This is a genomic window from Terribacillus halophilus, from assembly GCF_900162685.1.
GTDB lineage: Bacteria > Bacillota > Bacilli > Bacillales > Amphibacillaceae > Terribacillus > Terribacillus halophilus_A.
Genome location: NZ_LT727828.1, coordinates 2,282,235 through 2,397,577, shown reverse-complemented (window position 1 = coordinate 2,397,577; position 115,343 = coordinate 2,282,235). Strand labels below are relative to the sequence as shown.

General features: G+C 41.9%; 119 protein-coding genes, 1 tRNA gene, 1 pseudogene and 1 other annotated feature (1 of these 122 only partly in view). Of the genes and pseudogenes, 73 read left to right on the top strand and 48 right to left on the bottom strand.

What is annotated here, in order from left to right:
• From B1K52_RS16810 to B1K52_RS16785, 6 genes are all read left to right on the top strand, one after another.
• On the top strand, positions 1-517 hold the 3' portion of the coding sequence (locus B1K52_RS16810; RefSeq protein ID WP_179106594.1) for a metallophosphoesterase family protein. It extends 713 nt beyond the left edge of the window; 517 of the gene's 1,230 nt are visible here — the last part of the coding sequence; its start codon lies off the left edge, out of view; it ends in the stop codon at positions 515-517.
• The gene (locus tag B1K52_RS16805) at positions 514-3,336 is read left to right on the top strand and encodes an AAA family ATPase (RefSeq protein WP_077310329.1); all 2,823 of its coding nucleotides are present in this window, start codon (positions 514-516) and stop codon (positions 3,334-3,336) included. Before B1K52_RS16810 ends, B1K52_RS16805 begins: the two co-directional genes overlap by 4 nt.
• An 85-nt stretch (positions 3,337-3,421) precedes the next feature.
• Entirely contained in the window at positions 3,422-3,970 is a 549-nt protein-coding gene (locus B1K52_RS16800; protein WP_077310328.1) for a GbsR/MarR family transcriptional regulator, read from the top strand.
• Positions 3,971-4,041: 71 nt separating this feature from the next.
• Positions 4,042-4,989 (top strand): 3'-5' exoribonuclease YhaM, encoded by a 948-nt coding sequence (gene yhaM, locus B1K52_RS16795; RefSeq protein WP_077310327.1) that lies wholly within the window; start codon positions 4,042-4,044, stop codon positions 4,987-4,989.
• A gap of 30 nt (positions 4,990-5,019) precedes the next feature.
• Positions 5,020-6,285 carry an MDR family MFS transporter gene (locus B1K52_RS16790; protein ID WP_077310326.1) on the top strand — a complete coding sequence of 422 codons (1,266 nt, stop codon included), beginning with the start codon at positions 5,020-5,022 and terminating at the stop codon, positions 6,283-6,285.
• Positions 6,286-6,348: 63 nt separating this feature from the next.
• A complete protein-coding gene (locus tag B1K52_RS16785) occupies positions 6,349-6,555 on the top strand; it encodes a sporulation YhaL family protein (RefSeq protein ID WP_077310325.1) in 207 nt (68 codons plus the stop codon).
• A 21-nt stretch (positions 6,556-6,576) separates the two neighbouring features.
• On the opposite strand, the gene B1K52_RS16780 is transcribed toward B1K52_RS16785, so the two are convergent.
• Together B1K52_RS16780 and B1K52_RS16775 are read right to left on the bottom strand one after the other, a co-directional pair.
• Positions 6,577-7,455, bottom strand: a complete 879-nt coding sequence (locus B1K52_RS16780; protein ID WP_077310324.1) for a peptidylprolyl isomerase — start codon at positions 7,453-7,455, stop codon at positions 6,577-6,579.
• Between the two features lie 153 nt (positions 7,456-7,608).
• On the bottom strand, positions 7,609-8,145 hold the full coding sequence (locus tag B1K52_RS16775) for a DUF3267 domain-containing protein (protein ID WP_077310323.1): 537 nt from the start codon (positions 8,143-8,145) through the stop codon (positions 7,609-7,611).
• 174 nt (positions 8,146-8,319) lie between these two features.
• On the opposite strand from B1K52_RS16775, the gene B1K52_RS16770 reads away from it, so the two are divergent.
• The gene (locus B1K52_RS16770) at positions 8,320-8,667 is read left to right on the top strand and encodes a DUF1878 family protein (RefSeq protein ID WP_077310322.1); all 348 of its coding nucleotides are present in this window, start codon (positions 8,320-8,322) and stop codon (positions 8,665-8,667) included.
• Here B1K52_RS16770 and B1K52_RS16765 read toward each other — a convergent pair.
• Positions 8,664-9,137: a GbsR/MarR family transcriptional regulator gene (locus B1K52_RS16765; RefSeq protein ID WP_077310321.1), complete on the bottom strand. Its 474-nt coding sequence runs from the start codon at positions 9,135-9,137 to the stop codon at positions 8,664-8,666. The two genes, B1K52_RS16770 and B1K52_RS16765, sit on opposite strands and share 4 nt — an antisense overlap.
• A 310-nt stretch (positions 9,138-9,447) precedes the next feature.
• On the opposite strand from B1K52_RS16765, the gene B1K52_RS16760 reads away from it, so the two are divergent.
• From B1K52_RS16760 to B1K52_RS16750, 3 genes are read left to right on the top strand one after another with little or no spacing between them, the layout of a single operon-like run.
• Entirely contained in the window at positions 9,448-10,644 is a 1,197-nt protein-coding gene (locus tag B1K52_RS16760) for a quaternary amine ABC transporter ATP-binding protein (RefSeq protein WP_077310320.1), read from the top strand.
• Complete coding sequence (locus B1K52_RS16755; protein WP_077310319.1) at positions 10,637-11,491, top strand: ABC transporter permease; 855 nt, start codon at positions 10,637-10,639, stop codon at positions 11,489-11,491. Before B1K52_RS16760 ends, B1K52_RS16755 begins: the two co-directional genes overlap by 8 nt.
• A gap of 56 nt (positions 11,492-11,547) precedes the next feature.
• A complete protein-coding gene (locus B1K52_RS16750) occupies positions 11,548-12,432 on the top strand; it encodes a glycine betaine ABC transporter substrate-binding protein (protein ID WP_077310317.1) in 885 nt (294 codons plus the stop codon).
• Positions 12,433-12,783: 351 nt separating this feature from the next.
• Here B1K52_RS16750 and B1K52_RS16745 read toward each other — a convergent pair whose 3' ends face one another.
• Complete coding sequence (locus B1K52_RS16745) at positions 12,784-13,152, bottom strand: YtxH domain-containing protein (protein ID WP_077310315.1); 369 nt, start codon at positions 13,150-13,152, stop codon at positions 12,784-12,786.
• 74 nt (positions 13,153-13,226) lie between these two features.
• Positions 13,227-13,649, bottom strand: a complete 423-nt coding sequence (locus B1K52_RS16740) for an HIT family protein (RefSeq protein ID WP_077310313.1) — start codon at positions 13,647-13,649, stop codon at positions 13,227-13,229.
• Between the two features lie 440 nt (positions 13,650-14,089).
• On the opposite strand from B1K52_RS16740, the gene B1K52_RS16735 reads away from it, so the two are divergent.
• The 3 genes from B1K52_RS16735 to B1K52_RS16725 are packed head-to-tail and all read left to right on the top strand — an operon-like array spanning position 14,090 to position 16,769.
• Positions 14,090-14,836, top strand: a complete 747-nt coding sequence (locus B1K52_RS16735) for an ABC transporter ATP-binding protein (RefSeq protein WP_077310311.1) — start codon at positions 14,090-14,092, stop codon at positions 14,834-14,836.
• Positions 14,829-16,043, top strand: coding sequence for an ABC transporter permease (locus tag B1K52_RS16730; protein ID WP_077310309.1), 1,215 nt, complete (start codon positions 14,829-14,831; stop codon positions 16,041-16,043). Before B1K52_RS16735 ends, B1K52_RS16730 begins: the two co-directional genes overlap by 8 nt.
• 12 nt (positions 16,044-16,055) lie before the next feature.
• Positions 16,056-16,769 (top strand): EcsC family protein, encoded by a 714-nt coding sequence (locus tag B1K52_RS16725; protein WP_077310307.1) that lies wholly within the window; start codon positions 16,056-16,058, stop codon positions 16,767-16,769.
• 36 nt (positions 16,770-16,805) lie between these two features.
• On the opposite strand, the gene B1K52_RS16720 is transcribed toward B1K52_RS16725, so the two are convergent.
• Positions 16,806-17,969 carry a M20 metallopeptidase family protein gene (locus B1K52_RS16720; protein ID WP_077310305.1) on the bottom strand — a complete coding sequence of 388 codons (1,164 nt, stop codon included), beginning with the start codon at positions 17,967-17,969 and terminating at the stop codon, positions 16,806-16,808.
• A 249-nt stretch (positions 17,970-18,218) separates the two neighbouring features.
• On the bottom strand, positions 18,219-18,680 hold the full coding sequence (locus B1K52_RS16715; protein ID WP_077310303.1) for a ferritin-like domain-containing protein: 462 nt from the start codon (positions 18,678-18,680) through the stop codon (positions 18,219-18,221).
• 99 nt (positions 18,681-18,779) lie between these two features.
• Here B1K52_RS16715 and B1K52_RS16710 point away from each other — a divergent pair, with 99 nt between their 5' ends.
• On the top strand, positions 18,780-19,433 hold the full coding sequence (locus B1K52_RS16710; RefSeq protein WP_077310302.1) for a phosphatase PAP2 family protein: 654 nt from the start codon (positions 18,780-18,782) through the stop codon (positions 19,431-19,433).
• 72 nt (positions 19,434-19,505) lie between these two features.
• Here B1K52_RS16710 and B1K52_RS16705 read toward each other — a convergent pair whose 3' ends face one another.
• A complete protein-coding gene (locus B1K52_RS16705) occupies positions 19,506-20,003 on the bottom strand; it encodes an antibiotic biosynthesis monooxygenase family protein (protein ID WP_077310300.1) in 498 nt (165 codons plus the stop codon).
• Between the two features lie 165 nt (positions 20,004-20,168).
• Between B1K52_RS16705 and B1K52_RS16700 the strand changes: the two genes are divergently transcribed.
• The 4 genes from B1K52_RS16700 (at position 20,169) to hemY (ending at position 25,904) form a co-directional block, all read left to right on the top strand.
• Positions 20,169-22,352 carry a transglycosylase domain-containing protein gene (locus B1K52_RS16700; RefSeq protein ID WP_077310298.1) on the top strand — a complete coding sequence of 728 codons (2,184 nt, stop codon included), beginning with the start codon at positions 20,169-20,171 and terminating at the stop codon, positions 22,350-22,352.
• A gap of 125 nt (positions 22,353-22,477) precedes the next feature.
• Entirely contained in the window at positions 22,478-23,527 is a 1,050-nt protein-coding gene (hemE, locus tag B1K52_RS16695) for a uroporphyrinogen decarboxylase (protein WP_077310296.1), read from the top strand.
• A gap of 15 nt (positions 23,528-23,542) precedes the next feature.
• Positions 23,543-24,490 (top strand): ferrochelatase, encoded by a 948-nt coding sequence (gene hemH, locus B1K52_RS16690; RefSeq protein WP_077310294.1) that lies wholly within the window; start codon positions 23,543-23,545, stop codon positions 24,488-24,490.
• Positions 24,483-25,904, top strand: a complete 1,422-nt coding sequence (hemY, locus tag B1K52_RS16685; protein WP_077310292.1) for a protoporphyrinogen oxidase — start codon at positions 24,483-24,485, stop codon at positions 25,902-25,904. The genes hemH and hemY overlap by 8 nt, the downstream gene beginning before the upstream one ends.
• A gap of 266 nt (positions 25,905-26,170) precedes the next feature.
• Here hemY and B1K52_RS16675 read toward each other — a convergent pair whose 3' ends face one another.
• Positions 26,171-26,734, bottom strand: coding sequence for a DUF6434 domain-containing protein (locus tag B1K52_RS16675; protein WP_077310288.1), 564 nt, complete (start codon positions 26,732-26,734; stop codon positions 26,171-26,173).
• A 161-nt stretch (positions 26,735-26,895) separates the two neighbouring features.
• On the opposite strand from B1K52_RS16675, the gene B1K52_RS16670 reads away from it, so the two are divergent.
• The 4 genes from B1K52_RS16670 to B1K52_RS16655 all read left to right on the top strand — a co-directional run bounded on the left by B1K52_RS16670 (position 26,896) and on the right by B1K52_RS16655 (position 30,593).
• Positions 26,896-27,627 (top strand): MBL fold metallo-hydrolase, encoded by a 732-nt coding sequence (locus tag B1K52_RS16670; protein ID WP_077310286.1) that lies wholly within the window; start codon positions 26,896-26,898, stop codon positions 27,625-27,627.
• 92 nt (positions 27,628-27,719) lie between these two features.
• Positions 27,720-28,715 (top strand): lipoate--protein ligase, encoded by a 996-nt coding sequence (locus B1K52_RS16665; RefSeq protein ID WP_077310284.1) that lies wholly within the window; start codon positions 27,720-27,722, stop codon positions 28,713-28,715.
• Positions 28,716-28,766: 51 nt separating this feature from the next.
• On the top strand, positions 28,767-29,945 hold the full coding sequence (locus tag B1K52_RS16660) for a M48 family metalloprotease (protein ID WP_179106593.1): 1,179 nt from the start codon (positions 28,767-28,769) through the stop codon (positions 29,943-29,945).
• Positions 29,946-30,074: 129 nt separating this feature from the next.
• Positions 30,075-30,593, top strand: a complete 519-nt coding sequence (locus tag B1K52_RS16655; RefSeq protein ID WP_077310280.1) for a competence protein ComK — start codon at positions 30,075-30,077, stop codon at positions 30,591-30,593.
• Here the strand turns inward: B1K52_RS16655 and B1K52_RS16650 are convergent.
• A complete protein-coding gene (locus tag B1K52_RS16650) occupies positions 30,541-30,930 on the bottom strand; it encodes a YhjD family protein (protein ID WP_077310278.1) in 390 nt (129 codons plus the stop codon). The genes B1K52_RS16655 and B1K52_RS16650 overlap by 53 nt on opposite strands.
• 197 nt (positions 30,931-31,127) lie before the next feature.
• Here B1K52_RS16650 and B1K52_RS16645 point away from each other — a divergent pair, with 197 nt between their 5' ends.
• The 4 genes from B1K52_RS16645 to addA all read left to right on the top strand — a co-directional run bounded on the left by B1K52_RS16645 (position 31,128) and on the right by addA (position 39,817).
• Positions 31,128-31,775, top strand: coding sequence for a TVP38/TMEM64 family protein (locus B1K52_RS16645; RefSeq protein WP_077310276.1), 648 nt, complete (start codon positions 31,128-31,130; stop codon positions 31,773-31,775).
• A gap of 54 nt (positions 31,776-31,829) precedes the next feature.
• Positions 31,830-32,372: a signal peptidase I gene (lepB, locus tag B1K52_RS16640; protein WP_077310274.1), complete on the top strand. Its 543-nt coding sequence runs from the start codon at positions 31,830-31,832 to the stop codon at positions 32,370-32,372.
• Positions 32,373-32,604: 232 nt separating this feature from the next.
• Complete coding sequence (gene addB, locus B1K52_RS16635) at positions 32,605-36,111, top strand: helicase-exonuclease AddAB subunit AddB (protein WP_077310272.1); 3,507 nt, start codon at positions 32,605-32,607, stop codon at positions 36,109-36,111.
• A complete protein-coding gene (addA, locus tag B1K52_RS16630) occupies positions 36,092-39,817 on the top strand; it encodes a helicase-exonuclease AddAB subunit AddA (RefSeq protein WP_077310270.1) in 3,726 nt (1,241 codons plus the stop codon). The genes addB and addA overlap by 20 nt, the downstream gene beginning before the upstream one ends.
• Before the next feature lie 34 nt (positions 39,818-39,851).
• On the opposite strand, the gene B1K52_RS16625 is transcribed toward addA, so the two are convergent.
• On the bottom strand, positions 39,852-41,216 hold the full coding sequence (locus B1K52_RS16625; protein ID WP_179106592.1) for a DUF2254 domain-containing protein: 1,365 nt from the start codon (positions 41,214-41,216) through the stop codon (positions 39,852-39,854).
• A 136-nt stretch (positions 41,217-41,352) separates the two neighbouring features.
• On the opposite strand from B1K52_RS16625, the gene B1K52_RS16620 reads away from it, so the two are divergent.
• Complete coding sequence (locus B1K52_RS16620; RefSeq protein ID WP_077310266.1) at positions 41,353-41,628, top strand: GNAT family N-acetyltransferase; 276 nt, start codon at positions 41,353-41,355, stop codon at positions 41,626-41,628.
• A 41-nt stretch (positions 41,629-41,669) separates the two neighbouring features.
• On the opposite strand, the gene B1K52_RS16615 is transcribed toward B1K52_RS16620, so the two are convergent.
• Entirely contained in the window at positions 41,670-42,284 is a 615-nt protein-coding gene (locus B1K52_RS16615) for a PH domain-containing protein (RefSeq protein WP_077310264.1), read from the bottom strand.
• A gap of 123 nt (positions 42,285-42,407) precedes the next feature.
• On the opposite strand from B1K52_RS16615, the gene B1K52_RS16610 reads away from it, so the two are divergent.
• The 4 genes from B1K52_RS16610 to B1K52_RS16595 all read left to right on the top strand — a co-directional run bounded on the left by B1K52_RS16610 (position 42,408) and on the right by B1K52_RS16595 (position 47,024).
• Positions 42,408-43,616 carry a DUF418 domain-containing protein gene (locus B1K52_RS16610; RefSeq protein WP_077310262.1) on the top strand — a complete coding sequence of 403 codons (1,209 nt, stop codon included), beginning with the start codon at positions 42,408-42,410 and terminating at the stop codon, positions 43,614-43,616.
• A gap of 60 nt (positions 43,617-43,676) precedes the next feature.
• A complete protein-coding gene (locus B1K52_RS16605; RefSeq protein ID WP_256855947.1) occupies positions 43,677-44,060 on the top strand; it encodes a YisL family protein in 384 nt (127 codons plus the stop codon).
• 115 nt (positions 44,061-44,175) lie between these two features.
• Entirely contained in the window at positions 44,176-46,023 is a 1,848-nt protein-coding gene (asnB, locus tag B1K52_RS16600) for an asparagine synthase (glutamine-hydrolyzing) (RefSeq protein WP_077310260.1), read from the top strand.
• A 152-nt stretch (positions 46,024-46,175) separates the two neighbouring features.
• Entirely contained in the window at positions 46,176-47,024 is an 849-nt protein-coding gene (locus tag B1K52_RS16595; RefSeq protein WP_077310257.1) for a YitT family protein, read from the top strand.
• Between the two features lie 34 nt (positions 47,025-47,058).
• Here the strand turns inward: B1K52_RS16595 and B1K52_RS16590 are convergent, their stop codons facing one another.
• Positions 47,059-47,322 carry a NifU N-terminal domain-containing protein gene (locus tag B1K52_RS16590; RefSeq protein WP_077310255.1) on the bottom strand — a complete coding sequence of 88 codons (264 nt, stop codon included), beginning with the start codon at positions 47,320-47,322 and terminating at the stop codon, positions 47,059-47,061.
• Positions 47,323-47,450: 128 nt separating this feature from the next.
• Here B1K52_RS16590 and B1K52_RS16585 point away from each other — a divergent pair, with 128 nt between their 5' ends.
• The 5 genes from B1K52_RS16585 (at position 47,451) to B1K52_RS16570 (ending at position 53,125) form a co-directional block, all read left to right on the top strand.
• Positions 47,451-47,867 (top strand): hypothetical protein, encoded by a 417-nt coding sequence (locus B1K52_RS16585; protein ID WP_077310252.1) that lies wholly within the window; start codon positions 47,451-47,453, stop codon positions 47,865-47,867.
• 130 nt (positions 47,868-47,997) lie between these two features.
• Positions 47,998-48,150 carry an Hpt domain-containing protein gene (locus B1K52_RS17760; protein WP_143588909.1) on the top strand — a complete coding sequence of 51 codons (153 nt, stop codon included), beginning with the start codon at positions 47,998-48,000 and terminating at the stop codon, positions 48,148-48,150.
• A gap of 90 nt (positions 48,151-48,240) precedes the next feature.
• Positions 48,241-49,539, top strand: coding sequence for a GGDEF domain-containing response regulator (locus tag B1K52_RS16580; RefSeq protein ID WP_179106591.1), 1,299 nt, complete (start codon positions 48,241-48,243; stop codon positions 49,537-49,539).
• 15 nt (positions 49,540-49,554) lie between these two features.
• Entirely contained in the window at positions 49,555-49,917 is a 363-nt protein-coding gene (locus B1K52_RS16575; protein WP_077310247.1) for a response regulator transcription factor, read from the top strand.
• A complete protein-coding gene (locus tag B1K52_RS16570) occupies positions 49,910-53,125 on the top strand; it encodes an ATP-binding protein (RefSeq protein WP_077310245.1) in 3,216 nt (1,071 codons plus the stop codon). Before B1K52_RS16575 ends, B1K52_RS16570 begins: the two co-directional genes overlap by 8 nt.
• Positions 53,126-53,160: 35 nt before the next feature.
• Here the strand turns inward: B1K52_RS16570 and B1K52_RS17755 are convergent, their stop codons facing one another.
• The 3 genes from B1K52_RS17755 to B1K52_RS16565 form a co-directional block, all read right to left on the bottom strand.
• Positions 53,161-53,328 (bottom strand): DUF3813 family protein, encoded by a 168-nt coding sequence (locus tag B1K52_RS17755; RefSeq protein ID WP_179106590.1) that lies wholly within the window; start codon positions 53,326-53,328, stop codon positions 53,161-53,163.
• A 1-nt stretch (position 53,329) separates the two neighbouring features.
• Positions 53,330-53,473 carry a hypothetical protein gene (locus tag B1K52_RS18070; RefSeq protein WP_179106589.1) on the bottom strand — a complete coding sequence of 48 codons (144 nt, stop codon included), beginning with the start codon at positions 53,471-53,473 and terminating at the stop codon, positions 53,330-53,332.
• Positions 53,474-53,582: 109 nt separating this feature from the next.
• On the bottom strand, positions 53,583-54,410 hold the full coding sequence (locus B1K52_RS16565; protein WP_077310243.1) for a Cof-type HAD-IIB family hydrolase: 828 nt from the start codon (positions 54,408-54,410) through the stop codon (positions 53,583-53,585).
• Positions 54,411-54,564: 154 nt separating this feature from the next.
• On the opposite strand from B1K52_RS16565, the gene B1K52_RS16560 reads away from it, so the two are divergent.
• The 3 genes from B1K52_RS16560 (at position 54,565) to B1K52_RS16550 (ending at position 56,142) form a co-directional block, all read left to right on the top strand.
• Complete coding sequence (locus B1K52_RS16560) at positions 54,565-55,329, top strand: prolyl oligopeptidase family serine peptidase (protein ID WP_077310241.1); 765 nt, start codon at positions 54,565-54,567, stop codon at positions 55,327-55,329.
• Between the two features lie 84 nt (positions 55,330-55,413).
• On the top strand, positions 55,414-55,725 hold the full coding sequence (locus tag B1K52_RS16555; RefSeq protein ID WP_077310239.1) for a metal-sulfur cluster assembly factor: 312 nt from the start codon (positions 55,414-55,416) through the stop codon (positions 55,723-55,725).
• A gap of 90 nt (positions 55,726-55,815) precedes the next feature.
• Positions 55,816-56,142, top strand: coding sequence for a hypothetical protein (locus tag B1K52_RS16550; protein WP_256855946.1), 327 nt, complete (start codon positions 55,816-55,818; stop codon positions 56,140-56,142).
• A 28-nt stretch (positions 56,143-56,170) separates the two neighbouring features.
• Here the strand turns inward: B1K52_RS16550 and B1K52_RS16545 are convergent, their stop codons facing one another.
• Positions 56,171-56,350, bottom strand: coding sequence for a DUF2929 family protein (locus B1K52_RS16545; RefSeq protein ID WP_077310237.1), 180 nt, complete (start codon positions 56,348-56,350; stop codon positions 56,171-56,173).
• Positions 56,351-56,458: 108 nt separating this feature from the next.
• On the opposite strand from B1K52_RS16545, the gene B1K52_RS16540 reads away from it, so the two are divergent.
• Entirely contained in the window at positions 56,459-57,049 is a 591-nt protein-coding gene (locus B1K52_RS16540; protein ID WP_077310235.1) for a hypothetical protein, read from the top strand.
• Positions 57,050-57,067: 18 nt separating this feature from the next.
• Here B1K52_RS16540 and B1K52_RS16535 read toward each other — a convergent pair whose 3' ends face one another.
• On the bottom strand, positions 57,068-57,256 hold the full coding sequence (locus B1K52_RS16535; protein WP_077310233.1) for a hypothetical protein: 189 nt from the start codon (positions 57,254-57,256) through the stop codon (positions 57,068-57,070).
• Between the two features lie 225 nt (positions 57,257-57,481).
• Between B1K52_RS16535 and fabF the strand changes: the two genes are divergently transcribed.
• Positions 57,482-58,720, top strand: a complete 1,239-nt coding sequence (gene fabF / locus B1K52_RS16530) for a beta-ketoacyl-ACP synthase II (RefSeq protein WP_077310231.1) — start codon at positions 57,482-57,484, stop codon at positions 58,718-58,720.
• Between the two features lie 202 nt (positions 58,721-58,922).
• Positions 58,923-59,675 carry a YjbA family protein gene (locus B1K52_RS16525; RefSeq protein WP_077310230.1) on the top strand — a complete coding sequence of 251 codons (753 nt, stop codon included), beginning with the start codon at positions 58,923-58,925 and terminating at the stop codon, positions 59,673-59,675.
• Between the two features lie 33 nt (positions 59,676-59,708).
• Here the strand turns inward: B1K52_RS16525 and trpS are convergent, their stop codons facing one another.
• Positions 59,709-60,695: a tryptophan--tRNA ligase gene (trpS, locus tag B1K52_RS16520; RefSeq protein WP_077310228.1), complete on the bottom strand. Its 987-nt coding sequence runs from the start codon at positions 60,693-60,695 to the stop codon at positions 59,709-59,711.
• Between the two features lie 56 nt (positions 60,696-60,751).
• Positions 60,752-60,955: a binding site (T-box leader), on the bottom strand.
• A gap of 55 nt (positions 60,956-61,010) precedes the next feature.
• The gene (locus B1K52_RS16515; protein WP_179106588.1) at positions 61,011-61,367 is read right to left on the bottom strand and encodes a DUF3899 domain-containing protein; all 357 of its coding nucleotides are present in this window, start codon (positions 61,365-61,367) and stop codon (positions 61,011-61,013) included.
• 334 nt (positions 61,368-61,701) lie between these two features.
• Here B1K52_RS16515 and B1K52_RS16510 point away from each other — a divergent pair, with 334 nt between their 5' ends.
• The 11 genes from B1K52_RS16510 to pepF all read left to right on the top strand — a co-directional run bounded on the left by B1K52_RS16510 (position 61,702) and on the right by pepF (position 74,433).
• Positions 61,702-63,405 (top strand): peptide ABC transporter substrate-binding protein, encoded by a 1,704-nt coding sequence (locus tag B1K52_RS16510; RefSeq protein WP_077310224.1) that lies wholly within the window; start codon positions 61,702-61,704, stop codon positions 63,403-63,405.
• 123 nt (positions 63,406-63,528) lie between these two features.
• Positions 63,529-64,455 carry an oligopeptide ABC transporter permease gene (gene opp3b, locus B1K52_RS16505; RefSeq protein ID WP_077310222.1) on the top strand — a complete coding sequence of 309 codons (927 nt, stop codon included), beginning with the start codon at positions 63,529-63,531 and terminating at the stop codon, positions 64,453-64,455.
• Positions 64,456-64,458: 3 nt separating this feature from the next.
• Positions 64,459-65,607, top strand: a complete 1,149-nt coding sequence (opp3C, locus tag B1K52_RS16500; protein ID WP_077310218.1) for an oligopeptide ABC transporter permease — start codon at positions 64,459-64,461, stop codon at positions 65,605-65,607.
• 15 nt (positions 65,608-65,622) lie between these two features.
• Positions 65,623-66,672, top strand: coding sequence for an ABC transporter ATP-binding protein (locus B1K52_RS16495; RefSeq protein WP_077310215.1), 1,050 nt, complete (start codon positions 65,623-65,625; stop codon positions 66,670-66,672).
• Entirely contained in the window at positions 66,669-67,613 is a 945-nt protein-coding gene (locus B1K52_RS16490) for an ABC transporter ATP-binding protein (protein WP_077310212.1), read from the top strand. The genes B1K52_RS16495 and B1K52_RS16490 overlap by 4 nt, the downstream gene beginning before the upstream one ends.
• A gap of 188 nt (positions 67,614-67,801) precedes the next feature.
• Entirely contained in the window at positions 67,802-69,001 is a 1,200-nt protein-coding gene (locus B1K52_RS16485; protein WP_143588907.1) for a putative glycoside hydrolase, read from the top strand.
• 93 nt (positions 69,002-69,094) lie between these two features.
• Positions 69,095-69,685, top strand: coding sequence for a GNAT family N-acetyltransferase (locus B1K52_RS16480; protein ID WP_077310209.1), 591 nt, complete (start codon positions 69,095-69,097; stop codon positions 69,683-69,685).
• Positions 69,686-69,912: 227 nt separating this feature from the next.
• Positions 69,913-70,308: a transcriptional regulator SpxA gene (spxA, locus tag B1K52_RS16475; protein ID WP_077310206.1), complete on the top strand. Its 396-nt coding sequence runs from the start codon at positions 69,913-69,915 to the stop codon at positions 70,306-70,308.
• Positions 70,309-70,588: 280 nt separating this feature from the next.
• Positions 70,589-71,260 carry an adaptor protein MecA gene (gene mecA / locus B1K52_RS16470; RefSeq protein WP_077310203.1) on the top strand — a complete coding sequence of 224 codons (672 nt, stop codon included), beginning with the start codon at positions 70,589-70,591 and terminating at the stop codon, positions 71,258-71,260.
• Between the two features lie 107 nt (positions 71,261-71,367).
• Positions 71,368-72,471, top strand: a complete 1,104-nt coding sequence (locus tag B1K52_RS16465) for a competence protein CoiA (RefSeq protein WP_179106587.1) — start codon at positions 71,368-71,370, stop codon at positions 72,469-72,471.
• Positions 72,472-72,618: 147 nt separating this feature from the next.
• A complete protein-coding gene (gene pepF / locus B1K52_RS16460; RefSeq protein WP_077310198.1) occupies positions 72,619-74,433 on the top strand; it encodes an oligoendopeptidase F in 1,815 nt (604 codons plus the stop codon).
• A 20-nt stretch (positions 74,434-74,453) separates the two neighbouring features.
• Here pepF and B1K52_RS18130 read toward each other — a convergent pair whose 3' ends face one another.
• From B1K52_RS18130 to B1K52_RS16435, 5 genes are all read right to left on the bottom strand, one after another.
• Entirely contained in the window at positions 74,454-74,639 is a 186-nt protein-coding gene (locus tag B1K52_RS18130; RefSeq protein ID WP_077310195.1) for a hypothetical protein, read from the bottom strand.
• A gap of 232 nt (positions 74,640-74,871) precedes the next feature.
• Complete coding sequence (locus B1K52_RS16450) at positions 74,872-75,669, bottom strand: alpha/beta fold hydrolase (protein ID WP_179106586.1); 798 nt, start codon at positions 75,667-75,669, stop codon at positions 74,872-74,874.
• 102 nt (positions 75,670-75,771) lie between these two features.
• Complete coding sequence (locus B1K52_RS16445; protein ID WP_077310189.1) at positions 75,772-76,650, bottom strand: ClpXP adapter SpxH family protein; 879 nt, start codon at positions 76,648-76,650, stop codon at positions 75,772-75,774.
• Positions 76,647-77,048, bottom strand: a complete 402-nt coding sequence (locus B1K52_RS16440; protein WP_077310186.1) for a globin domain-containing protein — start codon at positions 77,046-77,048, stop codon at positions 76,647-76,649. The genes B1K52_RS16445 and B1K52_RS16440 overlap by 4 nt, the downstream gene beginning before the upstream one ends.
• Before the next feature lie 99 nt (positions 77,049-77,147).
• Positions 77,148-77,726 carry a CYTH domain-containing protein gene (locus B1K52_RS16435; RefSeq protein WP_077310184.1) on the bottom strand — a complete coding sequence of 193 codons (579 nt, stop codon included), beginning with the start codon at positions 77,724-77,726 and terminating at the stop codon, positions 77,148-77,150.
• A 132-nt stretch (positions 77,727-77,858) separates the two neighbouring features.
• On the opposite strand from B1K52_RS16435, the gene B1K52_RS16430 reads away from it, so the two are divergent.
• Genes B1K52_RS16430 through B1K52_RS16420 form a run of 3 tightly spaced genes read left to right on the top strand, consistent with a single transcriptional unit; the run spans position 77,859 to position 80,169 of the window.
• Positions 77,859-78,488 carry a GTP diphosphokinase gene (locus B1K52_RS16430; protein ID WP_077310181.1) on the top strand — a complete coding sequence of 210 codons (630 nt, stop codon included), beginning with the start codon at positions 77,859-77,861 and terminating at the stop codon, positions 78,486-78,488.
• Positions 78,489-78,502: 14 nt separating this feature from the next.
• Complete coding sequence (locus tag B1K52_RS16425; RefSeq protein ID WP_077310178.1) at positions 78,503-79,300, top strand: NAD kinase; 798 nt, start codon at positions 78,503-78,505, stop codon at positions 79,298-79,300.
• A gap of 5 nt (positions 79,301-79,305) precedes the next feature.
• Positions 79,306-80,169: an RluA family pseudouridine synthase gene (locus tag B1K52_RS16420; protein ID WP_077310174.1), complete on the top strand. Its 864-nt coding sequence runs from the start codon at positions 79,306-79,308 to the stop codon at positions 80,167-80,169.
• On the opposite strand, the gene prpE is transcribed toward B1K52_RS16420, so the two are convergent.
• Positions 80,158-80,895, bottom strand: a complete 738-nt coding sequence (prpE, locus tag B1K52_RS16415) for a bis(5'-nucleosyl)-tetraphosphatase PrpE (protein WP_077310170.1) — start codon at positions 80,893-80,895, stop codon at positions 80,158-80,160. The two genes, B1K52_RS16420 and prpE, sit on opposite strands and share 12 nt — an antisense overlap.
• Positions 80,896-80,957: 62 nt before the next feature.
• On the bottom strand, positions 80,958-82,136 hold the full coding sequence (locus B1K52_RS16410) for an FtsW/RodA/SpoVE family cell cycle protein (RefSeq protein WP_077310167.1): 1,179 nt from the start codon (positions 82,134-82,136) through the stop codon (positions 80,958-80,960).
• 229 nt (positions 82,137-82,365) lie between these two features.
• On the opposite strand from B1K52_RS16410, the gene mgtE reads away from it, so the two are divergent.
• From mgtE to B1K52_RS16395, 3 genes are all read left to right on the top strand, one after another.
• A complete protein-coding gene (mgtE, locus tag B1K52_RS16405) occupies positions 82,366-83,733 on the top strand; it encodes a magnesium transporter (RefSeq protein WP_077310164.1) in 1,368 nt (455 codons plus the stop codon).
• Between the two features lie 21 nt (positions 83,734-83,754).
• On the top strand, positions 83,755-85,590 hold the full coding sequence (locus B1K52_RS16400; protein ID WP_077310161.1) for a monovalent cation:proton antiporter family protein: 1,836 nt from the start codon (positions 83,755-83,757) through the stop codon (positions 85,588-85,590).
• 103 nt (positions 85,591-85,693) lie between these two features.
• Entirely contained in the window at positions 85,694-86,152 is a 459-nt protein-coding gene (locus B1K52_RS16395) for a CotO family spore coat protein (protein ID WP_077310158.1), read from the top strand.
• A 43-nt stretch (positions 86,153-86,195) separates the two neighbouring features.
• Here B1K52_RS16395 and B1K52_RS16390 read toward each other — a convergent pair whose 3' ends face one another.
• Entirely contained in the window at positions 86,196-86,687 is a 492-nt protein-coding gene (locus tag B1K52_RS16390; RefSeq protein WP_077310155.1) for a CotY/CotZ family spore coat protein, read from the bottom strand.
• A gap of 223 nt (positions 86,688-86,910) precedes the next feature.
• Between B1K52_RS16390 and B1K52_RS16385 the strand changes: the two genes are divergently transcribed.
• Together B1K52_RS16385 and B1K52_RS16380 are read left to right on the top strand one after the other, a co-directional pair.
• Positions 86,911-87,168: a hypothetical protein gene (locus B1K52_RS16385; RefSeq protein WP_077310152.1), complete on the top strand. Its 258-nt coding sequence runs from the start codon at positions 86,911-86,913 to the stop codon at positions 87,166-87,168.
• A 90-nt stretch (positions 87,169-87,258) separates the two neighbouring features.
• The gene (locus tag B1K52_RS16380) at positions 87,259-87,534 is read left to right on the top strand and encodes a hypothetical protein (RefSeq protein WP_077310149.1); all 276 of its coding nucleotides are present in this window, start codon (positions 87,259-87,261) and stop codon (positions 87,532-87,534) included.
• 4 nt (positions 87,535-87,538) lie between these two features.
• Here the strand turns inward: B1K52_RS16380 and B1K52_RS16375 are convergent, their stop codons facing one another.
• The 8 genes from B1K52_RS16375 to B1K52_RS16340 form a co-directional block, all read right to left on the bottom strand.
• Complete coding sequence (locus tag B1K52_RS16375) at positions 87,539-88,219, bottom strand: DUF421 domain-containing protein (RefSeq protein ID WP_256855945.1); 681 nt, start codon at positions 88,217-88,219, stop codon at positions 87,539-87,541.
• A gap of 79 nt (positions 88,220-88,298) precedes the next feature.
• The gene (locus B1K52_RS16370) at positions 88,299-88,721 is read right to left on the bottom strand and encodes a GNAT family N-acetyltransferase (RefSeq protein WP_077310146.1); all 423 of its coding nucleotides are present in this window, start codon (positions 88,719-88,721) and stop codon (positions 88,299-88,301) included.
• Positions 88,722-88,724: 3 nt separating this feature from the next.
• On the bottom strand, positions 88,725-89,237 hold the full coding sequence (locus B1K52_RS16365; RefSeq protein ID WP_077310143.1) for a 2'-5' RNA ligase family protein: 513 nt from the start codon (positions 89,235-89,237) through the stop codon (positions 88,725-88,727).
• 96 nt (positions 89,238-89,333) lie between these two features.
• Positions 89,334-90,059: an alpha/beta hydrolase gene (locus B1K52_RS16360; RefSeq protein WP_077310139.1), complete on the bottom strand. Its 726-nt coding sequence runs from the start codon at positions 90,057-90,059 to the stop codon at positions 89,334-89,336.
• 93 nt (positions 90,060-90,152) lie between these two features.
• Positions 90,153-91,019: a metal ABC transporter permease gene (locus B1K52_RS16355; RefSeq protein WP_077310136.1), complete on the bottom strand. Its 867-nt coding sequence runs from the start codon at positions 91,017-91,019 to the stop codon at positions 90,153-90,155.
• Positions 91,016-91,924, bottom strand: coding sequence for a metal ABC transporter permease (locus tag B1K52_RS16350; protein WP_143588906.1), 909 nt, complete (start codon positions 91,922-91,924; stop codon positions 91,016-91,018). Before B1K52_RS16350 ends, B1K52_RS16355 begins: the two co-directional genes overlap by 4 nt.
• A 4-nt stretch (positions 91,925-91,928) precedes the next feature.
• Positions 91,929-92,675, bottom strand: a complete 747-nt coding sequence (locus B1K52_RS16345; RefSeq protein ID WP_077310133.1) for a metal ABC transporter ATP-binding protein — start codon at positions 92,673-92,675, stop codon at positions 91,929-91,931.
• 11 nt (positions 92,676-92,686) lie between these two features.
• The gene (locus B1K52_RS16340; protein WP_077310131.1) at positions 92,687-93,622 is read right to left on the bottom strand and encodes a metal ABC transporter solute-binding protein, Zn/Mn family; all 936 of its coding nucleotides are present in this window, start codon (positions 93,620-93,622) and stop codon (positions 92,687-92,689) included.
• Positions 93,623-93,821: 199 nt separating this feature from the next.
• On the opposite strand from B1K52_RS16340, the gene B1K52_RS16335 reads away from it, so the two are divergent.
• Both B1K52_RS16335 and fosX read left to right on the top strand, forming a co-directional pair.
• Entirely contained in the window at positions 93,822-94,403 is a 582-nt protein-coding gene (locus B1K52_RS16335; RefSeq protein ID WP_373022583.1) for an HD domain-containing protein, read from the top strand.
• Between the two features lies 1 nt (position 94,404).
• Positions 94,405-94,809: a FosX/FosE/FosI family fosfomycin resistance hydrolase gene (fosX, locus tag B1K52_RS16330; RefSeq protein WP_077310635.1), complete on the top strand. Its 405-nt coding sequence runs from the start codon at positions 94,405-94,407 to the stop codon at positions 94,807-94,809.
• 12 nt (positions 94,810-94,821) lie between these two features.
• Here the strand turns inward: fosX and B1K52_RS16325 are convergent, their stop codons facing one another.
• The 3 genes from B1K52_RS16325 to pgaC form a co-directional block, all read right to left on the bottom strand.
• On the bottom strand, positions 94,822-95,691 hold the full coding sequence (locus tag B1K52_RS16325) for a polysaccharide deacetylase family protein (RefSeq protein ID WP_077310125.1): 870 nt from the start codon (positions 95,689-95,691) through the stop codon (positions 94,822-94,824).
• Positions 95,688-96,137 (bottom strand): poly-beta-1,6-N-acetyl-D-glucosamine biosynthesis protein PgaD, encoded by a 450-nt coding sequence (gene pgaD, locus B1K52_RS16320; RefSeq protein WP_077310123.1) that lies wholly within the window; start codon positions 96,135-96,137, stop codon positions 95,688-95,690. Before pgaD ends, B1K52_RS16325 begins: the two co-directional genes overlap by 4 nt.
• A gap of 126 nt (positions 96,138-96,263) precedes the next feature.
• Positions 96,264-97,346: a poly-beta-1,6-N-acetyl-D-glucosamine synthase gene (gene pgaC, locus B1K52_RS16315; protein WP_256855944.1), complete on the bottom strand. Its 1,083-nt coding sequence runs from the start codon at positions 97,344-97,346 to the stop codon at positions 96,264-96,266.
• A gap of 563 nt (positions 97,347-97,909) precedes the next feature.
• Between pgaC and B1K52_RS16310 the strand changes: the two genes are divergently transcribed.
• Positions 97,910-99,166, top strand: coding sequence for a DUF5068 domain-containing protein (locus B1K52_RS16310; protein WP_256855943.1), 1,257 nt, complete (start codon positions 97,910-97,912; stop codon positions 99,164-99,166).
• Positions 99,167-99,230: 64 nt separating this feature from the next.
• Here the strand turns inward: B1K52_RS16310 and B1K52_RS16305 are convergent, their stop codons facing one another.
• From B1K52_RS16305 to B1K52_RS16295, 3 genes are all read right to left on the bottom strand, one after another.
• Complete coding sequence (locus B1K52_RS16305) at positions 99,231-99,635, bottom strand: hypothetical protein (RefSeq protein WP_077310120.1); 405 nt, start codon at positions 99,633-99,635, stop codon at positions 99,231-99,233.
• A gap of 172 nt (positions 99,636-99,807) precedes the next feature.
• Complete coding sequence (locus tag B1K52_RS16300) at positions 99,808-101,241, bottom strand: MDR family MFS transporter (RefSeq protein WP_143588904.1); 1,434 nt, start codon at positions 101,239-101,241, stop codon at positions 99,808-99,810.
• Between the two features lie 13 nt (positions 101,242-101,254).
• Entirely contained in the window at positions 101,255-102,109 is an 855-nt protein-coding gene (locus B1K52_RS16295; RefSeq protein WP_179106585.1) for a TetR/AcrR family transcriptional regulator, read from the bottom strand.
• 186 nt (positions 102,110-102,295) lie between these two features.
• Between B1K52_RS16295 and B1K52_RS16290 the strand changes: the two genes are divergently transcribed.
• A tRNA-Val gene (locus B1K52_RS16290) sits at positions 102,296-102,368 on the top strand.
• A 346-nt stretch (positions 102,369-102,714) separates the two neighbouring features.
• On the opposite strand, the gene B1K52_RS16285 is transcribed toward B1K52_RS16290, so the two are convergent.
• Both B1K52_RS16285 and B1K52_RS16270 read right to left on the bottom strand, forming a co-directional pair.
• Positions 102,715-103,500 (bottom strand): aminoglycoside 6-adenylyltransferase, encoded by a 786-nt coding sequence (locus tag B1K52_RS16285; protein ID WP_077310114.1) that lies wholly within the window; start codon positions 103,498-103,500, stop codon positions 102,715-102,717.
• Positions 103,501-104,655: 1,155 nt separating this feature from the next.
• Complete coding sequence (locus B1K52_RS16270) at positions 104,656-105,039, bottom strand: hypothetical protein (RefSeq protein ID WP_077310108.1); 384 nt, start codon at positions 105,037-105,039, stop codon at positions 104,656-104,658.
• 595 nt (positions 105,040-105,634) lie between these two features.
• On the opposite strand from B1K52_RS16270, the gene B1K52_RS16265 reads away from it, so the two are divergent.
• Positions 105,635-106,525 carry an alpha/beta fold hydrolase gene (locus tag B1K52_RS16265; RefSeq protein ID WP_077310106.1) on the top strand — a complete coding sequence of 297 codons (891 nt, stop codon included), beginning with the start codon at positions 105,635-105,637 and terminating at the stop codon, positions 106,523-106,525.
• A gap of 110 nt (positions 106,526-106,635) precedes the next feature.
• Here the strand turns inward: B1K52_RS16265 and B1K52_RS16260 are convergent, their stop codons facing one another.
• The 3 genes from B1K52_RS16260 to B1K52_RS18065 all read right to left on the bottom strand — a co-directional run bounded on the left by B1K52_RS16260 (position 106,636) and on the right by B1K52_RS18065 (position 108,743).
• Positions 106,636-106,836, bottom strand: coding sequence for a cold-shock protein (locus tag B1K52_RS16260; RefSeq protein ID WP_077310104.1), 201 nt, complete (start codon positions 106,834-106,836; stop codon positions 106,636-106,638).
• Positions 106,837-107,816: 980 nt separating this feature from the next.
• Complete coding sequence (locus B1K52_RS16255; protein WP_077310102.1) at positions 107,817-108,380, bottom strand: DUF7010 family protein; 564 nt, start codon at positions 108,378-108,380, stop codon at positions 107,817-107,819.
• Between the two features lie 195 nt (positions 108,381-108,575).
• Positions 108,576-108,743, bottom strand: coding sequence for a hypothetical protein (locus B1K52_RS18065; RefSeq protein ID WP_179106584.1), 168 nt, complete (start codon positions 108,741-108,743; stop codon positions 108,576-108,578).
• A gap of 391 nt (positions 108,744-109,134) precedes the next feature.
• On the opposite strand from B1K52_RS18065, the gene B1K52_RS16250 reads away from it, so the two are divergent.
• The 3 genes from B1K52_RS16250 to B1K52_RS16240 all read left to right on the top strand — a co-directional run bounded on the left by B1K52_RS16250 (position 109,135) and on the right by B1K52_RS16240 (position 111,829).
• Positions 109,135-110,112, top strand: coding sequence for an aldo/keto reductase (locus tag B1K52_RS16250; protein WP_077310100.1), 978 nt, complete (start codon positions 109,135-109,137; stop codon positions 110,110-110,112).
• Positions 110,113-110,259: 147 nt separating this feature from the next.
• Complete coding sequence (locus B1K52_RS16245) at positions 110,260-110,679, top strand: MarR family winged helix-turn-helix transcriptional regulator (protein WP_077310098.1); 420 nt, start codon at positions 110,260-110,262, stop codon at positions 110,677-110,679.
• Positions 110,680-110,806: 127 nt separating this feature from the next.
• Positions 110,807-111,829 (top strand): NADH:flavin oxidoreductase/NADH oxidase, encoded by a 1,023-nt coding sequence (locus B1K52_RS16240; RefSeq protein WP_077310096.1) that lies wholly within the window; start codon positions 110,807-110,809, stop codon positions 111,827-111,829.
• A 48-nt stretch (positions 111,830-111,877) separates the two neighbouring features.
• On the opposite strand, the gene B1K52_RS16235 is transcribed toward B1K52_RS16240, so the two are convergent.
• Positions 111,878-112,726, bottom strand: coding sequence for a nucleotidyltransferase (locus B1K52_RS16235; protein WP_077310093.1), 849 nt, complete (start codon positions 112,724-112,726; stop codon positions 111,878-111,880).
• Between the two features lie 115 nt (positions 112,727-112,841).
• On the opposite strand from B1K52_RS16235, the gene B1K52_RS16230 reads away from it, so the two are divergent.
• The 4 genes and pseudogenes from B1K52_RS16230 to B1K52_RS16215 all read left to right on the top strand — a co-directional run.
• A complete protein-coding gene (locus tag B1K52_RS16230) occupies positions 112,842-113,414 on the top strand; it encodes an HAD-IA family hydrolase (protein ID WP_077310091.1) in 573 nt (190 codons plus the stop codon).
• Positions 113,415-113,779: 365 nt separating this feature from the next.
• Complete coding sequence (locus B1K52_RS16225; protein WP_373022578.1) at positions 113,780-114,331, top strand: class I SAM-dependent methyltransferase; 552 nt, start codon at positions 113,780-113,782, stop codon at positions 114,329-114,331.
• A 1-nt stretch (position 114,332) separates the two neighbouring features.
• Complete coding sequence (locus B1K52_RS16220) at positions 114,333-114,851, top strand: DUF402 domain-containing protein (RefSeq protein WP_077310087.1); 519 nt, start codon at positions 114,333-114,335, stop codon at positions 114,849-114,851.
• A 286-nt stretch (positions 114,852-115,137) separates the two neighbouring features.
• A pseudogene (locus B1K52_RS16215) lies at positions 115,138-115,343 on the top strand (helix-turn-helix transcriptional regulator); the annotation flags it as partial.

Here is a 115,343-nt window from a genome sequence, read left to right as displayed (position 1 = left end):
ACAGTCCAGCACCCTGACATTTCTTCCTTTACAAGCTATCCGATTTGAAGAAGTAACCTTTTCTGTCAAAGAAGCCTGGGAACTATATGAAGCAGAAGCCAAATTAATGGAAGCGAGTGCCGCATGGGAGGAAATGTACGGACAGGTGGTCTTATATGTACATTTTCATGAAGCTGCCAACCCGCTTGTGAAATGGCAGCAGGAGAATCAGCTGGAGGAGCTGATTGATATGGTCAATGAACAGCAAATGCAGCTTGGCAGGTTAACGGTACTTGCAGGGTTTACAGTGCAGGTTGAATTTGAATTAGATGAAGAGCAGCTCTTGGAACGGGATGACTTTACCGCCGCCTTGTTTTCCTGCTCGTACCAGATGGAGGATATCAAACGCAGCTTGCATGAGCTCATGGCTAATCGTCAGTTCCGAAAAATCAAGCATGCATATACCGAAGAAGAGATGCAGGAGCTGGTAGGAGAAGCAAAACAGCTCCTGCTCCAAACTGTGATGGAGGTAGAATGAACATGCGTATTAGCGGCGGACATATTTATGATTTTGGTAAACTGCATGATTTTACTTTCAACTTCTTAGACCAATCGCTTGTCATCGTGCATGGTGAGAACGAAACAGGAAAATCAACTTTTAAAGCTTTTCTCATTTATATGCTTTTCGGCATGCGTCCACGAGAGCTGCAGCGGTATCTGCCCAGGACAGGTGGGACACCAGGCGGCAGGCTCAAGTTGCTCTTTCCGGAAGGTGAAGTTGTGGTGGAACGCATCCAAGACCGACATAATGGACAAGCAGTTTGTTATACAAAAGCGGACCAAAAAGATCAGCAGTGGCTGGAGCGGCAGCTTGGCGGGCTTGATGCTGCCGTATACAAGCAAGTATTTACGCTGGACACAGAAACACTGTCATCTTTGCAGCTTACAGATAAAGAACAGCTAGGTCGAGTTCTGCTTGAAGCAGGGCAGGCCGGCACAGCCGCGGTTCATAAATTAGAGAAGAAGCTGCTTCAGGATTTACAGCAGCTCTATCGCCCACAAGGCAGAAAACCAGAAATCAATACCATGCTGCGTGCGTTTGCTGAACAGGAACAACATGTACGAGAACTGCACAATAAGGAAGAGTCCTACTTGCCAGACAAAGAAAAACTGCAGGAAACAGCAGCTAGAATTGAGGAACTGCAAAATGAAAAAGCAGACTTGCGCAGACAAATTCCTGTACAAAAACAATATTTGCTAGCTGTTCCTTGGCTAAAGAAAGCCGCTTTTTCAAAAGAGCAATTACGGCAACTAGAACATATAGAAGCCTTTCCGCCAGATGGAATAAAACGTATGCAAGAACTGCAGACCCAATTGCAGCCATTAGAAGCGCAAGAGCATGTAAAGCAGCAAGAAGCGGAACGAATGAACAAAGAATTGCTCTCGATAGAAGAGCAGCAGATTGAAGAAGACGCATATAACCAATTCCAAGAACTGATGATGCGCTCCGACTGGCGAGGACAGTATGCGCGCATAGAAAAACTGCAGGAAACAGCAGCTAATCTGCAGATGGAAGCAAGTACTATGAATCTTCATTATGCATATCCGGAGCGTTTCACCGGTGATATATACAGAACGGATACAAAAGATCAGTGGCGGCTTCTACACGAACAAGTCATGATTCACAACGCAGAACGAGAACGTACAGAGAAAGCGGTCACGGTAAAGCAGCAAGAAATAGACAAAATTAATACTTTTCAAGAACGACTGCAGCAAAACCTTATTCCAGAGAAGGAATATCGGCTGCTGCATGATCAGAGAGACAATAACAAACTACATTCTCCAAATGTAAATGAACTTTTCGCAATAAAACTGCAGGTTATCTTGTCTGTTCTGCTTGCTGGAAGCGGAATAATAATGACTAGCTGGATTTTGGCAGCCAGTGGTATTATTCTTCTTGGTAGTGCATTAGTGCTTTGGCGGCTGGAGAAGAAAAAAGCAAATGTTCAGCCAGAAATATCTTCCTACGTGGAGGAAAAGATAAAAGAGCAGCAGGAGCTGCGGCTCAGGTGGCGTCAGTTGGAGGAACAGCGTCATCCTTTGGAAATACAGCTTGCTGATCTGCAGCAGGAGCAAAAAACGCAGCTTCTCGCGTATGAGGAATTGCATGCCCAAGAAGTGGCACACGTGGAACGATATCCCTTTTTGCAAGATATACCGCTGTCTGACTGGGAAAAAGCAGCGCGAGAATGGGAATTAAAGGAGCAGATGGATCAAGAACAACAAAAAATAAATCAAGAGCTAGAACAACTGCAGCGCGAGCACACATCTGTCGTGGAACAGGCAGGCGCAATCGTCGGATCATCCGAATCATTACCGGCGCGAGAGATTATGAAGGAAGCAGAATATGTATTGGAAAGGCAGCGAAAGCTAAGGCATGGCAAAGAACAGCTGCTAGTTCAAGCAGCAGACATTCGGCATCGAATGGAATCGTTGGCAGTACAACTCAACCCCTTGAGAAAACAAAAAGCAATGCTGCTTGCTGCAGTCGGAGCAGAGAACGACAAGCAGTTTCAGAACTTATCGGAACTTTATCTGAAAAGAAAACAGTTAGATGCAGATTTAGAGCACTATAACATGCAAGCACGGTCAATTCTGCCTGAGGAAGAATTGGCTGCAGAAGAGCCTAGTAGCTTGCAGGAAGAAGCAGAACGAAAGATTGCCGAACTGGAGACAAAGCTGGAGGCTGTCGAAGAAGAGTTAGATACATGTCGAAAGCAAGCGGCTATGCTGGAGGTCAAGCTTGCTTCGATTGAATCAGATGCAGCTGCTTCAAGTGCATATCATGAGCTGCAGTATCAAAAGCAGGAGCTGCTCTCCGCTGGTCGCAAGTGGGTGATAAGGAAACTGGCATATGATATGCTTCTTCAAACAAAAAGAGCATTTCAAGAAGACAGATTTCCGGACGTATTATCGGAAGCTTCTCGTCTTTTCTCGAAAGTGACTACTCATTATGAGCAATTGATATTAACAGAGTCAGGGAGCTTAGTTGTAAAGAACCGTTACGGCAGAGAATTTTCAGTCGAGTCTTTGTCCAATGGAACGGTGGAGCAGCTTTACCTTTGTTTGAGGTTGGCTCTTTCGAGGAAGATAGGAAGAAAACAGACTTTACCATTATTAATTGATGATGCGTTCAGTCACTCGGATCAGAGCAGAAGGGGAATGTTTTACAGCATCCTTCATGAAGAGAAAGATGCACAGCAGTTCATCTTATTCTCATGGGAAGAACCTGCAGCAGAGCTATCCAAGCAAGCAAAAGTGCTTTGCCTGAAAAAAATGCAAGAAACGTATCAGTAAACGTTTTAGCAGTCGCAAAAAAACGTCAATGATGGTAAACTTATAGGATAAAAAATTGTATTATTGTAAGCTGGAGGGACGGGCATTGCCGAGTAATGAAGAGAATTGGGCTAAGTATGAGGAATCGATTGAAAAATTCATACAAGTCATCGCCAAGAATATGAATTTGTACGGAATTACCTCATCTGTTGGCCGTCTATATGGAGCTCTGTATTTTGCAGGTCGTCCAATGACACTGGATGATATGAGAGATGCTTTAGAAATGAGCAAAACGAGCATGTCCACAGGCGTACGTGCATTGGCAGAGATGAAGATGGTGGAGCCTGCTTATAAGAAGGGTATGCGCAAAGATTTATATAAATCAGAGGAAGACTGGTACAAGTCATTTACAGCTCTATTTGGAAATAAATGGGAGAAAACAACACAATCTAACTTGGAAGAAGCAGAAGAGACGATTGAAGAGCTGCATCAGCTGAAGGAATCGACAGATGATGCGGAGCTTCGTCAAAGAATTGAGCAAGATATAGACCGTCTTTTATATGCTTGTGATTATTATACATGGCTTCTGAAGTTTTTACATGTTGTAGAATCAGGAGAGATATTTAAGTACGTTCCAAAGCCGCCAAAGAGATAAGCTATTGGAAAGAAACGTAAACGCCCTTGCTAGTATAGTAAGGGCTGTATTTATGAGGGAGGAGAAAGACATTGAAAAAAGGAATTGGATATTTTCAAGTAGGAGACAAATTTGATAGCTATTTACTAATTAAGCAGGCAGACAAAGCCGTAGCAAGTAATGGGAAAGCTTTCCTTACCTTAATACTCGGAGATGATACAGGTGATATCGAAGCCAAGCTGTGGGATGCTTCGTCTGCTGATGAACAGCGGTATCAAGCAGACCAGGTAATAAAAGTACAAGGTGAAGTGAATGCATTTCGCGGCAGACTGCAGCTAAAAATTCAAGCTATTCGTCTGGCCGAGCCGAACGACGGCGTGCATCCGCATGATTTTGTTAAGCGAGCGCCGCTTTCGAAGGAGCAGCTGTTAGAGGAACTCACTTCTTTTATCTTTGAAATGGAGAACCCGAACTTGCAGCGGATCACACGCTACTTTCTTTCTAATTATCAGGATGACTTGCTGGCTTTCCCAGCAGCGGTTCGCAATCATCATGAATTTGTGTCAGGTTTGGCATTCCACGTTGTGTCGATGCTACGCATTGCGCGGGAGTTAAAAAACCTTTACCCCGAAATCAATAAAGATTTGCTGTATGCAGGAATCATCCTTCACGATATCGGTAAATTGCGGGAATTATCAGGTGCCTCTAATCCATCTTATACGATAGAGGGCAAGCTAATTGGTCACATCTCCATTATGTCAGATGAGATTGCCAATGCTGCTCGAGAGCTAAAAATCGAAGCAGAAGAAGTAATGGTGCTGCAGCATATGATCTTGAGCCACCATGGCAAAGGGGAATGGGGAAGTCCAAAGCCGCCGCTTGTCCGGGAGGCAGAGCTGTTGCATATTATTGACTTAATCGATGCAAAAATGAATACATTGCAGCGGGTGATGGATAAAGTCGCGCCAGGAGATTTCTCTGAGCGTATCTTTTCTATGGAGAACCGCAGTTTCTATAAGCCTGCTTTTGAGCGGGAGTAAATAGAGAGAGTAATAGAATAGAGGGAGAATATGAGATGGAAAGATTGGGATCGTAACCTGAAAATCCGCTTGTTTGGAGAAGCGATGATGCATTTCTTGTTTTGGGCTTATTTTCCATTCATGACGATATTTTTTCAAGACGCGTTCGGGAAAGGACGTGCCGGGATCTTGCTCATGTTTTCGCAAGCCCTTTCTGTGCTGGCTAGCTTAGTAGGAGGATATTGTGCGGATCGTTTCGGCAGGAGAAAGATGATGAGTATTGCAGTAGCTGGTCAATCTATCACTTTTCTGGTGTTTGCATTTGCCAATTCTCCTTGGCTGTCATCATCAGCCCTAACTTTCTTGGCATTTAGCTTTCTTGGTATATGGAGTGCTTTGTATTGGCCGGCATCGCATGCCATGGTGGCAGATGTCGTCAAGGAGAAACACCGAGCTTCCGTATTTGCAGTCTTTTATACAAGTCTTAATATTGCCGTTGTTGTTGGACCGCTAATTGGTACGATATTATTTTATTCTTACCGGTTTCAGATGCTTCTTGCTGGATTTGTACTTACTAGTATTTTATTCGTCATTATGCAAGTGTTCATCAGAGAGACTGTTCCGGAACAGAAGCAAGCAAAGGCGGACCATGGTACCTGGTACAAGGCGGTATGGCGGGAGCTGCAAACTTATCGGCTTATCGCGCAAGACCGAACGTTCCTGCTCTTTATTGTTGCTGGGGTCCTCGTTGCACAGACGTTCATGCAGCTGGATATTCTAATTGCTGTTTATACAAGTGAGGTTATAGACAATCAGACTGTCTTTGCGATTGGTGATTTTAGGATGCAAGTAGATGGAAAGCAAGCATTTTCGCTTATTCTGGCTCTAAATGGCTTATTAGTCGCTTTACTTACCGTATATATAACGAAACTGGTCACAAAATTTCGGATTGCACGTGTCTTCGTTGCATCTAGTATTGCGTATGCAGCCGGTATTTGGTTATATGGTTTGACCGAAAGCTTCTGGATCTTTGTCATTGCGATGGTCCTGTTTACAATGGGAGAACTGATGGTAGTTGGGCTGCAGGAAAGCTTTGTAGCAACATTGGCGTCAGAAGAGAGCCGCGGGCAGTATTTTTCAGCGGCAAGCTTGCGGTTTACACTTGGTAAGCTACTGGCACCTCTAAGCCTAGTATTAGTCAGCTACATTAGTTATCAGCTGACATTTACAATTCTTGCATTATTGGCTTTGCTCAGTGCTTTCGTGTATCAAGCCATGTTTAAACGATATCATAAAGAACAACGAGCCTCTTCCTGACTTTGACATAATTGCTTGTCCTAGTGCATAGATATTAGCCAATAGGACAAGGAGGAATAAACCATGCCAGATATACCGATGTGGGTCATGCTCGTCTTTCTTTGTATGATAGGCAGCGGCTTCATGGCATTCCGAACGCAGCGGCACGATTACCAAACAGAGCAGCAATTCATCGAGCGGGAAGGAAATGTCTATATGGAGCGAATGGAAGAGGAGCGAGCTAAACGGAACACACAAATAAATACACATGAAAAAGACCGAAACGAATGACGTTTCGGTCTTTTGCTTGTATTAGCCAGCTGTTGCAGAAGCAGCTGTCATATTATCAATCAAATCTTCGTACTGTTCGATTTTGATATCGAAGTCAGCATCTTTTAGTAATTTATTGATTTTTTCTTGCTGTTCAGCAGAGTCAACTTTTTGAACTGCAAGTTCTGTCTTGATTTGCTCTTTTTCTTCTTTAAGTGAGCCAACTTCATTTTCTGTATCACGTTTGTCATCCAAACGGATAATATGCCAGCCAAAGCTGCTTTCCACCGGTTCACTGATTTCGCCTTTATCCAATGCGTATGCTGCATTCTCAAAAGCTGCGTCCATTGAGCCGGCGCTAAACCAGTCTAGAGAGCCTTTTGCTTCAACTGTACCAGTATCTGTAGAGTACTCTTCAACGAGTTTATCCCATTCTTCTCCGTCGTCTAGCTTCTTTTTCACTTCTTTTGCAGTATCTTCATCTGCTACAAGTATATGACTCGCATTTAAATCTGTCTTCATATGGTCATAACGAGTTTGGATTTCCTCATCGGTAACTTCCACACCGTCAGCAATAGCCTTTTGCTGAAGCAAGCTTGCTTTCACTTTTTCGCGGAAAGCATCTTCATCACTGTAACCTGCTTGCTGAAGAACAGAATCAAATGAATCACCATATTGATCTTTTAATTTGTCCACTTGTTTGTCAATCTGTTCTTTCTCCACGTCGTATTTATCATCAAGGGCTTTCTCAAGTACCATTGTCTGCAATACTTGTTCGCCGTATTTGCCACTCAATTCTTGATAATAGTCTTCCTTGGAAATGTCCCCAGCTTTTGATTCTACCACTGTCTCACCGGAACCACATGCTGATAGTGCGACAACGCTTGTCGCGAATACTGCAGCGATAGCCAATTTCTTCATGTAAATAAACACTCCTAATCCACTTGAATTTGAATGGCGGCTTGTCCGCCGTTTCCCCATAAGACAATATATCACATATTAGATACGAAAAGGCAACCTATGGGGGCGATTCCACAGTTTTTCCATATGTAAAAACGCTCCTAATGCGGAGCGTTACTTCGTTAATATATCATAACTCTTCTCTGTGCCGGAAATGACACATTTACGCGGTGCCTGCAGCAGGTTGCATAAATAGAAGGCATCCGAGAATGTCATAGCCGCATTAACACTAACAAGGAGCAAAAAATAAATCGGCATCGTACTTGAGAGTACAGCAGCTACAAACAAAGGTATTGTTATTAGTACTGTCGGCATTAATAAAGAAAAGAAAGGAATAAGCCGGCTGGTTTCCGTTCTAACCTTAAAATGAAACATTGGCGAGCACTGGCCAATCCAGTGCAGTTTGTATATACAACTTTTTTTTGTAATCCAAAAAGGTATCAAATGTGAGATGCTATGGATAAAAGGAAGTATATAAATAGATAGCATGCTTAACAATAAATGTGTTTCTTCAATCTTGAAATTAGGATGGATCAGCGTCAGCATCGGATAAAGTATAATGAATGTTAGAATTCCTATGAGAGTGGAGACAAGTAAGATGCGGTGTTTCCCTAGATCTTTCTTGACGTTGACACTTCTCCAGCAGTTCATTGTTCATAGCTCCCTTCGGTCAACTAGAAAATACGGTGAGCCTTCGTCACTTAAGAGATATTAGTACGTTTTAACGGGAAAATCAATAGCTTTCTTAGAAAATTTACTTTAAAATAAAAGGACAAGTTACGATCGTACAATTCGGTCAGTTTTAAAGACAAAGGAAGCGTTTTTATGGAGGAAGAAAAAAAGAGTACGCTGTCTTTTCATTTGCAGTTAATTGCAGAGACGGGTGTGTTAGACAAATATCCTTTTCGGAAGCTTCTCATTGAACGCAATGTAAATGAGGAGGAGTATGCTGCTGTCTTAAAATTGTTTCAGCGATTAAACAAATTATTTCTGGAACAAAAAGAGGAAGGCTTACTTGATTACACGTCACTTTTACTTGAATTTGTCGGCATGCTGCCGGAAAAGCTTCATTATTGGGAAGTGCTGCTGGCACTTCGCGAGGAAAAAGAAGATGATACATACAAAAGTCTGGTAGATGAACTGATCTTATTGGACATGAAAAACCGCTATTAGCTTTGGCTAATAGCGGTTATTTTTTTGAGTATACCAGCTGCTTGTTCGTGAAATTGTAAGCTGGCAGATAGTTTCTCCTGCATCTGCAGCCGTTGCGGATTATTTTTCGGTATTGCCTGCTTGAATTGCTCCATCACTTCCACTTGCCGCGTGGTCTGCGTATGCCACTGTTTTACTTGAAGCGTCATCAATTTCTTGTATACTGAATTGGCGCTAGTATAATAGTCCTTCCTTTCACCTTTTACCCACACTCGTTCAACAAGTCCTAAGTGAGATAAATTGCGGATAGCTATATTGACAGCAGTTTTGCTTTTTCCAATTAAATTAGCCATTTGATCTAATGTCTGCGAAGAGTTTTCTACATATAAAACGGCAAGCAGCCGTGCTTCTGTAGGTGACAAACGGAACAGTTCTCCGGTCCGCGTTAATTCCATGATGAGAGAATCGTACAATGAGTTTTGCGCTTTCATTTATCAGAGTCCCCCCCTTTGTTTCTTTATATATGTAATCCGTAGGTAAAGCTTACATGAAACTTTTGCAGAAAGGAAATATCTCTTAATAAAGCATTATAGAGTAAATCAAAGGAATTCAAAGCAAACATTCCGTTTAGTGCGTACAGTATATTCTGTACGTACTAAATGTTCAGTAATGACATTTCATCACGTTTGATTTGTTTTTAGTTTATGTTTAGAATTAATAGAGTCGAAACATAGTAATGGGTAATTGTTCCTTATTGTTACAGGAACATGACAGAAAACTAATGAAAAAGAGGTGAATACTGTGCCAATCATTCAAGTAAATAATCTCTCTAAAGTGTTTGGAAAGAATACGAAGGCCGCACTTCAGTTGGCTGAGTCTGGAAAAACAAAGGAAGAGATACTAAAAGAAACAGGGAGCACAGTTGGGGTTAATCGCGCTTCATTTGAAGTGGAAGCAGGTGAGATATTTGTCATCATGGGTCTCTCAGGCAGCGGTAAATCCACTTTAGTCCGTTTGATTAACCGATTGATTGAACCAACAACCGGAGATGTCTTCATTGAAGGGGAAAATCTTGCGAAAATGGATAAAAAAGAGCTTCGCCGTGTGCGTCGTGAAAAGCTGAGCATGGTATTCCAGCGTTTCGGGCTGTTCCCGAACAGAACAATCTTGCAAAACGCGGAATATGGACTGGAAGTGCAAGGCGTAGATAAGCAAGAAAGAGCGGAGAAAGCAAAGAAATCCTTGGAGCTAGTTGGCTTGGGCGGTTATCTGGAACAGTATCCAGGACAGCTATCCGGAGGAATGCAGCAGCGTGTTGGTCTTGCACGAGCACTTGCGAATGATCCAGAGGTCTTACTTATGGATGAAGCATTTTCTGCATTAGATCCGCTTATCCGCAAAGATATGCAGGATGAATTACTTGATCTTCAAGAATCAATGAAAAAGACCATTCTGTTTATCACGCATGATTTAGATGAAGCACTTCGAATCGGAGATCGCATTGCTTTAATGAAAGACGGTAATATTGTGCAGATCGGAACACCAGAAGAAATTCTCATGAATCCAGCTAACAGCTACGTTGAGAAATTTGTTGAGGATGTAGATCGTGCGAAAGTACTGACTGCTCATCAGATTATGAAACGTCCAGAAACAATTAATATCGATAAGCATGGTCCGCGTGTTGCGTTAGAACGGATGCGAGAAGCTGGATTGTCCAGTATTTTTGTTGTCGATAGCAAACGGACGCTGCAGGGAATAATTACGGCAGATGCAGCGAATGAAGCTCGTAAAAATGAAGTGACGAACTTATCGGAAATTATTCAGCGTGAAGTACCGACAGTAGAGAAAGATACACAGCTGCATGATTTGTTTGCTGTTATCCATGATTCGCCAGTTCCTCTCGCAGTAACGGAGAATGGCAAGCTATTAGGAATTATCGTCAGAGGTGCAGTTATCGGAGCACTTGCTGGTGAGGGTGAGGTGAACGTGAATGCTTAATTTTATGGAGAACGTCAAATCGCTGCCAGTAGCTGAATGGATAAGTGATTTTGTTGATTTATTAACGGATACATTTTCTTTTTTGTTTGACCCAATAAAAGATGGTTTAGGGAATTTCATGGATATGGTAACGCAAGGCCTGGATGCAATTCCTCCTGTCATTTTTATCTTGGTAATCGCTATATTAGCCTTCTTTATGACAGGGAAAAAGTTTGGTTTGGCGATATTCAGTATTGTCGGGCTGCTTTTCATATGGAATCAAGAGTTATGGAGCGAATTGATGGACACATTTACACTCGTGTTAACAGCTAGTATTTTATGTGTCATCATTGGTATCCCAATTGGTATCTTAATGTCTAAGAGCAAGATTGCTGAAGCTATTATTACGCCAATACTTGATTTTATGCAGACAATGCCTGCATTTGTTTATCTAATTCCAGCTGTTGCATTCTTCAGTATTGGTGTGGTGCCTGGTATATTTGCATCATTGATTTTCGCTACACCGCCAACAGTTCGTTTTACAAACCTTGGTATACGCCAAGTATCCGATGAATTAGTAGAGGCTGCTGATGCGTTTGGTTCAACCGGGCCGCAAAAACTGTTTAAAGTTGAATTGCCGATGGCGAAGTATACAATTATGGCTGGTATTAACCAGACAGTCATGCTGGCACTATCAATGGTTGTTATCGCATCCATGATCGGTGCGCCTGGACTTGGCCGCGAAGTGTTGTCATCTCTGCAACGCGCGCAAGTAGGGCCGGGATTTGTTGCTGGACTAAGTATTGTTGTGCTTGCAATCATCATCGACCGCTTTACGCAGAATGTTTATAAAGACAAATCTAAATAAGTAGAAATGCCTGTTACAGGCTTTCAATAAACGTAAGAAAAGGGGAGTTTAATTATATGAAGAAATGGAAAACATTAGGTGTATCTGCAGGGTTAGCTTTGACATTGGTAGCAGCAGGGTGCGGAAATGACGATTCTGCTTCTGGCAGCTTTAGTGAACAAGTTGATTATACGGTTACAGGTATTGAAGCTGGTGCCGGCGTAATGAAAGCGACAGAAAAAGCAATTGAAGATTATGATTCGCTAGAAGGCTGGACATTGCAGCCATCTTCCAGCGGTGCTATGGCGACAGAGCTAGGCAACGCTATTGAAGACGAAGAACCAATCATTATCACAGGCTGGACACCACATTGGATGTTCAGTAAATATGATCTGAAATATTTGGAAGATCCAAAAGGTTCTTTCGGTGAAGAAGAAACAATCAATACAATGACACGTCTTGGTTTTGCAGACGATATGCCTGATGCTAACAAAGTGCTAGATCAGTTTAACTGGACAACCGAAGATATGGGAGAAGTAATGCTGGAAGTTAGCGATGGTACAGATCCAGCTGAAGCAGCTCGCAACTGGGTAGACAACAACTCTGACAAAGTGGCTGAGTGGACAGAAGGCGTAGAGGAAGGCAGCGGAGATGTAAGCCTTGCATACGTAGAATGGGACTCTGAGGTAGCTTCTACGAACGTTATGAAAGTGGTACTTGATGACCTAGGTTTCAATACAACAATTACGCCAATTGATAACGCTGTTATGTGGCAGTCTGTTGCACAAGGTGAAGCAGACGCAATGGTAGCAGCTTGGCTTCCAACAACGCATGGTGACTTGTATGACCAATACAAAGACCAAGTTGTTGACTTGGGACCAAACTTGGAAGGTGCAAAAACAGGGCTTGTCGTACCTGACTATGTAGATGCAGATTCCATTGAGGATCTTGAAGCAAAATAATAGAATAACTGGAGAAACCTCTTCCATGCGGGAGAGGTTTTTTATTTTGTAAAACCGTCTGGGACAGACAGAACAAGATTAACACATTTTATGAGCAACGATTAATTCATCGATACTTTTTTAATGCAGTCCTTTCACGTTTGCTGCCTCTCCAACTCTTGCTGTTACCGTTGGACAAGAATAGCTTTTGAACCGATAAGAAAATTGCTTCTTATTTTCGAGGAGCCTTCGTATTCTGGCTACACGATGAAGTCTTCTCATAGCACAAATCAGTGGAGTGTATTTTCGAAGCACTGCTCTTACGTTAGTTACCAATAAAAAAAACACTCTCCTTCACGGAGAGCATTTTTTTTACTGATCATTTTTTTGGTTTGCTTTTTCTTCCAGATCTTTCAAGCTTTTCTCGATTTGAGTTAAGCTTTTCTGGATATTTTTTTGATGTGGTTCAACTGTTCGTTTCCAGCTGTCGATGGAGTTTTTTACATCAGTTGATAGTTCCTTGAACATCACAGAGCCTTCTTTAGAAGTTTTGGCAATCTGTTCTTTCAGCTGCATTCCTTCATTTTTAAGATTATTGAATGTAACCTTCCATTCGTCGCTGCGCTGTTTCGCATCTGAACGCAGATCCTTCCCAGAGGATGGTGCTGTCAGCAGTGTGATTGCGGCGCTGACTGTACTCCCAACGAGTATACCTAAAGCGATTGATTTGCTACTAGCCATCATCTCACTCCTTCCTACTTCATTATACTATGTTCTCTTCTTATGTAGCAGTGAAACCTCATCGTACGAGCTTATTAAATCTTGCTGCTGATTACTTCTGCTAATTCGCCAAGATGGTCGCTGGCAATATTATCATGCTGCTCGAAGGTAGCGTGAAAACCATCATCTTTACCGTATCGAGGAATAAGATGTACATGCAGATGGAACACGGTCTGACCTGCTGCAGCTTCCGTGTTGCTAAGTATGTTCATACCTGCAGGCTGGAATGCCTCTTTAATGGCATTTGCTATTCTTGGTACACGTGCAAACACTTCCTGAGCCAGTTCTGGCGATGTTTCGTATATATTCTTCGTATGTGTCTTAGGAATAATGAGGGTATGGCCTTTTGTTACTTGGCCGATATCCATAAAAGCAAGAACTTCATCATCTTCATACACTTTTGCAGATGGCAGTTCACCTGCGGCAATTTTACAAAAAATACAATCCTTTTCGTGCATACGATCACTCCTTTGGCATGTATACATATTGTATAAAGGAATGGACATGCTTGTAAAGTAAGTCGAATAAAAATAGGCAGACCTCCCGTAACGGCCGGAATATTGGAATTCTTCGCGTTTTGGGAGTGTCTGCCTCGGAAGCAAGGTGCCAAGAGGAAAGAACCATTTCGAACTGTACAGCGGCTTACGTAGTTAGCGCCAGTACACTTTCAGCTTGCTTACGATTGTAAATCAGCTTACTTTCGGACGTAGCGGTCTGTATCTCCTACCAACACCTCATCTCATTAAATGGGTCCTGCTTTGGAAACCCTCTTGGCAACTTCTTTGCTTCAAGAATAGTATGTGCACGCTGACGAAAGTTATAACCGTTTTATTTTGGCAAATACGGCTCGCTTTGGTAAACTTTTAGCAGTAGAGTGTGGAGAAAGGGGAAAGGGCCCATGCAGCCTTTATTACATATTGATGCACTAACCGGTGGGTATACACATAAGAATGTGTTGAAAGACGTGTCGTTTCACGTCAATGCGGGCGAGATTGTCGGACTAATCGGCTTAAATGGAGCAGGTAAAAGCACGACCATAAAACATATTATTGGCTTGATGCAGCCAAAGGGAGGCAGCATTCGGATAAACGGAAGTAATTTTGCTGAATCACCAGAAACATACCGAAGTAATTTTTCCTATATACCGGAGATGCCGGTACTTTACGATGAGTTGACACTATATGATCATTTGCGGCTGACTGCTCAAGCATATAATGTATCTAAAGAAGATTTTGATAAACGGCTGCCGCCTTTGTTGAAAGAATTCCGACTGGAGAAGAAGCTTAAGATGTTTCCTGTTCATTTTTCAAAAGGAATGCGCCAAAAAGTAATGATAATGTGTACGTTCCTTGTTGAACCGGATCTTTATATTGTGGATGAACCATTCGTTGGTCTGGATCCGCTTGGTATTCAATCGTATTTACAGCTAATGAATCAAGCGAAGGAGAATGGAGCAGGTGTGTTAATGTCCACGCATATTCTTGCCACTGCGGAGCGCTATTGCGACCGAATTGTTATTTTGCATGATGGGAAGCTGCGCGCGGCTGGTACGATGGACGAGCTTCGTCATGAATTTCATATGCCAAACGCTACACTGGACGATTTGTATGTACAGCTGACAAAGGAAGAAGACAGCCATGTTTAATGCGGACATCTTTTTCAAACAGCGGCTTTCAGACCATATGAAGGAACTGAACCGCTATCTGCGCTATATTTTCAATCAGCATTTAGCTATTGCCATGCTTTTCATCATTTCTGGACTGGCGTATTACTACCAGCAATGGCTGGAGACATTGTCTAAAGATTTTCCTGCGGCACTGCTAATTGGTACAGTGTTCGGCTTGCTTGTCAGCTATAGTCCAGTGCGAACACTGCTAAAGGAAGCAGATTTAATTTTCTTGCTTCCGCTCGAACCAAGAATGCATCGTTATTTTAGATTAACGATTGGGTATAGTTTCTTTACGCAGCTTTATTTGCTGCTTTTAGCTGCTGCGGCACTTGCGCCTTTGTTTTTTGCAGCAAATTTGGGGGAGGATTTCACTTCCTATTTGCTTATTTTTGTTGTTATGCTGATCTTTAAGCTTTGGAATTTGTATATGAATTGGTGGATGCTGAAGATACGCAATGTGAATCACAGAAGACTAGAACAAACACTCCGGGTTATTCTCAATGTGGGCAGCTTTTGGCTGCTCGTACGCGGTGATTTGTTAGCAGCAGGTGTTTTGACTGTTTTATTTGTGGCTTTGCTGTTTACAAACTACAGCTTAAGCTGTAAGCAGGGTGGTTTGGCATGGGATTTGCTCATTGAGAAGGATCAAGCCCGCATGCAGGCGTTTTACCGCATCGCAAATCAGTTTGCCGATGTGCCGCATTTGAAAACGAAAGTACATAAGCGGCAAGCAATAGTTAATCTGTTTATAAGAAGGGTTCCATTTGATCAACGGCATACGTATGATTATTTATTCCGCGTTACCTTTGTAAGAGGCGGGGACTATTTCGGTCTCTTTCTGCGGCTGACAATACTTGCTGGCGTGATCATTTACTTTATACCAAATCTTTGGGTTCAGCTGGCATTTGCGATTCTGTTCCTATATTTAACAGGTTTTCAGCTTGTCGGTATGTGGAAACATCATCGGACAATCGCATGGATGGATCTTTACCCCGTACAAGATGATTCACGTAAGCATGCGCTTTTATCTCTTTTGCAGATATTGGGAATTATGCAAGCAGTACTATTGAGCCTTGTCTTCTTGCTGCATGCAGATATTATTGGCTTTGGCTTAGCGTTAGCTGCCGGGATCGCCTTCGCTATTGGATTTGTGCGTTTATACGTATCAAAACGTTTAAAATAGGAGGGATGGAAGATGCAGGACGATCATTACAAAGAAAGAAAACGGAAGGAAGCATTGTTCTATTACAACTCTCTGCAGCGCCGTGGCGGCAGGTTTCAGCGCATGTCAAAAGGGACGCAGGATATCATTACAGATAGAATTCCTAAGGCTGTTCACACCACGATTACGACAGCCGTCCGGCAAATGATCGAGCTGAGCCTGACGTCTTCTAAATATATTCTTCCTATAAACGTGGAGGAAAGCTGGAGTTTTGAAGAAAGAGAAAAAGAAGTGAGAAAAGTAATTAATCGATATAAAACGACTGCAAGAATTGAAGGAGCAGGCACAGGTGCCGGCGGCGTGATTTTGGGGATGGCGGATTTCCCCCTGTTGCTGAGCATTAAAATGAAATGTCTTTTTGATATAGGTAGGATTTACGGATTTGATGTTACGGCATTCAGTGAACGCGTGTTTCTATTGCAGGTTTTCAGCGCTACTTTTTCCAGCGGAAATACAAGAGTACAACTTTGGGAAGAGATTCGTAATTGGAATCAAGTAACTGGGGCAATTGATGATGTGAATTGGCGGGTTCTGCAGCAGGAATATCGTGATCATATTGACTTGGTAAAAATGATGCAGCTCTTGCCAGGTGTCGGTGCTTTTGTTGGTGCCATTATCAATGGTAAATTTCTTGAACAATTGGGAACAGCAGCGATGCATGCATATCGAATCCGCATGTTAACTTAAAAAAGATCAGCGTGAAAGCCTCACGCTGATCTTTTTTTATTGATACGCAATATAGGTGCTAAGCAGTGTTTTTGCTGCAACAGTCATCGCGCGTTCATCAAAATCGAACTTCGGATGATGGTGCGGATAATAATGATCTTCTTTCATGGCGCCAGTAAAGAAGAACGCTCCAGGCTTGTTCTGCAAGTAATAAGCAAAATCTTCTCCTGTCATTGTCGGCAGCACGCTATTTGCATGCTTTACTTCTGTTACTTGCTCAGCAGCTTTCAGCACCAGTTGTGCTTCAGCTGGATGGTTGATTACTGGTGGATAACCTTCTATATATTCATACGAGTAGCCGGCATCGTTGGCTGTTGTGATGCCTTGAAGCACCTTCTCAATTTCCGCTTTAATCTGTTTTTGTACAGTGGTATCGAATGTACGTACTGTTCCTGTTAGTTTGGCTGTACCGGCAACCACATTAAACGCAGCACCTGCTTCAAATGTTCCGACTGTTACAACAGCTGTACTTAAAGGATCCAAGCGTCGGCTGACGATTTGCTGAAGGGCAGTTACAACTTGGGAGCCAATTAAAACAGCATCCTTTGTCTGATGCGGTTGAGCGCCATGGCCGCCTTTTCCGATAATTTCGATTTCAAAACGATCTGCACCAGCCATAAACGCTTCATCGGCGGTTTCAATTGTGCCAAGCGGTGTATTAGACCAAAGATGAGTGCCAAAAACAGCATCCACGTCATCAAGGATACCAGTCTCAATTATTGGCTTGGCTCCGCCTGGTGCGTATTCCTCGGCATGCTGATGAACAAACACCAGTGTACCTGGTAATTCGTCCTGCAACGCCTTGGCTGCTTTGGCGATACCGAGCAAGGTTGCGGTATGACCATCATGACCGCAAGCGTGCATCACATTTGCTATAGTCGATTTATACGATACATCATTTTCTTCTTGTATTGGCAGGGCATCAAAATCAGCTCGCAAGGCAATTTTCTTGCCGGGCTTTCCGCCTTGCAATGTGGCAACGACTCCGTTTCCTCCAACGTTCTTTTGGTAAGGAATGCCGAGTTCTTCATATGTATTGGCAATATATGCCGCTGTCTTCTCTTCTTTAAAGGACAGTTCTGGATGCTGGTGCAGGTATCTTCTTGTAGCAACCATATCTTCATAGAATTCATCAATTTTAGTAAATAACTTCGTTAGCATACGAAACCCGCCTCCTAATATGAAATAAGTCCAGTATAGCATAACTCTACACTCTAATAATTACTTTATTCAGAAAACAAGATGTGAGAGGATCTAGAAAGTAGTCTGCCTATAACACTTAATAGGGGAGACTGATTGGAAACACTGCTCTGTATCCCATTTTATTGTAATAAAAAGTCCAAACCACCTTTAATGAAGAGGATGGTTTGGACGATGGCTAAAACACGGATGTTTCAGCTTTTCTATTGTTTAGGATAAACGAGAGTCACTTAAGAGGCGATTCAGCTCGTCACGGTGATTTGTTTCATCGGAGATAAGATCCTCCAACTTAATAACAAGCTCGGTCATGTTCAAATCTTCAGCTTGCTGCTTACGCTTTTCGTAACGTTCTATTGTAGCTTGTTCTGCGTCACGTGCTTCCGTAAGCATTTTTGTTACATCTGTATGATACGGTACTTCTGCTGGAGAAGTAGTAGGCGTGCCGCCAAGTGTTACAATCTTGTCCGCCAAATACTTCGCATGCCCGATTTCATCTGTGATTTCATCCTCGAAGAATGGTTTCAAAACGGTGCGGTATAAGCCGGAAACAGCTGCGCCGTATGTTGTATACATGATGGAAGCGGCATATTCATTCGCTAAGTCTACGTTCAAGCCATCAATCAGTTCCTGTAATTGAGAGTCATCTTTGATTTTTCTAATATTGTCTGCCATGTTTATCATCCTTTCTGATTGGCTATCTAATCATGTATATTCCCCTTTGATTTGTTTTCTAAACAATACGCATAGTACAATGCTGGATGAGGTGAAATAATGGAACTTCCACACAAAAAAAGATATATATTGCTATTTACTATCTCCATCATACTGGCATTCCTATTAATGATGGATGTCAGATTGCACCCCGTACCTTTACTTGACCAATGGACATCTTCGTATCCTGCAACTTTGGAAGGGACATTTTGGTATGACTTATTCCGCTGGATTACAGAGCTTGGCTCCAGTACGGTTTTAAGTGTGTTGGCATTTGTATTCGGTCTGTTTTTAGCGATCAAAAGAAAGGATCTAATCGGAGCAGGGATTGTGTTTACAGCAACAGCTCTCGGTTATCAATTCAATTTTCTTATTAAGAAAATGGTACAAAGAGAACGACCTACTATATTGGCATTCGTTGACGGAGAAGGGTTTAGTTTTCCTTCTGGTCACTCGATGGTATCTTTCATTACATACGGTATCATCGTCTATTTTCTTTGGAAGTATCTAAAGCAAAGGCTGCGCTTTACCATCACTGTCGTGGCTGGTTTTCTTGTTTTATTAATCGGCTTGAGCCGCTATGTTCTGCGTGTTCATTACGTAACAGATATTTTGGGCGGCTATTCGTTTGGATTAATCTTTCTGATTATCTGGATTCTGCTTTATAAGTGGCTTCAGTATAAATTTGGAAGAGAGAAAGTGCGCTCTTATTGATTTGAAATATAGAAAACGGCCTATATGCATATTGTCGCATATAGGCCGTTTTTTAATGAAGTACTTATTTGCTCATGCTTCGTGGTCGATATGATAAGTAGTAACATAAGCAGGTCCGCCGCTAAATGGTGGTTTTTTTGGCTGGTCAACATCTTTTTTATGTGCATGCTGGAAGGCTTCTGATTGTTTCCAGTCTTCAAAGTGCTGCATTGATTCCCAAGCTGTTAACACAAGATATGTATTGCCAGATTGCGGTCTTAGGACACGGAGTGCATGAAAACCTGGGGTCTGGTCAATTTTACCTGCTCGGCGCTTGAACATATCTTCAAATAGTGGTCTTCCTTCATCCGTTACTGGGATATTATTAATTGCAATATATCCTTTATCAGGAAGCTCTCCTGTTCCAATTACTTGTTCATACGCGCGTGGGGAAGTAAAGCTTGCAGCATTAGGCTCCTCTGTGTAAGCAAGTGCGCCTTCAGCACCTTCTAGCACCCAAACCTTAGCTGTTTCCTGTGCTTTTAGCTTACGAAGAAAATCAGTTGTACCATTGGTGAAATATGCGACCATTCTATTCATCCTCCCGGTAGTATGTTAGAGTCAGTTTAGCAATTGTTCCCATTCAAAAGCAAGCAGTGTCCTGCCTTTGTAAGGAATAATGGGTAAATGGCATAAATTGTCGTATAATAAAGCTATACAATGACATGGGGATACGTAAGAGGTGAAAGAAACATAATGAAACGATCAGAACATAAATTGCGAATGCGTATGCGCCGGAAGACGTTTTATCTTTTCGGAGCAGGTATCGTGCTCGCACTCGTGACCGCTGCCTATATCCTGCTCTTTTTCGGGGGAAGACTCGTTATTGATAAAGAAGATTTAACGTTGAAAGCTGCTTCAACAGTCGAGAATCAAGACGGAGAAGTAATTGCGGAATTTTATGAAGAAAACCGGGAGCCGGTGAAGTTTGATAAGATTTCGGATCATGTGAAAAATGCATTCGTCTCAATTGAAGATGCACGTTTTTACGAACACCACGGGATTGACCTCCGTGCAACTGCCCGAGCATTGTACCGGGATATCATTGCATTAAGCAAAGTAGAAGGCGGAAGTACAATCACACAGCAGACAGCTAAGAATCTATTCTTTAAAAATGACAAGACGTTTACGCGTAAAGCGAAGGAAGCGATGGCTGCTGTCTACTTGGAGCGTCATTACACAAAGAAGCATATTCTTGAATATTATTTGAATGAAATTTATTTTGCGCACGGTCTTTATGGAATTGAGTCAGCAGCTAACTATTATTACAATAAAAGCGCCAGTGATTTGACACTTTCGGAAAGCGCCATGCTGGCAGCTTTGTCAAAGGCACCAAATACTTACTCGCCGAATAATAATCCGGATTTGGCGAAGGAAAGACGAAATTTAGTACTAGAAGAAATGGAAGAACACGGTTATATTACGACTGAAGAGAAGGAAGCTGCCCAAGCAGAAGATCTCGGCGTAACAGAGCCGAAAGAGGAGCAAGAACGTCCATGGATTGAAAGTTATATTGATTTGGTTGCAGAGGAAGCGAAAGAAAAATATGACCTTTCTCTTGAAGAATTGCGTACAGGCGGATATCGGATTGTGGTAAACGTAGATGAAGATATTCAGCGCACAGCGTACAAAACGATGCAGGACGATACGTATTTTAATGGCTCATCAGAAGGTATCCAAGGAGCGTTTGTCATGCTCGACCAAAAGTCAGGTAAAATCGTAGCAGCGGCTGGAGCGCGTAAGTTTGAATATGGTGATTTAAACCGCGTTACGGTACAGCGGCAGCCAGGATCTGTTATGAAGCCTCTAGCTGTTTATGGACCAGCGTTGGAAACAGGGGATTATAATCCGTACAGCGAACTGCCGGATGAGAAGAAGTCGTATGATGGCGGTAAGTACAAAGTATCCAATTATAACGATGAGTATGAGGGCGACATTACGATGTACGAAGCACTGCAGGAGTCGAAAAATACGACGGCGGTTTGGCTGCTTGACCAAATTGGTATAAAGACAAGCAAGTCTTATCTGGAAAAAATGCAAATTGAGCTGCCAGAGGACAAAGGCCTTTCTATTGCCTTGGGCGGACTTGAGAAAGGACTAACGCCGCTTCAGATTGCGGAAGGTTTCCGAACGTTTGCACATGAAGGACAATGGATTGAAGCGCAGTCCATTAATGTTATCTATGATCGAAACGGAGAGGCAGCTTACAATGCGGAACCGCAGACTGAACAAGTATTCTCGGAACAAACTGCATGGGATATGACACGTATGCTGCAAGGTGTCATTACAGGCGGAACTGGAACTGCTGGCACTTATTACGGTGCCTTGGCTGGGAAAACAGGGACCACACAGCATCCTTTAGTAGAGGGTAAGGATAAGGATGCCTGGTTTGCCGGTTACACGCCGGAATTCGTGGCGGTCAGCTGGATGGGCTATGATAATTCTTCAGAAGACAACTACCTTGAAAGCGGCAGCTCAAAACCGACTGCACTGACAAAATCGATTTTGCGCCAAGTATCACAGTATCGGACGATATCATCTAGTTTCGAAAAACCGGAAAATGCCGAGGATATTGGCGGACCGGTCGAGCTGCCGACGATAACGGATGCTTCCATCGACTATGGTTTTGGAGGTCTGCGTATCGTTAATGCTGATCTGACATGGACGGCAAGTGATGATAAACGAATTGTGTATCATGTCTACAAAGAAACCGATGACGGCGCGGAGAAAATAGGGGAAGTACAGGGCAAGGGATCATACACAGTAGATAAAGTCAGCTTGCTGAAAGATACTTCTTATTATGTAGTGCCTTTCAATCCGCTGACAGATGAAAGCGGCACAGAATCCAACCATACTGTCTTGTCTGGATTCGGATTCTGACGAATTTCACGACTCTGACACAATTCTTCAAAAAATAGCTTTTTTTATGAGTCAATCGCTATACAAATGCTCATAAAATTTCGTATAGTTGGAAACGGATAATGAGGAGACAAAGGAGAACGATTATGTCTAAGATCAAAAATGATACGATACTGCGTGCTTTCCGTGGAGAAGCGACGGATTACACACCTGTATGGTACATGCGTCAAGCAGGTAGATCGCAGAAAGAATATCGGGAATTAAAAGAGAAATATTCCTTGTTTGAAATTACGCATCAGCCTGAGCTTGCAGCTTATGTGACAAGACTGCCAGTCGAACAATATAATGTCGATGCAGCAATCCTCTATAAGGATATTATGACACCATTGCCTGGTATTGGCGTGGATGTTGATATTAAATCGGGTATTGGCCCAGTAATTGCTAACCCTGTGCGGAATCTTCAGGATATAGAAAAACTAGGGAGTTTAGATCCGGATCGAGATATCCCTTATATTCTGGAAACGATCAAGCTGCTGACAGAAGAACAGCTGGAAGTGCCGTTAATTGGATTTTCCGGTGCACCATTCACACTAGCGAGCTATATGATTGAAGGGGGACCATCTAAAAACTATCATAAGACAAAATCGCTTATGTATAGCGACCCGGCAGCATGGTTTGCTTTAATGGATAAACTCGCAGAAGTTTCTATTACGTATGCGAAAGCCCAAGTGAAGGCTGGCGCTTCTGCTATTCAAATTTTTGATTCATGGGTCGGCGCATTAAATGCTGCAGATTACCGCACATTTATTAAGCCGACAATGGAACATATTTTCCAATCACTTCGTGAATTGAATGTTCCGCTTATATTGTTTGGAGTAGGTGCTAGTCATCAAATCTTGGAATGGAACGATCTGCCGGTAGATGTTATTGGACTGGATTGGAGACTTTCCATTAAAGAAGCAAGAAACAAAGGTATTACGAAAACCTTGCAAGGCAATCTTGATCCAGCTTTCCTCACAAGCGATTGGAATGTACTGGAGGAGCGTACGAAGGACATCTTGGACCAGGGCCGCCAAGCTGGTCCGCATGTATTCAATCTTGGACATGGCGTGACGCCGGAAATAAGCCCAAGTGTTCTGAAGAAGCTGACTGCCTTCATTCATTCGTATTCTGCAAAACAAAACTCAATTCTATAACCAGAGGTGTAAGACATGGCAAAGAAAACAGTTGGTTTACTTGTAATGGCGTACGGTACGCCATATAAAGAAGAAGATATTGAACGTTATTATACAGATATTCGGCATGGACGTAAGCCGACACCTGAAATGCTGGAGGACTTAACTAGCCGTTATAAAGCAATCGGCGGTATTTCCCCGCTTGCACGTATTACAGAAGAGCAAGCTCAAGCTTTAGAGACAGCTTTGAACAAATACCAAGATGTGATTGAATTCAAAGCATATCTTGGCTTGAAGCATATTGAACCTTTCATTGAGGAAGGTGTAGCAAAAATGGCAGCCGATGGTATTACAGAAGCTATCTCTATCGTTTTGGCACCGCATTACAGTACATTCAGTGTAAAATCTTACAATGAACGTGCCCATAAAGCAGCACAAGAAGCTGGCAACTTGCAGATTACTTCTGTCGAAAGCTGGTATGATGAACCAGGTTTCATCAAATACTGGTCTGATAATATCGCGGAAATCTTTGCAGGTATGGAAAAAGAAGAGCGTGAGAAAGCAGCACTAATAGTATCTGCACACAGCTTGCCGGAGAAAATTTTGCAAAATGGCGATCCATACCCTGATCAGCTGAAACGCACTGCTGATTTGATTCAAGAACAAACTGGTATTAAGAATGTAGAACTTGGCTGGCAGAGTGAAGGTAATACACCAGATCCATGGCTTGGACCAGATGTACAAGACCTTACACGCGAGCTTTATGAGCAAAAAGGCTACCGTTCCTTTGTTTATGCGCCAGTTGGCTTTATTACGGACCATTTAGAAGTGCTTTATGATAATGACTATGAATGTAAGGTCGTATGTGACGAACTAGGTGCAAAATACTATCGTCCTGCTATGCCAAACACAGACCAGCTATTCATCAATACATTAGCGAAGGTGGTATTGGAACAGCAGGCAAGAGTTGAGCGCCATGGCTGATAAAAAACAAATTGCGATCATTGGAGGCGGCATAGCCGGACTGACGACTGCCTATTACTTGCAGAAACAGATTCGTGCATATCGTCTTGATTATGAAGTGAAGCTGTTTGAAGCATCTAGCAGTCTTGGCGGGAAGATTAATACACTAAAAAAAGACGGATTTACAATTGAGCGAGGACCAGACTCCTTTTTAGCACGTAAAGAATCTGCGTCTCGCCTGATTCATGATATTGGCATGGAAAAGGATCTTATACGCAACAATACGGGACAATCGTATATCCTTGCTGGTAAGAAGCTGCACAAGATGCCTAAACGTGCATTCATGGGTGTTCCGACCGACTTGAAACCATATTATCAATCGCGTCTGTTATCCACAAAAGGAAAAGCGCGCATTAGCGTTGAACCGATGCTGCCTAAGGGGAAAAAGATGCAGGATCAATCTATGGGGTTATTCTTCCGCCGCCGTTTTGGTGACGAACTAGTCGTGAATGTGCTGGAGCCGCTTTTGTCTGGTGTATATGCTGGAGATATCGATGAACTGAGTATAATGGCTACATATCCAAAGTTTTATGAGTTGGAACAGCAGTATGGCAGTGTAGTCAAAGGCCTGCAGGCGACGATGCCGAAGCCGCCGAAACAGAAAAAAGATGTTAAGCCTCCGGGAGCATTTCTTTCTTTAAAAAATGGTTTGCAGTCATTGGTAGAAGGTCTGGAAGCGCAGCTTGAACCTGGCACTGTCCAGCTGGATACGAGTGTTGACCATATTGAGCGCAAAGCGGATCATTATCACTTGCTGCTAGGCAATGGAGAAGTCTTCCGAGCTGATGCTGCTGTGCTCGCTTCGCCTTTCTTTGCTGTTCAGCGCATGCTGAGCCAGTATGATTTCATGGAGCAGCTAAAAGAAATGAAAGCAACCTCTGTTGCCACGGTTGCGATGACATTTGATGCTTCTGCAATTAAGAAAGATATCGATGGAACAGGCTTTGTTATCTCTCGTAATAGCAAATATCGCATCACTGCTTGTACCTGGACACATAAAAAGTGGGAAGGCACAACGCCAGAAGGCAAAGTGATGCTCCGCTGCTACGTCGGCAGACCAGATGATAGTGGTGTAGTGGATCTATCTGATGATGAAATCGTCCAGATTGCGTTAAAAGACTTGAATAAAATAATGAGAATAAAAAGCAAGCCGCTCTTTTCGGTCGTCAGTCGCTGGAAACAAGCAATGCCGCAATACGTTGTCGGTCATTTGCAGCGGGTTGCAGACGTACGGGCAAACATGGCAATCCATCTTCCAGGGGTATACTTGGCAGGTGGTTCCTACGACGGAATTGGTATTCCGGATTGTATTGACAGCGGTGAACAAGCCGTGCAGAATGTACTTGCTTACTTACGTGAAAAAAGCTTCTCCTAAAGGAGGAGCTTTTTTAGTACGTAAAAAAAGGGAGGGTGTCTTGAATCTTTCTGTTTTTTCTCTAGTTACGGTTACCATTTCTATTTGCACTGCTTTCGGAAAACGTAATAAGTGCTGCATCAGATTTTGATAAGCTTGCAGCATGTCCTCGAATGCATGCTGGTACGCGGTACCTTTCAGCAACGTACATTCTTATCTTCATGAGTTCTTTCAGCCATACAAAAATAACCTCTTTAAACAAACAAAGAGGTATTACATCTATAGTCTTAAGTACTATGAGAATAAGGCTCGTCATTATTGTTGGTCCAAGTGTCAATTGCTTGTTCACGTTCTGTTTCTCTGTTTACCGTATCCGTGAAGAGTGCTCGGATAAATCGGTTATACTCACTCCGCGGTGCAATTATTTTCTTGGATGTGGAACCCTGCTGATGTTTCTTTTCTTCTTCATGCCATGCATCAATTGCATCTTGATAGGTTTTACCAGCATTCACTCGGAAATATTGCTGGATATAGGTAGAGAAATGAAAATGCGGTCCAATCTCCTGCTTGAAGAATGTGCGTACAGCTTGGCTGCAGCGATGGTCTTCGGTAATGATAGTGGAACGGCTGAGTGGTTGATTGGATCGTTTTTTATTTCGAGGTCTTTTTTTAGTAAGTTTCTTTTCTACCATGCGACTTCTTAAAAAATGCTCAATTCTAGCACTAAGCTCCATTTTAGAGCCGGAAACCGGCAAATCATTTTCGCGGCAGAATTGTATGAGTTCTTCTTTCAGCCAGTAATAATCCAAAAAAGCATCTGCATCTGTTGTGCGTGTCAATTCTGGTCTCATCAGTTATCCCCCGTCAACTGTTTTTATTCTCTCTTTTTGTTATATTATGTCATATATGCAGTTTGCAGACTAGTCTTGACAAACAATTTCCTAAACGATAAGCAGGTTTAGTTATGCAATAATCGGTAAATGGTAATAACAGAAGGAGAGGTGCACAAAATATGAAATTGACAGTGATTGGATTTTGGGGCGCATATCCAGGATGGGAAAGTGCGAGCTCTTGTTATTTAGTAGAAAAGGATGGCTATGCGCTATTACTTGATTGCGGCAGCGGTGCCTTATCCCGGATGCCGGCTTTTATAGATCCGAAAAAGTTGGATGCGGTGGTCTTAAGTCATTACCATCCCGATCATGTAGCTGATGTAGGAGCGCTCCAGCATGTATGGCAAGTGCAGAATAGCTTGAAAGGAACAGAAGATGTACTGCCAATATATGCGCACGCAGAAAATGAGACAGGCTTTAAGAGCTTAACTCATAAATTTACAGAAGGTATTGCCTACAAACCGGATGAGATTCTTAGCGTAGGTCCTTTTGCTATTAGCTTTATGAAAACGAAACATCCAGTACCATGCTACGGTATGCGTATCTCAGATGGCGAATCAGATATTGTGTATACAGCTGATTCCAGTTATTTGGATGAATGGGCAGAATTCAGCAAAGGAGCGGATCTTCTTATTACCGATTGTAACTTCTATCAAGATCAGGATGGGGAAGCAGCTGGTCATATGAATAGTCTCCAAGTCGGTGGCATTGCTGAACAAGCTGGTGTAAAGACATTGTTTCTAAGTCATCTGCCGCATTTCGGAGAGCATCGTCAGCTATTAGAGGAAGCAGGCAGTGTTTTTAGCGGCAAAGTGAACCTTGCATATGAAGGATTAACGTGGGAAGGGTAATACCCTTCCCTTTTTCTCTGAATTGCTATCGGGCTTCGGATTCGGTAGAATATTACTAGGATAAACATTTATTGACACTGGGGGTTTTTATTTTGCGCTTTATTGATAATGAAGGGATTAACGATCCGAGGATTAACCTCGCTATCGAAGAATACGTTTTAAAAAATTTCGGACAAGACGATACCTATCTGCTTTTCTACATAAATGAGCCGTCCATCATCATTGGCCGAAACCAAAACACAATTGAAGAAATTAATACTAAATATGTAGATGATAATGGCATTCACGTTGTGCGTCGCTTATCTGGGGGCGGAGCCGTATATCACGATCTTGGAAACTTGAATTTCAGCTTTATCACACAGGATGATGGCAACAGCTTCCAAGACTTTGCTAAGTTTACAAAACCGGTGACAGACGCGTTGAATAAACTAGGCGTGCCAGCAGAGTTAAAAGGACGAAATGATTTACTTGTAGGCGAAAGGAAAATTTCAGGAAACGCACAATTCTCTACAAGAGGTTTGATGTTCAGCCATGGGACATTGATGTATGATTCAGAGATTGAACATGTTGTTTCAGCGCTGAAGGTGAAAAAAGAAAAAATCGAATCGAAGGGAATCAAATCGATTCGCAGTCGTGTAGCGAATATCTCAGAATTCATGGATCATAAGCTTCCGATGGACGAATTCAGAGATATGCTGCTTCGTTATATCTTCGACGTCGAGGATACGAAAGACGTGCCGCGTTACAAACTGACAGAAGAAGATTGGAAAGCTATCCACAAACTTAGCGAAGAAAGATACCAACAATGGGAGTGGAACTATGGCAAATCACCTAGCTTCAATATCCAGCAAACACACAAGTTCCCGGCGGGAAATGTGGATGTTCGTTTAGATGTGAAAAAAGGGATGATTGAGCAAATTCGTATTTTCGGTGATTACTTCGGTGTTGGAGAAGTTAGTGAACTTGAGGAAAAACTGCAAGGTATTCGCTATGAACGAGCTGCTATTCAGCAAGCACTGGCAGATGTGAATGTAAGCCATTATCTTGGCAAGATTGATAAAGATGATTTCATCGATTTGATGTACTGATTTTCATAGAGACGTCCTGCGGGCCGTCTCTTTTTTTCTAGGAGGAATATGATGAAACGGCTCGTTTTTGCTTACAGTTTGTACGTGATTGCTATTTGGATCTTCTTTCCGTTTTTTTATCCGGAGCTTAACACGAATGCAAGCCGTTATGCCAGTATTGGGCATGCAGTATATTTCGCGCGTCTTCCTTTATTGCCAGTGTTATTGTATTTCGTCTGGAAAAGCCGGCGTTGGAAGGAGCTTGCAGCTAGTCTGGAAAGGCGACTCTCCAGGCTGCCAGCTGCAGCAGTCTTTGTATTGGTTCTGGTTTTGCTTTACGGTGTCGTTCAGCTGCCATTCCGGCTGGCAGGATACTGGAATGCGCGCAGTGCCGCTATTAGTGTACAGCCCTTCTTTGATTGGCTTGGGGAGTATGCATTAAGTTTGCTGCTGCTTTATTTGGCTGTGACAGCAGTCGTCTATCTTTCACAGCTGCTTATGAAAAAGTTTCAGAAAAACTGGTGGATTCTTCTTTGGGTTATGCTCGTCCCGTGCGCTATCTTTGTCGTTTATGTACAGCCAATCTGGATTGATCCGATTTATGAGGATTTTCATAGTTTACGAGAGGGACAGCTGCGTACACAAATTCAACAGCTGACTGGTGAAGCTGGTATTCCGGAGGCAACATTGCTGGAGATAGGGAAGAGTGCCAAAACGGTAACGTATAACGCTTACGTAACAGGAGTATTTGATAGTGCACGTGTTGTCCTTTATGACACTACAATTGAAGGGTTGGAGCAGGAGGAGGTGCTGTTCATTGTGGCTCATGAAATCGGACATTATGTGCTGCATCATGTGTATTGGGGTACAGCAGGATTTCTTGTGCTCGGGCTCCTGCTCTTGTGGATGACAAAAAGACTTTCTGCTAACTATTTGGCCAAGAGACAGCTGCAGGCGCATCAGCTGCAAGCCGTGCCGCTTTTCCTGCTCATGCTGACTGCCTTTCAGCTTGTCAGTCAGCCTGTATCGCTATACGTTTCCCGGGAGATGGAACAGCAAGCGGATGCCTATGCACTGGAGCATGCACCTGATACAGAAGCTGGTATTAGCATGTTTCAGAAGATGCAAAGCGTATCCAAAGGAGACTCAGATCCTTGGCCGATTATTACATGGCTTCGTTCTACCCATCCGCCTATGCAAGACCGTATTGAAACAATAAAAGAATATGCTGAAAACAAGCAGAAGCAATGATGAAACACCTTGCTTCTGCTTTTATATTGTAAGGATTCTATTAAGAAAGCAAAATTCTACTGTTTTTCGACGTTTTATTTGCTATTGTAAAAGCAATCCTTCTTTTCCTGCATCAGAAAGGATGACATAATGATAAATCAAAGCCCCGCAGTGGCAGAACTTACACCGCTTACGATGGCGGTATTGCCGAAAAGCCTTGAAAACGGCCATCCTGGCTGCGAAGTACTGGAAACAGAAAACAGCTATTCTTACCGCACCCCTCCAAGTAAATTCATTGACTTAGCTTGTAAGTTTTATGGAAGCAGTTTGAAAGGAAGACAGGCAGGCGTTAAAGAAATTTGTGGTATAACGCATAAAGCGCCAATATCAATTGATCCTGTCAGCGGTATGTACTTCTTTCCTACCTCCTCGCCGCTTTCCCATACATGCTCCTGGATTTCTCATTCCCACATCAAGCTCATGGAAGCTGCACCTCATCAGCGTACACGCATCATTTTCAAAAATGATCATACCCTCACACTCGATGTCTCTTATGGCTCTATGATGAACCAAGTGCAGCGCACAGCCCAATACAGATTTTTGCTGGATAAGCGAATCAGGCATTTGTGGAAGTATGGCGGGGACCAGATTGCGGAACCCTTTCTGTAAGCTCAAGCAGGATTGCCTCGACTTTCTTTCGTATAGCAGGATTAAAGTAATTCCGCTTCTCTTCGCATTCTTTTGTGATAAACAAGAAGGTAGTAAAGGCATCATTTTTTTCAGCTGTTACAATTTGCATATTACTCGCTCGGAGTTTGGTGCGCAGCTGTCGGCGCTCTTCTAAAGCTGCTTTCTCCATAGACTGTAATGTATGCAGCAAATGGGTTTTAATTTTGTGCTTTCCTTCCTCCACAATCTGAATGTCCTGCTGCAGAACAACGATGGCCATAGATAAAAACAGAAAGCGTGACCCCAGCCTGTATTCCGACTCACTAAGACAACGCATTTGCCTTCCCCTCCTATTACGAACGTATGTTCCATTATACCCTATTGCTTGTAAAGTGAAAACAGGATCATACCGGTAATTTATAATTGAATAACCAAATGCAGGAAAAGAAGGAGTTATCCAACAGACTTTGCATGCTTGGACTTTTCGTTTAAAATGGAAAAAAGGTGTTTTGCAGGGAATAGGAGAATGGTTAGATGGTCTTAGGTTTTAGTTGGAACGATGTAATGGAAATGTTCCGCAATGGAACATGGGACGATTACGCAAAGTCCCTGTTAGATAAATACGAAAATTTGGGTCCTATACCCGGCATTGTACTTCCCTATTTGGAAAGTTTTTTGCCATTTCTGCCGCTCGTCGTATTCGTTCTTACTAATACGGTGGCATACGGTCTTCTATGGGGCTTTCTATATTCCTGGGTGGGCACGACACTTGGCGCAATCACTGTGTTTTGGCTGATTCGGCGCTATCGTCATACACGCATGATCAATTGGCTGCGGAACAATAAACAAGTGAAGAAGATAACCGAGTGGCTGGATCGACATGGTTTTGGTCCGCTGTTTATATTGTTATGCTTCCCGTTCTCGCCTTCTGCTATCATTAATGTAGTAGCTGGATTATCGAGAATCAGCCTGCAGCAATTCGCGCTGGCGGTTATTCTTGGTAAAGCATTAATGATTTTCTCTATCGCTTATGTAGGGGACAGCCTGACTTCCTTTGCTGAAAATCCAATAAAAGCTGTTGTTGTAGCGAGCGCGATTATCCTCTTCTGGATAATTGGAAAGTATGTGGAAACTAGATTGAAGAAGAAAAACAAAAAACTAGAGCATTCTCATAAGGATTAAAGCATCCTAAGCCGGGGTAAAGTGTTGCAAAACACTTACACCGGAGGATAACACATGAAAAAGACGAAGCACTGGAAGTGGTTACTCTCTTTAGGCGGCATACTGCTTGTGTTCTTCTTTGCCAGAGAATTAATGTTTGCGGATTACCGTGTTGAAGGGCAATCAATGGAGCCGACCTTGCAGGATGGAAACTTCCTAATGGTGAATAAGTTCATGGATGATGCGTCTAGTATTCAACGTTTTGATGTCATCGTATTTCATGCTACAGAAGATGAAGATTATGTAAAGCGAGTCATTGGAATGCCGGGAGACACAATCGAAGTTCATAATGATAAGCTGTTCGTCAATGGTGTATACAGGCCGGAACATTACTTGGAAAACTACCGAGATAAAGTGGATGGCCAGCTGACCAAAGATTTTACGCTGGAAGAAGTTACGGATCGGGCAGCAGTACCTGAAGATAAGCTGTTCGTCATGGGTGATAACCGCAGAGACAGTCTTGACAGCCGATCATTCGGCTTTATACCGATCGAAAAAGTCGTCGGAAAAGTAGACGCCCGCTTTTGGCCAATGTCAGCAGCAGGAATTGGTGAATAGAGGCTGTAACGACAGGATTTTAATAAACGAAAAGCCGAGCAATTCTGAGGTGTGAATCCCAGAATTGCTCGGCTTTTTTACATTAGAACATGTGAACTAGGCTGCTGCTTCGAACAATAAACTTCGCTTTCCAGTAAATGCAAGCGAACAAATGTGCTTATCCTTTTTCCTTTGCTACACGGAACGTGGTAAAATAAGAATAATAGAATGGAAGACAGGAGTGAAGCCTAACATGGGTGTACGTTTTATAATCGGCCGGTCCGGAGCCGGCAAGACACGTGCTTGTCTGGATGAAATTGCAGACAAGCTGCAAACAGACCCAATGGGGCCGAATATATTTTATTTAGTACCAGATCAGATGACCTTTCAGCAAGAACAAGCGCTGATCAGACAAACTGGCGTAGAAGGAAGTATTCGAGCACAAGTTTATAGTTTGTCCCGGCTGGCCTGGTATGTTCTGCAGGAAACCGGCGGTGCGACAAAACAGTTCATAACCTCGACGGGTGTCCAAATGATGCTGCGTAAAATTACAGAGGAACGAAAATCAGATTGGAATGTGTTTCAAAAAGCGATTGAAAAGAACGGTTTTATGGAACAGCTGGAGAACATGATCTCGGAATTGAAGCGATATCGCATTACACCTGAGCTGCTCCAAGACCAAATTCGCGAAATGGAACAATTCCAGCAGCCGCATTCTAATGAAGGGTCACTAAAGGACAAGCTGGAAGACATTAGTTATATCTACGATAGACTTACCGCACTTTTGCGGGATAAATATATTGACAGTGAAGATCAGCTGCATCTACTTGCATCTAAAATACCGCTATCCCGTTCTGTGAAGGATTCGGAAATATACTTAGATGGCTTCCATCAGTTCACTCCGCAAGAGTTAGAAGTTATTGGCAGCTTAATGACGGAAGCGAAGCAGGTAACTGTTACGCTGACATTAGACGGAGCTGATCGGCAGGATGTGGACGAGCTAGATTTGTTTGCGCGCACACATGATACGTTTGTTCAAATAAAGCAAACAGCACAAGAGCGGAATGTGCCAATCACATCAATAGAGAAACTAGATCCAGCGGAAGGTCGATTTGGTCATAATCCTGCTTTTCTTCATTTAGAAAAGCATTTTGAGACACGGCCGGCTCCTGCTGTAAAAGAAGAAGTACCGGTTACGCTGGCGCAAGCAGTCCATCCGCGAGCAGAGGTAGAAGGTGTAGCACAAGAGATTGTTACGCTCATACGTGAAAAAGGCTATCGTTACCAAGACATCGCGCTGCTGCTTAGACAAGCAGATGTATATCACGAATTAATCGAAACCGTATTTGCTGATTATCATATTCCTGTATTTATTGATCAAAAGAAACCGATGATTCACCACCCGCTGCTCGAGCTCATCCGCTCTGGAATGGAAGTTGTGGACGGCAACTGGCGTTATGAAGCTGTGTTCCGTGTACTGAAGACAGGACTCATTCCCAAGTCCGATGACGAATACCCGCTAACAGAAGAAGCAATCGATGAATTAGAAAATTATTGCTTGGAATATGGGATTCGTTCCCGAGATCGGTGGCTGCAAAAGGAAGACTGGATTTTCCAGCGTTTCCGCGGATTCGATTCGGCTCGGCAGACAGACAAGGAAATGGAAACGCAAAAGCGGATTAACCATTATCGCCGCCAAGTAGCGGATGCAATGAAGAAATTTGATCGCAAACTGCGTGAAGGAAAGACATTCCGGGAGCGCGCAATTGCGGTTTATAACTGGCTGGAGCAGCTGCATGTTCCGCAGCGGCTGGAAGAAATGCAAATGACATTCGATGAACGCGGAGAATTGGAGCGAGCAAGAGAGCAGGATCAAGTATGGGATTCTGTGCTCCAGCTCTTAGATGAAGCAGTGGAGATCGTAGGAGAAGAACGTGTTTCGCTGCAGGTCTTCCGTCACACGATGGAGACGGGCTTTGAGTCACTTGAGTTTGCCCATATCCCGCCAAGTTTGGATCAAGTAATCGTCGGGACGATTGACCACAGTAAAGTGAGCGGTCTGAAATGTGCATTTTTGTTAGGAGTTAACGAAGGTGTTTGGCCGATGAAGCCGAAGCCAGATGGCTTGATCAGCGAAGAAGACCGGGAGCTGCTGGCTATGTATGGTGTTCAGCTTGCGGCCGGAAGCAAGCGGCAGCTGCTGGATGAAAACTTTTATATGTACGTTGCTTTTACGGCAGCGAGTGAGCGGCTGTGGGTGAGTTACCCGATTAGTGACCAAGAAGGAAAGGCCAAGATGGCTTCTTCGCTCGTACAGCGAGTGAAGGATCTCTTTGACTGGTGCTGTGATGAGCGAATGCTCCAAGACCCAGAGGACAGTCTTGACACAGCACGTTTTGTTGCGACAATTGATCAGAGCCGGTCAGCACTGACAACACAGCTTGCTCGGAAGATGCGGAGCTATCCGATTCATCCGATTTGGGATAGTGTTCTAAACTGGTTCATCCAGCATGAGAGCGAGGAAGAGCTGACAAGAAGAATTCTCCAAAGTCTTTTCTATCGAAATGAAGTAGAAGATTTGGCTGAAGAGACGAAGGAGCAGCTATTCCCGAAAAAGGTGAAAGCAAGTGTGTCACGAATGGAAACGTACTATCGCTGTTCTTACCAGCATTTTGCTAAGTACAGCCTTGGCTTGGAAAACAGGCGAACATACAAATTGGATGCGCCTGATATTGGGCAGCTTTTCCATGAAGCTTTAAAACAGATCACGGATTGGGTGCAGCTCGAGGGACGGAATTATGCACAGCTGAACCGAGAGGATGCTTCGGGATATGCGAAGCGAGCAATGGGGAATTTGGCGCCAGTTCTTCAAAATCAAATCCTGCACAGCTCGAATCGATTCAAATATATTCAACAGAAGCTCCAAGAAATTATTTCCCGAGCAGCCTATACACTAAGCGAGCAAGCGAGGCAGAGTAAATTTTCACCGGTCGGCCTGGAGCTTGATTTCGGAGAGAACCAGACACTTCCGCCGATTGAACTTACACTGCCGAATGGATATGACATCCAGCTTAGAGGGCGGATTGACCGAGTAGATAAAGCGATTGATCAAGAAGAGCTGTTTCTTCGAATTATTGATTACAAGTCCAGCAGCAAAGCATTGAATCTGACTGAAGTATACTACGGACTCGCACTCCAAATGCTTGCTTATTTGGATGTAGTTCTCTCCCATTCGGAACAGTGGCTTGGACTGCGGGCAACTCCAGCGGGTGTGCTGTATTTCCATGTGCATAATCCGCTTATTTCCCAATCAAGCAGATCACAAGTAGATATCGAGGAAGAAATCTTTAAAAAGTTCAAGATGCAAGGGATGCTGCTGGAAAACGAATCGGTTGCGCGTATGATGGATACCTCACTTGAATCTGGCATGAGTAAAATCATTCCGGCGGGGTTGAAAAAGGATGGAGCTTTCCGTTCTGGTTCTCAGACAGCCGATCAGGATACTTTCCGTGCGTTACAGCAGCATACAAGATTCTTGATGGAGCAAGCGGGTCTTGATATAACAAACGGCGGTGTGCATTTGAATCCATACCGCCATCACGATCGGAGCGCATGTACATTTTGTGACTTTAAGGCAGTATGCCAATTTGATGCATCACTTGCCAGCAACCAATACCGTGCAATAAAAGATATGAAAGATGACGAAGTGTTAAACAGCATTAAGAAGGAGGTGGAACAAGATGGTTCAGTGGACAAATGAACAGCAGCTGGCAATTGACGCTAAAGGACATGATATTTTAGTAGCAGCGGCAGCAGGTTCAGGAAAAACAGCTGTACTGGTAGAACGAATTATCCAAAAGCTCGTAAATCAAGACGATCCAGTCGATATTGATCAGCTGCTCGTTGTTACGTTTACGAATGCAGCTGCACAGGAAATGCGCAGCCGAATCGGAACGGCACTTGAAAAAGCGTTAGAAGCAGATCCATCTTCCCAGCATCTTCGTAAACAGCTTTCTTTGCTGCAGCACGCATCTATTTCCACACTCCATTCGTTTTGTCTCGACGTAGTGCGAAAGTATGCGTACATGCTGGATCTGGATCCGAGTTTCCGTATTGCAGATGATTTGGAAGCAGACTTGATCCGTCAGGAAGTAATGGGCGATTTGCTGGAAGAATGGTACGGCAAAGAGGGCGAAGAGCAAGCTGCTTTCTTCGGTGTTGTGGACCGTTTTAGTAATGACCGAAACGATTTGGAAGTAGAAGACCTCATTCTCAAGCTGTATGATTTTGCGACGCAGAATCCGTATCCAGACACATGGCTGGATCAAATGGCACAGTTATATGATGTCGCAGCAATGGAGGAAGAAGCCGAGCTTCCATGGCTTCAAGTATTAAAGCGGGAAGCAAATGATCAGCTTCAGGCCATGCTGCAGGAAGCAGAGCAGGCATTAGCGCTTACACGTGAAGCGGATGGGCCGTATCATTATGCCGGAACCTTTGAAGCCGAGAAGAAATTCATCGCAAAAGCAACAGAACTTGTAAGCGGCAGCTGGAATGACGCCGTCAGCTTTATCAAGGAGCAGTCATTCGGTCGATTGCCGGGTAAAAAAATAGAGTGTGATGATGCGAAAAAAGCACAAGCCAAGTCATTGCGCGATTCTTATAAAAAAAGATGGGGTAAGCTTGCCGGTGACTGGTTTGCACGAAATCTGGAAGTCTATTTAGCTGATATGCAAGAGCTTTATCCTTCCATTCAGCAGCTGGCTCTGCTCGTTAAACAGTTCCGCACCCGCTATCAATCGGAAAAACGTGAGCGAGCTTTAGTCGATTTCTCAGACTTAGAACATTTTTGCTTGGAAGTGCTGATTGACGAAAATAGTACTCCAGAACATATTATTCCGTCTGCTATTGCCGAAAGCTATCAAAGCCGTTTCAAGGAACTGCTTTTGGATGAATACCAAGATACAAACTTGGTGCAGGAGACGCTTGTCACCTTACTTTCCGATCGTTCGGGAAGCGGTAATATGTTTATGGTTGGAGATGTGAAACAGAGTATCTATCGATTCCGGCATGCGGAACCATCCTTGTTCTTAACGAAATACAAAGCCTTTTCCGAAGCGGAGCATCCTGGTATGCGAATAGACCTTGCCAGCAATTTCCGAAGCCGCCAGCAAGTACTGGATGGTGCAAACTATATCTTCCGCCAGTTATTTTCGGAGGATGTCGGAGAGATGCAGTATGAGAAGGAAGCGGAACTGATTTATGCCAATAAGATGTACGATGAACTTAAACAAGCAGATACCGACGTCGAGCTCCTTGTCATCAACCGTGATGGATCGGAGGAAACAGACGAGGCGGATACCGACACGGAAATGGTGGAGGATTTGGAGAAAGCGCAGCTGGAAGGACGTGCTTACGCTCGGATGATTCAGCAATGGATTGGACATGAAGGCGAAGGTGCGATGCAAGTAGTTGATAAAGGCACGCAGCAGCAGCGTGATCTTCAGTATCGTGATATTGTCATTCTGCTGCGCTCCATGACGTGGGCGCCAGCTATTGTTGATGAATTGAAGCAGCAAGGTATTCCAGTATATGCAGAGCTTTCGACTGGTTACCTGGAAGCAATTGAAATCAAAGTAATGATGAGCGTGCTGAAAATAATCGATAATCCATTGCAAGATATCCCGTTCGCAGCTGTTCTTCGTTCGCCAATCATTGGGTTGAAAGAAGATGATCTTGCTAAGATTCGCTTAGCTAATCAGCGAAGCAGTTACTTTGAAGCAGCTAAATCATATGTGAAAACAGCAAATGATGCTATCTCCGTAAAAATTGAACGGCTGCTGGAGTGGCTGCACAGCTGGAGAATGGAAGCTAGACAAGGTGCATTATCTGCTCTCATTTGGTCCATTATGCGAGAAACAGGTTATTATGACTTTGTCGGTGGTATTCCAGGAGGCCGTCAGCGCCAAGCGAATTTACGTGCACTGTATGACCGGGCGCGAAATTATGAGAACACATCATTCCGAGGACTTTTCCGTTTTGTGAAGTTTATCGAACGAATGGAAGAACGCGGAGATGATTTGGGAGCTGCCAAGGCTTTAGGTGAGCAAGAAGATGTAGTGCGCATCATGACTATCCATAAAAGTAAAGGACTTGAGTTCCCTGTTGTTATTACAGGTGCTATGGACAAAATGTTCAATCAGCAGGATCTTCGGGAGCGCTATTTGCTGCATAAGGACTTGGGCTTTGGCAGTAAATATATCGACCCTGCGAAACGGCTTATGTACCCTACTTTAATTTACCATGCGTTAAAAGCGGAGAAACAGCGAGAATCTTTGGCTGAAGAAATGCGGGTATTATATGTAGCGCTGACGCGAGCGAAGGAAAAGCTTGTCATGGTTGGTAATGTGGCTTCTTTAGATAAAAAGTTGCAAAAATGGCGGCAGATAGCCGAACATCCTGACTGGGTGCTGCCATCTTATTACCGTTTAGAAGCGACATCTTATCTGGATTGGGTAGCTCCTGCGTTGATGCGGCATGAACAAGCAGAAGAGCTTCGTGCTGAAGAGCTTGCTGCTAATCTGCCGCAAGAGATTACAAAGGACCAATCCAGATGGCGAATCTGCTTGCAAGCTAGCAAAGAGTATGTGCTGGCAGAGGAGCAAGAAGAAGAAGCAAATCAAGAACTGCTCCAGCGTATTAGCAATTGGCAGCCTGGCGAAGAAAATACAGAATGGAAAGCAGAAGTAGACGATCGGCTCACGTATCGTTATCCGTATGCAGAGGCAACGAGATTTCGTGCCAAACAGACAGTGACAGAAATTAAACGGCAGCGAGAAATTCGAGATAGCTATAGTGATATCCGAGTAGTAAATCGAATCCAACAACGAGCGCCTATTGCTAGCAGACCACGTTTTCTGCAGGAGTCGAAGGAACTCACCCCAGCAGAACGAGGAAGTGCTGTGCATGCAGTATTGCAGCAACTTGATGTCCACAAGGAGTGGAGTAAACAGAAGTTGGAGGAATTTCTGCTAGAGTTAGTAGAGAAAGAGTTTCTGCAGAAAGATGCGTTAGCGGCAATCGACGCGGAGAAAATTCTCGATTTCCTAGCATCTTCGGTTGCAGAGCGTATACGCCAGGCAGAACAATCCTATCGGGAAACGCCGTTCACATTGGCACTGCCTGCGAATGAACTGTATAACGATTGGACAGGAGCTGCTTCTGATAAGGTAGTCGTTCAAGGAGTTGTCGACCAAATTATTGTAGAAGAGGACGGTTTAGTACTGCTTGACTACAAAACAGACGCGTTATTTGGAGACGATCCAGAAAGAAGGGCGAATGTCCTTATGGAGAAATACCGTGTGCAGATTGAACTATACGCCAATGCAATTGAGCGGATATGGAAAAGGCCAGTCAAAGAAAGGTATCTTTACTTTTTCGATAAGGGAATTTTGCGGCAGCTATAAAAAAGGAGACAGCATCACACGTGCTGTCTCCCTTTTAATTGGTTTTCAGGTAACGTTCCAATGCATAATATTCCCTCGTATGACCGGTGGCATCAGCCAATTCCTTCATGTTTTTGAGTAAGCGGACGCGATCGGCATGAAAGAAAGCAGAATTTGGAACGTTAAATACGGTGTCTTTGGCAAATTCCCAGATTACTGGATAATTCTTTTCTGAAATGGAGTCGGTCAATCGAATGAATATCTGCATCATCTCAATAATTAGTAAATAATCTTCTCCTGCATAATGACGGATTCTCCCAAATCCTTCGTACAAATAGGTGGAGAAAGTGACGGATTTATAGACAACACGCGTCTGCTCTTCATCATCCTGAAGGTAAGGGTGCAGTGTAGTAGACGCATCCATATTGATCATTAATACTGCCATTTGATGGAAAGTATTAATAGCAGATGTTGGGTCATCATTCCCAATTGATTTAATTGCAACCTCACTTAATTTATTCATGCTCATTTCCACATCCTGGATTTCGGAGCGTTTATGTCCAACTTGAATGAGTTTGCTGTATCTTTCGACTTTCAAATCTTGGGCTCCGGGGCCACGGTAACAGAATAAGCAGTTGCCATTAAGAACAAAATCACCTGATTTGGCTTCCAGCTTAACGACGATATTGTCTTCTTTTGCTTGTTTAATCATGTCCTTAAAATTAACAAGCTGAATATAGCCCGCTTTGGAAGCTTTATAAGTATACACAGGGTAATCTTCAAATGTGTACCCTGGTTCATCGACTCGGTATGGTTCCAGTTCATCGATTATTGTTGATTTAATAATCTTTTCTGACTCATCTTTCATGGCGTCTACAATATTATGGAGCTGCATCCAATTTGTCGTATGGTTCACGAAGATAGTGAAGCCGATAACAGCTGCCAGTGTAACGAGTGTACAGGAGATTGGTACGGCTGTGAAATAATCTCTGGAACTATTTGTCACAAAGAGGAAAGAAATAAGCATAAAAACAAAACTTCCATAGAATAGGCCTAATATATGCTGTGTTGTACGATCGGATATAAAGTTAAACAGCATTCGAGGTGAATATTCTGAGCTGAAACTTGTCAGAACAACGAGAATGGAGTTCAGTGTATAAGCAGCAAGCAGCAAGGTGCCGCTCACTAATACACTGACGAGTGTCCCCGTATTAGAAGCAGAAGCATTAAAAAATCCCGTTGTGTAATAAGGTAAGTTTAAAACGAGATCTAACAGCAAAGGTAAAGAGACGAGAAGCAAGGTTCCTATTATATATATAGTTGGCATCAGCCATAAATTTTGCTGCAATTCGTGCTTTCGCTGCCTGTGCGACATATGCAAAATTTTTCGTACCGATCTTGGTAATAGTTTGGTAAGCATAGAAGACGCCTCTCTCATTGATGTTATTCTTCTAACCTTTCCCATATTAAATAAAAAACAAACCAGATTTGGCAAGATGCATACCTGTCAGAATAGGGGGGTAGAGTAAAAGCAGACGGAAAAAGGAGGCTAAAGGATGGCTGATATAAAACAAGAGGAAGGACGTTTCTATGTCGGGGACAGGGAGGAACCGGATGCAGAAGTGTCTTTTCAGGAAACAGATGATATTGTGATCGAACATACGCTAGTAAAAGAGAAACTTCAAGGAGAAGGTCTTGGGACTGAATTAATAGATTATGTGGTTGATTACGCGAAGAAACAGGACAAACAAATCGTTCCTGTGTGCACATTCGCACATCAAGTACTCAGTTCTGATAAGAAATACGATGGCGTATGGGAAGGACCTCTCTGAACTAAAAAGAAGTGGCTCGCAACATGCGAAGCCACTTCTTTTTAGTTGTTGATATATTTCTCATAAATGAAACCAAAGTCATGTGTATGGTATTTATCTTTGGTAGAAGATAACCATTCGAAGCCGAATTCGGTCAGCTTTTTGTACGTGTCGTCCAACGTGCCATCCGTATAGCGGGACTGCTGGAGAATAGCAGCAGCTTTATCCAGACTTGTATGCGCCATATCTGTGTACAAGCTGTTTTCATAGTTAATCTCGGCAATACGCAGTAAAGCTTTGTACAAATCTTTCAACTGATCGATTTGGTCTTTTTTTACATCAATACTGATTGCCTGACCGTCGATTGTAAACTTGATTTCAATATCTAAATCTACCTTTCCAGCTGTTTCTAAATAAACATTGCTGATACGGTGCTGCATGTATGGGTAGCGGCGTAGTGTGCGCTTGGAGGAAACGGCGCTATCACCGTCTACATGAATGATTGCTAGATTGGTAAAACAATATTCATCCTGCCTTGTTTTAATAAGGAAGTAGATTTTTTCATTATCTTCATTCATGACGTAATCATCGGCATCTGTTTTATCATAATCACTAGGCGGTATAATCTTACCAATATCGGATAGACCTAAAGCGTCTGAAGCTAGTTTTTTAAACATAAAACAATCCTCTCTGCTGCGAAAGCATGTGATATACTAATTTTAGCAATTCTGACAGCTTGTATCCATCTATTTTTTGAAATGGTGCATCTGGACTAATGTGAATAGGAAAGGCGGAAACATATGAAAGAAACGTTGCGAGCTATGCCGCAGACAAAACGCTTGAACTGGATTGATGCAGCAAGAGGAGCAGCCATTCTTGGTATATTTATGGTGAACGCACCATCCTTCGGGTCTCCTTACTACATGCCAGGCATGGATTCACCAGAATGGGATTCAACCCTTGATAACTTTTTGCTCGGCGGCATCGATATCTTCTTCCAGGCAAGTTTTTATACGTTGTTTTCCATTCTCTTTGGCTTCGGGATGCAGCTTATCTTTGACAGCAGAAAACGAGATGGCATCAGACCAGGCTGGTTTTTGAGCAGACGAATGCTCGTTCTGCTCGTTCTGGGTTCTATCCATGCGTTTCTCATTTGGCATGGAGATATTTTATTTACATATGCAATTTTAGGTTTATTGCTCATTCCTTTTCTTTATACACCGAGATGGGTATTATTGATGATGATTCCGATTCTGCTGTTACCGATTGTCGTGCTGTTAACATTGAGTACACTTCTCGGTTCACTTCTGCCTGAAGGCGAAATGGATGCGTATATGGTTGAGTCAATGGATATTCCAAATAAACTTACTGCTTATGGAAATGGGTCGTATGGTGATATTTTGCAGCAGAACTGGATAGACTGGTCAAGCTCGAATGGAGTTGGAGGGTTAATCATGGGTATTTTCATGATACTACCGCTGCTGCTGCTCGGCGCTTATCTTGCACGCACGAAGCTGCTGCATAATCCGGTTGCAAATCGACGCAAACTTATTTGGTTCACGACTATTACAGGTGCTATTTTTCTTGTCTTCAAGGCAGGGCCATACTTAATTGGTGCGCCACTTTGGCTGAGTATTGCACAAGATTCCATCGGTGGACCTGCGTGTGCGTTATTTTACCTCTCGCTCATCACGCTTGTCTCTCGGTTGCCTGTTTTTAGCTGGATTGCACATCAGCTCAGCTACGTTGGGCGTATGTCTTTATCTAACTACTTGTTTCAATCTGTCTTTATGTTCTTCTTGTTTTACAATATCGGTTTTGGATTATACGCATCATTCTCTTTGATTGGCTTTGTTGCTTTCGTCATAGGGGTATTCGTATTTCAAGTAATCGTGAGCCGAATTTGGTTCCGATATTATACATTCGGACCTGTGGAATGGTTGTGGCGCATTCTGACATACGGGAAAATACAGCCGTTGCGAAAGAAAAAAATGCAGCGTGTGTCTTGATGCCGAAATAAGAGGGAATCATGGTATGATAGAAATGAATTGTTCAAAAGGAGGTACATAATGGACGGCATGATATTGACTCATGTTATTGGCTGGGGCCTCGGAATAGTGCTCTTCTTTGCAGCACTTGTTCTGTACAACGAGAAGAAAAGTAAACAAGCAACGATTCCGCACATGATACTGCGACTGGACTATTTAGTCATTCTGTATACCGGATTTGTACTATTATGGAGATACTTTGACGCATCTGGATCTTCTTTTACTGTCCAAGCAATCATTAAGGGTGTTGCAGGCTTGCTTGTTATTGTCTGCATGGAAATGATTCTTGTCAAAATGAAAAAGGAAAAATCAGCAAAAGCATGGTGGATCATCTTTTTCATCGCACTTGTGATAACACTGCTGCTGGGCTTCGGTATTCTGCCGATGGGATTTTTACCTGCATAAGTCTGCCACTTCTGGCAGGCTTTTTTCAATACTCACGTTTATCGCAGGTTTTCATATGTTGTAGAAGTAACGGCTAACGACATGAAATCGGCGAGTAAAGGAGTAGAGCGGCAAAATGTGCGGTATTACTGGGTGGATTAACTTTAAACGAAATCTGACACAAGAACAGCCTGTGATTCAAAAGATGGCACAGACTTTATCAAAACGAGGACCAGATGAGTATAACGATTGGGGTGCGTCACATGTGTTGTTCGGACATAGACGACTAATCGTGGTAGATGCTGCAGGTGGCAAGCAGCCGATGCAGTATACCGATGAACGTGGTACTTATACATTGGTTTATAATGGAGAGCTTTACAACACAGAAGATATCCGCAAAGAATTGTTGCGGCGCGGCTGGACTTTCCAAGGGCATTCTGACACAGAAGTATTATTAAAGAGTTATATCGAATGGCAGGATGCATGTGTCGAAAAGTTTAATGGTATTTTTGCGTTCGCCATTTGGCATGACAAATCAGAAATGCTTTTCTTTGCCAGAGACAGATTAGGGGTAAAACCTTTCTTTTACATGGAGCAGGATGGCGGCCTTTTAATTGGATCGGAAATAAAAGCAATCCTTGCTCATCCTGAAGTAGAGGCAGTTCTTGATCAAGATGGTCTCTCAGAAGTCCTCTCACTTGGACCGTCACGGACGCCTGGTCACGGCGTTTTTAAAGGCATTAATGAACTGCGAGCAGGTCATGTTGGGAAGTTCGACCGAAACGGTTTGAAACTGACACGCTATTGGAATGTCGAAAGCAAAGAGCATACCGACTCCATAGAGGAAACGGCAGCAACAGTTCGGGAGCTTCTGACAGATGCTGTAGTACGGCAGCTTGTTTCTGATGTACCGCTTGGAACGTTCCTTTCTGGCGGAGTTGATTCCAGCGCTATTACTGCAATTGCAGCAAATCACTATAAAGAGACAGGAAAAGGGCAATTGTCTACATTCTCTATCGACTTTGACGGCAATGACACATACTTTAAGAAAAGCGAATTCCAGCCGGAGAGCGATCAGACCTTCGTAAAAAAGATGCAAAAAGCTTTTGATACGCATCATACGACGCATGTGATGGATAATCACTTGCTTGCCGATTCACTGAAAGAAGCAACGATTCTTCGTGACCTTCCAGGCATGGCAGACGTGGACGCTTCTCTGTTTTGGTTCTGCGGACGTATTAAAGAAGACGTGACTGTTGCTTTATCAGGAGAATGTGCAGATGAAATTTTTGGCGGCTACCCATGGTTTTATCGAGAAGATGATCTTAACAGAGAAGGTTTCCCATGGATTCGATCCGCTCAAGTTCGGAACAATTTGCTCAAAAAAGAATGGCAGCAAGACTTAGATTTGCACGGCTATATGCTCAGCAGATACCAAGCTACTATTGATGAAACACCGCAGCTGCCAGGCGAAGAAGCAGAGGCGGCGAAGCGAAGACAGATGTTTTATTTGAATATGCACTGGTTTATGCCGACATTGCTCGACAGGAAAGACCGCATGAGCATGGGAGCAAGTTTTGAGGCACGCGTTCCGTTTAGTGATCACCGTTTAGTGGAATATGTTTGGAACATACCATGGGAAATAAAAACGCATGGAAATAAGGAGAAGGGCATTTTGCGAAAGGCACTCGAAGGTATTTTGCCCGATGAAGTGCTGTACCGAAAGAAGAGTCCTTACCCGAAAACACATAATCCAGTGTATACGGCAGCCGTTGTTAAATGGATGGAAGAAATTTTGCGAGATAATGATGCACGATTATTCGATCTGTTCGACCGTCAGGAAATCGAAGCCCTTGTGAAAAGCAAAGGGCAGGATGTAACAGCTCCATGGTTCGGTCAATTGATGACAGGACCACAGTTGCTGGCTCATTTGGCACAAATTGATTACTGGCTGCGCCACTATAACGTGAAAATACGCGCATGACCTGATCAGGGAGCTTTTTTGCTCCTTACATAATAAAACTATTTTCTTTTGCTTTCATTTTCGCTATAATGATTCGCGGGCTTGGCGCAGGAATAGCTTTCTACCGATCTGCGCAAGCTTTTTTTATGAGTGTTTTAGAAGGAGGTACATAGTTGTTTTATTTTGAAATCAAACGTATCATTGTTGTCATATTCGGCGCCTTGCTTAATGCGGTGGCACTGAATTTCTTCTTAATACCTGCAAGTGTATATGGCAGCGGGTTTACCGGTGCTGCCCAGCTTTTATATGATTTCTTTGCTCAAGTAGTAGGAACAACCGCGATTGGGACAGGTATCTGGCTCTTTCTATTAAATGTTCCAGTAGCTATTCTAGGCTGGATGAAGGTGGGGAAAGGCTTTACGATCTACAGCCTCTTCTCTGTTGCTTGTATGACTGTCATGCTGGAGCTGCTGCCGATCCATGCGCTCTCGGATGATATTATCCTAAACGCAGTATTTGGTGGGGTAATTGCTGGTGTGGGTGTCGGTCTTACATTGAAGTGGGGTGCTTCTACTGGCGGGATGGACATTGTTGTCATGATTCTGTCTCGCCTGAAAGATAGACCCGTAGGTACTTACTTCCTTATGTTGAATGGAATTATCATTCTTCTGGCTGGCATACTTAATGAGCCTGCCAATGCCTTGTATACACTGGTCACATTATATGTCTCTACCCGGGTTATTGATGCCATTCATACACGTTATGAAAAAGTAACTGCTATGATTGTCACCTCTCAATCGGACGAACTCCAACAAGCCATCTACAATAAGATGGTTCGCGGTATTACCGTTATTCCAGTTCGAGGCGGTTACACGAAACAAGATAAAAATATGCTGATGCTCGTTATAACACGTTATGAATTGTATGATTTAGAGCATATCATCAAGGAAGTGGATCCGGCTGCTTTCATGAACGTTGTCGAGACAGCAGGTATTTACGGTTTCTTCCGGAAAGACAAATAAAAGCTGAGGAGCATATAGTAGCTCCTCAGCTTTTTTAGTAACCTGCTTCTTCCATAACTGCGACGACTTTCGCGGAAAGCTCGTCCCAATCTGCGTTCGGCAGCTTGTTAATTGTAATGAAGTTTTGGAAACCGAATACATTATCGACACCTTCAACTGTCATCAGCTGATTCATGATGTCATATTCGCTCGTTTGTCCAGGCATAACAGAAACACTGCCATTCCCTTCAAAAATCATTTTATCAGTTGTAAATTTCTTTGCATTCGGATTCGGGGTATTTTCCACTCTAATACTCATGCTCTTGACCTCCTAGCGTCCATACTTACCCCTATCATAGCAGATAGACACCATTTTAAAAAGCGGGAAATAATTAGCTTCATTCCAGCGTTGTACGGGTATCTTCAAATGAAAAGGAGGAGATGGGAATGTTTGTAAGAATTCTGCTGATTGGCAGCATTGCTGGACTTATATTATCTGGATGGATGTTTCTTTGGCAGCAGCTTACAGGTATCCGTGTTTATACGCTTTTAATGAATGTGGATTTTATTCCGCTCTTAAAACAAGTGGAGTGGAATCAACTGTTGCTTAATTTGTTTCATTTAATTATTTCCTGGGCAATTGTTCCTGTTTATATCATGTTGAAGAGAAGACTAACTGTTAACAAGTGGCTAATTGGAATGATAATGAGTACTGTTGTGGCAGGTGTTTATTTCCCATTAGTCATGCTCGCTGTGAAACCTGTCCCGGCGATGGGAGACGGATATGCGTTGTTCATCTGGTATACCGGGCACTTGTTATATGGTATATTTCTCGTAAAACTGACAGATATAATGAAAACGTAAATTTTTTAATGGTGTTCAGATGGGCAGAAGGTCGTTATGTTATAATCAATCTGCAATCTTAGCTTATACACCAGGTCAAGTGTAAAAAAAGGTAGAGGTGTACAGATTGAAGAAATACCAAGAGATTTTTTTGTCAAAGATTAATGAAAGCTTTGCGATGTTTAAACAGCAAGACGTAATTTATAAGGATGACTTGTATCAACTTGTTCATCAAATAAAGGGTACCGGTGCATCGATTGGATTGGATACGCTCTCTGAAGTTGCAGAAACTCAATTGAAATAGATTGCGGAAATTGAGGACTCGCGTCTCAGCAAGGCTGTCTGGCTTCCGATAATAGATGCAATTGAGGCAGAATTGCAGCAGAAACCGGAAATGCCCCCAAGTCCGCGAGAACTAATTAGACAGGAGCCCGTTCTTCTCATATCCAGTAATAATGATTGGCTCATGCGAGCAAGAGAACGTATAGAAAAAGAAGGTCTTCAAGTCATTGTTGCTGCAGATAAAGAACGTGCCATTGCTCACCTTTATGATTCGCATCCGCTCATTACATTGATTGACGGCAATTGGAGAGGTCATATAGCAAAAGAAGACACAGCATATATCCAGCAAAAAATGTTCTCTTTTGTCATGTTTATCGGCGGACAACTGACGATGGAAGAAAAGCGGCGTTATTTGCGTAATGGTATTACAGACATTCTCGACGCAGCTGAAGTAGATGAACTGGTGATCGAGCTTCTATTCAATCGCTTGAGTCTGCTGGATACAATGGAGCAGCGAGTGGTAGTAGATCCTTTAACACAGGTATATAACCGCTCATTTCTCGCCAGTTTTCCAATTGGCCGAATGTCAGAACTTGCTTGCGCAGTGCTTGATATAGATAACTTTAAACAAGTAAATGATACATATGGACATGCAAGCGGAGACACTATATTACGTAATTTTGCAGCGTATTTAAAACATGCCGTTCGAGAAGAAGATTATGTGATCCGCTATGGCGGAGAAGAGTTTTTGCTGCTGATGCCGGGTATATCGGGTGATGCAGCAGCCAATCGTTTGCGCGATATGTTGGAAGGATACATGCAAAAACCTCAGGAACTCACACAGGAAACGATTTATAATTCCTTTACCGCTGGCATCTCATCCAATTCGAATGAACAGCGGTTTTCTTTGCATCAGCTTATTGAGCGGGCAGACCAAGCCCTATATTACGGAAAGCGTAATGGAAAGCAACAAGTGAATGTATATGAGACGCGCTTTCAGATGATGGAAGAGCCTTATAAATCTCTCTATCTTTCGGTTGTAGATGATGATGCAGTCATTCGCTCTTTGCTGGATGATAATTTAAGAGATTTACAGCTTGATGGTTATCGAATACAGTTGCGAACATTTGCCAACGGCAGTACGCTGTTAGCTTCGGATTGGATAAAACAAGCAGGCAAGCATATTGTGCTGCTGGATGGTGTAATGCCTGATATGGATGGCTTAGAGGTGCTGAGTATGCTTCGGACATTCCCGAATGAGAAAAACCTGTTTATTATGATGCTTACAGGCAGGCAGGATAATCAAGATGTCGTAAAGGCGCTGGAACTTGGAGCAGATGATTATATGACCAAACCATTCTGTGTCGAAGAAGTTGCAGCCAGAATTAAACGGATGATACTCCGTACATAGGAGGAGATAGAATAGATGGCAAGAATTTTAGTGGCAGATGATGAAGAAGTCCTTCGTATGCTTATTACGGATACGCTGGAAGACGAAGGGCATAACATCGACAATGCAGTAGACGGCCGGGATGTGCTGAAAAAGTTGCAAACAGAAATATATGACTTGGTGATATTAGATAATATGATGCCTGGGATGACAGGGATAGAAGTGGCACATTCGCTCACAGATGAATGGAAACAGCAATATCCAATCATTATGCTTACGGCAAAGACGCAGCAATCGGACATTGAGGAAACAAAGAAAGCTGGAATTCCTTATTATATGGCTAAACCTTTTAGTCCTATGCAGCTGGTGTTACTTGTAGAGGATATTCTCGATGCCTAACTTCTTTCGCAAATCAATTAAGCGGCAATTTCTTTACATCTTATTTTTTGTACTGTTAGCAACGCTTCTCGGTATGACTACGTTTTTCTACATACACGATTCCACCAACAAGGAATATGAGAGAGCGCGCGATATACTTGTGGAGAAGCGGGGAGTCATTCAATCAATTAAAGATAATGTTAGCGAAATGGTTTTCCATATGCGCGGCTATGCTCTTTATATAAGCGAAGAAGAAAGAACGACTGCAGAAGATGCGCATGCCTCCTTGGAGGAGAACCTGGAGCAGTTGAAAGCAACTGATCTTTCCAGTCAGGAACAAGCGTATGTAGAACGGCTCCAAAGTTTTGAAAACCTTTATTGGGATGCTTATTATCCGCAGCTTCAGGAAGCGATTTCTTCAGATAATGTGCAAGATCTTACAGATGAAGTTGCCGATGAGCGAATTTCAGACATCAATACGATTCTTCGTGTAACAGAACGTTTAAGGCAGTTAAATGAAGCGGAGGTAACTCAATTACATGATCGCTTTATGGATGATAATAATCAGGAGTCTTATATGCTGTTCTTGTTTGTTTTGTTCCTATTCGCGGTGCTCTTATTCTTCAACAGGCAGTTCACACGAAATATTGGAAAGCCGCTGTATGAATTATCCAATGCTGCTTATGACGTTGCGCAAGGAAAGAATGTGACGGTTGCACCGCTGAAGCGCAAAGATGAAATAGGGGTTTTGTCAGATGCATTCCGGGAGATGACGAAAAGAATCCAAAATCGGGAGCAAAACCTTTCCGAACAAAATGCACAGCTGAAAGAACAGCAGCAGCAACTGGAAGGTTTTGTGTATGATTTGCGTAATCTGAATTGGGCATTGAATGAATCAGCAATGGTAATTGTACTGGATAACAAAGGTGTCATCAGCCAAGTAAATGCTAATTTTAGTTCTATCTCTCAATGTCCGGAGAAAGAATTAATCGGCAGAAATTTGTTAAGTATTACTTCCCATGAAGAAATTACAACAGATATCCGTCAAGTATTTCCTGATTTGTTCAAAGGTCAAGCCTGGAGTGGAACGCTCGAACACCAGAAGAAAGATGGAACAAGCTTTTGGGTGCATGCAACGATTGTGCCTTATACGAATGAAGACCAGATGATAGAACAGTTAATCGTTATTGAGCAAGACATTACGCGTATTATGGAATCTGAAAAGAAACTTCGTGAGTCTTTACGCGAGACGGAAGAGACGAAACAAGGGATCGAACGGATGAATCTGATGAATAATACGCTGTCGGTAACGATGGAGAAACAGGCACTGCTGGATACGATAATTTCAGAGCTGGCAGCTATTTATCGATATGACTATGGTTTAGTCTTTATGACCGAGACACCAGAATGGGCAGCGATTGGTCTTAATCGACATTTCGAAGAACCAGTAGCTGAGCATTTCCAGCATGTGGTCAACCGACTGAAAGATACTCCGGAATCGTTTGTTTTGGAGAGAATAGCAGCGCACACAGAACAAGGATATCACGGTAACGGCATTAGTGAGGATTTACATATACCGGTCCATAATTCTGCTGGTGATCTTGTTGCAATCTTTATTTGCACAAGGTTCCAAATGCCGTTCCGTGATAGTGAAAAAAGAGAGCTGAACTGGATTCTGAAACGACTCAGCTTATTCCTCGATAAAATTGAATCGTATGAACTAACAGAATACAACAGACAGCTGAATCAAGATATCATCGACAATGTGAATGAAGGTATCCAGTTTGTCAGTACAAACGGAGAACTATTGCAGTATAACGCCAACTGGCAGGTCTATTTGCAGCTTGCTAGTGTTGCGGCTCACCGGAATGCATGTAATAGCTACGAAGTCTGGATGGACTATACAAAAACGTATATTGATAATCAAGAAGCGTATGAACAATATATTAAACAGGCTATTTTTGAAGAGAAACAGCCAGAAGGCGGTTTGCGGCTGCGTGTCAGCGGTATGGAAAACAAAGTACTGCTGCTCTATCATGTGGCAATCAAACGCCATGGTGAAAAAATTGGCACGTTATTCGTCTATCGCGATATAACAGCAGAATACGAAGTAGATCAAATGAAATCGAATCTTGTCAGTACTGTTAGCCATGAACTGCGAACACCGCTCGCCAGTGTCCTCGGCTACACGGAATTAATGATTAATCGGGAATTGAAGCCAGAGCGCCAAGCTAGATATTTAACGACGATTCATCAAGAAGCAACCAGATTGACGAACTTGATCAATGATTTTCTTGATTTGCAACGTATGGAAGCAGGAAAACAAGAGTACGTGAAAGAAAAGCAGGCATTTACACCAATTGTAGAGCAAGTTGTAGAGAACTTCCAAACTACAAGTCCTCATCATAACTTGGTTATCCAGAAGAACAGTAATAACGATTATGTTGCTGCTGACCGGGATAAGATGATTCAGGTAGTGACGAATTTGCTTAGTAATGCAATCAAGTTCTCACCAGATGGAGGAGACGTAGTTGTTTCCATTCAGCAGCAGGAACATCAGCTGTTCGTACACGTTTCCGATGAAGGCATTGGAATACCGGATCAAGAATTAAGCAGGCTTTTCCAGAAATTCAACCGGCTTGATAATTCCAGCGCACGTAAAATCGGCGGAACTGGATTGGGACTGGCGATATGTAAGGAAATTATAGAAGCGCATAACGGGAAGATCATGGTTCGCTCTGCAGAAGGTGAAGGAAGTGTGTTCAGTCTTGTCCTTCCGCTTGTTGAAACAGATGACCATACAGTTACGCAGAAAGAAGAAAATGGCAGACAAATTGTTCTGCTTGAGGATGACAGGAGTTTAGCAATGCTCCTGGAAGATGAACTGAAAGATGCAGGTTTTACGGTTAATCGCTTTGTCTCAGGCGAAACTCTGATAAACCAACTGCACAATATCAAGCCCGCAGCTTTTGTTATTGACTTAATGCTTGGTGAAGGTGTGGACGGCTGGGATGTTATCCATCACATCAAACAGCAGCCGTTTCTACAAGACGTACCAATCTTCATATCCAGTGCGATTCAGGAAATGGAGAAGGCAAAAGAATATGAAATTAATCATTATCTTATTAAGCCTTATCCGCCCAATAAGCTATCGACGATTATTTTGCAGTCCATTCTGCAGCATGGCAATAAAGGGTTCATCGCTTATAAAAAAGAGGAAGAACAGTAAAGAGGCAGATCCGATATCGGATCTGCCTCTTTCTGTTACTGGTCGAGCTTCTGCTGGAAGTCCTGCAATTGCTGCTTTTCTTCTGCAGTTGCGTCGTTGTATGCAGATTGGATGGCCTCTTGCGCTGTGGCAGAGTCATCCTGACTTGGCTTGTTCGTCAAGCCCTGCATTTTGTGTTTTGCTTTCTCGAAGAAGTTTTCCATCCTAAAACCCTCCATTATGGCTTTCTGATTTTTGCTTCTTCACCGTATCGCTGAAGCGTTCGCGGTAAACGAAAATCTCGTCATGCTGCCTCACCGATTGTGCACCTTGACTTGTGATACGTTTTGATTTACTTCTCTTGCTCATTCGTTACCCCTCCGAACGTCTTAAGAAGTAAAAGCATAACCGGCTTTACCCGATTACGCTCTTATTTTGCACCCATAACGGATAGATTATAAGATGAAAAAATTCCCAATTAATTTGCTGGCGTTTCAAGTTTTAGATAAGAATGAAGGAAGGATGCAATACCATCTTCCATATTCGTACCAGTTGTATAATTGGCCAATTCCTTTAAAGGCGCAATTGCATTCCCCATTGCTACGCCTGCACCTGCATATTGAATCATTTCCAGATCATTATCTTCATCGCCAAAAGCAATAATGCGATCTTGCGGGATGCCGTAATAGTGGGAAATCTTCTGGAGACCAACAGCCTTGCTTAGGCCTTTACGGATAATCTCAATTATGTGGTAAGGTGCTCCCCAGCGTCGGTGTTCAATCACCTCGGCATGCTCTTGTTCTAACGTTTCCCGTATGGAAGCAACTTGGTTTTCGTGTGGATAAATAAGTAAAGATGTAGGATCATCCTGCAACAGGGATGTTAAACTGCCGACTTTAATCGGATCATCTTCCTCTTCCAAATGAAACAGATCTAATAAGTATTGGTCGTACCGATCAATATAAACATCATCCATGACTTCAGCGATGATATTTTTGACGTCGAGCCTATGGCAAGTTTCGACGATTTTCCTCGCCGTACGAATTGGCATAGGTGAGTGAACAGCATCCCATTTTTTTTCGTCAGGATGATGAATGAGCGCACCATTGAAATTAACCATTGGAGTGGTAAGACCTAGTTCTCGGTAGTAAGCGAGAGAAGCCCGATGCGGTCTTCCTGTTGCAATAACGACAACATGACCTGCTCGTATAGCTGCTTCAATTGCTTGTTTGTTCTTTTCAGATATGTGTTTATCATCTGTTAACAGTGTTCCGTCTAAATCTAGTGCTATTAAATGTTTCTCCATTATTTATCACCTCTGTATTGTACATTATAGTGTATCTCTCTCTTCTTTATCTGTAAAGAAATCGTCAAGACGGAGGAGTATCAATTTACAAAAAACATCAGGACAACTAAGATGAAACAGTAGGTAATGGAAAATGAAGAAGAGGATGAAGTAAATGATCGTCATTAAAGAAGAAGTCTGGAACGAGGTACCATTGCTTCGAGTTGAACAAGCGGGTGCTGAAGGTCAGGAACTTCCAGTGTTTACATATTTCCACGGTTTCACGAGCGCAAGAGAACATAATTTACCAATGGCTTATATGCTTGCAGAAAAAGGCTATCGAGTCTTATTACCCGAAGCGCTGCACCACGGGATACGAGAAGATGCTATCAGCAGCAGTAAGCGTCAGCTGGAATTTTTCGCAATCGTAAAGGAAAATCTTCACGACTTAGAGCGGATTTATCAATACGCATCCGAAAATGGCTTCATTCAGGATAATCGTTTTGCAATCGGTGGTACTAGTATGGGCGGAATTACGACTTGTGCAGCACTGACACAATTTGATTGGGTAAATGCTGGTATGGTCATGATGGGATCACCAAAAATTTCTGCTTTTGCACGAGGAATGGTAGAAGCAGTAAAACAATCGGGTATGCAAATGAATGTTGCAGATGACGAGTTAGAAAAACTTTACACACAGCTCGAAAAGATTGATTTGTCACTTCAACCGGAAACAATCGGCAGCCGGCCGCTGTTCTTCTGGCACGGTGATCAAGATCCAGTCGTTCCGTATAAACATTCTCGAAGTTTTTACGAGATAATGGAACAAAAAGCGAAAAGCCCTGATCAGTTCACCTACGTGTCAGAAGCAGGTACGGGTCATAAGGTTTCCAGAAAAGCAATGCTGGCCGGCACAGCATGGCTAGAGACGGTATTGTAAGGAGTTTATTTCTATTTTGACGAAAATATGTTTAAATAGATGCAGACAAACAGTTATTCGAACTGGTTTAAAGGAGGAGCAGACATGAATCAGGCATTAGAAGAGAATATGATGGGTGCACTGGAGAACGTTATCGACCCCGAACTTGGAATTGATATCGTGAACCTTGGATTAGTGTACGGCGTAGACATAGATGAAGACGGTACAGGCATCGTAACGATGACATTAACAGCAATGGGCTGTCCGCTTGCTGGTCACATTGAACAGGATGTTAAACGAGTTTTAATGGATATTCCCGAAGTTAAAGAAACGAAAGTAAATATTGTGTGGAGTCCGCCATGGTCTAAAGACCGTATGTCCCGCTATGCTAAAATAGCGCTCGGAATTCCAGATTGATGCAAAAACCTCCTGCATAAGCAGGAGGTTTTTTTGCACAACCAAACCTTTCCCTGCATAGGCTGTGGGTGAAAAGGGGGAAGGTTCATCGTGACACATTCTTATGAACAGTATCCGCAATTAAAGCAGATGATGGATAAATGTAAGCAGCATAAACATCAGTATGTAATGGTTCAGTTAATGGATGGCTATCAGATGGATGGTATCATCTTAGATGTAGATGACGAGTATATCCATCTCGCAATACCAGCTTCGGAACAGTATGACTATGTCGAGCAAGATGACTATCGATATGGCTATCCTGGTTATCCGGGATATGGCTACGGATATGGTTACGGATACGGTCCGCGCAATCGACTGCGCCGATTAGTTTTGCCGCTCGCTGGTCTAGCTGCACTTAGCTTGATTCCATGGTAATAGAAAAACCTTGCCAGTTGGCAAGGTTTTATTCATTGTCTTCCGCATTTGGAAGTACAGCAGATACAGTCCAGACACCTAGACTGAAGATAATTGTCATGACGATCACAAGTGACATGTCATAAGGATCACCAGACATACTTGTCAGTACGAACGCTGCAACAGCACTAAGAACGAATCCCCAAATAATGGTTACGATAAATCGCATTAGTATCACCTCTATTATTCACACATATACTTCTATCATAGCAGGTTCCGGCTAAAAAGAAAACGATTCTTGTGCATTTGCTCACATGAATAGAAGAGGTGGTCTGGTATGCATTTTCTGATTGACAACTGTTATTCTTTTGAAGGTTATCACCTGGTGGAAACATTATTGGAAGAAGGGCATGAAGTAACAGGTATCCATTCTTCCGTCTTATCCGATAAGGAAGCACATTTGAGTATGTATCTTGGGCGGCATGCATTGTTTAAGGAAGGTATCCAAAAGAAAGATTATGCTGCTTATGTGACATTTTTTGGAGAAGGAGAAAGGCAAGTTGGAGCCCAACGTGTGGATTTGCATTATCATAGATCAGATGATACAAATGCAGAAGTACAAATTCTGCTGCCGATCTTGTATGGGGAATGGATGCCAAGAGACACAGACGCACTGCAATGGGAGGGAAAGAATATTCCTTTTGATGATGCCTTTTTCCGTGCACATGCGCTGCCGATCCAGCCAGTCATGCAAACTGTCAGCAAACTGCTAGCGGGAGATACGAGATCCAAGAACTATCGTTTCTATGCTAAAGAGGTCTGTCCGGAGCAGGAAGATCGGACAGTTATTGCCTTTACGCGCAATCTGAAGGATGATTTAACCGCTTTACATCAACACTATGCGAAATTCAGTCAATTTTATAAATAAGCCCCTGCTCCGTACAGTTTATTTTGAAAGAAATTTCATGGCGTGTTTCTTTACGTGTTTTACATATGGAGAAAGCTGGTCATACGTTTCCATAAGTGTGCCGGCAGTCTCCATTAAATTAAACTCTTTTTTTGGTTCCTCCTTCACAGCCTCTTGCTTCCTAGTACCAAATAAAAAAGCGTCCATACGGGAATTATTTCGTTTCATCAACGCACCTCCATACGTTACAATATGTCTGGAAAGTGCCTCTTGGCTATGCCTCTACCTAGCAAAAGAAAGTTTGTTATATATTTTAAGCTTACAGAACACCAAAAATACGTTACAATATATCTCAGATTATGCACTTTATCTATATAAGTATGGTCATATTTTATTTCAACCAGTTAGAACAGCTTCAGCAAGTATTTTTGCTGAAGGAGGAGGAACAAACGTATGGAAAAGAAAAGAGTTGTTGTCACAGGTATTGGCGCAGTGACACCAGTAGGAAATGACGCTGCAACAATGTGGCAGAACCTTTTAGAAGGAAAATCGGGTATAGACCATCTTACCCGAGTAAATAAAGACGACTACCCTGCAAAAGTGGCAGCGGAAGTAAAAGACTTCAATCCAGAAGATTATATGGAAAAGAAAGATTCGAAACGGATGGATTTATTCACACAGTATGCTGTTGCTGCAAGTAAGATGGCGGTAGAAGATGCGAAGCTTTCTATTACCGACGAAAATGCAAACCGTATCGGTGTGTGGATCGGATCTGGTATTGGGGGTATGGGAACATATGAAGAACAGTTCGAGAAACTGATGACAAAGGGTCCACGCCGTGTGAGTCCTTTCTTCGTCCCAATGATGATTCCGGACATGGCTTCCGGACAAGTATCCATTCAGCTTGGTGCGAAAGGTATTAACTCTTGTACGGTTACTGCTTGTGCATCTGGTGCAAACTCCATTGGAGATGCTTTTAAAGTTATCCAGCGCGGAGATGCAGATATCATGATTACTGGCGGTACAGAAGCGCCGCTTACCAAAATGGCATTCGCTGGTTTTGCTGCTGCAAAAGCACTTTCCTTTAACGATGATCCAGCTACAGCAAGCCGTCCATTTGATGCAAACCGTGATGGTTTCGTTATGGGAGAAGGAGCCGGTATCTTAATTTTAGAATCACTTGAGTCCGCACTAGAACGCGGTGCAACAATTTACGCAGAAATCGCAGGATACGGTTCTTCAGGTGATGCTTACCACATTACAGCTCCAGCTCCAGAAGGCGAAGGAGCTGTCCGTGCTATGCGTCAAGCGATGGAAGACGCGGAGTTGCAAGCGGAAGATATCGATTACGTTAACGCCCATGGGACAAGCACAGAATTGAATGATAAATTCGAAACGGCTGCTTTAAAACAGCTGTTAGGAGATCATGCTTATCAAACAGCTATTTCCTCAACGAAATCAATGACAGGACATATGCTTGGAGCTGCTGGAGCAGTTGAAGCGATTATCTGTGTCAAATCCATTCAGGATGCGGTTGTTCCGCCAACAATCAACCAGTCAGAGAAAGATCCACTTTGTGATTTAGACTATGTACCAAATGTGAAGCGTGAGCAAGCTGTTCGTGCAGCATTAAGCAATTCACTTGGATTTGGCGGCCACAATGCTGCTCTTGTATTCAAGCAATATCAATAAACGCAAAAACCTCCTATCTAATTAGGAGGTTTTTTTTGTTACTTGATTCATGGTTCAGAAGAATAAAACTTTGCTGGTTGGTCATAATGTATCCTACTACAAGCCACACGGCACGCGCTCCCTACACCCAATAGATATAGCAGCATGCAAGTGCGTACCAGTGTCGGATTAGCAGAATCGAAAAGCAAAGTGAGGGTTATCTATGTTATTTATGCATGATATTTGGGTGAATTGGTTCGAAGGTGAAGAAAATGGCTATAACGTATGCTCATTCCATGAGTGGCGTAAGGAAGATGGTATCGAACTGCTGGATCAAGTACCACTGCTCTACATAGAAGATTCGCTGTTCGCCTACATTGAAAATGACTTACAAGAGTTGCCGAAAGCAATGCTGGATTTGATTCACCGAAAAGCTTTCTTGCGAAAAAATCAAGAACGAATTGCCATCGATTATGCATGCATCATAACGAACGGTAAAGCAATCCTGGCCATTGATACGATGGGGTATATCACTCCTGTTCGAAAAAGCAGACTTATTCCTCGTCAGGAAAGACTTGTTTATCAGATGATTGAAGATTCGCAGCCGGAAAGTTTCGATTGGCGTATAGATGAAGAGGAGAAGCAGTATCATATCTTATCTTTGCAGCCAGACTTGATGGTTGGGCTGACACGAAAGGAAAGACAGTTAAAACAGCTGCTTATGATGGCGATGGATCAGCTGGAAACGAGCGAAAACCTCGAACAGGTCCGCTACTGGCTGACGGAATGGAAGCCGGAGGAATATCATGTGAATCGATCCCTGAACTTCCAAGAAGCGTGGCAGAAACTATACGAAGGTGTTTCCATTGGCTGGAGCAGAAAACAAGAAGAACTATGTGAAAAGATGGTGAAAGGACAGCCATTCTACGAAAAATTATGGGAACTAGAGCAAAATGACCAGGCGAAAACCTCATAAAAAATGACCGGCAGTTTTAGCTGCCGGTCATTTTTATTTGCCGCGACCTAATCCCATCGCTTTTTTAGCTTTTCTTAACGTCTTATTAGCAGCAGCCTGTGCGCGTTCTGCGCCCTTGTCAAGCACCTCGTCTAATTCATCGCTCTCCAACCATTCATAATAACGCTTCTGCAGCGGAGCAAGCATATTCACAACAGCATCGGCAACCGCTTGTTTAAAATCGCCATAACCACTGTCGGCGAATTCTTGTTCACTTTCTGCAATCGTTTTGTTTGTCGCAACAGAGTAAATCGTCAACAAATTGCTGACACCTGGTTTATTTTCTTTATCGTAGCGTACGACGCCTTCAGAATCCGTAACGGCACTCTTAATTTTCTTCTCAATCTGTTTCGGTTCATCTAAGATAAAGATAGAAGCTTTTAGATTTGTATCTGACTTGCTCATTTTCTTTGTTGGCTCCTGTAAAGACATAATACGCGCGCCAACTTTGGTGATTTGGATATCTGGAACAGTGAATATGTTGTTGAATCGATTATTGAACCGCTCCGCCACATTTCTTGTCAATTCCAGATGCTGCTTTTGATCATCTCCGACAGGTACAATATCTGTATTGTATAGAAGAATATCAGCAGCCATCAGCGGGGGATACGTAAGCAAAGCAGCAGAGACGCCATCCTTGCCATCTGATTTATCTTTGAATTGTGTCATCCGTTCTAATTCTCCGATATAACTAATCGATTGAATCATCCAGCCCAGCTGTGTATGCGCAGGCACTTCCGATTGGATGAAAAGAACCGATTTTTCTGGATCAATTCCAGCAGCCAGATAAAGAGCTGCGAGTGAGCGAATCTGCTTTTTCAGCTTTAATCTGTCCTGCGGTACTGTAATCGCATGTTCATCTACAATACAGAAATAGCATTGATTTTCTTCCTGTAATGTTGGAAATTGGCTAAGAGCACCAATATAGTTACCAAGCGTTAAACTGCCGCTTGGCTGAATACCTGAAAAGATTGTCTTCATTGTCATCTTCCTCCTAAAAAAGTCCATAAAAAAATCCATTCGCTAACCTGCTTGCATGCAGGGACGAATAGACCGCGGTGCCACCCTAATTATCCTTCTAATGAGGATCACTTTACGCAGTTAACGCCTGCCAAAACGGCGGGAGGCAATCCCGCAGCTCCGAAAACCCAATTTCCGCTACCCATAGTGCTCGTTCTCACCAGCCACGAGCTCTCTTCAACTAGAGGAGTACCGTACTACATTTTCATCTTCGCTTTTTAAAACTTGTTAGTTAACTATTATATGCATCTTGCGACCGGTTTGCAAGCCGGTCTGTCAAATGAGGTAATATATTGCAAGCAAGATGAGCATTAGTGCGATTAGGACGGCTGCTTGGAACTGCATGTAGCGTAGAAATGAGCGGTTCACCCATTGAGACGGCTCTCCATTTTCTTCAAAATCTAATAAACCCTTGCTCATCATTTTACCGAATCTGCGAAAGCTTCTCGTAATTCCATCGAGCACTCTGCCTTTAACAACAAATAAAAGTAAAGCAACGACAAAATAGAAAAAAGCTACATAAAAGAAAGAGTTAATAAGTGTAAGCAGATTTTGTTCATCTGAAGCCAGAAATAGAACAAATGTGATGACTAAATTGATCGTTAATAAGATAAAATGCCCTTTACCAAACAAAATATATAACCGCCTTCGTAATATGATGAACCATTATAGCATATGTGCTTCCTAGTATTTTAGTAATCGAACATTTGGGTAAAAGTAGCGGTCTTTAAGAATCTAATTCTGTAAATTGTGTGAAAAGCATAAAATAAAGAGGAAAATCAGTAAAATAAACTAGGTATATAGTCCTGTTTATTGTTATGAAAATGCAATGTTTTCGCACTTTTGTAAAATTGCTATAAATTTAGGGGTGCACAAATTGTGAGAAAACTTGTATAATTCTAATTGCGAACAAGTTGTTCGTTGAAAGTTGATAAAATTTAGAATTTTTGGGGAGGTCATGTTTTACATGAGAAAGAAGAACTGGCTATTAGTTGCACTTGTTTTAGTACTTAGTTCATTTTTAGCAGCATGTTCCGGTGGGTCTGATAGCTCCGGCGGAGATGGCGGCAGCGGAAGCGGAGACAGCGCTTCAGGATCTGCGAATGGCGAACAGGTATTCAACCTTACAGAATCAACGGACATTCCTTCTATGGATCCGCAAGTTTCAACGGACACAGCAGGAAGTCAATGGATTTCCGAAACATATGAAGGACTTTACCGTATGAAAGATGGCGAAATCTCTGAAGGTATTGCCAAAGGTGAGCCTGAAGTTAGTGAAGATGCTTTAACTTGGACATTCAATCTACGCGATAACGCGAAGTGGAGTAACGGTGAAGCTGTTACAGCACATGATTTTGTTTACGGATGGCAAAGAGCTGTTGATCCAGAAACAAAGTCTGAATATGGTCCGTACATGATGGGCGGCGTTATTAAAAATGCTGAAGCTATTGCAACAGGTGAGAAAGATGTATCTGAACTTGGTGTAAAAGCAGATGGCGATTACAAGCTTGTTGTAGAACTTGAAAAGCCAGTTCCTTATTTCGAATCTCTTACTGCTTTCACTACTTTCTTCCCTGTTAATCAGAAGTTTGTAGAAGAACAAGGTGATAAGTTCGCCCTTGAAGCAGATACAATGATTTCAAATGGTCCGTTTAAGATGACGGAATGGAATCATGGAAGTAGTTTTAAATTTGTAAAGAATGAAGATTACTGGGATGCAGATACAGTTCAATTAGAAGAAATTAATGTAGAAGTTGTTAAAGATTTAGCTACAGGTGTCAACTTGTACGATACTGGAGAAATTGACCGTACACCATTATCTTCTGAATTTGTAAATCAAAAGATTAATGACCCTGGTTTTGCTACTTATTTGGAAGCAGGTCCATGGTATTTGAAACTTAACCAAGAACGAAATGGCGAAGATACGCCACTAGCAAATATCAATGCACGTAAGGCTATTGCACAGGCTATTGACAAAAAAGGCCTAGTTGATGTAGTGCTGAACAACGGTTCTACTGAAATCAATGGCTTGATTCCAGCAGGTTTCTACTCAAGTGAAGATGGTCAAGACTTCCGTGAAGCAAGTGGAGACTATTTGACTTATGATGTTGACGCTGCGAAAGAGTCTTGGGAGAAAGCAAAAGAAGAGCTAGGTACAGAAGAAGTGACTGTAGAAATCCTTACAGGTGATACAACTACTTCCACTCAAATGGTTGACTATTTCCAAGAGCAGTTGGAGTCAAATCTAGAAGGTCTTACTGTTAAAACGTTGAAAGTACCGTTCCAACAAAGATTAGAGCTAGACACAGCAGAAGATTACGACATTGAAGTTGCGGGTTGGAATCCAGATTACGTTGACCCATATACTTTCCTAAGTTTGTTTGAAACTGAAGGAGAGAATAACCATATGAATTACTCTAGTGAAGCATATGATACTGCTGTTGAGAGATCTGTAAATGAAAATGCTCTTGATCCAGAAGCTCGCTGGAACGATGCACTTGAAGCAGAGAAAATTCTAATGGAAGATGCTGCAATTGCACCTATTTATCAGGACGGTCGCTCTTACTTGATCAGTCCAAAGCTTCAAAATGTATATAAGAACCAAACTGGTGCACGTTGGGAATACAAGTGGGCATATGCCGATAACGCAGCGGCAGAAAATGCACAATAAGTTAACAACTTATATTTGAAGTGTTGGTTAAGGGAGTATAAACGCCTGATAGTTTATACTCTCTTTCCCATTGTAGAATATTGTCTAAATAGAGTAAAAATTCAAACATATTAGGAGGCTATCATGGCTCGGTATATTGGACAACGGTTAATATACATGGTGATAACGTTATTTTTAATTGCTACAATCTCATTTATTTTAATGAAGTTCCTTCCAGGGACGCCGCTTTCAGCTGCAGATAAGCTTAGCCCCGAACAGAGGGAGATTATATTGGAAAGCTATGGCTTAAATGATCCCATTCCTGTTCAGTATGGAAAATACTTAATAGGATTGGTACAAGGGGATTTGGGGATTTCTTTCCAATTTGATAATAGACCTGTAACAAGTATATTGGGCGAGGGTATCCCTGCCTCTGCTCAGCTAGGTATTCAAGCGTTGCTACTAGGTACAATACTTGGGGTCGCATTAGGGCTATTATCTGCTGTTTACCATAATGGTTTTACAGACTACGCATCAACTGTTGTTGCTGTTTTAGGTACATCAATTCCCTCTTTCATTTTTGCAGGGGTTATGCAATACTTCATTGCTGTTAAGTTAGGGTGGTTACCGGTAGCATTTTGGGATGGATTTGAGTATACAATTCTTCCAACTATCGCTTTAGCTATCTTCCCGCTTGCAACATGTGCACGTTTTGTAAGAACAGAGATGATTGAAGTTCTAAATCAAGATTATATTACTACAGCAAGAGCTAAAGGGTTAACTGGTACTACAGTCGTTTTTAAACACGGTATTAGAAATGCATTAATTCCTTTGATTACAGTTTTAGGACCTCTTGCAGTCAGCTTGCTAACTGGTACATTGGTAATTGAACAAATCTTTTCTGTACCTGGGATTGGTCAACAGTTTGTTTCATCTGTTGTAACAAATGATTTCCCGGTCATTATGGGTACGACACTGTTTTTTGCTGTAGTATTTATAGCCATGATTCTAATTATAGATATCCTTTATGGAATAATCGATCCTAGAATTAGAATATCTGGAGGCAAATAAAGCATGGAAAATAAAAAACAATTTGATCAGAAACTATTCAAACGCGTAGATCGTACTAATGAACAAAGTGATAATATTGTAAGAGAGAGTCGCACGCTTTTACAAGATGCTTTTCGGAGTTTAAGGAAAAATGTATTTGTAATGATAGCGGTTGTGGTCTTACTTGTTATCGTTTTAATGAGTATTTTTGCTCCAATATTCAGTGACTATACTACCCGCGAACAGGATTTAAACAGATCATTGCTTGGTCCCAGAATTCCTGTACTTGAGAATATATCTTGGCTCGGATTAGATGGAATGGAGTCAAAGACATTTAATGGTAACAACGTAGAAACAGCGAAACAAAAGGCATCGCTGCAATATAAAAATGAGGATTTCATTTCGTTTGATATAGTTAGTGAAGGAAATGGAACACCAAACTCAGCTGAAGTAGAAGCTACCTACAATAAGTATGCTGCTAGTGGATATGAAAATGAGTATTTTTATTTTGGTACAGACAGACTTGGTCGTGACCTATGGACGAGAACATGGGATGGTACTAGAGTATCACTCCTAATAGCAGTTGTTGCAGCATTAATTGATTTGGTGATAGGGGTTCTTTATGGAGGTATCGCCGCTTATTATGGCGGGAAAGTCGATAATATCATGATGCGTTTCTTAGAAATCGTTATAGGTATACCGAATCTAGTAGTCGTCATCCTCATGATTTTAATTTTGGAACCTGGTCTTTGGGCTATAATTATTGCACTAACCATAACAGGTTGGACAAGTATGGCCAGAATTGTTAGAGGTGAAATTTTGAAATTAAAAGGACAAGAATTTGTTCTTGCTGCGAGAACACTCGGTGCTCCGGATAAAAGACTTATTTTGAGACACTTAATTCCGAATGTGATGGGTCTAATCATTGTTAATACAATGTTCTCTATCCCATCAGCTATATTCTTTGAATCCTTCTTAAGCTTTATCGGCCTAGGGTTACCGTCACCAGCAGCATCACTAGGAACGTTAATTAATGATGGATTTGCAGCATTGCAGACAACACCATCTATATTAGTATTCCCAGCTGTAATAATTTCCTTGATAATGATAGGATTCAATATTCTCGGTGACGGTGTCCGTGATGCGTTTGATCCAAGACTGAATAAAAAATGATAGCAGGTGAAATTTATGGATAGACTCCTAGAAGTCAATGATTTGCATGTTTCTTTTAATACGTACAGTGGTGAAGTTCAAGCAGTCAGAGGCGTGAATCTACATCTGAATGAAGGGGAAACACTTGCGATTGTAGGTGAATCAGGATCAGGTAAATCTGTTACTACAAAAGCGTTAATGGGATTGCTCCCAAAGCCACATGGCTTTATTAAACATGGAAGTATTAAATTTGATAATAATGATATATCGAAAATGAAGGATAAAGATCTGCAGAAGATTCGTGGTAAAGACATTGCAATGATTTTCCAAGATCCAATGACTTCTCTGAATCCTACCTTGAAAGTCGGCACTCAAATTATGGAAGGCCTGCTGAAACATCAAAAACTAAGCAAGGCAGAAGCGCATAAAAAAGCAATAGAGCTAATGGACTTGGTACAAATTCCGAATCCAGAAGCGCGTATGAAACAATATCCGCACCAATTTTCTGGCGGCATGCGTCAGCGTGTTGTTATTGCAATGGCACTTGCTTGTAACCCGCGCGTACTGATTGCGGATGAGCCTACTACAGCGCTGGACGTAACAATTCAAGCGCAAATTCTTGATCTCATGAAAGATATTCAAGAGAAAGTAAACACTTCCATCATCTTCATTACTCACGACCTTGGCGTTGTTGCCAACATTGCAGACCGCGTTGCGGTAATGTATGCAGGGAAGATAGTGGAAACGGGAACTGTTGATGAAGTGTTTTACAATCCGAAGCATCCGTACACATGGGGGCTTTTAGGTTCCATGCCAACATTAGAGAGTGACGAAGAGGAGCTATTTGCAATCCCAGGTACTCCTCCCGATTTGATTGCACCTCCAAAAGGTGACGCTTTTGCAGCACGTAATCGTTTTGCTCTTGAGATTGATTTTGTAGAGGAGCCACCGATGTTTAAGGTGTCTGATACGCATTATGCGGCTACTTGGCTGCTGCATGAAGATGCACCGAAGGTTGAGCCGCCCGCGTCAGTGAAGAAACGTATTGATTCAATGGATCATTCTGAGGAGGCGACGCGATCATGAGTCAGAATAAATTGGTTGAAGTCAAAAATTTGAAGCAGCATTTCAAACTCGGGAAAAATAACGTCGTCAAGGCAGTAGATGGATTGACGTTTGATATTTATAAAGGAGAAACATTCGGTCTTGTTGGAGAGTCGGGTTGTGGGAAATCGACAACTGGCCGCTCTATCATCCGTTTGTATGATTCCACTGATGGAGAAGTACTTTTTAAAGGCGATAATGTTCAAGGGAAGAAAAACAAGTCGGAGTTGAAGAAATTCAACCGTCAGATGCAGATGATCTTCCAGGATCCGTATTCTTCTCTAAACCCGCGTATGACGGTAATGGATATCATCGCAGAAGGTATTGATATCCACGGACTTGCGAAAAATGCGGAAGAACGAAAAGCAAAAGTTTATGAGCTGTTAGAGACAGTAGGCTTGAATAAAGAGCATGCGAGCCGTTATCCTCATGAATTCAGCGGCGGGCAGCGTCAGCGTTTAGGAATTGCACGTGCACTGGCTGTAGATCCAGAATTCATCATTGCTGATGAGCCAATCTCTGCCCTGGACGTATCAATTCAAGCGCAGGTTGTTAACTTGATGAAAAAGCTACAAAAAGAAAAGGGCCTAACGTACTTGTTCATTGCCCATGATCTTTCTATGGTTAAGTATATCAGTGACCGCATTGGTGTTATGTATTTCGGTAAGCTGGTTGAGCTTGCTGATGCAGAAGAGCTGTACAAAAATCCAGTTCACCCATACACACGCTCTTTGTTGTCTGCCATTCCGCTTCCAGATCCAATTTATGAGCGTAATCGCAAACGTATTGTGTATGATCCAAGTCAGCATGATACAAGTGAAGAACCAGAATTTCGTGAAATCAGCCCAAGACATTGGGTGCTATGCACAACGAAGGAATTCGAAGCATATAAAAAAGAGCAGCAAAACACAGTAACAAACTAATAATAGAAAATCGCAGCCAAAAGCTGCGATTTTTTGTGTATTCAGGTTTCCTTTTCAGTAAATTAGGATAAATAGAAATAGGGAGTACAGCAAATGACGCAGTTCGGCAATGTTTTGCAAAAAAGCGGTTTCATCTGCCATATATCTCCCTTATAATGAAAGTAACCAACATATAGGAGATTGATAGAATGGGAAAATGGAAGAATGTAATGCTGACAGCCGCTTTTACAGTCACTGCTCTTGTTCCAACAGCTGCATTTGCTGCAGAAGAAGGAGAAACGCTGGAAACAAAACAGCTGAAGGCTCGGACAGCGACTGTTCAGTCGTATGAAGTACCGCAAGTTATGAAACGATTCACGTACTCATCGGATTTGTCATTTGACTACCCAGACGCTGTAAGAGGTATTTATGTGACTGGTCCTAGTGCGGGAGGGGCAAGATTCGACAGCCTCGTAAAGCTTGTGGATGACACAGATCTCAATGCAATGGTTATTGATATTAAGGATGATCACGGCAACATTACATATAAGCCAGATAAAAAATCTCCATACTACGATATAGCACAGGATTATATAGACGACCCGCAAAAAATGCTGAAGGAATTAGAAAAGCATAAGATATATCCAATTGCTCGAATTGTTGTCTTTAAGGATACACTGTTAGCAGAGAAAAAACCGGAGCTTTCTTTCCGAAATCCGGATGGAAGTGTTTGGAAGAATGGACGCGGAGAAGCATTTGTGAGCCCATTCCAGCATGAGGTTTGGGAATATAATGTTGAATTAGCGAAAGAAGCTGCGATGATGGGCTTCCAAGAAATCCAGTTTGACTATGTCCGGTTCCCGGAAGGATTTGAATCAAAGGATGACGTATTACAATACGACCATGGCGATTACGCAGATAAGGATACAGACAATGTACAAAAGCGTGTCCATGCGGTGACAGACTTTGTTACTTATGCCAAAGAGCAGCTGGCTAACTATGATGTGGAAACTTCTGTGGATATATTCGGCTATTCTGCCACATTGGAAGAAGCACCGGGTATCGGCCAGAACTTCTCTAAGATTTCATCTAATGTAGATGTTATTTCTTCTATGATATATCCGAGTCACTGGACTTCTTATTTTGGTATTGATGTTCCAAATGATCATCCGTATAAGCTTACAGTTGAGTATGCCAAAGTTGAGAATGAGGTACTAGGGAAACTTGAAAATGCTCCAGAATCCAGACCTTGGATCCAAGATTTTGAAGCACCATGGGTTTCCTCGAAACAATACGGTAAGCAAGAGGTAGAAGATCAAATTCGTGCGCTAAATGAGAATGGAATCGACGAATTTCTCATTTGGAATGCGGGCAACAGTTACACAGAGGGTGTAGATTATACACCATAAGACAAAAACAGCTCCCTTCAAAAGGGGCTGTTTTGTTTAGAGCAAGCGCTCTGGGGAATAATTAGTTATAACGTCACTTGAAGGAGCTGCCCTATGAATTGGTATGAAAAACTGAGTAAATATTTTCCGATTGAAGAGATGAAATCAAAAGAACATATGGAGTTACTGCTAAAAGAAAAAGCAGATGTATATTTTAAAGACGAGAGCGAAGATCATGTGCTGATGTATGCAGAATTTGATCACTTTCTGTTTATTGATTACGTCTATGTTTCTGCTAAGACACGGGGAAAAGGGGTTGGCGGGAAGCTGATTGATAAGCTGAAAGCGAAGAACAAACCTATTCTTTTAGAAGTAGAGCCTATCCAATATGAAGATTCCGATTCGGAAAAACGGCTGCGTTTTTACGAGAAACAAGGCTTCCGGCATGCGCAGGCAATAGGTTATAACCGCCGCTCTTTAGCAACAAATGAAGAGAATCCAATGGAAATCCTGTTCTGGGCTCCAAATGATGAAACGGAAGAGGAAATCTACCAGGCGATGCGGAATATGTATGAGCAAATTCATACATATAGAGATAAAGATTTATATGGAAAAGCGTATCAGGAAGCTGATGAAGTGCTGAGCTTTGAGAAAGATACTGCAAAGGATAGTATTTTCCATACATTAAAAGATAATAAGAAATAATTTAATAAAATTGGTTTTAGATTATGCAAGTGGGGTAAACAAGAACCATAGGAACGAATCAAACGTATATTTGTGTAAAAACTGTGGTATCTTTTAAGAAGTCTTTCAAATACTTGACCGCTGTAGTATACTTGTACATAGAGAGATTACATTAAAATTATTTTAAATAAAATCTTTCCATGGGCAAAGAAATAGAAACATATTCTGTATTGAGGAGTGAAGTTTAAATGGTAACACTTTATACCTCACCAAGTTGTACATCTTGCCGCAAAGCTAAAGCTTGGTTAGAAGAGCATGATATTCCATTTACAGAGAGGAACATCTTCTCCGAGACATTATCACTTGAAGAAATCAAGGAAATCCTGCGTATGACAGAAGATGGTACAGATGAAATCATCTCTACACGCTCGAAGGTTTTCCAAAGTCTAGATATGAACTTAGATCAATTACCATTGAAAAAGTTATATAGCTTGATTCAAGAAAACCCTGGTCTGTTAAGACGTCCGATCATCCTTGATGAGAAACGACTGCAGGTCGGATATAATGAAGACGAAATTCGTCGCTTCCTGCCAAGAACAGTACGTACATTCCAGCTTCGAGAAGCACAGCGAATGGTCAACTAGTTCTAGCTGTTGAAGGGCGCAGATCCCACGGGATTTGCGCCCTTTTGCTTTGAGTAAAGCGGATGACAAATTATCTGAAATGCGCTACAATGAACAGAATCCCAATGGGGTCATTCGCCTTTTTTCGGCAATCCTAGGCCTTTCTATTTTCCATTAGGGACAATTTATCATAAAATAGAAATAGACACAGAAAAAGTTTGGTTGAGGGTAAGGGAATGCGGGAAGTGTAAATGCGAGAGGGCGTTTTTCACCTGCCACTTTACTGGAGGGAGAGAAAACCATGGAAATCGAAAGAATTAATGAAAATACGATTAAATTTTATATTTCTTATATAGACATTGAAGACCGCGGTTTTGATAAAGAAGATATCTGGTACAACCGTGAACGCAGTGAACAATTGTTTTGGCAAATGATGGATGAAGTGAATTATAAAGAAGACTTTAGTGTGGACGGTCCGCTTTGGATTCAAGTGCAAGCGATGGACAAAGGTTTAGAAATCGTTGTGACAAAAGCTCAACTTACCAAAGATGGCGAGAGCTTGGAACTGAATGTAGATGATAAAACAATTCAAGCATCTGTCGAAGATAAAGTCGACTCTGTTCTTGAAGAGAAGTTCGGCTCCCACAATGAAGCAGCTGAAGAAGAGGACGAAGGAGAACTATCCTTTGTAATCCAATTCCGTGACTTTGAAGATGTCATTCAGCTTAGCCATTATTTTGAAGAGACATATGGCATCGAGAATAGACTATTCCATTACAAAGATAAGTATATGCTTTATGTAGAATTTGATGATAGTGTGCTCGGTGATGATGAGCAAGAAAATCTCTTGAGTCAGGTGCTGGAGTTCGGCTATGATTGCCAGACAACGATTTATCGATTAGAAGAATATGGCAAGGTGATTTTCGCTGAAGACGCACTCGCACAAGTGAAGAAGTTTTTCCCTCTTAAATAGACATTCCTACAAGAATGTCTATTTTTTTATGCGTAAAATACAAATTCACAGCGCTTTTCTTCCTCGCTCTGCAGCTGGTGTATACTGGTTGTGAGGAGGTGGTTAGCATGTTACAGGCTCAGCTGGATGATGGCAGAATGATTCTGCTTGCTGCTTATCGAAAAGAACAAATCCAATTTTTCCGCCAAGCACATTTCTTTTGCCCTGCCTGCCGCAAACCAGTCAAGATACGAGCAGGAAAGAAAGTCATTCCCCATTTTGCTCATGTTCATATACAAGATTGTGAAATGGAAGGAAAAGGGGAAGGTTTATATCATCTGCGCGGGAAGCTGCAGCTTTATCACTGGCTGAAAAACCAAGGTTATACAGTGAATGTAGAGGAACGTATTCCAAACGCGCAAAGAAGGCCAGATTTACTAGTACATGCAAAAGATGGCAAAAAAATGGCCATCGAGTATCAATGTGCATCTATTTCTGATGACGAACTGATTAGCCGGAATGAAGTGTACCAGCAGCGAGGAATCAAAGCTGTCTGGATTCTTGGCGGAAACCGTTTAAAGCGAACGTCCACTTATCTGCTTCATTTACCAAAAAAAGAACAGCGTTTTCTTATGAAACTAAAACAAAACCTGCCTCTGCAGATGCTTTATTATTGTGCTGATACGCAAGCATTTTGCAATGTACAACATATCCTTCTAACCGGAAAGAAACAGACAGTCGGACAATTTTATTTCCGGTCACTTCAACAGACAAGATTTCCTCAGTTATTTCATCCTCTTCCCAAACATCAGCAAGCAATTGAACTTGCTTGGAAACAACTTCAAAGCAGAACGGTCGCAAAGCCGCTAACTTATGCTCCAAGATCGGTGAAAAAATGGATAATGCAAACTTATGAGAAAGGGTATCTTTTGCAGGATATTCCGGTTTCTGTTTTGCAGCCTGTGGAGGCGCAGTACAGCTTGTCGGTACCTCCTTTTATTTGGCAAACAGATTTGTGGCTCAATCAATTGCACCCAGCTACTGTCGGGGAAAATATAACGATTGCGCAATTGCTATATACGTGCCAAAAATGGGCAACAGCAATCAAGCCGTTTGCCGTACATACAAATAAGCATCCGGTGGAAACCTATATGGAGAAGCTTTGTCAAATAGGCTTGTTTGAACAGAATAAGGATGGTTCCTATGTGAAGAAAAAAGCTTCCCCTTTTTGAGGAGTTCGCTGTACAATCGTTTTCTTCGCATGAAACTGCAGTTTTTATATATAATAAGAAGAGAGAAAATGCTTGTAAATGAAGGATTTTCCCACCAATTATACGAAATAGTTTAGGAACAGAAAAAGGCAAGAGTACTGGAGGAGGATGTTCGTGGCAAAATCAAAGTCTTTACCAAAACGTAGCGAGGTGCCAGTGGAGAACACGTGGAACCTAGAGAATATATTCGGAAGTGATGAACAATGGGAGGAAGAACGCAAATCGTTAGCTGAAGACGGAGACAAAATCTCTGCATTCCAAGGCAAACTAGACGAATCTGCAGATACATTATATCAGATGTTCAAGCTGCAGGACGAGCTTTCAGAGCGTATAGGTAAGCTTTATACATACGCACATATGCGTTATGACCAGGACACAACAAATGGTCACTACCAAGCACTTCAATCCAAAGCAGAGCTATTGATTACCCAAATTTCAAGTAAGATGAGCTACATTGTTCCGGAATTACTTGCGATAGATGAATCGCGTATTGAGGCCTTTCTGAAAGAAAACGATGATCTTAAGCTGTACGAGCATACATTAAACGAAATAAGCCGTCAGCGAGCGCATGTATTGTCAGAGAAGGAAGAAACATTGCTTGCTCAAGCTTCTGAAGTGACAGATAATGGCGCAGCTACATTCGGTATGCTAAATAACGCAGATCTTACTTTCCCTAGCATTAAGAACGAAGAAGGGGAAGAAGTCGATGTTACACACGGCCGCTATGTCACGTTCTTGGAGTCCAGTGATCAGCGCGTACGTCGAGATGCGTTCAAGTCCATGTATGATACATTTGGTCAATTCCGTAATACATTTGCAACGACATTATCTGGAACGGTGAAAAAAAATAATTTCTACGCAAAGGTCAGAAATTATGAGTCAGCCCGTCAAGCAGCGCTTGATAATAACAAAATTCCGGAAAAAGTGTACGATAATTTAGTCGAGGCAGTAAATGAGCGTTTGCCGCTGCTTCATCGATATGTAGAGCTTCGCAAGAAAGTACTTGGTCTTGACGACTTGCATATGTACGATTTGTATACACCGCTTGTTAAAGGTGTCGATATGAAGGTATCGTATGAAGAAGCAAAAGAGCTTGTTCTTAAAGGATTAGAGCCGTTAGGCGAAGATTATCAATCCATTCTTAAAGAAGGCTTCGAAAATCGCTGGGTGGATGTGGAAGAAAATAAAGGCAAACGCAGCGGCGCTTATTCTTCTGGTGCATATGGTACAAATCCATATATTTTAATGAACTGGCAAGATAATGTAAACAACCTGTTTACACTGGCACATGAATTCGGCCACTCGGTTCATAGTTACTATACACGTAAGAACCAGCCTTATCGCTACGGAAATTATTCTATTTTTGTTGCGGAAGTAGCTTCTACGTGTAACGAGGCATTGTTAAACGAATATATGATAAATAGTGTGGAAGATGATAAAGAGAAGCTGTACTTGCTTAATCACTTCCTCGAAGGGTTCCGCGGCACTGTCTTCCGTCAGACGATGTTTGCTGAATTTGAGCATATGATTCACAAGCATCAGCAGGATGGTGAAGTGCTGACAGCAGAGAAACTCACATCCATGTATTATGATTTGAACAAGAAGTATTTCGGTGAAGAATTGACAATTGATGAAGAGATTGGGTTGGAATGGGCTCGTATTCCACACTTCTACTACAACTACTATGTATATCAGTATGCGACAGGATATGCAGCTGCTACAGCGTTGTCTGCTAAGATCTTGGAGGAAGGACAATCTGCTGTTGATAAATATGTAGGCTTCTTAAAAGCAGGCAGCAGTGATTACCCGATTGAAGTGCTTAAATCTGCAGGTGTGGATATGAACGACAAGCAGACGATTCTTTCAGCACTTGATGTATTTGAAGCAAAATTGAACGAAATGGAAGAGCTGTTACAGAAATAAAAGGCAAAAACCGACGCTAGCTAACGCGTCGGTTTTTTCATTCCTTTAAATTGTCGTTTTCTTGTCAGGAAATAACAAAGAGCAAATAGGGATAAAAATAATACAGGCAATGTGATCGCTAATGATACGAGCTGCAACAATCCAAGAATGTTAAAGCAAAGGGCAAACATAACTAAGGCTATCAATAGAATGCCAATACCTTTCATCGCTTCACCTCCGCTATCTTAACTGTATGCAGAAGGGGAAATAGCTAGACTAGCCAAGCTTGTGTCTTTTTTGTGAAATAATGCACATAAAGGTTGCTATTCAAAAGCATATTTGGTACATTATATTTGTGAGAAACATCACAAACAAGTCCCCTTTGTTTGGATTATTGTTCTCCCATCCCCTCAGTAGAAGTTATACATGAAAAAGGTCTGCCATTAGGCAGACCTTTTTTTATATATTCCATTTGTTTAGAAACTGATGAACAGAGGTGGTGAAGCTATCCAGGTCTTCAAAGTGGATAGCGTGACCACACTTTTTAAATTGTTCAACTTCTGCATGTGGATGCAGTTGTTTCATTTCCTCCCAGACATCTTCAGACAAAATAGGGGAGTTGGCACCACGCATGAGCAAAGCAGGGCAGGAGACATTTTGAAATGTTTTTGTATAGTCACCGTTCAAATAATCTTGCGATGCTTTGATGCCTTTGTTATCGAAGCAAAGACGCCAGCCATCTTCTGCTTCATAAGCACTTTCGGCATAATAAAGGTAATGATTTTCATTTTGAGCTTGTTCAATGCTCTGACATAGAGCAGTAAGCGTTGGTGCAGGCTCTTGGAATTTCATTGCATAAGACAGCTCGCCGGATACTTGATGGCCCATATCTTCAATGATAAGGCCATCAATGCGGTCAGGGTGAGCTGCGGCGTATTGATAGGCTGTAACGCCGGATAAGGAGTGGCCGAGAAGTATCAGGTGCTTTGCCGCGCCAATTTCATCAAGCAATACCTCCAGGTCATGGAGGTAGGAAGCGCGGTCGTAATCTGCCTGTGTTTTTGCATGACCACTTTTTCCATGTCCCCGCAGATCTGGAGCAACAATCCGCCAATCTTTCGTACGCTCCATAAATGGGATATATAAGCTGGCACGAGCGAAGAGGCCATGCATCAGAACTAAAACATGATCCGATTCTACACCATTGTCTAGGTAAGCAAGTTGCAAGCCGTCTGATTCTATATAACATTGTTTCATAATATATCCTCCTTCAGCTGAATCTTTGTTCCGATACCCGTTTCGATGCAACGAAAAACAGCCGCACATGTTGTGCGGCTGTTGAAATAAGTGCAGCAAGCTTTACTCAGCTTTAGAAGTAATATTATATCTCCAAAAAGTATCATGTTTAACAGGAATGCGTTCTACCATCTGTTTCAGTTGCAGCTTTTTCATTTCCTTCTCTGTCTGAGCAGCTGTCCAATCAAAGATCAAGGAAATCTCTCGGCTGCCAACAAATTTGTAACTGGATAGGAATTCTTCCACAGACGGTTTATCCGCCGGCTGCGGATCCTTTTGCAGCATTTGGTGCAAAACATTCACGTATACGTCATAGCTGTATATGCCGGAAATCTTAATTCCTGAGTCTTCTTCTGATTCATTGAAAAAGACAATGGACGGCGATTCATCAATTTCCAACTCTTTGGCGAGTTTAACGTCACACTGGAATGCTTTTTTTGCGGATGCAGAATACATATCGTCATGGAACTCATCCAGATCCAAATTAGAAATCCTTGCACAATCCATTAAAATCTCATCTGCTGTAATATCTTGCTTATTTAAGAAAAGTGCTTCTTGAATGGTACGAAGAAAACGAGTGCCAGCTTTCCTTCCTTGCAGCTCAGCTGCTTTTACTGCCAAGGATGTTCGCCATGGGAAGGACACAGCATTGTTTAGCAGCAAGTTATCCGGCTGCAAAACAGTTTTCGGGTACGTGCATTCACTTTTTTCACGAACAAGTGGCTGATAATCTCCAGTTAAAATTGGACGTAAAGTGAAATACTGTCCATATTCAATCGTCAGTTTTTTGAGTAAAGGCTCGAGGGACCAGCAATCTTTGCAAAGCGGATCGATAAAAACGTAAATCTCCACAGGTTTCTTTGAAGAGGAAGACAATCCGCAAAATCCGCCGCAGTCATCCTCAGAGATTTGCTGGTTTGAATTGGAAGATTCCCAGATCATATCGATTCTCCTTTCTCTTCGTCTGGTGTGTTAATCATATGATGTGCGGTTAGCGCAAGTCGTTCAAAAATAATACTGTTATAAGGTTCTTCAATGCCAGTTTCCTCTAGGGCATCTGCCATACAAGAAAGCCAAGCATCCTTACGCGTCGTTGTTATTTCAAAAGGGAGGTGCCGGTATCTTAATTTTGGATGACCATGCTCCTCTGTATAAAGTGGCGGTCCGCCGAAAAATTGAGTAAGGAACTGCTTTTGTTTGCGTCGAGTCTCACTTAAATCCTCTGGGAAGATTGGCTTTAATTGTGGGTGCTTTGCTACGCGCCGGTAAAAAGCATCCACAAGCCGTTCGAGTGCAGCCTGTCCGCCGATGTTTTCGTACAATGATTCCGAATGATTCATCGTTCTTCCTTTCTAATACAAAGCGATTACCTAACAATTGCCCCTGCTTGTGGGGTCAACTGTTACTTATTTTAGCAGGCAATGCGCTGGTTGAGCAACTTATCTGTTTTCAAGAGAGTCATAGAATCGCTGAATCTTGTTTGGTGTCTCACGTTTTGTAATATCATACTCGGCAAGAATAGTTTGGAATACAGACTGTCCATGTGCAAAAGTGTTAGCTTCTAATTCTAACTCGAAGTCAACTGTATCTCCATATTCGCTTCGATCGAGTACAACCGTCGTATCATGATAAGCGGTTTCGCGTCGAGTCGTTTTCAAACTACCTCCGTACGCAAGCTTCTCCGTGGAGATGCCAAGCTCTTTCAGCTGCTTACTGATTTCAGGTCCTAATTTGATCTCTCCCTGTATCCAAGCATGCGCTTGTTCTGCTGTCAAGGAATCGTGGGTTTCCAGCAGTCCGTCTTCAAAGGGCTGTTTTAGCGTAGATTGGTATTCTCCATTTTTTTCTCGAATTCGCAAGGCCGCACCATGCTGTTTGAGTTGAAAATCCTTTGTCTCGAAATAATGATTCACTTGTTGAATGACAGATTCATTTTCCATTTTGAATATCTTATATAATGTCTCAAACTCTGCTTCTGTGAGCAGATTTTTAAATTCAATTTCTAATTCTTGCGGCATGTTATTACCCCCTGTACGTACATCTGTTGTTTTCCATTGTTATGCCAAGCTGCTTTTATGATACACTGAATGAAGAGATAATGCATCTGGAACAACTAGACGGGGCTGGTAAGAAAAGGGGCAATGTGAAGCATGAACTGGGAAGTATTTTTGGCACCATATGCACAGGTGGTTGAAGAACTGAAAGTGAAATTGAAAGGGATGCGTTCCCAATTCGAATATGAATCACGTCATTCACCAATTGAATTCATCACAGGTCGTGTGAAACCGGTAAGCAGTATATTACAGAAGGCAGCTACAAAGCAAGTTACTGTCGATCTGCTTCATCGGGAAATCCAAGATATTGCTGGTTTGCGGATCGTTACACAGTTTGTGAATGACATTTATACGGTGGTAGGTATGCTGAAAGCGCGCAAGGATTTCATTATAGTAGATGAGATTGATTATATTGTGCAGAAAAAAGAGAGCGGCTACCGTTCTTATCATATGATTATTGAGTATCCAGTTGAAACCATTCATGGTGAGAAAAAAGTGCTGGCAGAGATACAAATTCGGACGCTGGCGATGAACTTTTGGGCCACGAATGAGCATTCACTCAACTATAAATATGATGGCCAAATACCGGCAGATTTGAAAGTGCGATTAAAACGGGCGGCAGAAGCTGCATTCCGCCTGGATGAGGAAATGTCTAAAATCCGGGATGATGTACGAGAAGCACAACGGATCTATCGTGATCAGCAGCAAATAAAAAAGCATAAATAGGAGTGTAAGCTGGGATGAAATATACGGTACTTTCAAGGGGAGATGAGAAGTCCGATCGTATCAAAGAGACGATCGTCGACCATCTCGCTCATTTCAATTTCGATTATGATGAAAAGGAGCCTGATCTTGCCATCTCTGTTGGGGGTGACGGTACTTTCCTAGAGAATTTCCATACGTTTGTCCACCGGCTGGACAGTACAGCTTTTATTGGTATCCATACTGGACATTTAGGATTTTATGCTGACTGGGTCCCAGAGGAACTTGAGAAGCTGCTGCTTCAAATAGCAAATAAACCGTACCATATTGTAGAGTACCCGCTCTTAGCAATCTCGATTGCCCATAAGGACGGCAGAGTGGACGAGCATTTAGCATTGAATGAATGCTCCGTTAAGACGCCGGACGGTTCGGTTGTACTTGATCTCTCTATTAAGGGCGAGCACTTTGAGACATTCCGCGGAGACGGCCTGGTCATTTCCACACCATCAGGCAGTACAGCATACAATAAGGCCCTAAACGGAGCGATTATCCATCCGTCACTTGCATCCATCCAGGTGACAGAGCTTGCTTCTATTAATAATCGCGTATTCCGGACAATCGGTTCGCCGCTTATACTGCCAAGCCATCATCCATGTACGCTTCGTCCTGTCTTGGATAAGAGTTTCTTCATTGCTATTGATCATATGACCGAGAACCATACCGATATTGAGTCTATTACCTGTTCTGTAGCCAAGCAGCGCGTTCGCTTTGCTCGCTTTCGTCCGTTCCCGTTTTGGAAACGAGTGCATGACTCCTTCATCGCAGATAAGAGGTAGACCTTATGAAATTAAGTTGGACTTTACAGGAAGAAGTCAGCCTGAAGGACTTCTTGAAGTCACAAGGCGTGTCCAGAAGATTATTCAAAACATTGAAAGAGGAGCCGGAGCTGGTAACACTCAATCAGCTGCCGGCCCTTCTTTGGTATACAGGAAAACCGGGCGATTGCTTGGAAATAAAGCTTCCAGATGAGGAAGCGGGTGGTTTTATGGAGCCAGAGCCGATTGACCTGACAATAGTCTATGAAGATGAGCATGTTATCGTCCTTGATAAGCAGCCAGGCGTCGCTGTCATTCCTTCGATGAACCAGCCAAATGGAACAATTGCCAATGGTCTGCTATGGCATTACCAGCAGCAAGGGCTTGCTTATACTGTTCATATTCTGACAAGACTGGATCGTGATACTTCTGGTCTGATGCTTATTGCCAAGCATCGATATGCGCATACCCTCTTGGCGGCAGACCAAAAACAGGGGAGAATTTATCGGTCTTATGCCGCACTTGTAGAAGGGCAGCTCATACAGGGAGCTGGATCAATTCATCAGCCGATTGGCAGAAAAGAAGGTTCCATTATTGAGCGGGAAGTTAGACAAGATGGCCAGGATGCTTTGACTTATTATCGTATACAAGAAAGGTTTGCTTGTCATACATTGCTGGAAATGAAACTTGCAACAGGAAGGACGCATCAAATTCGAGTGCATATGGCTTTTCTAGATCATCCATTAGCCGGAGATACACTTTATGGCGGTCGAACTGATTTGTTGAAGAGACAAGCATTGCACTCCCAGCAGCTGCGCTTTACCCATCCCTTTACGAAGCGCGTGCTCACTTTCCACTCAGCAATACCAGCTGACTTCTTAATCGAATGAGCGGAACTTTTCATCAACGAATGGCTGCTGTGATGGAACACTATAAAGCGTGCGTTCCGGGAAGCGGCAGGCAGTCAGTTTGTTGCCGAAAACACAGCCAGTATCGATATTTATTGTATGATGAATGATGCGGGCGTCAATGACAGGTGTATGTCCGTATATGATCCAATTATCGCCGTGGTAATGCTTGGCCCAATCACGTCTGACAGGACGGCCGAGCTCATCCATTTCCCCGGTCGTATCACCGTACAGGACGAAGCTTTTTACCTTTTTCCCCTCTTTTCCAATAAGAGACTCCTTTATTCCAGCGTGTGCTGCTATTGCGTTTATTTCCGGAAGCTGTTTATACAGAGGTGCTTTTTTGTAAAGCTGCATGAACATATTCGAGAGTTTACGGCGTTTATTCGGTTCACATGCTTGTAACTCGGCTACCGTTGTTTCTAACCCGTGCTTGACTTGCACATTATTACCGAGTAAGTAGCGGTATAACTTATCACAATGGTTCCCTGGCACATAAAAGCCCAGTCCGGCTTCTGTCAGACGATAGACTAGTTCAATGACACCAATAGAATCTGGGCCGCGATCGGTTAAATCGCCGATGAAAAAAGGCTGCCGGCTGTCGGGATGGACAGGCAGACCATCTTTCATTTCATAACCCAGCTCATGGAATAGATCCAGTAGTTCCGGCAAGCAGCCATGAACATCTCCTATAAAATCGATTTTCATTCAAATCACTCCTATATAAAAAGGGAAAGCTTTGATGAAAGCTTTCCCTTTTTTACGTCTAGTTATTTCTGTGTTTCGAACATGTACGTTCTTGTTCGTGAGTGAATATTGAGTACGATGCCTATCGCAATCATGTAAGCGAGCGTGGAGCTTCCGCCGTAGCTAAGGAACGGAAGCGGGAGGCCAGTGATTGGAACGAGACCGACCGACATACCGATGTTTTGGAATATTTGATATGTAAACATTCCGATGAAGCCGGCAGCTAAATAACTGCCGAATGGCTCATTGCTTTCTAAACCTACTTGGATCATTCGATAAATAAGAATGAAGAACAAGAAAAGGACAATTGCCGAACCAATGAATCCATATTGCTCGGCTATGGCAGAAAAGATGTAATCGGTATGGCGTTCTGGAATGGATACCTGGAAATTAGACGTTCCCTTTCCAAGCAGAATGCCGGAGCCGATTGCCATCAAACCTAACCGATACTGATAACTGGAATCAGGGTATTTCTCTGGATATAGCCAGCCGAGAAAACGGCTTTCGACATGCTTGAAGATTGTTTCTTGCAAGAAAGATCCGACCTGATTCGGGAAAATAAACGCCAGCAAACCTACAATCGTTGCAATACCTACCACCACACCGAGAATCATCAGCAGAAGCCGCCAGCTGATACCAGACACGAGAATGGTAGCGCTGAGAATAGCACATAGTACCAGGAAACCACCAAGGTCAGGCTGCGAAGCAATTAATCCCATTGGGGGCAATGCGACAGCTAACAATTTGCCTAGCAGAATTAAATCAGTTTTGTTCGTGCGCACCGTATTTTTCTCATTATGGGACATAATCACGTGAGCCAGAGCGATAACGACGAATACTTTAACAAATTCAGCCGGCTGCATCGAGCCGAGACCAGGCAGGATAAACCAGCTTGTCGCGCCGTTTGCTTCATTGATAATGGCTGCTGGAAACTTGAAGAAGAGCATGAGCAGCATGACAATACCAATTCCGTAAAATATCCACACAAGCTGGCGCAGGCGGTCGTAATCAAGCAGCATCATAACGGTGATGACAACGGCGCCAAGTACATACCATAAAATTTGTTTCGGCATATATTGTGTCTGAGCTGCAAGGCCAGATAAAGTCGGCTGCAGTTCATGTAACGTAAACGAAGAGACGATACCAAGTAATATCAAAACTAATATAATTGTTAGATCTAACCGAAATTTGTTAGAATTCATACACAAAACCTTTCTTTCGTTCCTTCCGCATCTCTAGCTGCTATAAAAGCGATTAGATTTTGCAAATGAGTGGAATATAATCTTGTTACAGTTTACAACAAAATTACGGATAAATTAAGTGAACACTATTAAAGTTTTTTAAACCTTTTAGGAAACGAGCGTTTATCCGTTGACAAATAACGGCACGTTGCATACTATTGATTTTTCGTGCAAGCGAGGAGGCTGGCTTATGGATCATTTAGAAAACCAAGAAGTCTTACTATATCAGAATAAAATAAGGGAAGCACTAGCCAACCAGCAGATTGATCAATTTCGTGCAGAATACCTAGAACTGCACCCATATGATCAAGCTGCCGTTTTCGAAGAGCAGCCAGAAGAGGTTCGTAAACAGATCTATTCCTATCTTTCCCCTGAAGAAGCAGCCGAGATAATGGAAAACGTTGATCAAGAAAATGCGGACGAATATTTCACCGAGATGTATTCCCGATATGCGGCCCAGGTACTGGCGGAGATGTCGGCCGATGATGCGGTTGATATATTGAAGGAAATGGACAAGAATAAGGTTGCTAGCTTCATTACAATAATGGAAAAAGAAGCTGCGGATGAAATTAAGCATCTTCTTCATTATGAGGATAAAACGGCGGGAAGTATTATGACGACGGAATTCGTCAGTGTCAGTGCCGCCGATACAGTAAGAGAAGCGATGCTGCATCTGCGTGCAGAAGCACCTGATGCTGAGACCATTTATTATACGTACGTCGTCGATATCGACAAAAAACTAGTCGGTGTTATTTCATTGCGTAACTTAATTATTGCAGAAAAAGATTGGCTTATATCGGAAGTGATGAGTGACCGGATTGTCAGTGTAGCTGTCGGAGATGACCAAGAACACGCTGCGCAAATGATGCGTGATTATGACTTCCTAGCACTGCCAGTTGTGGATTTTCAAAATCATATCCTTGGGATTATTACGGTCGATGATATTCTTGACGTTATGGAAGAGGAAGCGGATGAAGATTACAGCCGACTAGCCGGTGTAAGTGATACCGAAAAAGGTGAAGATAGTGCCTTTGTATCTGCACGAAAACGTCTTCCGTGGCTTGTTGCACTTCTTTTTCTTGGTATGATCACGGCTAGCTTGATCAGCCGCTTTGAATCAACGCTTAGCCAAGTTGCTATCCTTGCAAGCTTCATACCGCTCATTGGTGGTATGGGAGGTAATACAGGAACCCAAGCACTTGCAGTCGCAGTACGTGGTATGGCAACGGGTGATATCGCCAAGCGCGGTAAGATGCGTATGGTGCTGCGTGAAGGCCTGACAGGTATGATGACTGGATTAAGCTGCGGTATCGTGATTACCATAGTAGTTGCGATTTGGCAGAATAATGTCTATCTTGGCTTACTTGTAGGACTATCCATTTTTACTACATTGATTATTGCAACATTAGCAGGAGCCATTATTCCGCTTCTCATGCACAAAATGAATATAGATCCGGCTATAGCTTCGGGTCCCTTTATTACGACAATCAATGACATTATATCCATCTTGATTTATTTTGGGCTGGCAACAGCCTTTATGGGATTTATTACACAATAGAAGAAAAAAGGAGGGTCCAGCATGGAGCATGAATCCATTCTTTCCCTAGTAGTAGTTATTCTAGCAGCATTCCTCACACCGATTTTAATGAATCGTCTGAAGCTCCGTGCGCTCCCGGTCGTTGTTGCAGAGATTATCGTTGGTATTATTATCGGCCAAAGTGGTTTTGATTTAGTGAATCAGAGCACGTGGCTGGAAACTTTATCTACACTTGGTTTTATCTTTTTAATGTTTTTAAGCGGGTTGGAAATTGACTTTTCCATCTTTGCGAATAAGAAGAAAAGGAAGAAGGAAGGTCAGCCAACACAATCTCCGTTTATTATATCGGTTATTGTGTTTGCAGGTATTCTTATTTTATCTGTCGGGTTATCTTATGCCTTTGTTCTGGCAGGCTTTATCGATAATGTTTTCTTAATGACATTAATCATTTCAACGATTTCATTAGGTGTTGTCGTTCCAACATTGAAAGAAGCACAAATGATGAAGTCGACTTTTGGACAGACAATCTTGATGATCGCAGTCATTGCAGATTTGTCCACAATGATCCTGCTCGCTGTATTTGCCTCCATTTATGGACATGAAGGCGGCAGCATGTGGCTATTGCTCATTCTGTTTGGTGTTGGTATTCTGCTTTACTTTGTCGGGAAGATATTCCAAAAGCGATCCTTTGTTGAAACATTATCAAAGGGAACTGTCCAGATTGGGACAAGAGCTGTCTTTACATTAATTATCGTTCTTGTAGCCGTATCCGAATCCGTAGGTGCTGAAAACATTTTAGGTGCTTTCTTAGCTGGGACACTCGTTTCCTTGCTGTCGCCAAATCAGGAACTTGTCCATCAGCTGGACAGTTTTGGGTATGGCTTCTTGATTCCAATCTTCTTCGTAATGATCGGAGTAGAGATGGACTTACGCTCCTTGCTTACAGATCCACAAATATTAATGCTCATTCCGCTGCTTCTAGTTGCGCTGCTCGTGTCAAAAATCGTGCCAGTGCTATATTTACGACGATGGTATGATTGGCGCTCTGTCATTAGTGCAGGTACCATTCTGACGTCTACGTTATCGTTGGTTATTGCTGCCGCTGCAATCGGTGAGCGGATTGGCGTTATTGACAGCAAGATGGAAGGAGCACTCATCTTGGTAGCTGTTATCAGCTGTATTGTTACACCATGGTTCTTCAAGCGATTTTATGTGCGTTATGTGGAAACAGAGAAGAAGTATGATGTTGGATTTATTGGTGCGAATCAGCTGACGATGCCTTCTGTGCGCAATTTAGATGAGCGGTATTATCGGACGCATTTGTACCACACAAAACAAGACAAACTTGATGAGAGCCTGGCACAATCACGCTTTGACATCCGAGAACTGGAAGACTACGATCCTGTAAAACTGGAAGCTCTCGGGGTGTTCGATGTCGATATCCTGGTTGTTTCATCTGGGGATGAAGAGAGAAATAAAGAACTCGCGCTTCATGCCAAAGAACTTGGAGTCGAACGAGTTATTGCTCGTATTGAACAGCCAACGATAAGCGATGCATTGAAGGAAAAAGATGTAGAGGTATTTTCTGTGCTGCTGTCAACGAATGCATTATTTAAAGCGCTGATTGAGGCGCCTAGTGTTGTCAATATTATGACCAACCAGGATAATGCGCTTTATCAAGTTTCCGTGCAGAATCCTGCCTATGATGGCGTGTCTCTGCGGCAGTTTCCGTTTCATGGGGATTTGATTATTGTCCGTATCTTCCGTGGAAAGGATTCCATCGTTCCGCATGGCGATACCGTGCTCCGATTGGATGACATGCTTATCGTTACAGGTTCTGGTGAATATGTAGGCGATTTACGAGAGGTATTAGAATAAAGGCTGTCTGCGGACAGTCTTTTTTTTATGCAATTATCTGGGCACCGACTTGTAAGGAAATGCATACACTAGGTAGGAATCCTAATGTAGAGGAGGACAATGCATGTCTAAAGGGAAAGTACGACGCGAGCAGCCGCTGTTATTTATCTCCCAGCCAAAACTGGATTTGCCGAAAGCAGCCATGCAGCAAGCTTACCGAACAACGAAAGAAAAGAGGAAAGAAGAGGTAGCAGAAGAGATACCAGAAGAACTACTAAAGGAAATAACGGAAGAAGCTGTGCGTTTGGAAGAAGAAGAAAAGTCAGCGGAAATAGAAGTTCCAAAACAGAAAAAGAAGGGGAATTTCAAAGACCTGACGCTAATTGAGAGGATTGATTACTGCTTGAATCTTCCTTCTCAAATTCCGCGGATGAAATGTGAAATTGTAACCGAGGAAACTAGCATTATTGGAATTATTTTGGGGATAGATGAAGATGTTATTCAGGTGAAATCGGTACGCCGTCCATTTAAACGAGAAATTAAGTTAGCAGCCATCAAGGATATCAAGCTGCTTGGATTTTAAGAAAAAAGTTCAATCTTGAATTTCAAGATTGAACTTTTTCTCTTTAGATAGATGGTGTTGTTCCAGTATTTCCGTTGAAAGCAGAGATTGCTGGAAGCGTTGAAATATGGCAGAAGCAGTGCAAGTCGACAGTGAAGCAAACGCCAGTTGCAGTCAAGTTCGCAACCGCCTGGACATCAATTGTATCTGGTGTTAGGTTTAGATCTGCCGGATCACGCAGCAATTCCAATACCGCACATCCGTCCTCGTATACTGTCTTCACACGGAAGTAGAAGCTCGCAACAAGCGGTCCAAGTGCTCCTGGTACAGATCCTGGTACGACTCCAAGACCTCTAAATGGAGTGCCGTCCTGGTTGTAAAGAATAAATGGTACTGTATCAAAACCAGTGGATCCTCCCCAGTTGCCTAGAAGATCGTTGATGGATTGTTCCGCACTTGTTGCACAGCATTCTGTGTAGATATCCTTTTGTGCATTAGCGATTTCTTTTAGGATATCGATTACGCAGCCTGTGCCTTTTTCACATCCACAGCTCATGATGTTAACCCCTCTCAAAAAGATAAAGTAATGACGTATCGTCCTTAATAAGATATGGGATGCCCGGTGTTATGTGTGGGCGTTTGCCACGATTGCTAAATAAGTTATTAGGTAATGAAGGAATCGCTAAGTCCTTCTCTATAATAGGCATACTATGCACACCACCTTTTCGCTGCTAACATAGACTATTCCAGAATTGAGTTTGGGAAAAGGAGTGAAACGTATGTCGGAAGAGAAAAAAGTAATTCATGTAAAAAACTTAGTTATCAAAGCGGATAAAGTTATACTCGATACAGATGATGTGAAAGAAGAAGAGCGCGATCATCATAAAAAGCGTCAGCATGATCCCTTCTTTGGTCCGCATCGTAAAAGAGACGAAGAGAGAGAAAATCATCATGATGAGAAGAATGATCGTGAAGATAAGAAGGAAGACAACGAACATAAAGATACAGATAAAAGACGCCGGAATTTCTGGTTCTAAGTGAGAGAGCAGCCGTGGCTGCTTTTTTTATGTTAAACAAGGGAAAAACGGGGGAATAGAAGAATAGAAGTAAAGGAGGAGGAGATGCCCATGACTTGGGGAGTGCCAGTACCGGGATATCAGTATATGGATTACCAAAACAGAGTGATAGGAATACGGAGAAATCGCTATACAATTGAAAGTGTCAATCCGGTTACACCAGATCAAGCACGTGACACATTTGAGCAGCGGGTCCAGGACCGCCTGGTTTATCAAGCAACTTTGTCTAACGCTAATAATAAAAAAAACGCGAAAGAAACACCCTTTGACAGCGAGTCATTCAGCATGCTGACTGGCAAAGGACGTTATATTGACACACAATATTAGGTTATTAGTTGTAGGCTCTTGTCAATAAACCATCTGTAGATGTCCATTCCGCGTACGCCACATCTGCCACTTTCTCAAAGCCTTGTTTTTTAATTTCTTGGTGCAGCCATTCCAAGGTTTGTCCGCTGTTGATCACATTATCTTTAATAATTTCTCCATCTAGAATATAGGAGACAGGAAGCGGGTTAGCTTGTTCCGGAAGCTTTAAATCATTCCGGGTTGGTGTTTGGTAGGCGCTTTTCTTTAGGATACTCAAGGTGCCGTTTGCTTCAATAATGGCATAATCCACTTCTGCAATTGAAAATACATTATTTGTTCGAAGCTGATGCATCAGCTGGTTAAAGTCCATTTTATTGGCTTTCATATCTTCATAGCGTATTTCACCTTGGGAGATGATAACAGACGGCTTTCCTTCAAAAAATCCTCTTGTTCGCTTAAAGCGCTGGGTGATTTTTTCAATGACAATCATCAACAAACCCCAAGTGATAATGGCAACGGCTATATGCGTTAATCCTGCTTCGGGATCGAATATAGCATTCCCGAACAATTCTCCTGCAGCAATAGCGGCGATAAAATCGAAAGCTGTAATCTGGTTCATTTGTGTTTTTCCAAGTACTTTCGTTAAAAGAAACAGACCAATGAATCCGAAAATAACTTCTACTATTATCTCTGCGTAGGTACCCACGTTTCTTCACATCCCTTCAAAGAAAGTTTTCCCAAAGGACACAAGCGTATACAAAAAAGAGACTCCCGATATGGAAGTCTCACAATTGTTTCGTCATCGTTTTATGCGGGATTCCCGCGTCCATGAATTCGTCAGAAACGACAGTGTAGCCAAGTCGTTCATAAAAGGGGATGGCTCTTGTTTGGGCGTTTAGCTTTGCTTTTTTCATGCCGCGTTTTTTCGCTTCTTCTTCCATTGCCCAGACAAGGTCATTACCGTAATGCTTGCCCCGAAAATCCTTGAGAATACAGATGCGTTCCAATTTAGCATAATCATCGACATAGCGCATTCGGGCAGCTGCCCCCGGCACATCTTCTTCATAACCGACGAAATGAATGCTATCGTTTTCTAATTCATCAATCTCGAGTTCGGCGGGTACTTGCTGCTCTTCTACGAAGACGAGCGTTCTTACTTGGAAGGCATCTTGCTGTTGTAAACTATTTTCTGCTACTGTTATCTTCATTATTTATTCCTCACCTAATGTAAATGATTCTTTTACCGTCCACTTGCTATCCGTTTGCTGTTCTAATAGATGGAACTGGGTCACTTCTTCATGGAATTGGAAGGTTTTCAGCTTAAGCGTTCCGTGTAAGTCGGCGTACTCTCCGTTAGAAAGTTCTTGAGCGATGGTAATATGCGGAACAAAATTATATTTTTTTTCTCCATCGAAGAAGCCATGATACAAACGCTCATGTAAGTTCGTCAGCTCTTCTGTTGGAGACACTTTAAAGTAAAGTGTATTGTGAGCTGGAGCGAATGTGCTCACCTTCTCGATTGTATAGGAGAAGGGGGCTGTTTCACGTGCAATTCGCTTTAGTTCACTAACAGCATCAATCAAATCATTCTCGTTTAGCGCAAAGGGCTGCCTCACCTTTACATGAGGTTTAATAAGTGCATAAGCTGCATCAAATCTTTTTCGGTACGAATTGGCTTCTTGCTGCACTTGCTCGGATGGGAATATTGCTACCGTGTAGTTCATCTTACATACCTCCAAATAAGAATGAATAATTTGCGTATCATTTGCTTCTGTCTCTTATTATACCAAAGTTCCGGCGTGCTGTATGCGATGTTCGATTCAGCCGAAGACATCAAGCAGCACTTGTTTCATATCACGCTGCCAATACTTCCATGTATGTTCAGCATCCTCTAGTTCCCGATACGTATAATCGACAGCTTTGGACTGAAAATATGCTTGCAAACTGCGATTTGGTTCTACAAAGTCCATTTCTTTCTTAAAAGAAGTCGGAACTGCAGTCTCTTTCGTTCCAATTGTATGATAAATAGAAAGACTATCTAGCTGTTTGGCATCTTTTACTTCCTGCATAACTGTTTCATCGACGAGAGGGGACTGCATCACCACGCTGCCAAAGGTATGAGGAAACCGTACAGCAGCAAGAAGCGCAAATGTGCCGGCCAAGGAATCACCCATTAGGGTTCTTGTTGCACCCATATGTAATGTCGGCAGATCATCCTCAAGCAGCGGCAGCACCTCGTGCAGCAGGAACTGCAGATATGCCTCATGTTTCTTGCCAGTCGGATAGTACTTATCTATCCGGTCGTAGCGGTCACGATAATGAATGCCAGCGAATACAGTGTTTTGGATTTTTTCTTCGCTATGAAGCTGATCACTTAATGTTGCAATTCGGCCCATTTGAAAGTAATCATTGCCATCCTGCATAATGCATAGCTGATGCTTATACAAGGGAGAAAATGTTTCGGGTTTGTACCAGCGTACTTCCAAGCTTTCGTCCAAAAATATACTGTCTAGGACGACGCTTTCCATTTTTCCGTTACGTTTCATCTGTTAAACCTCGCTTTGTGAAGGGTTATGCTGTCATTTTACCATGAATGATAACAAGACGAATGAAAAAAGCAAATGGCAGGCGCCATTTGCTTAAGTTGAGACTGCTGAAGTAAGTCGTTGCAGCAAGCCATATCGCGGGGAGAAAATCCATGTGAATAGGAATAAGATGCCGCCTGCGGTACTCATGGCCCCAGAGATGGAAACATCGAGCCACGCAGCGCCATAATAGCCAAACACGGCACTGGCAATCCCGAATATACAGCTGTAGAGCAGCATGAGCGACAATCGATCCGTGAGCAGGTAGGCACATACACCGGGCACGACAAGCATACTGACGACCAGAATAGCGCCAACTGCATCAAATGAACCGACAGCTGTGATGCTGACAAGCCCCATGAGCAGGTAATGGATCAACGTAACGGGAAGGCCGAGTGTCAAAGCAAGCGCTGCATCGAACGACGTTATTTTTAGTTCCTTATAAAATAGCAGGATAACCACTAAGGTAAATGCAGTAATTGCGAGTAGCATGCTAGTTGCTTTCGGAATTTCGAAACCGAAAAGCGTGTGTGTATTTAACGGAAGAAAGGCGATTTCTCCCATGAGTGCATGCTCCACATCCAAGTGAACATCTTTTGCGAATAACGAGAGTAAGATAACACCGATGGCAAAGAAGGTCGTAAAAACAATACCGATACTCGCGTCTTCCTGCACACCTGCCTGATGAAGCGATTGTATGGCGAACGTGGTAACGAAACCGATAACGGCTGCGCCAATCAGCATATACATGCCATCCAAACTGTTTGCTATAAGAAAGGTGAGAACAATACCAAGCAGTACACTATGGCTGATGGCATCAGCTAGCATCGTCATCCGCCTGATAATCAAGAAGCACCCCACAGTACCGCAGCTTATCCCGACCAAGCAAGCTGTAAGCAGAATCCAGCCTTCGTAGGTCATACACTTTCCTCCTTTACACGTTCTGTGTGGATGCGATGGGCAGTCAGTTTTTGGACAAGGCTTCTTTTGCGGCCAAAGATAAACGAGACGGCAAAGAAAGAGGCAGCCGTCACAACAATGAGCGGGCCAGTTGCTAAACCAGTTCGAATGGTGCTAATCAACGCACCGGCCACGCCAGAAGCTGCTCCGATAGCGCCGGAGATAACGACCATCCAGCCAAGTCGATCTGTCCAGAAGCGCGCACTAATAGCAGGGATAATGAGCAGGGCTGCCATCAAAATAACCCCAACAGCTTGGATGCCGATAACGACAGTCATCACGAGCAGTGTAGAGAAAAGAGTCTCCAGTAAACCGATAGGTAACCCGCTGTTCCTAGCGAAATCAGTATCAAAAATAAGTAATTTCCATTCTTTAAATAGAAGGCAGGAGATGAAAATCAGTCCTGCAGCAACACCTGCCATTGTATAGACGTCATGACGTGTCATTGCTGCTGCCTGCCCAAAGATAAAGTGATCCAAGCCGCTTTTATTGCCTTCTGCTTGCTGTGTAATTCGTGAAAGAAGGACAATGCCAGTGCCGAAAAAAACACTCAATACCATACAAATGGCGGCATCTTTCTTGATTCTAGTTGTAGCCGTTATCAGCTGGATCAGGTAAGTCGCCAGCAGACCCGTAGCTGTGGCACCTAATAGAAGCACGAGCAGCTGTTTTTCACCTGTCAGTAAATAAGCAATGCAGATACCTGGGAGTGCGGCATGCGCTACCGCGTCTCCAATTAAACTTTGTTTCTTTAATAAAGCAAAGCAGCCAAGGACACCGCTGGCGATGCCGAGCAGCATCGTACTCAACACGACCCACTGGGTATTCGGCTGATACAGCAGGCTATCGACTAAATCCTGTATCATCTTGTCACCCGCTTATCCGGTCATCAGGTGCTGTGAAGAAAGCCAGCGCACCGCCGTATGTTTTTTGCAATAAATCCTTTGTGAAAACGAGTTCAGTCGGACCGTTGGCGATGACCGTTCTATTTAGGAGGAGCGTATGGTCAAAATACTCCGGTACCGTTTGTAAATCGTGATGTACAACAATGACTGTTTTACCTTTTTGCTGTAGTTCCCGCAGCAAATCGATGATTGCGTTTTCCGTTTTTGCGTCCACTCCGACAAATGGTTCATCCATCAAGTAAACATCTGCATCCTGTACGAGTGCTCGCGCCAGGAATACCCGCTGCTGTTGTCCGCCGGAAAGCTGACGGATTTGTCTATTTGCATATGCCTCCATACCAAGCTTTTGCAAAGCTTCTTTCGCTAGTGTGACATCTTGTTTGGAAGGTCGCTTGAACCAGCCGATATGTGCGTAGCGACCCATCAAAATGACATCCAAACTATTTGTCGGAAAGTCCCAGTCCACTGATCCGCGCTGCGGTACATAGCCTACATTGCGGTTTTTTGGGCTGTAAGGTTTGCCGAGTACAGAAATGTGGCCTGAAGAGCGTTTCAGCATACCAAGAATTGCTTTCATTAAGGTTGATTTACCCGCACCGTTCGGTCCAACAATGGCAGTTAGGCTGCCTTTAGGAATTGTCAAATTTACATGTTCCAAAACAGCTTTTTTATCGTATGCCACCTGCAAATCTTTCACTTCTAACGCATGCATTTGTCATCCTCCTATTTCAATGCTTCTGCAATCGTATCGACATTGTGGCGATACATACCGATATACGTACCCTCTTCAGTACCTGCTTCACCCATTGCATCAGAGTATAGTTCCCCGCCGATTTCCACGTCATGACCAGCTTCCTTTGCACCATCCATAACGGCATTGATTGATTTCTCGGAAATACTAGACTCAACAAACACAGCACCAATATTTCGTTCCGTCAATGTGTCTACTAATTTTTGAATATCAGCCAAACCATACTCAGAGTCAGTAGAAAGTCCTTGCAGTCCCATTACTTCCATATCGTACGCTTCACCAAAGTAGTTAAAAGCATCGTGTGCAGTCACGAGAACGCGTTGTTCTTCAGGGATAGACGCCATCTGCTCATTCGCATAACGCTGTAACTCATCCAGCTTCTCAAGATAATCCGCTTCATTCGCTTCATAGTCTGCTGTGTTAGCAGGATCTTCTTTTACAAACGAATCGGTAATATTGCTAATTGCATCTTTCCAGATAGCAATATCAAACCAGATATGCGGATCCGATAAATTGGCATCTGTTTCATCTGATAACAGAAGAGAGGGGTCTATGCTGTCACCAATCGCAACTGTCGGCGTTTTATCTTGCATACTTTCGAAAACTTCCAGCATTTGTCCTTCCAAATGCAGACCGTTATAAAGAATGACATCCGCATCTTGAAGTTTTTTCATGTCACGCTGCGTTGCTTTGTACAGATGCGGATCAATTCCTGGCCCCATCAAACTTTTAACTTCTACATGGTCACCGCCGATCTGTTCAGCAGCATCGGCAATTTGCGCAATCGTCGTTGTTACCTGCAATTTCTCTCCATCAGATCCGGAGTCAGAACCAGAGTCAGAAGCACCACAACCAGCAAGTAAGAAAATGATCAACAAAGGGGCAGCAAAAGAAAGCAGCTTTTTCACGTAAAACACTCCTCTTTTCGTACGGATTATTAGACAGTCACACATGTGTTTCCTTAGTGCAAAATTATAGTATGCGGACAGGAAAGTCAAGTGCATATTCCCAAAAAATAAAGCTTAAAGAAAATAAGTTTACTTTAGGCAAAACTCGACATACACAATAAAGAAAATTATGGTAATATAAAAGTTTGGAGGGATGGAAATGAATGCAATCACAGGAATTTTAAACGTTTTAAAACTTGCCGAAAAACTCAAATTTGAAATGCGTCACAGCTGGCTGTCAAACGGACGCCAAGAAAGCGTGGCAGAGCATACATGGCGAGTAGGACTGATGGCTGTTTTGCTGGAGCCATATATAGAAGAACGGATGGATATGGCAAAACTGCTAAAAATGATCATGATTCATGACTTAGTGGAAGCAGAAGCAAGAGATGTACCAGCTTTTGATACACTGTATGATGAAGACAGGAAAGAACAAAAACGTTTGGCAGAACATGCAGCAATGGAAAACATCGAAGCTATGCTGGAGGAAGCGCAAGGCAGCGATTTACGGGAACTTTGGATGGAATTTGAAGCGAAAGAAACATTCGAGGCGAAGGTAGCTAATGCATTGGACAAGCTGGAGGCGCAGCTGCAGCATAATGAAGCCGACGTGGAAACATGGCTGGAAGTTGAGAAGGAAATGGTCTATCTGTTAGCACCGCACACAGCGTTTCACCCGGTATTGGAGGAATTGCGGAAAGCGATTGTGACAGATGCAGAGGTGAAATTGCGTGTCCGGTAAGATGATCAGCGGTATCAGTCACATCACTTTTGTTGTGAAAGATTTGAATCGGACAGATAAGGTCTTCCGTGAAATACTGGACGCCAAAGAGGTGTATGATAGCGGGGAAGAACATCATTCCTTGTATCGAGAAAGGTTTTACGTAGTAGGCGGTCAATGGATTGCAGTTATGGAAACAGAAGAGATCGTAAACCGAACGTATCATCATGTAGCATTTCAGATTAATCAATCAAGTCTGGCAGAATACAAAAAGAGAATCGAGGAGGCAGGACTGGAAGTGAAACCTTCTCGAAGTCGTATAGGTGGGGAAGGAGAATCCATCTATTTTTATGATTACGACAATAATCTATTCGAACTGCACACGGGTACGCTGCAAGAGCGGTTGGAAGCATACAAAAACGGATGAAGCAAAGTGGCTTCATCCTTGTTCCTGTGCCTCTAAATAAGGCAAAATAACAGCATGGAATGTATCTGGGTTTGTAACAATCCGGTTCAAGTAATAAGGATAATCGTTTGGTGTGATGGACTGCGGTGCAAGAATATCTGCTTGATTGAAGCAGGCTTCTTTAACAGCTCGTGCGACCGCATCATTGGTATTGCCGTATGGATAAGCAAACGTGGTTGGTGTTACGTTCAACTGGTCCTTGATGGTGGTTATACTTTTATCTAAGTCTTTTCGAAAAGCCTTCAAATCTTTGTCATGTAAAAACAGCGGTTTATCGTCTTCAAGTCGATGCATATCGTATGTATGCGAACCTATTGTAGCCAGTCCGCTATCCACCATTTCCTGCAGCTGCGGCCAAGTTGCCATTTGCAAGTTCTGGAAGTCATTGTCGCCCACATGTCCGGCAATAACATATAGCGTAAATGGTACGTTCTCTTGCTCCAGTATCGGAAAAGCATTTTCATACACAGTGCGATCAATATCATCAAAGCTGATCCACACACAGCGTTCAGGAAATTCCCCGTCACGCTGATAATTGCGCAGTTCTTCTGGTGTAACAAATGTGGCATCCAACGCCTTCAGCTTCTGCAGCTGTTCTTCAAAATCATCTGTATAAACACTATAGCGTGTTAATTCATCAGATCGTGTGACAAGAGAGACTGTCTTATTAAAGATAGTCGGCCGCCGCACTCGGTGGTATTTCAATCCAAGACAGCCACCCTTGTTTAAAGCATGATTAATGGTCGTCTCTTCTGCCTCGTTAGCTTCATATAAGTGGATGGCACGAAAGGTGATTAATCCGACAACACATACAGAGGCAAGGATTAGCAAGACTTTTTTCATTTTTCCAGATCCCGCACCGGATTTTTATGGAACTCAATGTAGTTACTTGCCTGCAGTTTCTTAATCGTTTCCAGCGGCATGAGCTCCAGCTTCTCCAAATCATCTACCGTGACGGGCATTGGCTGTTTGCGTCGGGACTTACTGCCAAAGCGTTTCTTGTTATACGTCCGCCAGAAAAGAAAATAGAGAAGAAAAACTAAGAAAATACATATGCCAATCAGCATAAAGGTTCGCACCTCTGCATTTGAAGTCTTAAATACAATTTTTAATACGCCGCTATATCTGTCATTTGTATTAAATAAGGCAGAAGCAAAGAACCACACTACAAACACACTGTAAATCCATATTAATAAAGTGAAAATCAGGCTGATGATAAAACGCGGCAGCGGCTGTTTTTCGAGAATAATTACTTCTTCCTCCCGATCCCGCGGTCTGGGCTTTTCCAAGTCGCATAGCCTCTTTTATAGCGTGATGCAATAGCACGAGGAAGCGCGCTGATGACAACGCCAGTATTGACAATCCAATAGATAGCTGGATACCAAGAGGCCCATAAATAGAACCTTCTTACTTTGTCATACTTTGAATCTATCTGTAAGGAAATAAACAGCTGAATCAAACTCATAAATAAGTGCAAAAGAAGTAAACGTCAGCCAAATGAGCATTTCTTGGAAAGTATCCGCAGTAATCAGAAGTGATACGGTAACGAACAGCCAAGCAAACGCCCAAAAGGTGCTGATCCATTGCTCTAAATACACAATCCATATACGGCGCTGGTTCCAGCGGAAAAGCACACGCCAGTGGCGGAGCATGACTTCCTGGCCGCCTTGTGCCCAACGGACACGCTGCTTCCAGATGCCGCTTATGCTCTCTGGCACGAGCATCCAGCAAAGCGCCCGCGGCTCATAACGAATATCCCAGAAGCGCTGCTGCAATTTCCAGCTTACCGCGATATCCTCTGTAATCATATCCCGATCCCATAACCCAACATCGAGTAAAGCGCGTTTCCGAAATGCCACGACAACTCCAGAAACGGTCATTACTTTACCAAGGATTCGCTGTGTCCGTTTGATAGCTCCGATGATGGAAGAGTACTCCACCAACTGCATCCGACTAAGCAACGTATTACGGTTCCGAATGCGTGGATTACCCGTTACAGCACCTAAGCGTTCTCCTTTATGCAGGAAATGATGAATCAAGTAGTAGGGGGCATCGTTATCAAGAATGGCATCCGAATCCAAGCAAAGCAGGTATTCACCGCGAGCAGCATGCGCACCAAGATGCAGTGCATTCGCTTTACCGCGATTTTCATATGACTGAATCACGCGAATGCTAGGATGTTCTTGGCTGAGCCTTTTCAGTATGGCGGCTGTATTATCTTTGCTGCCATCATTTATTAAAATTATTTCTTTCCGCGGATAATCTAAGCCAAGCAAATTATCCAATGTTTCTTCTATGGTAGCTTGTTCGTTATAACACGGGACCAAAAAACTAATTAGCGGCCAATCGACCTTTTCAAAATCAATTTTTTGATCTTTGTCTCGAAACCAAATGTAAACAAGTGTACCGGCAATCCAAAACAGAGACATAACAAATGGGTACCAAAAGACAAAACTAGCGATACCGTTCAGCCCTGGTACAAAAAGGTTATTGAACAAATTCGTGCCCACCTTCATTATTTCGCAACTGCGTTATCAAATTATAATAGAATGAAAGACAAAAAGCACGAAGTATTTTGTTGATTTTTGTAAAAATAAGTAAAATATCTAGGCTTTTTTAATTGAGTGTGATTGCTCTAGTAGGCAAATTAGATAACAAGGCTCGTAACGCTATAGCAAGACAAAACTTTTCTTAGACTACAAGCCATTTTATATGCTATTTCAGAATTAAAGGGAATACAGTCCTGTAGTAAAAACATCCTTTTAATATGTTAATTTATAGAACTTATACCTTATTTATCTATAAGTTAGAGGGAAATATGTAGAGTAGTAATCAAATGATGAAGCTAGTTTAAATGTTGTAAATCCTTTTTCTACGTCTCTTTTCGTGCTGCTTTCCAGCTGGACATATTGGCAGCACACAAGTCTTTGAAGTGGAGTGTAATTTATACTATAACTTTCTTCACTTCAGAAAAGGCTCCTTTTTTTTGCTACTTATTACTGGTATTGTAAATATTTTGAACGTGTTACCATGTGATTAGTTTTGATTGGAGGATGAACAAATGAATAAAAAATGGATGCTTCTTCTTGGAGCACTGCTTGCAGTATTTGTAATTGGAGGCTGTGGGTCTGATAGTAAGGAAGCCAGCGCAGACGAAGAGGAAAGTTCCGCTGAAGAAACAACAGCGAGTGAAAACAATGAAGATAAAACAAATGAAGAAACAACAGCTGATTCTAAAGCTGCAACTTTCCCTGAACTAATTGATTATATGAAAACGACAACTGATGCGGAAGAAACCAAAGTCTTTTATGAACATACGGAACCTCAAACACACGAAATGGAAGGCGTAGCTGTCTCTCTTGATGCTTATTCACTTGTGGGAATCAAGGATTTCCATACAGATTTCAGTATTCCGTTCGATGACGAGACAAGTGGTGCTGTCATTCTTGCCAAATACACGGTGGAGAATGATTCGGACAAAGAAGTATTTTACATGCCTAGATTTGACTTAACGTACTCGAGCGGACTTGTCTACAATAATGATTACAAAGAACTTCTTCCGGAAGACCAACAGTTGTTTGAAAAATTACCTCCAGATACTAAATATTCGCTTAAAGCTGGTGAATCTATAACGGGATTTGTGGCGTATCCATTTGGAACAGCTGAGTTGGAAACAGTAATGGGTGAAGGTTCTGCGTTAATTGAAGTTCCGGCTGCACAAGCAAAAGCAGCTGATTTTGGAAATCCAATCGGAAAAGAAGGTAAGTTTACGATTAACTTTGATGAAGCAGGAGCAAAAGAAACGGAAAGTAACAAGGAATTTTATCAAGATGCAGTGTCTATAGAAAACATGGGCGACAAGAAAATGATTGAACAAAAAGAAGGTATTGGAGAAAGCAAAGAGCTTGGTGATGCAACCATCACGTTAGACGGTTACCAATTCACTGAATTTAAACCGAATGAAATAGAAGCGCCTCGATTCGAGAATTTTAAAAATGGAATTGCGCTGCTAACGGTAAAATTCAATGTAGATAACAAAGGTTCTGCAAACATTGCATTGGATAATTTACGATCCAACCTGTACGTAAATGATGGCGCTCAATATCAAATGAACGAAGGAATGCTGTCTCCTCATGATTACGGCGAGATTGCTTCAGCAGGAGGAACTGGCGAACTGTTCCAGGTATACGTGCTTGATAAAGAGCAATACGATAAGATTTGGAAAGACAAAGCATTCAATATCGAGCTTGGACCGTTGTATGACGATAATGCGAAAGATGTTTCAAAAGGGAAGAAAGCTGAATTTAAGCTTAAGTAAACCGAGAAACAAGAAACCGATCGGCAGCTGCTGATCGGTTTTGTTTTTGATGAAGTATGTAAGATTAATAAGGTTTAGAAATACCAATTACGTCGTTTTCAGGTGTTATATTGGATTCTTGTTGCTGCAAGTTCCTGTATTGATTGGTGGCGTATGCAAATGTTCCATTATCCTTAATCACGACAACGAGTTCTATATCATCTCTTAACGACATATCTACTGGATCGTGGAATCGCATACCAAGCTTTTCCTTCATATATGTTTCATCCTTGTAGGGAGGGAAGATAATAATTTCTTTCCATTCATAATCAATATGATCTCCAAAATCAAAAGTGTCAGAACTCGCTGTTTGCAGCTGTTCATTAAGACTTGCATCTAATGTTTTATCGTGACTTACATACATTCGAGGCATAATAATCAAGATCACGATGAGAATAAGTACTGCAATTAATGATATGACCAGCAGCATTTTCGTCTTTTTAGCTATAATAATCTGCTCCACTCTGGTTATAAAGTACAAAAGTATTATAATACATTTTGTTTGTTATTTATCATAATTTTAACAATAAAGGAAAACCGAGGATATGAAAAGGCAGAAGCAATTTTATGGAGATTGCTTCTGCCTTTATTTCAAATGAATATTAAGTTTCGGTACTTACTGTTTCTGATTGAGCTTGCTTCCTACTTGTATTGTTACCTTTTTTTAAGAAGAAAGACAAAACCAAGCCGATTGCTGACAGTATGACAGCCGCAAGGAACGCTGCATCCATGCCTGTTACCTGTGCTTTTGCAGGGTTTGTGAAATCACCATATTTAATCGTATTCGTCATGATGGTGATTAAAATGGCTGTACCAATTGAACCGCCAACTTGACGGAAGGTATTGTTCATTGCCGTCGCATGCGGAATCAAATGATTCGGCAAGGCGTTAATCCCCGCAGTGGTTAGCGGCATCATAACAAGTGCTGTACCAGCCATCCGTAATGCATAAATAATTACGATAAAGGTAATCGACGTATCCAGCTCTAGGAAAGCAAACGGAACAGTTGTCGCTGTCATCAGTAAGAAGCCTACAATAGCCAGCGGTTTAGCACCAATTCGGTCAAAGATAGCTCCGACAAATGGCGATAGAACACCCATTACAACAGCTCCGGGCAATAACATTAGACCAGAATGGAAAGCGCTAATATCTCGTAAATTCTGCGTGTACAGCGGTAAAATTGTCTCTGTACCAATCATTAAACCAAAAACAAGCATCCCCATGATGGTAGTAATCGAAAATGTGAAATTCTTAAATACTCTAAACTCCAACAATGGTCTTTCCAACTGCAGCTGGCGAAGAATGAATAAGAGAAGCGACAGCGCCCCTACTCCGAGGGTGCCCATAACCTCCAAATTGACCCAGCCGCTTGTACCGGCAGAACTAAATCCGTATAAAATACCACCAAAACCGATGGAAGAGTAAACAACGGAAAGCACATCAATTTTCGATTCCCGAAGTGTTGTTACATTTTTCATGATGAAAATAGCCAAAATCAAATCAATAACCGCAATCGGCAGTACAATATAGAACAAATAGTGCCAAGAGAAGCTATCTACAATCCAACCGCTAAGTGTCGGCCCAATTGCCGGTGCAAACGCAATCACAAGTCCGAACATACCCATTGCCGTCCCGCGTTTTTCAGGAGGGAAGATGGTAAGGAAGACTGTCTGCATAAGCGGCATCATGATGCCAGCACCAATTGCCTGGATGATACGAGCTAACAGCAGAATACTGAAAGCCGGTGCCACTGCTGCAACAAGTGTCCCGATACTGAAGGTTGTCATGGCAAACAAGAATAACCTTCTGGTCGAATACTTTTCAATTAAGAAGGCCGTGATAGGAATCAAGATCCCGTTCGTCAGCATAAAGGCGGTTGTCAGCCATTGCCCTTCATCCGCGGTAATATCAAAGTCACTCATAATATGAGGAAGCGCTGTAACCAATAACGTTTGGTTCAGTATCGTCACGAAAGCTCCGATTATAAAGATCGTCACTGTCGCTTTTCTGTTTATTTGCATATTCTGTTCCGCCATGTGTATTCCTCCTTCACATGAGTAACCGAATGGATCGGATACTTTCTTTTAGTAATGATTGTTGATCTAAGTACGTCAGCAAAGCTTCCACAAGATAGGCGGCTGGTTTATCTTTTGCTAATTCGTTTTCTAAATGGTCTGCCGCCTCTGTCAAAGTTTCATCTTGCAGCGTATTCGTCGTAACATCCTGGATTTGCAAAAATATTGTATGCATTAACTCAGCTTTACCAGGTGATTCGGGCAAGTCTGCATGGTAATGCAATTGGATATGTTGCTCATCCAAAAGCGGAGCCCGCCGCAGCTTATCTGTTACAATCGCATCCATCACCAGCTTCAGCTCATGCGCTACTTCAGCTGGGTCACGGATAATCACGCCATCCGCCATCATCTTTAAGTAAGGGTTAAGCAAACCGAGCAGATGCAGCGTCATATCCCACTTAAGTGGTTCCACCTTTTCTCCATAGAGATTGAGAAGCATTTCTTGATGCCATCGCATAAGTATAGCCCGCACATTGTTCATATGTCGCTGCAGTTCAGATGACTCCTTAAAAGGAGGGGAGAACATCAACATCTGAATCAAATGCTTGTTTTCTTTAAAAGATTCGATCTCCAACACAATCTTACGCTCAAATCGCGCTTCATCAGATAAACTTTTATCAACCTCAATTAAAGCAGCCATATTTGTCAGCTGCTGATGATTATATTGAAGTAGCTCATCCAATAGCGACTCCTTGGAATCAAACAGCTTATAAATAGAAGCTTTTGATATTTTACAAGCCTCCGCAATCGACTGCATTGACACCTGCTGGAAACCAAATTCCGCAAACTTCTGTTTCGCAGCCAATATGATTTCTGTCTTCCGATCCATCCACATTCCCTCACTTCAAAAACTTATGAGTTTTATAAAAACCATAAAGTTACTATTGGAACTATACGCCCCTATAATTCGGAAGTCAACGCATATGGTATAGGGTACCCGAAATCGCTTTTCCTAAAAGCGTTGACAAGCCCCAACATCTAGAATAAAATAATACAAGACGTCACATTACATAATGATTCCGTAGCTCAGCTGGGAGAGCACTACCTTGACAGGGTAGGGGTCGTTGGTTCGAGTCCAATCGGAATCACTAACTATAAAAAGCTTGAAACCCTTATGTACTAAAGATGTACTAAAGGGTTTCAAGCTTTTTTTGTTTTTCTGGTACAGAGTGATCCAAGGTCGGTGGAGGGGCAAATGCTTACATAAGTATATTAATTGGTGAACGATGAAATATAACGGACCACAATACGAAGTAATTAGAGTGCAACGGAGTCCAGTTGTTTTATTCTTGAAGGGAAATAAACATGAAAGACAGAAGATAATATTAAGTAGCAGTGTCTAAGGCAATCCGTGCTTAGTGACCTAATTATAAAGTATAGTCTTATTGAACTAACGCACCCATTACTTGAAGTGTAACTATTCGCAGAATTGTATCAATCATCTCCAACACTATTTAAAAGGTTAATAAGTCCATTCTCAATGATGAACAATTCACTTTTATAGATAGTGTCTAAGAACAAATCTTTTAATTTATCGGCTGAAATCAATAATCTTTCAACAGTAACTTCATTAGGATGAGTATCAAGAAATGCTTCTATAAAACTAGGACGTAACGTTTCATACGCTTTGAATTGGTGGACCTTTTTACCTTCATTATGTGCCTCTATTTCAAGCACATAATCGCGCATCATCTCTAACATTTTCAATGCATAAATTAAGTTGTTCCGTTTTAGTTCTATATTAAATCTCCTCATACTAAATACAAATTCAAAGGGAATATCCTCATTCACATCATATTTTACAAATTGGGAGGCGAAACGCTCTTGTTCCATATTCATTTCCTCTGATACTCTTCCTGTTTTATCTACAATAACTTTCCATAAAGGAGACCTTACGCTCAAATAAGATGTGGGTAACGTGGAAACGTTAAACTCTAGGCCATTTTCCAAAATGGCGATTATGATATAAACATTTTCTCTATGTCTTTTGTCCTTTATATAGACAGCGCCAAGCTGAGCTAAGCATTGATGGACATAATCCTTTATATGTTCAACATTGGTTGTATCAGTAGTTGAAACCATTAAATCGATATCGGAATAGTCGTCGTTGTAGCCAATTACTCCAGAACCTATCCTAACGATACCCTCAACCAAATCAGAAGATGTCAAATTAGTAATGGTATCGTTATAAAATTTATCCCGAACTTGCGGACTATACATATATTCCCCCCCTAATAATTACTTTGCTTATTAACCTTTTTTGCTCTAATGGTTTGATCAAGCAGTAATATTTATACTTTAAACTTAGATAACCTAAGTCTATCATAGGTTTCCGCACTTGGAATTGAATTTCCTTTTTTATCTTTAGAGTATTGGTAGGAACTCTCTCTAAATACATAAATCGAAGGTGCATTCCTATCCGTATTATATTTATCTATTGAGGATAATAGAAAGTCTCTTTCCTCTTTAGCTACTTCAGAAAGGATAAACGTGACGACACCATCTTGGGATATACTTATAGTAGAGGGTTATTTTTGATTAATAGCGTTTCAGAAATAATAGGTGATTTTGCATCAGTAATTTATTTAGCCTTATGGTGGAAATCTATATGGGGTTATTCAATAGATTTATCGTGCAATTTGTAGTATTGAAGGGGAAGACTATGGCTTGAATGACGTATCCAAATCCATAGATGATGGAATACAGCAGATGGGATACTTCTTGGGATGTTCCTAATGGGGTCAATTACGATTTTAGCTGCCGGATTATTGACGTTTATAATTTTTTTCCTATCTAGGTTTCCTTTTAAATCAAAGGAGGAGAAGAAGTCTTTTTGGAAGACACAGGGGTTTGTTATGTTAGGCTTTGTAATTGTTGCTGCTTTGCTATTTGGTATTCCATATGCCATCCTTGCGTAAAAAAGGAGCTGCATTTTTCCAAACAAAAAGCCCCCGAAGAGATTTGATTCATCCGTTAGTTTCAATGAACCTAAGCGAATGTATAATCATACGATTGAATGGTAAGAACAGATCCAACATACTTTAATCTGAACAGTGGGTCAGAAGAAAGTTAAAGTTTACGCCAGTAAGAATGGAGCCCTATCGGAGTCACTAAATAAACCCTAGATCAGAAACAGATCTAGGGTTTTTCTTTGTTCACTTTTTTCCAGTGTTATTCAAGTTGTTTGAATGGAGTCACTTAAGTAGAACTGCCTCTTTGAGGTAATTAACGTTTTTTTGAGATATTCCATACAGTTCAAAAGAGAAAGGTATACTGTATGTTGTGCGTGTATTGTTACAGCTAGCATGTTTCATCTTCCTGTATCCCTGTCAGCTGCTATGTCATGTAGTTTAGCTAATGATATGTACAAATAACTTATTTTACGGGTTCGTTATCTACATTTAAAATGTGACTTTTATTAAAGGCTGTGATTGCCATAGTAACGAATACTATTGAGGAAACTATGAAAAATTCAAATTTGACAAGCAGGGCCAAAATTATACTTAAAACGCCAATGAAATATAAAGTTTTTGTCACGGGATTCACACTTATTGTAACTGATGAATCATCCTTAACTTCAATCTTATTACTGTATCCACCGCCTTGAACGGTAGTTCTTATATTGACGAAATTGCTGTCCGGCTCAAACTCATAAGTTTCGCCATTTCTAAGTTTAGTTAGCGATTGATCACCTGCATACAATTTAATGCGCGTTAAACCACCATAAAAATTCTTTTGCCGAGTAACTTTAATTGTCATGTAGAAAACCACCTTTATAAAAATACCTTAAAAATATATCATAATTTACCAATAATTGCTATACGAGTTTATCACTGCTTTAGTTCGCAAAGGTGAGGGAAGAAAGCAGATATTAAGACAAACCTACATGAGGAATATACAGGTTTCCTTGAGAGATGCTTCACACATAGAAATCTAGAAACCTAAGATTAAAAACTGTATCGTATAAATTCTTTAGTAAGCAAACATTCGAATCAAACGGGCAACCTATCTGTATGAAAGGTGAAAAAATCGACTTTTTAGGCAATGTTTTTTTAATTTCCCACTCAAAAATTCAGAAATTGGATGTAACGCTCTGGATGTAGTGAATGGCTATGGCTTGCTTGAATTAATTTGATCTACAGCAATTTGCCTGATTGTTCATTGTATGTCACCTATACCTAAAGAAGGGGCTGTCAAATAGGCAGCCCCTAATGCGTTAAATGGCAATAATGTGTAAGACTTAGTTCTAGATACTAGTGTTGAAATGTTATTATAGGTTTTATTACATATTGAATGGTCTGATGGCTTATGGCATATTCAGCAGTATATATTCACATAAGAAAGGAGAGAGTGTGTGTCTAACTATATAACAGTTAAAAATAAGAAAATCTATTATGAGGTTCATGGTGATGCCCATCTACCTGTATGTTTGTATTTACACGGCGGACCAGGAGCTGGTTCCTATGATTTTATTGAACATCAAGGTCAAGAGCTTTCAAAATTTCTGAAGATAATTGCAATTGATCAAAGAGGGGTGTTACGTTCGGATCCAATTAAGGATGAAGAGCCGTTCGGAATTCATGATTTAATAGATGATTGCGAATCTATCCGTGACCAACTTGGTATAGAAAAGTGGGGAATCATTGGTCATTCAGTTGGTGGTTATTTGGCTGTGCAATATCAATTGAAATATCCTGAGAAGGTGACATATCTTTTGTTGGAATGCCCGACGCTTGATCTGGGTAGTTCTGCTCGCTCACTAATTGCAGGAGCGCTTCAGGAGTACGAACGATTAGGAAAATATGAAAAGATCAATGAATACTATGCTGCTTCAAGTATAAGAGATACTGAAAAAGTTTGGGAAAAATGTATAGAGGTTCTTATTGATTTGGATGAATATAAAGACAATTTGTATGTCCATGGAGAAGATAAACATTTTTTTGATTATCTTGTTGAAAACTCTGGTATTCCACAAGAAAATTGGGAACGGGCATATAATCATCAACAAAAGCTCTATCAAGAAGGGGAAATATTTGAATCTTTGTTACCGCAACTCGATTCTGTTACTTGTCCGATGCTACTAATTAAAGGTGAATATGATTGGGTAACCAGTAAAAATCAACTGACTGCATTTGCAAATGGTCAGGCCAACCGTAAGATAGCTATGTTTAGTCAAAGCGGACATTTTCCGAGGTTCGAGGAACCTGAAAAGTATGTAAGGGTAATACGAGAATTCATAACTTAATAATTTATTCGAACCTTGGGATATTAAGTAGATATCATGAATTCAAATTTCTTTTGTTTATATGAAAGGGACAAATAAAAAAAGACTCCATATGGAGTCTTTTTTTATAATTAACCTTTGTTTACGTTAACAGCTTGAGGTCCGCGTTGACCTTGTTCGATTTCGAAAGATACTTTTTGACCTTCGTCTAAAGATTTGAAGCCTTCGCCTTGGATAGCGCTGAAATGTACGAATACATCGTCTCCGCCTTCAACTTCGATGAAACCGAAACCTTTGTCTGCGTTAAACCATTTTACTGTACCTTGTTCCATAGTATTGCCTCCTGTGGTGGGATGTCCCACACTTATATTACTACCCTTGTTTTTAAGATAAAAAATTCTAAAGGAGAGATCTCTCTTCTCGCAAATTTTACACCGAACAAAAATAATTAACCTTAGTATAGCACCTATTACTCAATATAGCAAATGCGTATAGTATTTAATTTTTTTCATACATATTTTCTACTTCTCGTTATTATATCTGTAATTACACTCCTGCTATGTAAGATGATTTTTTTCGCTGTTGTATCACAGTTCTGGACAACTAGTGTAAGAAGACAGAGCAGTGACAGTTAGCATTGGCATTTATAAGATGTTTTTCTTTTGGGGAGGCATTAATGGAATACAAACAAACCTTTCTAGTATATTTAATTATTATTCTAATGATGTATCAAGAAAAAAGCAGAGGTGAAATTTCTCTGCTTTTTTTATCTTGTCACTGTATTAAAGAAAATTTCTTTTGTAATTAACCGACTGGATCATCATCATTTCGCTTTCTCACGATTAAGATTGTAAAAAGAGATAAACACGCAATGAAAGCTGGTAAGATAAACTCAATTATGTACGGGAGATTAATAACATCACAAATTATTAATGCGGCTCCGCCAAAAGCGTAAAAGATGATAGATGCTTTGTGATTGTTTTTGAATCCTGCTGGTGCAATTAACCATTTGTATTTATCTTTGTCTACGATGATTAATAGTGCAGCGGTAATGCCGATAACTCCTATAAAAACAAACTCATTTTATTCATCCTTATTCTTTTCTGATACTTTCACTTTTCCATATAAAGGATCTAAGGTTATTTGATACAATTTTCTCGTAATTGATATGAAAACTATCTATTTGGGTTGAACAGAAAGAGGAAATTGGAATGTATTGATTTGTCATATAAAGAGATAAGACTATTTTTCGATTACTAACCGCGGATTTGAAATATAACATAGCAACAGACTACTAAAGGAACCTGGGTAATCAAGCACCTTTTCTTATGTATTTAATTGATTTTTTCTTATAGTCCAAGTGAACCATTAAAATTAAAAATAGTAAAAGAACAACCATTGCAAGTGGTTCTAACCATAGAATTTTCACATCTAAAAATAGTCCTAAAAGCATAATTATTACCGAAATTATTGGTGCCATTGCATAAAATGATTTCGCATTATAAAACCAACCATAAGGAAAGAAGTGAGCTCCTGTTATGATTGCAAATAACATAATGGCGTTACTCGGGCTTTCTATAATTCCCCAAAAAAGAATAGGAAAGTAGATCAGCTGAGCAAGATTTAAATATAAACCTAGATCGCCCAATGGATTATCTTTGGATTTCCAATCAGCTTTTATTAAATTGGAAATGCCAACGGATAATGGAAACATTAGGCCTGTTGCAAATAACATAAAGATGTTTTTCTGGTTTAACTCTAAAGGCAGCATAAACAATATAGTGATGATGCTCCAGATGACAACAGCTGATAGTAAAAATCCTATCCCGTTTTTACTTTTGACTGATAATTCATTTCTAATTCTTGTTATCTCCAAGCAATTTCCTCCTTTTTTAACCAACCTGCTATATTGATTATAGAAATTATTCAATATATTACCAACTATTTTATCATAATACTTCCAGAATGCTTCAAAAAAATAGCCCACTTATTTTTAAGTGAACTAGTAGAAGGAAACTTGTTATGGTTATTCGCTGTCCAGATAACAAGATGCTCTATTAACGTGAATATTTTAGTGATTAACCTTGTTGTTGCGGTTTGCGTTTAAGTAATTAGCCGCTTCCGTTTTTGCTTGTTGTGCTGCTGCCGCAGAGATTTCCTCAGGACAATGAAAAAGGTGTTTGGGCGTTAAGAATGTGATAATGGCTACAACAAGGAAGCCGAATAAGAACAATAACATGTTTATATCTCCTTACCTTTTCGTTTGTACTCATTATAAGAATCTCTTGTGTACATCATGTGTTGTTCTCGCCTAATTTTAAATATAAATGCGAAATTTCAAGTTGACTGTCAGCATTTCTTTCATAAGACGATAGACGAACTGATCTGACACTTCTAGTCAGGAGGAAAGACGGTGATAACAGAAACTTTCGCTAATACAGGGATTCAGCGTGCTAATGTAGAAATCCTTTTTGAGGGATTTGGGCAATATCTTTTTCATTTCTTTGCCTGAATAGGATTGGGTTAAAAGAAGGGAAACCCGAGCGATCGTTATTACAAGTAATGAAAATTAATTTTTCGTACCCTTTATTAATCGCTTCGTAAATAACAGTTAGATTGGAGATCCAAACATGGACTATCAATACCTTGGTAAATCTGGTTTAAGAGTGAGCAGGCTTTGTTTAGGCACAATGAATTTTGGAACTGCCACAGACGAAAAGGAAGCATTTCGTATTATGGATGCGGCACTTGATGCTGGCATCAATTTCTTTGATACAGCCAATGTTTATGGTGGTGAAAATGCTGGTCTGACGGAATCCATTATCGGCAAATGGTTTAAGCAAGGTGGAGGAAGGAGAGAGAAAGTGGTGCTGGGTACAAAGGTTTACGGGTCCATGCATGATGTTTTAGATGGTCCGAATGATCAATCGGGATTGTCAGCATATAAGATACGGCGACATCTTGAAGCATCGCTTGAACGCTTGCAAACTGATCATGTCGAGTTGTACCAAATGCACCACATTGATCCTGCCGTCACTTGGGAAGAGTTATGGGGAGCATTTGAAATAGGTATCAGCCAAGGGAAAATCGGTTATGTTGGTTCAAGTAATTTTGCGGCATGGCAACTTGCTGTGGCACAGGGTGCTGCTAAGAACCGTCATTTTCTCGGTCTTGTGTCAGAACAGCATAAATACAATTTGAACTGTCGGTATGCTGAATTAGAAGTACTTCCCGCAGCAAAACAACTCGGTATCGGTATCATCACATGGAGTCCGCTGGATGGGGGGTTGCTCGGTCGGAATGCACTTAAAAAATTGCCTGGAAGTCGCAGTGGAGACATTGCTGAAAAAATAAACGCGCAGCGAACACAATTGGAACAATTCAAAAGTCTGTGTGAAGAATTAGGAAAATCCCAAGATACAGTTTCTCTGGCGTGGCAGCTTGCTAATCCCGCTGTAACGGCACCGATTATCGGGCCGCGTACGGTTGAACAGCTTGAGAGTGCTTTTGCTGCTCTTGAAACGACTCTAGGTCCAGCTGCTTTACAACGTTTGGATGAGATTTTCCCAGGTCCCGGTGGCCCCGCTCCGCAAGCCTATGCTTGGTAAGCAGAAATGATTCTTTAGCGAAAAGATTTGAAGGAGGGGTAATTTGCCCTCCTTTTCTTTGTGCTTGCAAATTAAATTTGAGCTGTTCTACCAATTCCAGTATAGTAAGACGTATAGTATTCGAGATAAGAATAGGTGGAATTTCTTATGACAAACCGGGTGTTCATGGATGAGTGGTTGGCACTGGACAACTTACAAATAAAAATAAAAAAGGAATTGGAAACAGTTCTTCAAAAAGAGTACAGCCTATCAATCAAAGAGTTTTATGTTTTATACTATCTTTCCAAAGCTCCTGAAAAAAAGCTTCGCTTACAGCAGTTGCAGGAATTGATAGGTTTGAGTCAAAGTGCACTTTCCAGGTTGGTTGGTAATATGGAAGCGAGCGACTGTGGTGCTTTGCAAAAGAAGGAATGTACAGATGACCGCAGAGGAACGTATACGCAGCTTACAGAGATAGGGGAGCAAAAACTGCAGCGTGGCTTGGAAGCATTTCATGAAGTTCTAAAGTCGAACCTTTCTGCAGTTGATTCGGAAGGTATCATACAGCAATTATTGCAGAAACTATAATAACAATGATTTAAAGGTACCTAAAAGGGTACTTTTTTTGATGAAGTCTATAAATTGACAGAACGATTTAGAAACGGTAAATTAAATGCATGTGTAATGCATGTATTTAAATAGAGGAGTGTTAAACATGGAAAATTTGTTTAGTACATACAAAATAAAGAATCTCGAACTGAAAAACAGAGTTGTTATGCCGCCGATGTGTCAATATTCCGTTGAAAAGAAAGACGGTATCGCGAATGAGTGGCATTATCAGCATTATGTCAGCCGAGCAGTTGGCGGAACAGGATTAATTATCGTAGAGATGACAGATGTAGAGCCTGACGGACGAATTACGGATTATGATTTAGGTTTATGGTCGGATGAGCAAGTCCCAGCTCTGACAAGAATTGTAGACGCAGTGCACAGTCATGGCGCTAAAGTTGCCATTCAAATTGCACATGCTGGACGTAAAGCAGAGGATGCAGCAGAGCCAGTAGCTCCATCTGCGATTCCGTTTGATGAGAACTCCAAAACACCTCGAGCACTTACAACGGACGAAGTGAAAGGAATGGTAGAGAAATTCCGTTTGGCAGTAAGACGTGCCGTAAAAGCCGGGTTTGATGCAATTGAAATTCATGGTGCACACGGCTACCTAATCCACCAGTTTCATTCTCCGCTTACGAACAAGCGTGATGATGAATATGGTCAAGATTTAACGAAATTCGGCCGTGAAGTTATTGAGGCAGCCAAAGCGGAAATGCCAGCTGATATGCCGTTAATTATGCGAATCTCCGCAAAAGAATATGTGGAAGGCGGGTATGGTATTGAGGAAAGTATCGAGTTCGCCAAAGCATATAAAGATGCGGGAGCAGATGTGTTTGATATTTCTTCTGGCGGTGAAGGCCAGATCGCTGCGTGGGGAAGACCAGGAACACATGCAGCTTACCAAGTGCCATTAGCACGTCAAATTAAAGAAGCACTACAAGTTCCAGTAATGGCAGTCGGCAGACTTGATGACCCAACATTGGCTAACGCTGTTATCGGAAACGAAGAAGCAGATCTTGTCCAAGTTGGAAGAGGTATGCTGCGAAATCCATACTGGACTTTGGAAGCAGCGAAACAGTTGCGAAAAGAGACTGATGTACCGAAGCAGTATGAAGCTGGATTTTAAGTAGAATATGCATTTGTCGCCCGCCTGCTAAACAGGCGGGCTTTTATTTTAGGGATGCAGTTTCATGTTTCTGAGTCTGTGTGGGTTATGCTGCAACAGCCAGTTGTCAGCTTCTCTAACCAGCCATTCTTCCAACTCATCTAGAAAAGCCACTAATTGCTTCCAATCTGAAACTGGATTAATCGCATATTCAAGCGCTTGCCTCATATTGGGTTTGTACTGCGGATAGTGTTTAGCAAATACTTCATAAGCAGGGTATAAATCTCGCGTGTAGCGTTTTTCATAGTCCAGTACGAAAGCAAGGCCAGCTCTGACGATAATCTTCATAATCCAGCTGCAGCAATCTAAAACATCCTCCTTATCTTCATTATCTTGAAGTTCCATTTTCGCCTGTTCAATCTGGTTCTGTAAATGGACAATGTGATGGTTAGCTATCGCCTTATCAGCACTATAAGAAGGAAAATACAGGCTGACATCTTCGCCAAATGCGCATATACTATGTGTTTTGATCATGAATGGAATGATGGAAAAAGTATCGGTATCGCAGATGTCCTCGATAGGATAAAAGCTCATTTCAATACCGTTCACACAAGGGAAGCTGTTATTTAATTCTTCTTCGGCGCTGCTAACCCAAGCTAGATCTATATCATCTGTTCTCTGCTTCGTGATACAAATTGTATCTAAATCAGAAACTCCTAAGATCCCCAGACCACGCGGAATAGACCCTCGTATGTAGATGCTATGCAGACTTGGACCTAGCATGTTTTTATAAGTAAGTATAACCTTCTCAATTAAATCTTTATAAACAGATGCAATTTTCGTTTGATTTGCTTCGTTTATGATGTAACCGCCATCATCATTTGCACAAAAGCGGCCAATTTTTTTGATTTGTGTCAATGTACATCTCCTAATCTTCAATAAGTATCTGTAAAACTACGTGTCTAACTCCTATTATAGTTATGTTAGACTTGTCATATCAAAACAATATAAAAGTAAAAGGCGGGGATACGCTTTGAATATCTTATGGGATTTCGATGGAACATTATTTGATACTTATCCAGCTTATACACGTGCGTTCTCGGCAGTAGTTGGTGAGGACATCCCGGAGAAGGAAATCTACCAAAAATTAAAAGTTTCGTTCGCACATGCAGCGCGATATTATGACGTTTCGAGTGAAAAAGAAGCTGAAATAAAAGAGATTATTAAGAAACTGGTCCCGACTGATTTAAAGCCATTAGATCAAATTGAAGAGGTATTGAAATTTGCAGACAAGAATGTGATTATGACGCATAAAAAGAGAGCACAAGTTCTAGCCATTCTGCAGTACTACGGATGGGAAAAGTACTTTGTCGACATGGTAGCCGGTGATGATGGTTTTCCGCGGAAGCCAAATGCGGCTTCTTATAAGTACTTACATAACAGACATGGCATTGATTTGGCAATCGGCGATAGAGAACTGGACTTACTTCCAGCAAAGGAATTGGGCATTCGTACATGTATGTTTCAGGGCCAGTGTGAAGCAGCGGATTACCAGTTAGAGAATTATGCTGATTTCTTTAAATTGGATTTCTTAGTTAGTAAGTAATGAGCAGCAAATTTATAGATTAGTAACACTGTACAAGATGAATATTGGATAAGAATCCTCTCCATCTTTTTGATTTCATCCTGTTACTGCTAATTCCTTTCTATAACAAGGGATACTTCCATCTCGTACTTCAAACTTTTGAAATCTATCATCAATGGGCAAATAGGTAAAGATAGGGTAAGAGAGTCTCTAGAGGGCATGTTTCCTAATTAGCAGCCAGCTATCTTTACTCGCGATAAAAACTAAAGTGCTATTCTCTTTTTCTGTCTAGATAATATCATAAATGTTGAAATATGCTAACTCAAATATATTGAAAGTTCCCACTAATATATACACCTTAACACGGAGGAGGAGTATGAATGATTATGAGCAATAGAGTAGTTATTGGCGCAGGAGACTATATGAATAACCCGGGCTGGATTCATACACAAAAAGATGAGTTAAATCTATTGGACGAGCAAACATGGCAAAAAAGATTCAGCAAGGCTTCTCTAAAGGCTATTTTAGCGGAACATGTGTGGGAGCATCTTACGTTTGAAGAAGGGGTAGCTGCTGCAAAAGTTTGTTTTAACTATCTAGAGCCATCTGGCTATATTCGATGTGCGGTACCAGACGGCTATTTTCCTGATGAAGCGTATCAGAATATGGTGCAGGTTGGAGGCCCTGGACCCAAAGACCATACAGCGGCAAGTCATAAAATTGTCTATAACTACAAGTCGCTGACTAATATGTTCACGATGGCCGGATTTAAGGTTACGCTGCTTGAGTATTGTGATAAAAAAGGAAATTTTCATGAGAAATCGTGGGATGGAGCTGATGGAGTTATTTTTCGCTCTAAAAAGTATGATCCTCGAAATCAAGGTGAAAAACTGGTTGCTCCTTCTTTAATAGTAGACGCTAGTAAACAGGAGAAATAGGATGAAGGAAATCATTCATTTAAAATCTTATAAGTATCCCAATATTCCGCACTATGAATGGAGAGGACATTTGCTTCACAAAACGCCAGATTACGCTATGGTGCTTTGTGAAAAAGGAAGAGAGCTGAAACACCATACGAAGGGCATTACATTTACAATAGATCTCACATCACTGGAATACTTCTTTTTTAAGGAAGGTTTTACTGTCGCGATGGAGATAGGAGCAGGAGAAATACGCTCTTATTATTGTAATATTGCTACGCCGTCGGTATGGAATGGAGATGAAATCCATTATATCGACCTAGACCTGGACGTAATCAGGAAGAAAAATGAGAAGTGGCAAGTTATAGATAAAGAAGAATTCGAATCAAATGCTATAAAATATGGCTATCCCTCCGAACTGAAGGACTACGCTTTAAAGTCACTGAAGTTGCTGCAGAATAAGATCAACACAGCTTCGTTTCCTTTTGACGGAAGTGGATTGGACTACTTGTCTGAACACAGAATATTTCTCTTATAGAAGTGAAGTCATTATTTCGTGTTCCTCAGTTTTCTCCTAATATAATGTGTCTCCAAAAGGTACCTCTTGTAGGTATCTTTTCTTTTGGCGCATACCTTTCTAATTTACCGTAATCATTTGATGATTCGATAGAGTACGCTCTTTAGGCAAATACAACTAAACTAATAGTTGTATTTGTGCTAACGGTTTTCGATGCCTTTTCGAGGTGTTTCATTCTTAAAAGTAGACATACATAATGTTCCAATATGTAAGAAATAAATGACAATTTCTGTTAGAGGTGTTGTTTGTGTTACATAACAAATTAGTAATTTGTCGGGCGGAAAAAGATTGGACACAAGAACAATTAGCTAGAAAGATGGGTGTCAGTCGTCAAACTATCGCAACGCTTGAAAAAATAAGTATAACCCTTCATTATTCTAGCTTTCAAAATTGCAAATGCTTTTGAGAAATCAATAACCGATGTTTTTTATTATAGGAAGGAGAATCAAGATG

Coding starts and splice junctions, on each gene's coding strand:
- B1K52_RS16805 (WP_077310329.1), top strand. CDS start 514: ATGAACATGCGTATTAGCGGCGGACATATTTATGATTTTGGTAAACTG.
- B1K52_RS16790 (WP_077310326.1), top strand. CDS start 5,020: ATGAGATGGAAAGATTGGGATCGTAACCTGAAAATCCGCTTGTTTGGA.
- B1K52_RS16785 (WP_077310325.1), top strand. CDS start 6,349: ATGCCAGATATACCGATGTGGGTCATGCTCGTCTTTCTTTGTATGATA.
- B1K52_RS16780 (WP_077310324.1), bottom strand. CDS start 7,455: ATGAAGAAATTGGCTATCGCTGCAGTATTCGCGACAAGCGTTGTCGCA.
- B1K52_RS16775 (WP_077310323.1), bottom strand. CDS start 8,145: ATGAACTGCTGGAGAAGTGTCAACGTCAAGAAAGATCTAGGGAAACAC.
- B1K52_RS16770 (WP_077310322.1), top strand. CDS start 8,320: ATGGAGGAAGAAAAAAAGAGTACGCTGTCTTTTCATTTGCAGTTAATT.
- B1K52_RS16765 (WP_077310321.1), bottom strand. CDS start 9,137: ATGAAAGCGCAAAACTCATTGTACGATTCTCTCATCATGGAATTAACG.
- B1K52_RS16755 (WP_077310319.1), top strand. CDS start 10,637: ATGCTTAATTTTATGGAGAACGTCAAATCGCTGCCAGTAGCTGAATGG.
- B1K52_RS16750 (WP_077310317.1), top strand. CDS start 11,548: ATGAAGAAATGGAAAACATTAGGTGTATCTGCAGGGTTAGCTTTGACA.
- B1K52_RS16745 (WP_077310315.1), bottom strand. CDS start 13,152: ATGGCTAGTAGCAAATCAATCGCTTTAGGTATACTCGTTGGGAGTACA.
- B1K52_RS16740 (WP_077310313.1), bottom strand. CDS start 13,649: ATGCACGAAAAGGATTGTATTTTTTGTAAAATTGCCGCAGGTGAACTG.
- B1K52_RS16735 (WP_077310311.1), top strand. CDS start 14,090: ATGCAGCCTTTATTACATATTGATGCACTAACCGGTGGGTATACACAT.
- B1K52_RS16730 (WP_077310309.1), top strand. CDS start 14,829: ATGTTTAATGCGGACATCTTTTTCAAACAGCGGCTTTCAGACCATATG.
- B1K52_RS16725 (WP_077310307.1), top strand. CDS start 16,056: ATGCAGGACGATCATTACAAAGAAAGAAAACGGAAGGAAGCATTGTTC.
- B1K52_RS16720 (WP_077310305.1), bottom strand. CDS start 17,969: ATGCTAACGAAGTTATTTACTAAAATTGATGAATTCTATGAAGATATG.
- B1K52_RS16715 (WP_077310303.1), bottom strand. CDS start 18,680: ATGGCAGACAATATTAGAAAAATCAAAGATGACTCTCAATTACAGGAA.
- B1K52_RS16710 (WP_077310302.1), top strand. CDS start 18,780: ATGGAACTTCCACACAAAAAAAGATATATATTGCTATTTACTATCTCC.
- B1K52_RS16705 (WP_077310300.1), bottom strand. CDS start 20,003: ATGGTCGCATATTTCACCAATGGTACAACTGATTTTCTTCGTAAGCTA.
- B1K52_RS16700 (WP_077310298.1), top strand. CDS start 20,169: ATGAAACGATCAGAACATAAATTGCGAATGCGTATGCGCCGGAAGACG.
- hemE (WP_077310296.1), top strand. CDS start 22,478: ATGTCTAAGATCAAAAATGATACGATACTGCGTGCTTTCCGTGGAGAA.
- hemH (WP_077310294.1), top strand. CDS start 23,543: ATGGCAAAGAAAACAGTTGGTTTACTTGTAATGGCGTACGGTACGCCA.
- hemY (WP_077310292.1), top strand. CDS start 24,483: ATGGCTGATAAAAAACAAATTGCGATCATTGGAGGCGGCATAGCCGGA.
- B1K52_RS16675 (WP_077310288.1), bottom strand. CDS start 26,734: ATGAGACCAGAATTGACACGCACAACAGATGCAGATGCTTTTTTGGAT.
- B1K52_RS16670 (WP_077310286.1), top strand. CDS start 26,896: ATGAAATTGACAGTGATTGGATTTTGGGGCGCATATCCAGGATGGGAA.
- B1K52_RS16660 (WP_179106593.1), top strand. CDS start 28,767: ATGAAACGGCTCGTTTTTGCTTACAGTTTGTACGTGATTGCTATTTGG.
- B1K52_RS16655 (WP_077310280.1), top strand. CDS start 30,075: ATGATAAATCAAAGCCCCGCAGTGGCAGAACTTACACCGCTTACGATG.
- B1K52_RS16650 (WP_077310278.1), bottom strand. CDS start 30,930: ATGCGTTGTCTTAGTGAGTCGGAATACAGGCTGGGGTCACGCTTTCTG.
- B1K52_RS16645 (WP_077310276.1), top strand. CDS start 31,128: ATGGTCTTAGGTTTTAGTTGGAACGATGTAATGGAAATGTTCCGCAAT.
- lepB (WP_077310274.1), top strand. CDS start 31,830: ATGAAAAAGACGAAGCACTGGAAGTGGTTACTCTCTTTAGGCGGCATA.
- addB (WP_077310272.1), top strand. CDS start 32,605: ATGGGTGTACGTTTTATAATCGGCCGGTCCGGAGCCGGCAAGACACGT.
- addA (WP_077310270.1), top strand. CDS start 36,092: ATGGTTCAGTGGACAAATGAACAGCAGCTGGCAATTGACGCTAAAGGA.
- B1K52_RS16625 (WP_179106592.1), bottom strand. CDS start 41,216: ATGCTTACCAAACTATTACCAAGATCGGTACGAAAAATTTTGCATATG.
- B1K52_RS16620 (WP_077310266.1), top strand. CDS start 41,353: ATGGCTGATATAAAACAAGAGGAAGGACGTTTCTATGTCGGGGACAGG.
- B1K52_RS16615 (WP_077310264.1), bottom strand. CDS start 42,284: ATGTTTAAAAAACTAGCTTCAGACGCTTTAGGTCTATCCGATATTGGT.
- B1K52_RS16610 (WP_077310262.1), top strand. CDS start 42,408: ATGAAAGAAACGTTGCGAGCTATGCCGCAGACAAAACGCTTGAACTGG.
- B1K52_RS16605 (WP_256855947.1), top strand. CDS start 43,677: ATGGACGGCATGATATTGACTCATGTTATTGGCTGGGGCCTCGGAATA.
- asnB (WP_077310260.1), top strand. CDS start 44,176: ATGTGCGGTATTACTGGGTGGATTAACTTTAAACGAAATCTGACACAA.
- B1K52_RS16590 (WP_077310255.1), bottom strand. CDS start 47,322: ATGAGTATTAGAGTGGAAAATACCCCGAATCCGAATGCAAAGAAATTT.
- B1K52_RS16585 (WP_077310252.1), top strand. CDS start 47,451: ATGTTTGTAAGAATTCTGCTGATTGGCAGCATTGCTGGACTTATATTA.
- B1K52_RS16580 (WP_179106591.1), top strand. CDS start 48,241: ATGCCCCCAAGTCCGCGAGAACTAATTAGACAGGAGCCCGTTCTTCTC.
- B1K52_RS16575 (WP_077310247.1), top strand. CDS start 49,555: ATGGCAAGAATTTTAGTGGCAGATGATGAAGAAGTCCTTCGTATGCTT.
- B1K52_RS16570 (WP_077310245.1), top strand. CDS start 49,910: ATGCCTAACTTCTTTCGCAAATCAATTAAGCGGCAATTTCTTTACATC.
- B1K52_RS17755 (WP_179106590.1), bottom strand. CDS start 53,328: ATGGAAAACTTCTTCGAGAAAGCAAAACACAAAATGCAGGGCTTGACG.
- B1K52_RS18070 (WP_179106589.1), bottom strand. CDS start 53,473: ATGAGCAAGAGAAGTAAATCAAAACGTATCACAAGTCAAGGTGCACAA.
- B1K52_RS16565 (WP_077310243.1), bottom strand. CDS start 54,410: ATGGAGAAACATTTAATAGCACTAGATTTAGACGGAACACTGTTAACA.
- B1K52_RS16560 (WP_077310241.1), top strand. CDS start 54,565: ATGATCGTCATTAAAGAAGAAGTCTGGAACGAGGTACCATTGCTTCGA.
- B1K52_RS16555 (WP_077310239.1), top strand. CDS start 55,414: ATGAATCAGGCATTAGAAGAGAATATGATGGGTGCACTGGAGAACGTT.
- B1K52_RS16545 (WP_077310237.1), bottom strand. CDS start 56,350: ATGCGATTTATCGTAACCATTATTTGGGGATTCGTTCTTAGTGCTGTT.
- B1K52_RS16540 (WP_077310235.1), top strand. CDS start 56,459: ATGCATTTTCTGATTGACAACTGTTATTCTTTTGAAGGTTATCACCTG.
- B1K52_RS16535 (WP_077310233.1), bottom strand. CDS start 57,256: ATGAAACGAAATAATTCCCGTATGGACGCTTTTTTATTTGGTACTAGG.
- fabF (WP_077310231.1), top strand. CDS start 57,482: ATGGAAAAGAAAAGAGTTGTTGTCACAGGTATTGGCGCAGTGACACCA.
- B1K52_RS16525 (WP_077310230.1), top strand. CDS start 58,923: ATGTTATTTATGCATGATATTTGGGTGAATTGGTTCGAAGGTGAAGAA.
- trpS (WP_077310228.1), bottom strand. CDS start 60,695: ATGAAGACAATCTTTTCAGGTATTCAGCCAAGCGGCAGTTTAACGCTT.
- B1K52_RS16510 (WP_077310224.1), top strand. CDS start 61,702: ATGAGAAAGAAGAACTGGCTATTAGTTGCACTTGTTTTAGTACTTAGT.
- opp3b (WP_077310222.1), top strand. CDS start 63,529: ATGGCTCGGTATATTGGACAACGGTTAATATACATGGTGATAACGTTA.
- opp3C (WP_077310218.1), top strand. CDS start 64,459: ATGGAAAATAAAAAACAATTTGATCAGAAACTATTCAAACGCGTAGAT.
- B1K52_RS16495 (WP_077310215.1), top strand. CDS start 65,623: ATGGATAGACTCCTAGAAGTCAATGATTTGCATGTTTCTTTTAATACG.
- B1K52_RS16490 (WP_077310212.1), top strand. CDS start 66,669: ATGAGTCAGAATAAATTGGTTGAAGTCAAAAATTTGAAGCAGCATTTC.
- B1K52_RS16485 (WP_143588907.1), top strand. CDS start 67,802: ATGGGAAAATGGAAGAATGTAATGCTGACAGCCGCTTTTACAGTCACT.
- B1K52_RS16480 (WP_077310209.1), top strand. CDS start 69,095: ATGAATTGGTATGAAAAACTGAGTAAATATTTTCCGATTGAAGAGATG.
- spxA (WP_077310206.1), top strand. CDS start 69,913: ATGGTAACACTTTATACCTCACCAAGTTGTACATCTTGCCGCAAAGCT.
- mecA (WP_077310203.1), top strand. CDS start 70,589: ATGGAAATCGAAAGAATTAATGAAAATACGATTAAATTTTATATTTCT.
- B1K52_RS16465 (WP_179106587.1), top strand. CDS start 71,368: ATGTTACAGGCTCAGCTGGATGATGGCAGAATGATTCTGCTTGCTGCT.
- pepF (WP_077310198.1), top strand. CDS start 72,619: ATGTTCGTGGCAAAATCAAAGTCTTTACCAAAACGTAGCGAGGTGCCA.
- B1K52_RS18130 (WP_077310195.1), bottom strand. CDS start 74,639: ATGAAAGGTATTGGCATTCTATTGATAGCCTTAGTTATGTTTGCCCTT.
- B1K52_RS16450 (WP_179106586.1), bottom strand. CDS start 75,669: ATGAAACAATGTTATATAGAATCAGACGGCTTGCAACTTGCTTACCTA.
- B1K52_RS16445 (WP_077310189.1), bottom strand. CDS start 76,650: ATGATCTGGGAATCTTCCAATTCAAACCAGCAAATCTCTGAGGATGAC.
- B1K52_RS16440 (WP_077310186.1), bottom strand. CDS start 77,048: ATGAATCATTCGGAATCATTGTACGAAAACATCGGCGGACAGGCTGCA.
- B1K52_RS16435 (WP_077310184.1), bottom strand. CDS start 77,726: ATGCCGCAAGAATTAGAAATTGAATTTAAAAATCTGCTCACAGAAGCA.
- B1K52_RS16430 (WP_077310181.1), top strand. CDS start 77,859: ATGAACTGGGAAGTATTTTTGGCACCATATGCACAGGTGGTTGAAGAA.
- B1K52_RS16425 (WP_077310178.1), top strand. CDS start 78,503: ATGAAATATACGGTACTTTCAAGGGGAGATGAGAAGTCCGATCGTATC.
- B1K52_RS16420 (WP_077310174.1), top strand. CDS start 79,306: ATGAAATTAAGTTGGACTTTACAGGAAGAAGTCAGCCTGAAGGACTTC.
- prpE (WP_077310170.1), bottom strand. CDS start 80,895: ATGAAAATCGATTTTATAGGAGATGTTCATGGCTGCTTGCCGGAACTA.
- B1K52_RS16410 (WP_077310167.1), bottom strand. CDS start 82,136: ATGAATTCTAACAAATTTCGGTTAGATCTAACAATTATATTAGTTTTG.
- mgtE (WP_077310164.1), top strand. CDS start 82,366: ATGGATCATTTAGAAAACCAAGAAGTCTTACTATATCAGAATAAAATA.
- B1K52_RS16400 (WP_077310161.1), top strand. CDS start 83,755: ATGGAGCATGAATCCATTCTTTCCCTAGTAGTAGTTATTCTAGCAGCA.
- B1K52_RS16395 (WP_077310158.1), top strand. CDS start 85,694: ATGTCTAAAGGGAAAGTACGACGCGAGCAGCCGCTGTTATTTATCTCC.
- B1K52_RS16390 (WP_077310155.1), bottom strand. CDS start 86,687: ATGAGCTGTGGATGTGAAAAAGGCACAGGCTGCGTAATCGATATCCTA.
- B1K52_RS16385 (WP_077310152.1), top strand. CDS start 86,911: ATGTCGGAAGAGAAAAAAGTAATTCATGTAAAAAACTTAGTTATCAAA.
- B1K52_RS16380 (WP_077310149.1), top strand. CDS start 87,259: ATGACTTGGGGAGTGCCAGTACCGGGATATCAGTATATGGATTACCAA.
- B1K52_RS16370 (WP_077310146.1), bottom strand. CDS start 88,721: ATGAAGATAACAGTAGCAGAAAATAGTTTACAACAGCAAGATGCCTTC.
- B1K52_RS16365 (WP_077310143.1), bottom strand. CDS start 89,237: ATGAACTACACGGTAGCAATATTCCCATCCGAGCAAGTGCAGCAAGAA.
- B1K52_RS16360 (WP_077310139.1), bottom strand. CDS start 90,059: ATGAAACGTAACGGAAAAATGGAAAGCGTCGTCCTAGACAGTATATTT.
- B1K52_RS16355 (WP_077310136.1), bottom strand. CDS start 91,019: ATGACCTACGAAGGCTGGATTCTGCTTACAGCTTGCTTGGTCGGGATA.
- B1K52_RS16350 (WP_143588906.1), bottom strand. CDS start 91,924: ATGATACAGGATTTAGTCGATAGCCTGCTGTATCAGCCGAATACCCAG.
- B1K52_RS16345 (WP_077310133.1), bottom strand. CDS start 92,675: ATGCATGCGTTAGAAGTGAAAGATTTGCAGGTGGCATACGATAAAAAA.
- B1K52_RS16335 (WP_373022583.1), top strand. CDS start 93,822: ATGAATGCAATCACAGGAATTTTAAACGTTTTAAAACTTGCCGAAAAA.
- fosX (WP_077310635.1), top strand. CDS start 94,405: ATGATCAGCGGTATCAGTCACATCACTTTTGTTGTGAAAGATTTGAAT.
- B1K52_RS16325 (WP_077310125.1), bottom strand. CDS start 95,691: ATGAAAAAAGTCTTGCTAATCCTTGCCTCTGTATGTGTTGTCGGATTA.
- B1K52_RS16310 (WP_256855943.1), top strand. CDS start 97,910: ATGAATAAAAAATGGATGCTTCTTCTTGGAGCACTGCTTGCAGTATTT.
- B1K52_RS16305 (WP_077310120.1), bottom strand. CDS start 99,635: ATGCTGCTGGTCATATCATTAATTGCAGTACTTATTCTCATCGTGATC.
- B1K52_RS16300 (WP_143588904.1), bottom strand. CDS start 101,241: ATGGCGGAACAGAATATGCAAATAAACAGAAAAGCGACAGTGACGATC.
- B1K52_RS16295 (WP_179106585.1), bottom strand. CDS start 102,109: ATGGATCGGAAGACAGAAATCATATTGGCTGCGAAACAGAAGTTTGCG.
- B1K52_RS16285 (WP_077310114.1), bottom strand. CDS start 103,500: ATGTATAGTCCGCAAGTTCGGGATAAATTTTATAACGATACCATTACT.
- B1K52_RS16270 (WP_077310108.1), bottom strand. CDS start 105,039: ATGACAATTAAAGTTACTCGGCAAAAGAATTTTTATGGTGGTTTAACG.
- B1K52_RS16260 (WP_077310104.1), bottom strand. CDS start 106,836: ATGGAACAAGGTACAGTAAAATGGTTTAACGCAGACAAAGGTTTCGGT.
- B1K52_RS18065 (WP_179106584.1), bottom strand. CDS start 108,743: ATGTTATTGTTCTTATTCGGCTTCCTTGTTGTAGCCATTATCACATTC.
- B1K52_RS16250 (WP_077310100.1), top strand. CDS start 109,135: ATGGACTATCAATACCTTGGTAAATCTGGTTTAAGAGTGAGCAGGCTT.
- B1K52_RS16245 (WP_077310098.1), top strand. CDS start 110,260: ATGACAAACCGGGTGTTCATGGATGAGTGGTTGGCACTGGACAACTTA.
- B1K52_RS16240 (WP_077310096.1), top strand. CDS start 110,807: ATGGAAAATTTGTTTAGTACATACAAAATAAAGAATCTCGAACTGAAA.
- B1K52_RS16225 (WP_373022578.1), top strand. CDS start 113,780: ATGAGCAATAGAGTAGTTATTGGCGCAGGAGACTATATGAATAACCCG.
- B1K52_RS16220 (WP_077310087.1), top strand. CDS start 114,333: ATGAAGGAAATCATTCATTTAAAATCTTATAAGTATCCCAATATTCCG.